Annotated in this window: 124 protein-coding genes and 4 tRNA genes (2 of these 128 only partly in view); 65 read left to right on the plus strand and 63 right to left on the minus strand. The window is 57.7% G+C overall.

Annotation, left to right across the window (positions count from 1 at the left end; genetic code table 11):
- A protein-coding gene (dinB, locus tag HF320_RS04480) for a DNA polymerase IV (RefSeq protein ID WP_169277232.1) crosses the window boundary here: on the minus strand, positions 1-15 show its 5' end (the start). The gene continues 1275 nt to the left of window position 1, outside the view; 15 of the gene's 1290 nt are visible here — the first part of the coding sequence; its start codon is at positions 13-15; its stop codon lies beyond the left edge, outside the window.
- A gap of 186 nt (positions 16-201) precedes the next feature.
- Between dinB and rpsP the strand changes: the two genes are divergently transcribed.
- The 49 genes from rpsP (at position 202) to HF320_RS04725 (ending at position 45288) form a co-directional block, all read left to right on the plus strand.
- Positions 202-555: a 30S ribosomal protein S16 gene (gene rpsP / locus HF320_RS04485; protein WP_022387436.1), complete on the plus strand. Its 354-nt coding sequence runs from the start codon at positions 202-204 to the stop codon at positions 553-555.
- 62 nt (positions 556-617) lie between these two features.
- Entirely contained in the window at positions 618-863 is a 246-nt protein-coding gene (locus tag HF320_RS04490; protein ID WP_052445347.1) for a KH domain-containing protein, read from the plus strand.
- Between the two features lie 3 nt (positions 864-866).
- Positions 867-1400 carry a ribosome maturation factor RimM gene (rimM, locus tag HF320_RS04495; RefSeq protein ID WP_052445312.1) on the plus strand — a complete coding sequence of 178 codons (534 nt, stop codon included), beginning with the start codon at positions 867-869 and terminating at the stop codon, positions 1398-1400.
- Entirely contained in the window at positions 1400-2158 is a 759-nt protein-coding gene (gene trmD, locus HF320_RS04500) for a tRNA (guanosine(37)-N1)-methyltransferase TrmD (RefSeq protein WP_169277233.1), read from the plus strand. The genes rimM and trmD overlap by 1 nt, the downstream gene beginning before the upstream one ends.
- Before the next feature lie 17 nt (positions 2159-2175).
- Positions 2176-2736 (plus strand): signal peptidase I, encoded by a 561-nt coding sequence (lepB, locus tag HF320_RS04505; RefSeq protein ID WP_169277234.1) that lies wholly within the window; start codon positions 2176-2178, stop codon positions 2734-2736.
- Positions 2737-2845: 109 nt separating this feature from the next.
- A complete protein-coding gene (locus HF320_RS04510) occupies positions 2846-3757 on the plus strand; it encodes a glycine--tRNA ligase subunit alpha (protein WP_022387431.1) in 912 nt (303 codons plus the stop codon).
- A 5-nt stretch (positions 3758-3762) separates the two neighbouring features.
- The gene (gene glyS / locus HF320_RS04515) at positions 3763-5856 is read left to right on the plus strand and encodes a glycine--tRNA ligase subunit beta (RefSeq protein ID WP_169277235.1); all 2094 of its coding nucleotides are present in this window, start codon (positions 3763-3765) and stop codon (positions 5854-5856) included.
- Positions 5857-6010: 154 nt separating this feature from the next.
- Complete coding sequence (locus HF320_RS04520; RefSeq protein ID WP_169277236.1) at positions 6011-6880, plus strand: pyruvate, water dikinase regulatory protein; 870 nt, start codon at positions 6011-6013, stop codon at positions 6878-6880.
- Positions 6881-7070: 190 nt separating this feature from the next.
- Positions 7071-9806, plus strand: coding sequence for a pyruvate, phosphate dikinase (gene ppdK / locus HF320_RS04525; RefSeq protein ID WP_169277237.1), 2736 nt, complete (start codon positions 7071-7073; stop codon positions 9804-9806).
- Positions 9807-10018: 212 nt separating this feature from the next.
- On the plus strand, positions 10019-10360 hold the full coding sequence (gene rplS / locus HF320_RS04530; protein WP_169277238.1) for a 50S ribosomal protein L19: 342 nt from the start codon (positions 10019-10021) through the stop codon (positions 10358-10360).
- Between the two features lie 78 nt (positions 10361-10438).
- Positions 10439-11227 (plus strand): ribonuclease HII, encoded by a 789-nt coding sequence (gene rnhB, locus HF320_RS04535; protein WP_169277239.1) that lies wholly within the window; start codon positions 10439-10441, stop codon positions 11225-11227.
- Between the two features lie 173 nt (positions 11228-11400).
- Complete coding sequence (locus HF320_RS04540; protein WP_169277240.1) at positions 11401-11889, plus strand: YraN family protein; 489 nt, start codon at positions 11401-11403, stop codon at positions 11887-11889.
- Entirely contained in the window at positions 11886-13403 is a 1518-nt protein-coding gene (locus HF320_RS04545) for a YifB family Mg chelatase-like AAA ATPase (protein ID WP_169277241.1), read from the plus strand. The genes HF320_RS04540 and HF320_RS04545 overlap by 4 nt, the downstream gene beginning before the upstream one ends.
- A 1-nt stretch (position 13404) precedes the next feature.
- Positions 13405-14331, plus strand: coding sequence for a DNA-processing protein DprA (locus HF320_RS04550; RefSeq protein ID WP_169277440.1), 927 nt, complete (start codon positions 13405-13407; stop codon positions 14329-14331).
- A 28-nt stretch (positions 14332-14359) separates the two neighbouring features.
- Positions 14360-15694, plus strand: coding sequence for a methylenetetrahydrofolate--tRNA-(uracil(54)-C(5))-methyltransferase (FADH(2)-oxidizing) TrmFO (gene trmFO / locus HF320_RS04555; RefSeq protein WP_169277242.1), 1335 nt, complete (start codon positions 14360-14362; stop codon positions 15692-15694).
- Positions 15675-16586 (plus strand): tyrosine recombinase XerC, encoded by a 912-nt coding sequence (locus HF320_RS04560; RefSeq protein WP_211158947.1) that lies wholly within the window; start codon positions 15675-15677, stop codon positions 16584-16586. Before trmFO ends, HF320_RS04560 begins: the two co-directional genes overlap by 20 nt.
- A gap of 214 nt (positions 16587-16800) precedes the next feature.
- Positions 16801-17559, plus strand: coding sequence for a 30S ribosomal protein S2 (gene rpsB, locus HF320_RS04565; protein ID WP_022387418.1), 759 nt, complete (start codon positions 16801-16803; stop codon positions 17557-17559).
- A 42-nt stretch (positions 17560-17601) separates the two neighbouring features.
- The gene (tsf, locus tag HF320_RS04570; RefSeq protein WP_169277243.1) at positions 17602-18477 is read left to right on the plus strand and encodes a translation elongation factor Ts; all 876 of its coding nucleotides are present in this window, start codon (positions 17602-17604) and stop codon (positions 18475-18477) included.
- 117 nt (positions 18478-18594) lie between these two features.
- On the plus strand, positions 18595-19317 hold the full coding sequence (pyrH, locus tag HF320_RS04575) for a UMP kinase (RefSeq protein WP_169277244.1): 723 nt from the start codon (positions 18595-18597) through the stop codon (positions 19315-19317).
- A gap of 2 nt (positions 19318-19319) precedes the next feature.
- Entirely contained in the window at positions 19320-19853 is a 534-nt protein-coding gene (gene frr / locus HF320_RS04580; RefSeq protein WP_169277245.1) for a ribosome recycling factor, read from the plus strand.
- Positions 19854-19855: 2 nt separating this feature from the next.
- On the plus strand, positions 19856-20647 hold the full coding sequence (gene uppS, locus HF320_RS04585; protein ID WP_248276602.1) for an undecaprenyl pyrophosphate synthase: 792 nt from the start codon (positions 19856-19858) through the stop codon (positions 20645-20647).
- A gap of 27 nt (positions 20648-20674) precedes the next feature.
- Positions 20675-21553, plus strand: a complete 879-nt coding sequence (locus tag HF320_RS04590) for a phosphatidate cytidylyltransferase (protein ID WP_169277246.1) — start codon at positions 20675-20677, stop codon at positions 21551-21553.
- 5 nt (positions 21554-21558) lie between these two features.
- The gene (gene dxr / locus HF320_RS04595; RefSeq protein WP_169277443.1) at positions 21559-22740 is read left to right on the plus strand and encodes a 1-deoxy-D-xylulose-5-phosphate reductoisomerase; all 1182 of its coding nucleotides are present in this window, start codon (positions 21559-21561) and stop codon (positions 22738-22740) included.
- 14 nt (positions 22741-22754) lie between these two features.
- Positions 22755-24119: a M50 family metallopeptidase gene (locus HF320_RS04600; RefSeq protein WP_169277247.1), complete on the plus strand. Its 1365-nt coding sequence runs from the start codon at positions 22755-22757 to the stop codon at positions 24117-24119.
- 9 nt (positions 24120-24128) lie between these two features.
- Positions 24129-25193 carry a flavodoxin-dependent (E)-4-hydroxy-3-methylbut-2-enyl-diphosphate synthase gene (ispG, locus tag HF320_RS04605; protein WP_169277248.1) on the plus strand — a complete coding sequence of 355 codons (1065 nt, stop codon included), beginning with the start codon at positions 24129-24131 and terminating at the stop codon, positions 25191-25193.
- Between the two features lie 76 nt (positions 25194-25269).
- Positions 25270-26988: a proline--tRNA ligase gene (locus HF320_RS04610; RefSeq protein ID WP_169277444.1), complete on the plus strand. Its 1719-nt coding sequence runs from the start codon at positions 25270-25272 to the stop codon at positions 26986-26988.
- A 13-nt stretch (positions 26989-27001) separates the two neighbouring features.
- Positions 27002-27691, plus strand: a complete 690-nt coding sequence (locus tag HF320_RS04615; protein WP_169277249.1) for a Bax inhibitor-1 family protein — start codon at positions 27002-27004, stop codon at positions 27689-27691.
- Between the two features lie 80 nt (positions 27692-27771).
- Positions 27772-27847, plus strand: a tRNA-Ala gene (locus tag HF320_RS04620).
- 46 nt (positions 27848-27893) lie between these two features.
- Positions 27894-27969, plus strand: a tRNA-Ile gene (locus tag HF320_RS04625).
- Positions 27970-28136: 167 nt separating this feature from the next.
- Positions 28137-28211: transfer RNA gene (locus tag HF320_RS04630), tRNA-Val, on the plus strand.
- A gap of 185 nt (positions 28212-28396) precedes the next feature.
- Entirely contained in the window at positions 28397-30439 is a 2043-nt protein-coding gene (locus tag HF320_RS04635) for an ABC-F family ATP-binding cassette domain-containing protein (RefSeq protein WP_169277250.1), read from the plus strand.
- Complete coding sequence (locus HF320_RS04640; protein ID WP_022387406.1) at positions 30426-30722, plus strand: hypothetical protein; 297 nt, start codon at positions 30426-30428, stop codon at positions 30720-30722. Before HF320_RS04635 ends, HF320_RS04640 begins: the two co-directional genes overlap by 14 nt.
- Before the next feature lie 11 nt (positions 30723-30733).
- The gene (locus tag HF320_RS04645) at positions 30734-31408 is read left to right on the plus strand and encodes a site-2 protease family protein (protein ID WP_211158949.1); all 675 of its coding nucleotides are present in this window, start codon (positions 30734-30736) and stop codon (positions 31406-31408) included.
- 56 nt (positions 31409-31464) lie between these two features.
- Entirely contained in the window at positions 31465-32280 is an 816-nt protein-coding gene (locus HF320_RS04650; protein ID WP_169277251.1) for a segregation/condensation protein A, read from the plus strand.
- On the plus strand, positions 32273-32980 hold the full coding sequence (gene scpB, locus HF320_RS04655) for an SMC-Scp complex subunit ScpB (RefSeq protein WP_169277252.1): 708 nt from the start codon (positions 32273-32275) through the stop codon (positions 32978-32980). The genes HF320_RS04650 and scpB overlap by 8 nt, the downstream gene beginning before the upstream one ends.
- Entirely contained in the window at positions 32973-33761 is a 789-nt protein-coding gene (locus HF320_RS04660; RefSeq protein ID WP_169277253.1) for a pseudouridine synthase, read from the plus strand. The genes scpB and HF320_RS04660 overlap by 8 nt, the downstream gene beginning before the upstream one ends.
- Before the next feature lie 33 nt (positions 33762-33794).
- On the plus strand, positions 33795-34472 hold the full coding sequence (gene cmk / locus HF320_RS04665) for a (d)CMP kinase (protein WP_169277254.1): 678 nt from the start codon (positions 33795-33797) through the stop codon (positions 34470-34472).
- Between the two features lies 1 nt (position 34473).
- The gene (locus tag HF320_RS04670; RefSeq protein WP_075843864.1) at positions 34474-35202 is read left to right on the plus strand and encodes a lysophospholipid acyltransferase family protein; all 729 of its coding nucleotides are present in this window, start codon (positions 34474-34476) and stop codon (positions 35200-35202) included.
- On the plus strand, positions 35202-36050 hold the full coding sequence (locus tag HF320_RS04675; protein WP_138377526.1) for a 4-hydroxy-3-methylbut-2-enyl diphosphate reductase: 849 nt from the start codon (positions 35202-35204) through the stop codon (positions 36048-36050). Before HF320_RS04670 ends, HF320_RS04675 begins: the two co-directional genes overlap by 1 nt.
- 1 nt (position 36051) lies before the next feature.
- Positions 36052-37452, plus strand: a complete 1401-nt coding sequence (locus tag HF320_RS04680) for a DUF512 domain-containing protein (RefSeq protein WP_169277255.1) — start codon at positions 36052-36054, stop codon at positions 37450-37452.
- Between the two features lie 28 nt (positions 37453-37480).
- On the plus strand, positions 37481-38824 hold the full coding sequence (gene der / locus HF320_RS04685) for a ribosome biogenesis GTPase Der (RefSeq protein WP_169277256.1): 1344 nt from the start codon (positions 37481-37483) through the stop codon (positions 38822-38824).
- Complete coding sequence (plsY, locus tag HF320_RS04690) at positions 38824-39525, plus strand: glycerol-3-phosphate 1-O-acyltransferase PlsY (protein ID WP_169277257.1); 702 nt, start codon at positions 38824-38826, stop codon at positions 39523-39525. The genes der and plsY overlap by 1 nt, the downstream gene beginning before the upstream one ends.
- Entirely contained in the window at positions 39522-40529 is a 1008-nt protein-coding gene (locus HF320_RS04695) for an NAD(P)H-dependent glycerol-3-phosphate dehydrogenase (protein ID WP_169277258.1), read from the plus strand. Before plsY ends, HF320_RS04695 begins: the two co-directional genes overlap by 4 nt.
- A gap of 13 nt (positions 40530-40542) precedes the next feature.
- Entirely contained in the window at positions 40543-41220 is a 678-nt protein-coding gene (rpe, locus tag HF320_RS04700; protein WP_022387394.1) for a ribulose-phosphate 3-epimerase, read from the plus strand.
- Between the two features lie 13 nt (positions 41221-41233).
- Positions 41234-42421, plus strand: coding sequence for a cysteine desulfurase family protein (locus HF320_RS04705; RefSeq protein ID WP_169277259.1), 1188 nt, complete (start codon positions 41234-41236; stop codon positions 42419-42421).
- Positions 42408-43199, plus strand: a complete 792-nt coding sequence (locus HF320_RS04710) for a Nif3-like dinuclear metal center hexameric protein (RefSeq protein WP_169277260.1) — start codon at positions 42408-42410, stop codon at positions 43197-43199. Before HF320_RS04705 ends, HF320_RS04710 begins: the two co-directional genes overlap by 14 nt.
- Positions 43200-43219: 20 nt before the next feature.
- Positions 43220-43930 (plus strand): zinc ribbon domain-containing protein, encoded by a 711-nt coding sequence (locus HF320_RS04715; protein ID WP_169277261.1) that lies wholly within the window; start codon positions 43220-43222, stop codon positions 43928-43930.
- Between the two features lie 3 nt (positions 43931-43933).
- A complete protein-coding gene (gene coaBC, locus HF320_RS04720) occupies positions 43934-45148 on the plus strand; it encodes a bifunctional phosphopantothenoylcysteine decarboxylase/phosphopantothenate--cysteine ligase CoaBC (RefSeq protein WP_169277262.1) in 1215 nt (404 codons plus the stop codon).
- A 63-nt stretch (positions 45149-45211) separates the two neighbouring features.
- Positions 45212-45288, plus strand: a tRNA-Pro gene (locus HF320_RS04725).
- 604 nt (positions 45289-45892) lie between these two features.
- Here the strand turns inward: HF320_RS04725 and HF320_RS04730 are convergent.
- The 6 genes from HF320_RS04730 to HF320_RS04755 are packed head-to-tail and all read right to left on the minus strand — an operon-like array spanning position 45893 to position 50729.
- On the minus strand, positions 45893-47290 hold the full coding sequence (locus tag HF320_RS04730) for a sensor histidine kinase (protein ID WP_169277263.1): 1398 nt from the start codon (positions 47288-47290) through the stop codon (positions 45893-45895).
- Positions 47291-47316: 26 nt separating this feature from the next.
- On the minus strand, positions 47317-47979 hold the full coding sequence (locus HF320_RS04735; RefSeq protein WP_117770652.1) for a response regulator transcription factor: 663 nt from the start codon (positions 47977-47979) through the stop codon (positions 47317-47319).
- A 45-nt stretch (positions 47980-48024) separates the two neighbouring features.
- A complete protein-coding gene (locus tag HF320_RS04740; RefSeq protein WP_169277264.1) occupies positions 48025-48426 on the minus strand; it encodes a hypothetical protein in 402 nt (133 codons plus the stop codon).
- Positions 48419-49234 carry an ABC-2 family transporter permease gene (locus tag HF320_RS04745; RefSeq protein WP_169277265.1) on the minus strand — a complete coding sequence of 272 codons (816 nt, stop codon included), beginning with the start codon at positions 49232-49234 and terminating at the stop codon, positions 48419-48421. The genes HF320_RS04740 and HF320_RS04745 overlap by 8 nt, the downstream gene beginning before the upstream one ends.
- Complete coding sequence (locus tag HF320_RS04750; protein WP_169277266.1) at positions 49234-50004, minus strand: ABC-2 family transporter permease; 771 nt, start codon at positions 50002-50004, stop codon at positions 49234-49236. The genes HF320_RS04745 and HF320_RS04750 overlap by 1 nt, the downstream gene beginning before the upstream one ends.
- The gene (locus HF320_RS04755; protein ID WP_169277267.1) at positions 50001-50729 is read right to left on the minus strand and encodes a lantibiotic protection ABC transporter ATP-binding protein; all 729 of its coding nucleotides are present in this window, start codon (positions 50727-50729) and stop codon (positions 50001-50003) included. The genes HF320_RS04750 and HF320_RS04755 overlap by 4 nt, the downstream gene beginning before the upstream one ends.
- A 195-nt stretch (positions 50730-50924) precedes the next feature.
- Between HF320_RS04755 and HF320_RS09145 the strand changes: the two genes are divergently transcribed.
- Positions 50925-51086, plus strand: coding sequence for a TetR family transcriptional regulator (locus HF320_RS09145; RefSeq protein ID WP_169277268.1), 162 nt, complete (start codon positions 50925-50927; stop codon positions 51084-51086).
- A gap of 502 nt (positions 51087-51588) precedes the next feature.
- Here the strand turns inward: HF320_RS09145 and HF320_RS04765 are convergent.
- Positions 51589-51765, minus strand: a complete 177-nt coding sequence (locus tag HF320_RS04765) for a hypothetical protein (protein WP_169277269.1) — start codon at positions 51763-51765, stop codon at positions 51589-51591.
- Between the two features lie 279 nt (positions 51766-52044).
- On the opposite strand from HF320_RS04765, the gene HF320_RS04770 reads away from it, so the two are divergent.
- The 7 genes from HF320_RS04770 (at position 52045) to HF320_RS04800 (ending at position 56771) form a co-directional block, all read left to right on the plus strand.
- The gene (locus HF320_RS04770) at positions 52045-52398 is read left to right on the plus strand and encodes a recombinase family protein (RefSeq protein WP_211158951.1); all 354 of its coding nucleotides are present in this window, start codon (positions 52045-52047) and stop codon (positions 52396-52398) included.
- Positions 52399-52449: 51 nt separating this feature from the next.
- The gene (locus HF320_RS04775) at positions 52450-53397 is read left to right on the plus strand and encodes a serine hydrolase (protein WP_169277270.1); all 948 of its coding nucleotides are present in this window, start codon (positions 52450-52452) and stop codon (positions 53395-53397) included.
- Positions 53398-53598: 201 nt separating this feature from the next.
- Positions 53599-53916, plus strand: coding sequence for a restriction endonuclease subunit S domain-containing protein (locus tag HF320_RS04780; protein ID WP_169277271.1), 318 nt, complete (start codon positions 53599-53601; stop codon positions 53914-53916).
- A gap of 256 nt (positions 53917-54172) precedes the next feature.
- A complete protein-coding gene (locus tag HF320_RS04785; RefSeq protein ID WP_169277272.1) occupies positions 54173-54913 on the plus strand; it encodes a CDP-alcohol phosphatidyltransferase family protein in 741 nt (246 codons plus the stop codon).
- 57 nt (positions 54914-54970) lie between these two features.
- Positions 54971-55402 (plus strand): FHA domain-containing protein, encoded by a 432-nt coding sequence (locus HF320_RS04790; protein ID WP_169277273.1) that lies wholly within the window; start codon positions 54971-54973, stop codon positions 55400-55402.
- Between the two features lies 1 nt (position 55403).
- The gene (ftsR, locus tag HF320_RS04795; RefSeq protein ID WP_373571813.1) at positions 55404-56234 is read left to right on the plus strand and encodes a transcriptional regulator FtsR; all 831 of its coding nucleotides are present in this window, start codon (positions 55404-55406) and stop codon (positions 56232-56234) included.
- 3 nt (positions 56235-56237) lie between these two features.
- On the plus strand, positions 56238-56771 hold the full coding sequence (locus HF320_RS04800) for an adenine phosphoribosyltransferase (protein WP_169277274.1): 534 nt from the start codon (positions 56238-56240) through the stop codon (positions 56769-56771).
- On the opposite strand, the gene HF320_RS04805 is transcribed toward HF320_RS04800, so the two are convergent.
- A complete protein-coding gene (locus HF320_RS04805; RefSeq protein ID WP_169277275.1) occupies positions 56768-57421 on the minus strand; it encodes a DUF1836 domain-containing protein in 654 nt (217 codons plus the stop codon). The two genes, HF320_RS04800 and HF320_RS04805, sit on opposite strands and share 4 nt — an antisense overlap.
- Positions 57422-57516: 95 nt before the next feature.
- Between HF320_RS04805 and HF320_RS04810 the strand changes: the two genes are divergently transcribed.
- Positions 57517-58389, plus strand: coding sequence for a DegV family protein (locus HF320_RS04810; RefSeq protein WP_169277276.1), 873 nt, complete (start codon positions 57517-57519; stop codon positions 58387-58389).
- Between the two features lie 208 nt (positions 58390-58597).
- Entirely contained in the window at positions 58598-59716 is a 1119-nt protein-coding gene (locus HF320_RS04815; protein WP_169277277.1) for an IS1249 family transposase, read from the plus strand.
- 435 nt (positions 59717-60151) lie between these two features.
- Here the strand turns inward: HF320_RS04815 and HF320_RS04820 are convergent, their stop codons facing one another.
- On the minus strand, positions 60152-61087 hold the full coding sequence (locus HF320_RS04820; protein WP_169277278.1) for an NAD(P)/FAD-dependent oxidoreductase: 936 nt from the start codon (positions 61085-61087) through the stop codon (positions 60152-60154).
- Between the two features lie 143 nt (positions 61088-61230).
- Between HF320_RS04820 and HF320_RS04825 the strand changes: the two genes are divergently transcribed.
- Positions 61231-62490, plus strand: a complete 1260-nt coding sequence (locus tag HF320_RS04825; RefSeq protein ID WP_169277279.1) for an MGDG synthase family glycosyltransferase — start codon at positions 61231-61233, stop codon at positions 62488-62490.
- A gap of 18 nt (positions 62491-62508) precedes the next feature.
- Here HF320_RS04825 and dut read toward each other — a convergent pair whose 3' ends face one another.
- The 3 genes from dut to HF320_RS04840 are packed head-to-tail and all read right to left on the minus strand — an operon-like array spanning position 62509 to position 63885.
- On the minus strand, positions 62509-62952 hold the full coding sequence (gene dut / locus HF320_RS04830; protein WP_169277280.1) for a dUTP diphosphatase: 444 nt from the start codon (positions 62950-62952) through the stop codon (positions 62509-62511).
- Between the two features lie 8 nt (positions 62953-62960).
- On the minus strand, positions 62961-63404 hold the full coding sequence (gene nrdR, locus HF320_RS04835; protein WP_169277281.1) for a transcriptional regulator NrdR: 444 nt from the start codon (positions 63402-63404) through the stop codon (positions 62961-62963).
- Positions 63405-63456: 52 nt separating this feature from the next.
- A complete protein-coding gene (locus tag HF320_RS04840) occupies positions 63457-63885 on the minus strand; it encodes a LysM peptidoglycan-binding domain-containing protein (RefSeq protein WP_169277282.1) in 429 nt (142 codons plus the stop codon).
- A gap of 151 nt (positions 63886-64036) precedes the next feature.
- On the opposite strand from HF320_RS04840, the gene lexA reads away from it, so the two are divergent.
- Both lexA and HF320_RS04850 read left to right on the plus strand, forming a co-directional pair.
- Complete coding sequence (lexA, locus tag HF320_RS04845; protein WP_169277283.1) at positions 64037-64687, plus strand: transcriptional repressor LexA; 651 nt, start codon at positions 64037-64039, stop codon at positions 64685-64687.
- 5 nt (positions 64688-64692) lie between these two features.
- Positions 64693-65409, plus strand: coding sequence for a heparan-alpha-glucosaminide N-acetyltransferase (locus HF320_RS04850; protein ID WP_211158952.1), 717 nt, complete (start codon positions 64693-64695; stop codon positions 65407-65409).
- Here the strand turns inward: HF320_RS04850 and hflX are convergent.
- The 19 genes from hflX to HF320_RS04945 all read right to left on the minus strand — a co-directional run bounded on the left by hflX (position 65392) and on the right by HF320_RS04945 (position 87897).
- Complete coding sequence (gene hflX, locus HF320_RS04855; RefSeq protein WP_169277284.1) at positions 65392-66729, minus strand: GTPase HflX; 1338 nt, start codon at positions 66727-66729, stop codon at positions 65392-65394. The genes HF320_RS04850 and hflX overlap by 18 nt on opposite strands.
- On the minus strand, positions 66726-67667 hold the full coding sequence (gene miaA, locus HF320_RS04860; RefSeq protein WP_248276605.1) for a tRNA (adenosine(37)-N6)-dimethylallyltransferase MiaA: 942 nt from the start codon (positions 67665-67667) through the stop codon (positions 66726-66728). Before miaA ends, hflX begins: the two co-directional genes overlap by 4 nt.
- Positions 67664-69022, minus strand: coding sequence for a tRNA (N6-isopentenyl adenosine(37)-C2)-methylthiotransferase MiaB (gene miaB / locus HF320_RS04865; protein ID WP_169277285.1), 1359 nt, complete (start codon positions 69020-69022; stop codon positions 67664-67666). Before miaB ends, miaA begins: the two co-directional genes overlap by 4 nt.
- Before the next feature lie 3 nt (positions 69023-69025).
- Entirely contained in the window at positions 69026-69346 is a 321-nt protein-coding gene (locus HF320_RS04870; RefSeq protein WP_169277286.1) for a stage V sporulation protein S, read from the minus strand.
- 77 nt (positions 69347-69423) lie between these two features.
- Positions 69424-70509 carry an ATP-binding protein gene (locus tag HF320_RS04875; RefSeq protein ID WP_169277287.1) on the minus strand — a complete coding sequence of 362 codons (1086 nt, stop codon included), beginning with the start codon at positions 70507-70509 and terminating at the stop codon, positions 69424-69426.
- A 1-nt stretch (position 70510) separates the two neighbouring features.
- The gene (rny, locus tag HF320_RS04880) at positions 70511-72061 is read right to left on the minus strand and encodes a ribonuclease Y (protein WP_169277288.1); all 1551 of its coding nucleotides are present in this window, start codon (positions 72059-72061) and stop codon (positions 70511-70513) included.
- 240 nt (positions 72062-72301) lie between these two features.
- Entirely contained in the window at positions 72302-72979 is a 678-nt protein-coding gene (locus HF320_RS04885; RefSeq protein ID WP_349290705.1) for a regulatory protein RecX, read from the minus strand.
- Positions 72980-72994: 15 nt separating this feature from the next.
- Positions 72995-74131, minus strand: a complete 1137-nt coding sequence (gene recA / locus HF320_RS04890; RefSeq protein ID WP_169277289.1) for a recombinase RecA — start codon at positions 74129-74131, stop codon at positions 72995-72997.
- A 313-nt stretch (positions 74132-74444) separates the two neighbouring features.
- Positions 74445-74957 carry a CinA family protein gene (locus HF320_RS04895; RefSeq protein ID WP_169277290.1) on the minus strand — a complete coding sequence of 171 codons (513 nt, stop codon included), beginning with the start codon at positions 74955-74957 and terminating at the stop codon, positions 74445-74447.
- Between the two features lie 17 nt (positions 74958-74974).
- Positions 74975-75589, minus strand: a complete 615-nt coding sequence (gene pgsA / locus HF320_RS04900) for a CDP-diacylglycerol--glycerol-3-phosphate 3-phosphatidyltransferase (RefSeq protein WP_169277449.1) — start codon at positions 75587-75589, stop codon at positions 74975-74977.
- A 7-nt stretch (positions 75590-75596) separates the two neighbouring features.
- Positions 75597-76943: a 30S ribosomal protein S12 methylthiotransferase RimO gene (gene rimO, locus HF320_RS04905; protein WP_169277291.1), complete on the minus strand. Its 1347-nt coding sequence runs from the start codon at positions 76941-76943 to the stop codon at positions 75597-75599.
- A 21-nt stretch (positions 76944-76964) separates the two neighbouring features.
- Positions 76965-77462: a YajQ family cyclic di-GMP-binding protein gene (locus HF320_RS04910; RefSeq protein ID WP_169277292.1), complete on the minus strand. Its 498-nt coding sequence runs from the start codon at positions 77460-77462 to the stop codon at positions 76965-76967.
- A gap of 22 nt (positions 77463-77484) precedes the next feature.
- Entirely contained in the window at positions 77485-78894 is a 1410-nt protein-coding gene (locus HF320_RS04915; protein ID WP_169277293.1) for a helix-turn-helix domain-containing protein, read from the minus strand.
- Positions 78894-81668: an FtsK/SpoIIIE family DNA translocase gene (locus HF320_RS04920; RefSeq protein ID WP_169277294.1), complete on the minus strand. Its 2775-nt coding sequence runs from the start codon at positions 81666-81668 to the stop codon at positions 78894-78896. The genes HF320_RS04915 and HF320_RS04920 overlap by 1 nt, the downstream gene beginning before the upstream one ends.
- Position 81669: 1 nt before the next feature.
- Positions 81670-83346 (minus strand): ribonuclease J, encoded by a 1677-nt coding sequence (locus tag HF320_RS04925; RefSeq protein ID WP_169277295.1) that lies wholly within the window; start codon positions 83344-83346, stop codon positions 81670-81672.
- Positions 83347-83575: 229 nt separating this feature from the next.
- A complete protein-coding gene (locus HF320_RS04930) occupies positions 83576-85822 on the minus strand; it encodes a polyribonucleotide nucleotidyltransferase (protein ID WP_169277296.1) in 2247 nt (748 codons plus the stop codon).
- 335 nt (positions 85823-86157) lie between these two features.
- Positions 86158-87036, minus strand: coding sequence for an N-acetylmuramoyl-L-alanine amidase (locus HF320_RS04935; RefSeq protein WP_169277297.1), 879 nt, complete (start codon positions 87034-87036; stop codon positions 86158-86160).
- Positions 87037-87136: 100 nt separating this feature from the next.
- On the minus strand, positions 87137-87445 hold the full coding sequence (locus HF320_RS04940; protein WP_169277298.1) for a hypothetical protein: 309 nt from the start codon (positions 87443-87445) through the stop codon (positions 87137-87139).
- 113 nt (positions 87446-87558) lie between these two features.
- Positions 87559-87897, minus strand: coding sequence for a hypothetical protein (locus tag HF320_RS04945; protein ID WP_169277299.1), 339 nt, complete (start codon positions 87895-87897; stop codon positions 87559-87561).
- Between the two features lie 165 nt (positions 87898-88062).
- Between HF320_RS04945 and HF320_RS04950 the strand changes: the two genes are divergently transcribed.
- The 3 genes from HF320_RS04950 to HF320_RS04960 all read left to right on the plus strand — a co-directional run bounded on the left by HF320_RS04950 (position 88063) and on the right by HF320_RS04960 (position 89845).
- Positions 88063-88929 (plus strand): tyrosine-type recombinase/integrase, encoded by an 867-nt coding sequence (locus tag HF320_RS04950; protein ID WP_169277300.1) that lies wholly within the window; start codon positions 88063-88065, stop codon positions 88927-88929.
- A 66-nt stretch (positions 88930-88995) separates the two neighbouring features.
- Entirely contained in the window at positions 88996-89256 is a 261-nt protein-coding gene (locus HF320_RS04955; protein WP_169277301.1) for a hypothetical protein, read from the plus strand.
- A 340-nt stretch (positions 89257-89596) separates the two neighbouring features.
- Positions 89597-89845: a hypothetical protein gene (locus tag HF320_RS04960; protein WP_169277302.1), complete on the plus strand. Its 249-nt coding sequence runs from the start codon at positions 89597-89599 to the stop codon at positions 89843-89845.
- A gap of 38 nt (positions 89846-89883) precedes the next feature.
- On the opposite strand, the gene HF320_RS04965 is transcribed toward HF320_RS04960, so the two are convergent.
- From HF320_RS04965 to HF320_RS05115, 31 genes are all read right to left on the minus strand, one after another.
- Complete coding sequence (locus HF320_RS04965) at positions 89884-90717, minus strand: hypothetical protein (RefSeq protein WP_169277303.1); 834 nt, start codon at positions 90715-90717, stop codon at positions 89884-89886.
- 1 nt (position 90718) lies between these two features.
- The gene (locus HF320_RS04970) at positions 90719-90949 is read right to left on the minus strand and encodes a hypothetical protein (RefSeq protein WP_169277304.1); all 231 of its coding nucleotides are present in this window, start codon (positions 90947-90949) and stop codon (positions 90719-90721) included.
- 1 nt (position 90950) lies between these two features.
- Positions 90951-92828, minus strand: a complete 1878-nt coding sequence (locus tag HF320_RS04975) for a hypothetical protein (RefSeq protein WP_169277305.1) — start codon at positions 92826-92828, stop codon at positions 90951-90953.
- A gap of 3 nt (positions 92829-92831) precedes the next feature.
- Complete coding sequence (locus tag HF320_RS04980; protein WP_169277306.1) at positions 92832-93656, minus strand: hypothetical protein; 825 nt, start codon at positions 93654-93656, stop codon at positions 92832-92834.
- A 38-nt stretch (positions 93657-93694) separates the two neighbouring features.
- Positions 93695-96415, minus strand: a complete 2721-nt coding sequence (locus HF320_RS04985) for a tape measure protein (RefSeq protein WP_169277307.1) — start codon at positions 96413-96415, stop codon at positions 93695-93697.
- A 9-nt stretch (positions 96416-96424) separates the two neighbouring features.
- Positions 96425-97024 (minus strand): Gp15 family bacteriophage protein, encoded by a 600-nt coding sequence (locus HF320_RS04990; protein WP_169277308.1) that lies wholly within the window; start codon positions 97022-97024, stop codon positions 96425-96427.
- A complete protein-coding gene (locus HF320_RS04995; RefSeq protein WP_169277309.1) occupies positions 97025-97402 on the minus strand; it encodes a hypothetical protein in 378 nt (125 codons plus the stop codon).
- A gap of 117 nt (positions 97403-97519) precedes the next feature.
- A complete protein-coding gene (locus tag HF320_RS05000; RefSeq protein ID WP_169277310.1) occupies positions 97520-98041 on the minus strand; it encodes a hypothetical protein in 522 nt (173 codons plus the stop codon).
- A gap of 16 nt (positions 98042-98057) precedes the next feature.
- The gene (locus tag HF320_RS05005) at positions 98058-98447 is read right to left on the minus strand and encodes a hypothetical protein (RefSeq protein ID WP_169277311.1); all 390 of its coding nucleotides are present in this window, start codon (positions 98445-98447) and stop codon (positions 98058-98060) included.
- 2 nt (positions 98448-98449) lie between these two features.
- Complete coding sequence (locus tag HF320_RS05010) at positions 98450-98824, minus strand: minor capsid protein (RefSeq protein WP_169277312.1); 375 nt, start codon at positions 98822-98824, stop codon at positions 98450-98452.
- The gene (locus HF320_RS05015; protein WP_169277313.1) at positions 98821-99120 is read right to left on the minus strand and encodes a hypothetical protein; all 300 of its coding nucleotides are present in this window, start codon (positions 99118-99120) and stop codon (positions 98821-98823) included. Before HF320_RS05015 ends, HF320_RS05010 begins: the two co-directional genes overlap by 4 nt.
- Positions 99117-99449, minus strand: a complete 333-nt coding sequence (locus HF320_RS05020) for a head-tail connector protein (RefSeq protein ID WP_169277314.1) — start codon at positions 99447-99449, stop codon at positions 99117-99119. The genes HF320_RS05015 and HF320_RS05020 overlap by 4 nt, the downstream gene beginning before the upstream one ends.
- A gap of 1 nt (position 99450) precedes the next feature.
- Entirely contained in the window at positions 99451-100347 is an 897-nt protein-coding gene (locus tag HF320_RS05025; protein ID WP_169277315.1) for a major capsid protein, read from the minus strand.
- 13 nt (positions 100348-100360) lie between these two features.
- Complete coding sequence (locus tag HF320_RS05030; RefSeq protein ID WP_169277316.1) at positions 100361-100888, minus strand: hypothetical protein; 528 nt, start codon at positions 100886-100888, stop codon at positions 100361-100363.
- Between the two features lie 120 nt (positions 100889-101008).
- Complete coding sequence (locus HF320_RS05035) at positions 101009-101236, minus strand: hypothetical protein (RefSeq protein WP_169277317.1); 228 nt, start codon at positions 101234-101236, stop codon at positions 101009-101011.
- Positions 101196-102833 (minus strand): phage minor capsid protein, encoded by a 1638-nt coding sequence (locus tag HF320_RS05040; RefSeq protein WP_169277318.1) that lies wholly within the window; start codon positions 102831-102833, stop codon positions 101196-101198. Before HF320_RS05040 ends, HF320_RS05035 begins: the two co-directional genes overlap by 41 nt.
- Positions 102834-102836: 3 nt before the next feature.
- The gene (locus tag HF320_RS05045) at positions 102837-104255 is read right to left on the minus strand and encodes a phage portal protein (RefSeq protein ID WP_169277319.1); all 1419 of its coding nucleotides are present in this window, start codon (positions 104253-104255) and stop codon (positions 102837-102839) included.
- A 16-nt stretch (positions 104256-104271) separates the two neighbouring features.
- Positions 104272-105822 (minus strand): PBSX family phage terminase large subunit, encoded by a 1551-nt coding sequence (locus tag HF320_RS05050; RefSeq protein WP_211158953.1) that lies wholly within the window; start codon positions 105820-105822, stop codon positions 104272-104274.
- Between the two features lie 192 nt (positions 105823-106014).
- The gene (locus HF320_RS05055; RefSeq protein ID WP_169277321.1) at positions 106015-106323 is read right to left on the minus strand and encodes a hypothetical protein; all 309 of its coding nucleotides are present in this window, start codon (positions 106321-106323) and stop codon (positions 106015-106017) included.
- Positions 106324-106504: 181 nt separating this feature from the next.
- Complete coding sequence (locus HF320_RS05060) at positions 106505-106801, minus strand: hypothetical protein (RefSeq protein ID WP_169277322.1); 297 nt, start codon at positions 106799-106801, stop codon at positions 106505-106507.
- Positions 106794-106994, minus strand: coding sequence for a hypothetical protein (locus tag HF320_RS05065; protein WP_169277323.1), 201 nt, complete (start codon positions 106992-106994; stop codon positions 106794-106796). Before HF320_RS05065 ends, HF320_RS05060 begins: the two co-directional genes overlap by 8 nt.
- Positions 106987-107253, minus strand: coding sequence for a hypothetical protein (locus HF320_RS05070; protein WP_169277324.1), 267 nt, complete (start codon positions 107251-107253; stop codon positions 106987-106989). The genes HF320_RS05065 and HF320_RS05070 overlap by 8 nt, the downstream gene beginning before the upstream one ends.
- A complete protein-coding gene (locus HF320_RS05075) occupies positions 107250-108233 on the minus strand; it encodes an HNH endonuclease signature motif containing protein (protein ID WP_169277325.1) in 984 nt (327 codons plus the stop codon). Before HF320_RS05075 ends, HF320_RS05070 begins: the two co-directional genes overlap by 4 nt.
- Positions 108230-108442: a hypothetical protein gene (locus HF320_RS05080; RefSeq protein ID WP_169277326.1), complete on the minus strand. Its 213-nt coding sequence runs from the start codon at positions 108440-108442 to the stop codon at positions 108230-108232. The genes HF320_RS05075 and HF320_RS05080 overlap by 4 nt, the downstream gene beginning before the upstream one ends.
- Positions 108443-108459: 17 nt before the next feature.
- On the minus strand, positions 108460-108864 hold the full coding sequence (locus HF320_RS05085) for a YkgJ family cysteine cluster protein (protein WP_169277327.1): 405 nt from the start codon (positions 108862-108864) through the stop codon (positions 108460-108462).
- Entirely contained in the window at positions 108864-109316 is a 453-nt protein-coding gene (locus tag HF320_RS05090; RefSeq protein WP_169277328.1) for a hypothetical protein, read from the minus strand. The genes HF320_RS05085 and HF320_RS05090 overlap by 1 nt, the downstream gene beginning before the upstream one ends.
- Positions 109313-110182 (minus strand): hypothetical protein, encoded by an 870-nt coding sequence (locus tag HF320_RS05095; protein WP_169277329.1) that lies wholly within the window; start codon positions 110180-110182, stop codon positions 109313-109315. The genes HF320_RS05090 and HF320_RS05095 overlap by 4 nt, the downstream gene beginning before the upstream one ends.
- Positions 110183-110291: 109 nt before the next feature.
- Positions 110292-110816 (minus strand): single-stranded DNA-binding protein, encoded by a 525-nt coding sequence (locus HF320_RS05100; RefSeq protein WP_169277330.1) that lies wholly within the window; start codon positions 110814-110816, stop codon positions 110292-110294.
- Positions 110813-111166 carry a hypothetical protein gene (locus HF320_RS05105; RefSeq protein ID WP_169277331.1) on the minus strand — a complete coding sequence of 118 codons (354 nt, stop codon included), beginning with the start codon at positions 111164-111166 and terminating at the stop codon, positions 110813-110815. Before HF320_RS05105 ends, HF320_RS05100 begins: the two co-directional genes overlap by 4 nt.
- A gap of 3 nt (positions 111167-111169) precedes the next feature.
- The gene (locus HF320_RS05110) at positions 111170-111730 is read right to left on the minus strand and encodes an ERF family protein (protein ID WP_169277332.1); all 561 of its coding nucleotides are present in this window, start codon (positions 111728-111730) and stop codon (positions 111170-111172) included.
- A gap of 9 nt (positions 111731-111739) precedes the next feature.
- Positions 111740-112314, minus strand: partial view of a DUF1351 domain-containing protein gene (locus HF320_RS05115; protein ID WP_169277333.1) — the 3' portion only. The gene runs 397 nt beyond the window's last position; 575 of the gene's 972 nt are visible here — the last part of the coding sequence; its start codon lies beyond the right edge, outside the window; it ends in the stop codon at positions 111740-111742.

A 112314-nucleotide genomic window follows, 5' to 3' on the forward strand; every position in this document is an offset into this window, starting at 1 on the left:
ATGTTCGGTATCCATGAAGCAAGTATAACGCGATTACGTGGAAACCCTTGCATTTTGTCGATTCATGGTTATGATATGAAAACGCTGTCGTTCATACCGAAGAAGTTTCTCTCACGACTTCACCTGCTCCGAACGATGGCGTATCATTACAAATCGTTTGTTTGTTGTTGCAGCTCAGCTGCTTGGTTGGAGGAGTTTTCATTGGCAGTCAAAATCCGCCTCGCTCGTCATGGTTCTAAAAAGCGTCCGTACTACCGCGTAGTCGTTGCTGATTCTCGCAGCCCGCGCGATGGTCGTCTGATCGAGGAGGTCGGCCGTTACAACCCGCTGACCACGCCCAAGACCATCAATCTCGATCTCGAGAAGATCGCCGACTGGCAGACCAAGGGTGCTCAGCTCACCGACGCCGTTGCCGCTCTGGTGAAGGCCGCCAACGAGGGCGAGAAGGCCGCTGCTGCCCCCAAGAAGTCCAAGAAGCAGCTCGCTCGCGAGGCTGAGGAGGCCAAGAAGGCCGCCGAGGCTGCTGCTGAGGCCGCTGAGGCTACCGAGGAGTAACGTTGTCCGAGGAGCTCAACGCAATCGAGGATGAGCTTGAGGTTTCGAGCACTGACGAAGAGATGGTTTCCGATCGCATTGCCGATTTGGTTGAATATCTTGTTGTCAGCATCGTTGATGATGCCGATTCCGTGAGCCTCGAGGTTATCGACGGCGAGGATTCATCCACGATTGAAGTTAGCGTTGCCGAGCCTGACGTCGCGAAGGTGATCGGCCGTCACGGTCGCACCATCAAGGCGGTTCGCACGCTTGCGCGCGCACTTGCTGCGCGTCTTGAAACGTCAGTCGAAGTCGAAGTCTTGGGATAAGCCTTGGCTGTTCGTTATCGCAACATAGCTCGTGTGGTGCGTCCGCACGGGTCAAAAGGGGAGGTTCTCGTGGCGCCGCTGCGAGGCCTTCCCTTCCTTTTGAAAAAAGGGCTCACCTGCGCTCTGACGCCGCCTGCGCTTGACCGCGATCGATTCTGCTCCATCAGGTCTCTTTCGTGTGGTGGCTCTGAGGCGCTCGTTTCTTTTAGCGGTGTCGATTCGCTCGATGCTGCCGAGGCAATTGCCGGATGCTATGTTCTTGTAGCAGAAGATGAACTCGATCTTTCGCCCCTTGATCATTCGATAGATGATTTGATTGGGAGAAAGGTCCAGGATTCCCGTTACGGCTATCTGGGTGTTGTTACTGAAGTTATCTGCACGCCGGCAAATGATGTTTGGACTATCGACGAGGGTCCTTTTGGGGAGCTCCTCATTCCTGTCATCGATGAGGTGATTGATTCGATTCCCGATGACGGCCCCATCCATACCTCTATCATGGACGGTATCGTTACCGAGAGCGAACGTGAGGACGCTTGATGATCATCGAAACCCTTTCCGTTTTCCCCGAGATGTTCGATACCGTGATGTCGACATCCATTTTGGGACGTGCTAAGGCATCTGGGCTCTTTCAATTTCATGCATATAACCTTCGCGACTGGACGCACGACCGCCATCGTACGGTCGATGACGAGCCTTACGGCGGCGGACAGGGTATGCTCATGAAAGTTGAGCCCTTGGCCACAGCCATCGAGGATATCGCCTCCACGGGTCCTCGCCCCCATGTCATTTTCTTTACACCGTGTGGCACCCCTTTCAACCAGCAAGTTGCCGAGCGACTCTCGTATGAGGAACGTATCTTGATGGTTTGCGGGCGTTATGAAGGCATGGACGAGCGTGCATATGAGTATGCCGATGAGCGCTTGAGCATTGGTGATTATGTTCTGACGGGCGGCGAGCTTCCTGCAATGGTTGTTGCCGACTCCGTTGTGCGACTTTTACCGGGTGCACTTGGTGACGAAATGTCGAATGTCGATGAATCCTTTGCGACGCAGGCGGGCGGCGGGCTCTTGGAATATGAGCAGTACACGCGACCTGCAACGTTTAACGGCAATAGTGTCCCCGATGTCCTTCTTTCGGGCGATCACGCGAAGGTCGATGCGTGGAGGCGGAAGAATGCTATCGAGCGTACTTGTCGTTGGCGCCCCGATCTTATCGACACCGCCGATCTTTCACCTGAAGAGACCCGTTTTGCCCGTGAGCTTATCGAGCGATATCATGTTATTCCCTCTGAATAGCGAGAATTGGAGCCATCGTGACGCCGCATAACGGTTCTTTCCTCCGAAGTCTTGCGGAATGGCTGATCGTCATTGTCATTGCCTGCGCCGCAACCTTTCTCATCCGTTCTTTTATCATTGAGCCGTACGTGGTTCCTACGGGATCGATGGAGTCCACCATCGAAATCGGCGATCAGGTCCTTGCCGAAAAGGTAACGGTTGAGCTTGGTCGGGGAGTGCGCACGGGTGACATCGTCGTCTTTCATAACCCCGACTCCAGCTCTGAGCACGACGTGCTTGTCAAGCGCGTCGTCGCGCTTGGAGGACAAACTGTCGATATGAAAGATGGGATCCTTTATGTTGACGGCCAGGCGCTCGATGAGCCGTATGTGGCAGGGGAGTCTTGGCCGCTTGCCGCACAGGCCGATGGGATAACGGTGACGTTTCCGTATACGGTGCCCGAGGGCAGCGTATGGGTTATGGGCGACAACCGTGAGAACTCCGCCGACTCTCGCTATTTTGGAGCGGTGAGCCAGGAGAATATCATCGGCGTGGTCGTTTTGCGCTACTGGCCCTTGAATCGTTTCGGCACCCTGTAGAAATAACGCATCATCTTAAAAGTTTGACCCGAGCCGTGCGTATTCGCTCTGCACTTGGGCTACCATAGCAAACCGTATGAACCAATCGTGAATCGAGGGGATTTTGGGTATGGAGAAAAACGCTCTCACGTTCCAAGAAATCATCTTGCGTCTCCAGCAGTATTGGGGAAAACAAGGCTGTGTCATCATGCAGCCGTATGACTCCGAGGTCGGTGCGGGTACGTTCCATACTGCAACCCTGCTGCGTTCCTTGGGCAAAGATTCCTGGAGGGCCTGCTATGCGCAGCCGTGCCGTCGTCCAGCCGACGGTCGTTATGGCGAGAACCCCAACCGTATGCAGCACTATTACCAGTTCCAGGTACTTATTAAGCCTTCGCCTGTAAACAGCCAGGAACTGTATCTTGATTCTTTGGCGGCTATCGGCTTGGATCCAAACGAGCATGATGTGCGCTTCGTTGAAGACGACTGGGAGAGCCCGACGCTTGGTGCCTGGGGCCTTGGCTGGGAGGTCTGGCTCAATGGCATGGAGGTTACCCAGTTCACCTATTTCCAGCAGGTGGGCGGAATCGAGGTCAACCCCGTCCCCGTCGAGATCACCTACGGTCTTGAGCGTATCGCCATGTATGTTCAGGGCGTGAATTCCGTATATGACATTGTGTGGAGCTACTTGCCCGACGGCACGCCCATGACCTACGGAAACGTTTTCCTCGAAAACGAGCGTGAGTTCTCGGCATACAACTTCGAGGTCGCAAATATCGACATGATGCGTCAGAAGTTCGATGATTATGAGGCTGAGTGCCACTCCTGCCTCGATCGCAAGCTGCCGCTTCCCGCTTATGACTGTGTCATGAAGTGCAGCCATGCATTCAATATCCTTGACGCTCGCGGAGCCCTGTCCGCCGTCGAGCGTGCCAATTACATTCTTCGCGTTCGCGCCGTCGCGAAGGCCTGCTGCGAGTCGTATCTCGCCGAAGTGGCCGGTGGCTCCGCCGATAACGCTTCGTCCCAGAAGGAGGCATAGAAACGATGTCTGAAAAGAAAGACTTCTTGCTTGAGATCGGAACCGAGGAGATGCCCTCCGCTCCGCTCATTCACGCTTCGAAGCAGTATCGTGAGCTTTTGGCCAAGGGCCTTGATGATGCCGGTCTCGCTCATGGTGACATCAAGATCATCACCTCTCCGCGCAGGCTCGGTGCGGTCATCGCAGACGTAGCGATCGAGACCGAAGAGGTTCATGAGGTTAAGCGCGGCCCCGCTGCAAACATCGCTTTTGATGAGTCTGGTGCTCCCACCAAGGCGGCGTGCGGCTTTGCACGCAAGTGCGGCGTTGATGCTTCTGAGCTTGTACGTCGTGAGGACACCGATGGACGCGAGTATGTTTTTGCCGAGCGCTTCGTTCCCGCGACTCCTGCCCAGCCTATTTTGACCGCACTAGCCGAGAATGTCATTTCGTCTCTTGAGTGGCCAAACTACCGCTCCCAGCGCTGGGGTTCCGAGACTGCGACATTTGTTCGCCCTATTCGTTGGATCTGTGCGCTTCTTGGTAACCAGGTCATTCCGGTACATTATGCGGATGTCGATAGTTCCAATACGACTCGCGGTCATCGTGTTTTAGGTCCGGGGGAGCACGTTGTCGCTTCTCCTGCCGATTACGAGCGTGTCCTTGAGGAGAATGGCGTTTTGTCTGCCGAGCGTCGTCGCAAGGTTATCCTGGATGGCATTGCTCAGATTGAAGCGGAGCGTGCTGGTGCCCATGTGGACATGCCCAAGAAGGTCTTCGATGAAGTTGTCAATCTTTGCGAGTGGCCTACGGTTCTCGTTGGTGTCTTCGACGAGGAATTCCTCGCTGTCCCGCATGAGATCATCTGCGAATCGATGCTCTCCAATCAGCGTTATTTCCCCATTTACGATGCGAACGGAAAGCTGACGCGCGAATTTGTCGTTGTTTCCAACACTAAGCCGGAAAACAACGAGCGAGTTATCGATGGCAATGAGCGCGTTGTTCGCGCTCGCCTCTATGACGCCAAGTTCTTCTATGACGAGGACCTTAAGGTTTCGCTTGAGACCTTCCGTTCCCGTCTCGCAAGCGTTGCCTTCCAGGAGAAGCTCGGCAACGTCTTGCAGAAGACGGAGCGTATCGAATCGCTCTCTTTGGCAATTTGCCGTGAGGCGCGTATCGGAGCACATGTTGCATCCGATGCTCAGCGCGCTGCTCATTTCGCCAAAGCCGACCTCGTTTCCTCTGCTGTTGTTGAGTTTACTAACCAGCAGGGTGTTATGGGCGGTTATTACGCGAAGGCTGCCGGTGAATCCGATGAGGTCGCCGAGGCTATCCGCGATCACTATCGTCCTCGTTTTGCAGGCGACGATCTTCCCTGCGGTCTTGCCGGCTGTGTTGTGGCCGTTGCCGATAAGCTTGATACCATCGCTGGTATGTTTGCTATTGGCGAGCCTCCGACCGGTTCCAAAGATCCATTCGCACTGCGTCGTTCCGCTATCGGTGTCATCAACATCTTGGCAGATCGCCTGCGTTGCGGCTATGTTGCCTTGGTCGATGCTGCTCTGGATGCCTATCTTGAGCAGGGCCTCTCGTTTAATAAGCCTGAAGTCGCACAGAATATCTGCACCTTTATCAAAGGTCGTATGGAGCAGATTGCCCGCGATGCGAAGATTAAGTCCGATACGGTTGCTGCGGTTTCCCGTGGCACCATTGAGGCTCCTGTCGATTTCTTTGCGCTCGCCCATGCGCTCGACGATGCTCGTGCCAACGATGCCGAGACGTTTGATAATCTTGCTACAGCTTATGCCCGTGCAAGCCATCTGGCAGATTCGTCGCTGGGCCAAGATGTTGACGAGGCGCCTCTTCTGCCTGTCGAGCATGACCTTCTTCGTGCGATCGATGATGCTCAAGATAAGGTTCACGCCGCGATTGATTCCTCTTCCTACGCTGAGGTTATTTCTTCTCTCGCCGAACTGCGTGAGCCTATCGATCGCTTCTTCGACGATGTCCTGGTAATGGATGAAGATGAAACGATCAAGAACAACCGCCTGCGTTTGCTCAATCGTTTCGTTTCCGTTTTCCATGATGTTGCCGACATGGGTGAACTTGCTCGAAAGTAATTTCTTTCGACATATTTTGATATGAAAGCGAATCGCTCAATATTAGAGCGATTCGCTTTCGTTTTATTCCGACCGCTTGAATCCAATCACTCATGACACCTTAAATCAGGGTAGTATGTCTGTTATATCCACTGAGAGGATAAAGGGGGCAATAATGCCGGATAGTTTTGACGAAACAACGCCCATAGTCCATGTTATCTCCGATTCCCTTGGCGATACGGCTTGCGAGGTCGTGCTTGCCGCTGCGGGCCAATTTGATGAGGGCAGTATTCGCATTTCGCGGTTGCCAAAAGTTTCGCATATCTCTCAGGTGACTTCTTATCTCGATATGCAATCAAAGAAATGCGTGAATAGCGCGGTATTCCATACGATTGTCAATACCGATCTACGCCACGCGGTGATGGACGAATGTGTAAACCGCAACATCCCTAACGTCGATTTGATGGGCCCTGCAACCAGTATCATTTCCCAGCTTACCGGAAAAGAGCCCCATGGTATCCCTGGTACGATCCACCGAACCGATCAAAGATATTTCAAGCGCATCGAGGCGATGGAGTATTTTGTTGAGCACGATGACGGTAGGGGAGCCGACGATATTCGTGACGCTGACATCGTCTTGCTGGGCATTTCTCGAACTTCAAAAACCCCGCTCTCTATGTACCTTGCTTTTCAGGGCTATCGTGTTGCCAATATTCCCCTTGCACTTGAGATGGAGCCGCCTCAGTCGATCTTTGAAGTCGACCCCATGAGGCTGTTTGGGCTTCTTTCTACAACCGATGTCATCGCCGACATCCGTGACCGGCGACTGGGGGATGACTATTCGCGAGCTTGGGCCTCTTCTTATTCTGATCCCGAATCCATTACTCGGGAGATGGAAGAAGCTCACAAGCTGATGAAACGCCTGGGCTGCTTTGTTATTCGCACCGACCGAAAGGCAATCGAAGAGTCTGCTGCAGAAATCATCGACCACCTTGAAACAGTTCAAGCAGCTCGTGCAGCCAGGGCAAGAAAAAATTCAAAATAGGTATCTACATCAAGTAACCACATGTAGAGCCGTTTACGGTAACTTTCGTTACGGTCGCGGGTCATATCCCTTAATACGAAAGATTTCGTAGGTTTTTGCCTATCATGCTAGTTGCCCGGACTCCAACTGAGGTCCGGGCTTTTCATACCACGATAGTGCATCAACACAGATGCGATGAAAGGGGATTATCGTGAGCACACAGCAGCGCGTCTACCGTTTTGGTGTTGACGAGCACGGGACCGATGTAACCGAAGGCGCATCGAGCATGAATTACACGCTTGGCGGCAAGGGCGCCAACCTTGCCGAGATGGCGCGCATCGGTCTGCCTGTTCCTCCGGGATTCACCATCACCTGCCAGACCTGCGTCGAGTACTCGGGAGCCAACAACACGTGGCCCGATGGCGCTCTTGACGAGATCGCTCAGGCAGAGGATGATCTCGAGCGTCGCATGGGTAAGAAGCTCGGCGACCCTAACGACCCTCTGCTGGTTTCTGTGCGTTCCGGTGCCCCGTTCTCCATGCCCGGCATGATGGATACCGTTTTGAATCTTGGCCTTAACGACGAATCTGTGCAGGGCCTGATCAAGCAGACGGAAAATCCTCGTTTCGCCTGGGATTCCTATCGTCGCTTCATCCAGATGTTCTCGAACGTCGTTCTTGATGTCGATGCAGATCTTTTTGAGAATGCCATTACGCAGAAGAAGGTTGTCGCTGGCGTTCGCAATGACTCCGATCTTTCTGCCGAGGACCTCGAAGAGCTCGTTGCCGAATTCAAGGAGATCTTCTCCTCTTACGTTTCTGCCGAAATTCATCCTGAGCTCGTCGTTGATGGCGAGGTGTGCTTCCCGAGCGACCCGAGCCTTCAGCTCCGCCTTGCCATTCAGGCCGTTTTTGGCAGCTGGATGAATGAGCGCGCTATCCTGTACCGCAAGCAGCACGCAATCTCAGATGATTTGGGCACTGCCGTCAACGTGCAGGTGATGGTTTTTGGTAACAAGGGCGAGACCTCAGCTACCGGTGTCGCCTTTACCCGCAACCCCGCAGACGGAACCAAAGAGTTCTACGGCGACTTCCTTGTCAACGCCCAGGGCGAAGACGTTGTCGCCGGTATTCGCAACACCGAGCCCATCACCGATCTTAAGAAGACTCCTGGTCTTGAAGAGGCTGGCGCCGAGCTCGAGCAGGTTTTCGTGACCCTTGAAAATCACTATCGTGATATGTGCGATATCGAGTTCACAATCGAGCAGGGCAAGCTTTGGATGCTGCAAACTCGCGTGGGAAAGCGTACCGCTACGGCTGCGTTGCGCATTGCCATCGAGATGGTCGAAGAGGGTCTTATCACGCGTGACGAAGCGGTTTCACGCATCGATCCGTCTCAGCTCGATCAGCTGCTCCATCCGCAGTTTGACACCACGGCCAAGGTTGATATTCTCGCTCGCGGTCTCAATGCAAGCCCCGGCGCCGCTGTGGGCAAGGTCGTCTTCTCTTCCGATGATGCCGTCGCGAGCGCAGAGGCGGGCGAGCCGTGCATCCTCGTTCGCTGGGAAACCAACCCCGATGACCTCAAGGGCATGGTTGCCGCAGAGGGCATCCTCACGAGCCACGGTGGCAAGACCAGCCATGCTGCCGTCATCGCGCGCGGCATGGGCACTCCTTGCGTCTGCGGCGTTGAGTCCTTCCGCATCGATGCCGCCAAGAAGGAAGTGCGCGTTGAGGGTACCGATACCGTTCTTCATGAGGGCGACATGATTTCCATCGACGGTGCTCAGGGAATCGTTGTGCTCGGTGCCGTACCGCTGGTTTCGGCCGAGCTTTCCGGCGACCTCGAGACCATTCTGTCTTGGGCAGACGATATTCGCCGCGATGCCTCCTTCGGCCATCTTGTCGGCGTTCGCGCCAATGCGGATAACCCCGAGGACGCAAAGCTTTCTCGCGAGCTGGGCGCCGAGGCAATCGGCCTGTGCCGCACTGAGCATATGTTCCTGGGAGATCGCAAGCAGATCATTCAGACCTTCATCCTTACTGACGAGCCCGATGTCCGCCAGCATGCACTCGCCGATCTTCTTTCCGTTCAGACCAAGGACTTCCTCGAGATGTTCCGCGAAATGGACGGCAAAAACGTTATCGTTCGTCTGCTCGATCCGCCCCTGCATGAGTTCTTGGATGATCCGCGTGCCCTTGAGGTCGAGATTGCGCGCGCCGAGGCTCAAGGAGCAACAGCGGAGGAGCTTGCACCCAAGCGCGCCCTGCTGCGTCGTATTGACGGCATGATTGAGTCCAACCCGATGCTTGGCCTTCGTGGCGTGCGCCTTTCGATTGTATTCCCCGACCTGCCTTTGATGCAGGTGAGGGCCATCGCTTCTGCTGCCGCCACTTTGAAGGCTCAGGGCCTCGATCCGCGTCCCGAGATCATGGTGCCGCTCGTCTCTATGACCACCGAGCTTGCGCAGCTGCGTTCCGTAATCGAACGTGTTATCGACGACGTCGAGCGCGAGAATACTGTTGAGCTTGACATTCCTATCGGAACGATGATCGAGCTTCCTCGAGCCTGCGTTACGGCAAACGAGATCGCTCAGCACGCAGACTTCTTCAGCTTTGGCACAAACGACTTGACCCAAACCACGTTCGGCTTCTCCCGCGATGACGCCGAGTCGAAGTTCATCCCGATTTATCTGCATCGTCACGTTCTCGAGTCCAATCCGTTCGAGACGATCGATGACGGAGTGGTCTCGCTGGTGAAGATGGCTGTCGATCGCGGCCGCTCCACCAATCCCAAGCTTGATCTTGGTGTTTGCGGTGAGCACGGTGGTGATCCCCGTTCTATCAAGAAGCTCTACAGGGCGGGAGTCGACTATGTCTCTTGCTCTCCGTATCGCGTGCCTATTGCTCGACTTGCTGCAGCGCAGGCAAAGCTATCCGATCGCTAGTTGCATCTAGCATCATTTTGCGATAAAGACGCTTCCCCCTTTCGTGCCCCCTCCGTGAGGAGGGGGCACGTTGATTTAAGGAACCTCCATAAACTAAGGTTTTGTCGCTATTTCTTCTTGCTTCGCGCAGGTACTTGCGTATAATTACTTTCGTTTGTTCAACTACGTGTCGACATTCGTGTGCGGCACCTCTAGAAGAGTAAGGAAATAACATGGACTACATTCGCGCAATTGAGCGCCAGCAGATCCGCGAGGACATTCCTCAGGTTCGCGTCGCCGACAACGTCAAGGTGCACTACCGCATTAAGGAAGGCGATCGCGAGCGCATCCAGGTCTTCCAGGGCGACGTTATTCGCATGAGCGGTGCCGGTGCTCGCGAGACCTTCACCGTCCGCAAGATCTCCTTTGGCATTGGTGTCGAGCGTACGTTCCCGCTGCACAGCCCCAAGATCGCCAAGCTCGAGGTTGTTCGTCACGGCCGTGTTCGTCGCGCTAAGCTCTACTATCTGCGTGACAAGGTGGGCAAGGCTGCTCGCATTCCCGAGAAGCGCTAAGCACAACTGTGATTCGGTTGTTAATCGCCTGTTAAAGGATCGCCTCCGGGCGGTCCTTTTTTAATGATAGGAAGTCCCATGGCCAATATGACAAGCTCCGCTCCAGCAGCTGTCATCTCCGCAGAGCTCGCTTCTGCTCAAATCGAGGAACTCGCAGCGCTTATCGAGCGCTATCGGGACGATCCGCGCCAGCAGGTTAAAAAAGCCTGCGAGCGCTCTTCTCGTCGTCTTGAAAAAGAACAACGCGAGCAAGAACGCGTTCGTCACATGTATGAACAGATGGTCGAGCTGGGCGGAAACGGCGTCGTGGTTGGTGTTGACGAGGTGGGCAGGGGGTCTGTTGCCGGCCCGCTTACCGTGTGCGCCGTTTGCCTTCCCGCTGAGCCCATCATTTGGGGCATCAATGACAGCAAGCAGCTTACACCGGCGCGTCGTGAGTTATTGGCGGTCAAGATTGCAGATGTTGCCACCGCTGTAGGCATCTGCCATATTGCGCCGGAAGTGATTGATGAGATTGGCATGGCCGCGGCCCTCAGACGCGCTGTTGCTGGAGCTGTTGAGGATACCGGCCTTGCGCCCGACTGCGTCCTGATGGATGGCAACCCTCTTGGAGCGGTTCCCCAAGAGCGAAATGTCGTCCATGGCGATGCGCATGTTGCCTGCATCGCCGCCGCTTCCATCGTGGCCAAAGTGACTCGTGACGAGATGATGGTTGAGCTTGACGCCGAGTACCCGGGATATCACTTTGCGCAATCAAAAGGCTATGCATCGGCAGAGCATATCCAAGCCATCAAAGAGCAGGGTCTGTCGCCTGTACATCGCGTATCGTTTTGTGGCAATTTCTTAGAAACGCAGACTCTTTTCTAGATCATGATTGTGCTCAATTTCCTCTCCGCGCCAGCTTTTGCGCTTTTTACCTGGGCTGTTAGATTTGGGGGAGAATCAGGGGACTTTTGATTAAGCCCCCTGTGAGCTCTTGCGGTTTATTGAGGCGCTTCCTCCATCGATACTTCCTTCAACACAGGAAGGAAGTGATCGGTATGTCTACAACGGATCGGCAAGCTGAGCGGATCGGCAATTCAAGGCGCGTCGCGGAGGAAGCTCTTAAGAGCGGCGATGATTCCCCCGAGTTCATTGAAACGCTTACGCCCAAGGAGCTCGGTTATCTAGGTGAGGCGCTTGCGTGTTCATATCTTGAGGAGCGGGGCCTCGAGGTGGTTGAGAGGCAGTACCGCTGTCGCGAGGGCGAAGCGGATATCATCGCCCACGATCTCGATTCGGATGAAATTGTACTTGTCGAGGTTAAAACAAGACGCGCCTCAAGGTCTTCAGCGATTGATATATATCCTGAGGAAGCCGTTGATGAAAGAAAGCGTCTTCGGTACGCTCGCATCGCCTCATGCTATGTAATGGAACATTACCCAGTTACATCGCTGCGTTTTGACATTATTGCCATTACGCTGCTGAGCGGGGGTGCTGCGCGCATCACTCACGTACAGGATGCATTTGAATGGGACGCCCAGCGATGAGCGGGCGCGAAGTCTATGCGATTCACGCTGCCTGTATTCGCGGAGTCGAAGCATTCCCTGTGACGGTGGAGGTTTCGATGGCGGAGGGTATTCCGGGAATCACGATTGTCGGAATGCCCGACTCAACAGTTTTGGAAGCTCGAAGCAGGATTCGCTGCGCATTGCGTTCAACCAGTTTCGAAATCCCTCGTAAGAGCATTACCGTCAACCTCTCTCCAAGCGATATAAAAAAGACAGGGTCCAGTCTCGACCTGCCTATTGCCGTGGCAATATTGGCCCTTTCAAAGCAAATACCGCGTGAAGGCCTCGAAGGCAGCCTCTTCTTTGGGGAGATTGCACTTGACGGCAGCGTCCTTGCCACCCGAGGAGAAGTGCCCTATCAAATTCTTGCTCGAGAGATGGGTCTAGATCTTGTTGGAGGCGAGATGGGTGAGCCCGTTTCGCTTCCAAACGTCAATCGCTATTACGTTCAAAGCATCAGTGCCTTTCGCGGCGGCAAAGATTCCTGGGCGGCTCTTCGTGTTCAACCTCAATTCAGACAGCGGACACCGGCGGTGTCACTAGATTACGCCGATGTCGTTGGACAGGAAATCGCAAAGCGAGGTATGGTCATCGCCGCTGCAGGCGAGCATGGTTTGATGATGATCGGAACGCCCGGCGCAGGAAAAAGCATGCTTGCGCAACGCCTGTGCGGCATTTTGCCGCCGATTGACGATGCGGAACTTTTAGAAGCGCTCAGCATTCATTCCGTTATCGGTGAGCCGTTGGAAGATTTACTTTGCGGGCGACGGCCATTTCGTCGTCCTCACCACAGTCTTTCTGCAGCAGGCCTTTTGGGCGGCAACCGGCCCGTCCGTCCAGGGGAGGCGAGCCTTGCACATGGTGGAGTGCTGTTTCTCGAAGAGATGGGGGAGTGGCCGTCTCATGTGCTTCAAATGCTCAGGCAGCCTATCGAAGAAGGAGTCGTTCGCATTATCCGCGCAGACGGTTCCTATCTTTTCCCGGCGCGTTTTCAATTGCTTGCTGCAAGCAATCCCTGCCCCTGCGGCTATCTCGGTGATCCAGAAGTCGAATGTCGGTGCACTCCGGCAGCGGTCGAGCGCTATCAAGCGAAGTTATCGGGACCACTCGCCGACCGAATCGATATCTCTATCAGCGTAATGCGTCCTTCTGCAGAGCTTATCGTTCAGGGAAGCGAGGGGATGTCGACTGCAGAGATGCAAGCGCAAGTTCTCGAGGCTAGAGAATTTAGATCTGCACGCATACGCCGCGCATTTCACTCTTTTGCGTCAGATGCCTCCACCTCGGCCGAAGCCTCTATCCGAACGCTCGAATTTGATGAGGATGGACAGAGTACCCTGCTGGCCTATTCAAAGAGAAATCTTTTGACGGCACGAGGAATCGTGCGATTAGCTCGAGTGGCAAGAACGGTCGCCGATCTATCGCATTCTGCATCTGTGACGAGTGAGCATGTTCTGGAGGCCGCCATGTTTCAGGGAAGGGCGCGTGCATAAGATGGAAGCCAACTGTTATGAAATCGAGCGCTTGGACCCACGCTTTCCCCCAAGCATTCTCGAACTACCTAGCCCTCCAAATAAGCTCTATGTTCGTGGCGATATTGAGCTGCTCAATAAGCCTGCGCTCTCAATTATAGGAGCTCGCTCTGCGTCGCCATACGGCCTGGCTATTGCCGAAATCGCCGCGACTATCGCAGCTCAATCAGATATATGTGTTGTATCGGGTGGGGCCAAAGGCTGTGATCAAGCCGCTGGGCGCTCTGCCCTTGCTGCCGGTGGTAAGCATGTTGTTGTCTTGGGGTGTGGCGCGGACGTCGTTTACCCGCGTACTTCCAAGTCGCTCTTCGATCTGACGCTGGCGCAGGGAGGGGCGATTGTCTCGCTCGATCCTTGGGGAACACCGCCTAGAAAATATGCCTTTCCGCGCAGAAATCGAATCATCGCTGCCCTCGGTACCGCTCTGTGTATAACAGAAGCGGGTCTGCCCTCCGGCACGTTTAGTACGGCGGAAACCGCAATTGAACTTGGCCGTGAGATATTTGCCGTCCCCGGCTCAATCTTTTCCCCCGAGTCGCGCGGAACCAACTACCTCATTGCAAATGGCGCTTGCTGTATCGCCGATGAGGATTCACTCGAAATGGCGATCTCGCGCGTGTTTGGAAAGCTGAGGATGTTTAGGGAGGGGGCGCGTGATCCCCTTGAACAGCGCTCGCAGCTCGAGCAGCGCATTTTACATGCTGTAATCGCAAATCCGATGTCCATAAACGAGCTGTCCCTTTTTCTCAACCTTAGCTCTATAGATACGCTGCAGGCTATGAGCAGTTTGACCGTCGACGGATTTGTCGAGCGATTGCTCGATGGACGATTTGCGCCGACCAAAGAATTGCTTCAGGCTTCCTCGGCAATCATGCACAATACAACATGATGAATTGATTAACGGGGGAGTGTCTTTTATGGATCAGATCGTAAGCATTATCGGCGGAGGTCTTGCTGGTTGCGAGTGCGCATGTCAACTTGCCGATCGCGGCGTGCGCGTTCGACTGTACGAAATGAGACCGCACAAGATGTCCGCTGCGCACCATACGGGGCATCTCGCAGAGCTCGTCTGCTCTAATTCCTTGAAGTCACTGCGTGAAGACTCCGCCGCGGGGATGCTGAAGCGCGAGCTCACGCAGATGGGCTCCGTGCTTCTCGAATGCGCCAAAAGCGCATCTGTTCCCGCAGGCGGTGCCTTGGCGGTCGACCGCGACGTCTTTGCATCATGCGTGGAAAAGCAGATCGCTCAGCGCGATCGTATTGAGGTGATTCGTAAGGAGGTTTCGTCTATTCCGGACGGCCCGGTTGTCATCGCGGCGGGTCCGCTGTGTTCTGCCGCGCTTGCCGATGCCATTTCAGACCTTACCGGAAGCGCTCGCCTCTCGTTCTTCGATGCTGCCGCGCCGATTGTCGAAGCCGATTCCCTCGACATGGACATCCTCTTCTCTCAGTCGCGATACGAAGATTCCGATACGGGCGACTACCTCAATGCCCCCTTTTCAAAAGATGAATATGTGGCGTTTATAGAAGCTCTCACATCAGCCGAGCGCGTCATTATGAAAGACTTCGAGACGCGTGACCTATTCCAGGCGTGCCAGCCTGCAGAAGAAGTTGCGCGCAAGGGAATTGACGCGATTCGCTTTGGAGCGATGAAACCAGTTGGCCTTACCGATCCGCGCACAGGCCGTAGGCCATGGGCTGCAGTGCAGCTTCGTGCCGAAAACCGCAACTGCACCGCTTATAACCTCGTGGGTTTTCAGACGAATCTGACATTTCCAGAACAAAAACGCGTGTTTCGCATGATTCCGGGGCTGGAACATGCGGAGTTCTCGCGTTTTGGCGTCATGCATCGCAACACTTTCATCGACAGCCCCCATGTTTTGGACAAGACGATGCGTATACCCGGCACAAAAGTGCGCTTTGCGGGTCAAATCGCGGGAACCGAAGGCTACACCGAGGCAATTGCTTCCGGTTTGCTCGCTGCTCTCAACACCTTTGCAGATCTTTCGTCGCGTGACTATCTCGAGCTTCCCAACACATCCGTGCTTGGCTGCCTGATCGATTATGCAACCGATCCCGCTGTTGAAGATTACCAACCGATGCACGTGAACTTTGGCATCATGCCGCCCCTCGAAGATGGGCGCCGCCGTTCCAAACGCGACCGTTATGCAGCTTATTCCCAGCGGGGTAAGGATGCACTTGAACGAGTGATTCGCGATAGGGGAGACCTTTTTGACCGCAACGCTCTATAGCTATATAGATTCCTTTATCCAATATATTTCTCGCGTCCAAGGCCTGTCGCCTCAAACCGTGCGAGCATATCGGTCGCATCTTGAGGCGTATGCTCGGTGGTGCGAAAAAGAACACGTTGAGGGCCTTAGGGTGTCTGTGGCCGAGCTGAGGGGCTATCTGGGTGACCGTCAGCGCTTGGGAGATGCGCCCCGCACCTTGGCGGCGCACCTCTCGGCCATTCGCTCGCTGTATCGCTGGCTCAATATCGAGGAGATCATCGATAAGGACCCCGCAGCGGCCCTTCAGTCGCCCAAACTTCCCTCAACGCTTCCCATCGTTTTGAGCGCCTCTCAGCTTGATTTGTTATTTGATGCGGTAGACGGTTCTACCCCCGGGGGAGTTCGCGACGGCACCATGCTCGAGCTGCTTATAGCAAGCGGAGCCCGCATCTCGGAGCTAGCGCGCCTTTGCCTCAATGATTTCGATTGCTCTCACAAAGTGCTGCGTTTGCTTGGCAAAGGGTCAAAGGAGCGAATCGTTCCTCTCTACAATAAGGCGTTCGACTCCTTCGACATCTACGTACGCCAGGCTCGTCCGGTCCTACTGGAAAAGGCGCACTGTAGTCAAAGCGATTCGACTCGGCTATTCATCTCTGGCCGCGGTCGCCCCATGGACGCGGCGGCCCTGAGAAGAAGATTTGACTTGCTTGTACGAAAAGCGGGACTTCCCGCCGGCATTACACCGCACACCATGCGCCACACTTATGCGACGGAGCTATTAGAGGGGGGAGCGGATCTACGAAGTGTCCAGGAGCTCTTGGGCCATAGCTCGCTTTCCGCAACGCAGATTTACACACATGTGTCGCCCGAACGCCTTCGCACGGCGATACATCAAGCCCATCCGCGAGCGTGATACGTGTCTGATTCGTGTCGAGCCGATCATTTTATCGGAATCGACCCTTGCGTATTCCCCTCTGCCTGTTATTATTTTGCAGGTTGTGCTTGGCACAGCTCTATTCATTTCACACGCACGGCTACTTGCCTGCCGCGGTGCTCGTCCCTAGGTAGCTCAGGGCCGAGTGGCAGATAAGGTCGACCCCGTGCGGAGGCAAACCAGGAGGTAAAACATGGCTACCAAGATTAATGTCCGCACCCTTCTCGAGGCCGGCTGCCACTTTGGTCATCAGACCCGTCGCTGGAACCCCAAGATGAAGCCGTACATCTTCGGCGAGCGCAGCGGCATCTACATTCTCGACCTCAAGCAGACCATCATGGAGGCCGACTCCGCATACACGTTCATCAAGAACACCTGCGCACATGGCGGCAAGGTTCTCTTTGTCGGCACCAAGAAGCAGGCTCAGGATGCTGTCAAGGCTTCTGCTGAGCGCGCTAACATGCCCTACATCAACCAGCGTTGGCTCGGTGGCATGCTTACCAACTTCGTGACCATCCGCTCCCGTATGAACCGCATGGAGGAGCTCGAGGCCATGATCGAGGATGGCCGCATGGCTGTTCTCCCCAAGAAGGAGCAGGCTGTGCTTGGCAAGGAGCTCGCTAAGCTCCAGGCCAACCTCGGTGGTGCTCGTGATATGAAGGCCCTGCCCCAGGCTCTCTTCGTCATTGATACCAAGCGTGAAGAGAACGCCATCAAGGAGGCCCAGCGCCTGAACATCCCCGTCGTCGCTCTTATCGACACCAACTCCGATCCCGATGTCGTCGATTATGGCGTCCCCTGCAACGACGACGCCATCTCCGCTGTCGCCCTCATGTGCGATCTGTTCGCCGATGCCTGCCTCGCCGGCTCTGGCAAGGAGCAGATCACCGAGGCCGAGATGACGGCTCCTGCAGCCGAGCAGACCGCTGAGCCGGCTGCTGACGCTGAGTAAAACAGTTTCGCGATTGTACCTGGTTCAAGAAAGGACCCAATCATGGCACAGATTACCGCCGCTATGGTCAAGCAGCTCCGCGAGATGACCGACTCTCCCATGATGGAGTGCAAGAAGGCCCTCGTCGAGGCTGATGGCGATATGGACGCCGCTGTTGACGTTCTGCGCAAGAACGGTCTTGCTAAGGCTGCTAAGAAGGCCGGACGTGAGACCAACGAGGGTGCCGTCGCCGCTTTCGTTTCCGAGGATTCCAAGACTGGCGCTCTGCTTGAGCTCTCCTGCGAGACCGACTTTGTTGGTTCGAACGCTAAGTTCACTGGCTTTGCTACCAACGTTGCCGAGGTTGTCGCCACGACTGAGCCTGCCGATCTCGACGCTCTGCTCGCTGCTCCCATGAATGGCGCTACCGTTTCCGAGGAACTCACCGAGATGATTCACGTCATGGGTGAGAACATGAAGATCGCTCGTTTTGCCGCACGCAAGGTTGAGACTGGCGCGCTTTCCACCTACATTCACATGGGTGGCAAGATCGGCGTTATGGTCGAGTTTGCTTTCGAGAAGCCCGAGACCGCTTCTGCTGACGCTTTCAAGACCTTTGCGCATGACGTTGCCCTTCAGGTTGCCGCCGCTGCCCCCATCTGCGCCACCCGTGAGCAGGTCCCGGCAGAGACCGTTGCCCACGAGAAGGAGATTTACATCGCTCAGGCTGCCGAGTCCGGTAAGCCCGAGGCCATCCAGGAGAAGATGGCTGTTGGCCGCCTGGAGAAGTTCTACAAGCAGTGCGTCTTGAACGAGCAGGAGTTCATCAAGGATTCCAACCTCACCATCAAGAAGTATGCAGAGCAGGTTTCCAAGGAGCTCGGCGACACCGTCACCGTTGTCGACTTTGATCGCCTGGTCCGTGGCGAGGCAAACTAGTCTCTCTATTGAGCCTTTATAAAGCAGGCTGTGGGTTTTGCCCATAGCCTGCTTTTTTATGGGCCGCAAGCTCATTCCTGATAGAATGAATCCAAATGAACAAGTAAGGAGGACCTCTTGTCTGATTACCTCTATAAGCGCGTCTTGCTCAAACTCTCGGGTGAAGCTCTGATGGGCAACAACGGCTACGGCATCGACCCTTCCGTCACGGAGCGTCTGGCCATACAGGTCAAGCGTCTTCACGATGACGGTGTCGAGGTTGGCGTCGTGGTGGGAGGCGGCAATATCTTTCGTGGCCTCGCCGGAGCCGCCGGAGGTATGGATCGCGCCCAGGCAGACTATATGGGCATGCTCGCTACCGTAATGAACGCCCTTGCGCTACAGGATGCTTTCGAGCGTGTCGAGTGCCCGTGCCGCGTGATGAGCGCCATTCAGATGAATGAGGTCGCAGAGCCCTATATCCGTCGCCGCGCCATGCGTCATCTCGAGAAAGGCGACGTCGTGATTTTCGCCGCCGGTTCTGGCAATCCGTATTTCACCACCGATACCGCAGCTGCCCTGCGTGCCTGCGAGATCGGCGCCGATTGCCTCATTAAGGCAACTAAAGTCGATGGCATCTACGACAAAGATCCCGTTAAGAATGAAGACGCTGTAAAGTTCGACAAGATCACCTATCATGAGGTTCTTGTGCGCGGCCTTCAGGTTATGGATTCGACGGCTGCTGCCCTGTGCCAGGACAATTGCATGCCGATCATGGTCCTCAATATCGAGGGCGAGAATAATATCCAGCGTGCTCTTGCGGGCGAATCCGTGGGCACCATCGTTTTTCAGGAGGATTAATCATGTCTGACACTCGTGAAAAAATGGACAAGGCCATCGAGGCTCTCAAGCATAATTTCACCAAGGTGCGCACTGGTCGCGCTAACGCTACTATTCTGTCTGATATTACGGTCGATTATTATGGCGTTGCCACTCCGATTACGCAGGTTGCTGCCGTAAAGACCCCCGAGGCCCATATGCTCATGATCGAGCCTTGGGACAAGGCCCTGCTCAATGCTATTGTAAAGGCTATCAGCTCTTCCGATCTGGGCATCACCCCTAACAGTGACGGCAGCGTTGTGCGTCTTCCCTTCCCGGCGCCCACCGAGGAGCGTCGTCGTGAACTCGTCAAAGAGTGCCGCGAAATGGCCGAGCAAGCTCGCGTTGCCGTGCGCAATGTCCGCCGCGACGCAAACAATAAACTTGAGCGCGACGAAGAGCTTTCTGAAGACGATGTTCGTCGCGAACAGGCTAAGATTCAAAAGCTCACCGATGAGTATGTCGCTAAGGTCGAAGAAGTCCTGAAGGCCAAAGAGGCCGAGGTCATGGAGATTTAATCTTGAAATACGACCAGGCTAAATTCGAGGCGTACTTCGCCGACGCTCCCGAAGATATCGATATGGGTCTGCTTGATATGGCGCGCATTCCGCGCCATATCTCCTGCATTATGGACGGAAATGGGCGCTGGGCAACTTCGCGCGGCCTTGCGAGAACCGAGGGGCATAAAGCGGGGATCATTTCGCTTTGCGAGATCATTACTGCATCCGTGCGCCTTGGTGTCGATGTTCTTTCGGCATATGCATTCTCGACCGAAAACTGGAATCGTCCCCAGCATGAGGTCAACGTTCTTATGCACTTATTCGCTAAGACGTTTATCGATGAATTGCCTTTGCTCAAACGCGAGAATGTTCGCGTTGTTTTCTTAGGGGATATCTCTGCACTTCCCAAGAAAACGCGAGATGTGTTTGAGTATGGTTTAGAGGAATGCCGCTCTCACACAGGCATGGTTCTTGCGCTTGCTGTCAACTACGGCGGCCGTGCTGAGATTGTCCGTGCAGCCCGCACGGTTGCCTCGGCTGTAGCTACCGGTGCTCTTGCGGTCGAAGATATCGACGAAGCAACTTTTGCATCAGGCCTCTACACAAGCGATTTGCCCGACCCGGAACTCGTTATTCGTACTTCGGGGGAGATGCGCGTTTCAAACTACCTTTTGTGGCAGATAGCCTATTCCGAGTTTTACATCACCGATACCTATTGGCCGGATTTTGACCGATGGGGGCTTATCCGCGCCATCTTGGGGTACCAACATCGCGATCGTCGATTTGGCGGGCTTAGCAGCGAATCCAAATAACAATGCATTTTCTAGGACGTTTTAATCATGGACCAGAGCTCATATAGCACAACTGATAGCGCTGATACAACAAATGAGAGCCCCTCTCAAAACAAAGGGGGTCTCAGCTCGTTTGCTGTCCGCGCTACTTCCGGTTTAATCTATGCCGGTCTCTTTATCGGTTGCCTATATTTTGGCACCATTCCTACTACAATCTTTGTCTCTGCTATGAGCTGGCTTTGCTGCTTTGAGTTTTTCCGAATGATGAGGCTCGACGGCAAAGTCGCCAATGAATTTATCGGCCTCACGGCATCGATTCTATTTCCTGTTGCCTCCATGTTTGGAAGTCTTTGGGTGACGATGCTCTTTGCCGTACTCGTTCTTGCGCTCGGTCTTTGGTACGTTTATTCTCCCCGTACGCGAATTTCGGACGTTGCAGTTACCGCCTTTGGACCCCTCTACACCGGCTTCATGATGTCTGCGATCGTTTTGCTGCGTGAACAGGTTTCTGGACCGAAAGGCGCTCTTCTCACCATTGGCGTATGCGCTTCTCTATGGGTAAGCGATTCGTTTGCCTATATCGTGGGAAGCCGTTTGGGCAAACATAAAATGGCGCCTAAGATTTCTCCCAAGAAAAGCTGGGAAGGATTTTTTGGCGGCATTGTTGGTTCCATGATTATCTGGGGAATTCTTTGGGCGACGAAGCTCTATGCCTTGAACCTGCCGTTTGCAATGCTGTGCGGTGCCGTTGTTTCCATTCTCGGCGTATTTGGAGACCTCATCGAATCGCGCATTAAGCGCGGCGTGGGCGTAAAGGACTCCGGAAATCTTATCCCCGGTCATGGCGGAATGCTCGATCGCTCCGATTCCCTTATTTTCGGGTGCATCACGGCCTACTTACTCCTTGTCGCCGGGGGAGTATTGTAATGGCGATGCCACGCTCTGCTCAAGATGCCGAACGAAAGCGCATTGCCATACTGGGCTGCACGGGGTCTATCGGACGGCAAACGCTTGATGTTTGCCGGCAGCATGCAGATAAACTCGAAGTTGTAGCACTTTCTGCTCATAGCAACACAAAAGAGCTCGTTGCGGCTGCTCGTGAGTTTGGTGTCAAACGCATAGCCGTAACCGACCCCCAAAGCGTTCACGACCCTATACTTGAAAATCTTCCGCGGGATGCGCGGCTCTATACGGGCGCTCGTTCTGCTGTGGATATCTGCCTTTTCGACGATGTTGACGAGGTCCTCGTTGCAATTGTTGGCGTAGCCGGCCTTTCGGCTAGCGCTGCAGTTTTAGCGTGCGGAAAACAGCTGGCTCTTGCAAACAAAGAATCGCTTGTTGTCGGAGGCGATCTGTTGATGCCCATGGCGCGACCGGGCATGCTGCTTCCCGTCGATTCCGAACACGCTGCGATCTTCCAGTGCTATCAAGGAGAAAATCCCAAGGAAGCACACTGCATCTGGCTTACCTGCTCCGGCGGCCCTTTTTTTGGAAAGAGCCGCTCGGAGCTTTCGCGCGTTACGGTAAAGCAGGCTCTCGCTCATCCGGCATGGAACATGGGCGCTAAGATTTCCATCGATTCCGCAACGCTCATGAATAAGGGCCTTGAGCGAATCGAAGCCCTCCACCTGTTCCATGTCGACATGGACTTCGTCAACGTCGTGATTCACCGCGAAGCAAAAATCCACTCGATGGTCGAATACGTTGACGGTTCGGTTATTGCACACCTTGGTGCGTCCGACATGCGTATTCCCATTCAATATGCGCTCTCATATCCCGCTCGTTGGGAAAGCCCATCGCCGCGCCTCGACTTTAGGCAGCTTTCATCTCTTTCCTTTGGGGAGCCCGACACCGATACATTCAGGTGCCTTAAGCTTGCTGATATTGCGGGCCGTGAAGGTGGAACGCTTCCCTGCGTACTCAATGCCGCAAACGAGGTTGCCGTCGATGCCTTTCTTCACGATCGATGCTCGTTCACCGATATCGATGCCATCGTAGAATATGCGATGGATCAACATGACAACAGCCCTGTGTACTCGCTCGATCAGCTTTCGGATACCGATGCTTGGGCGCGCATCCAAGCACGTTGTGCGCTCGACCGTATTTCACGTTGATAATCGGAGCCTTTATGTCAAATCTCCCGTCATTTATTGCCCCAATTTTTTGGGGCCTGTTACTCCTATCGGTTCTCGTATTTATCCATGAGGGAGGACATTTTCTTGCTGCGCGTGCGTGCGGCGTTAGGGTGAGCGAATTCTTTCTTGGGCTCCCTTGTCGCTTTCGTTTGGCGCACCGCTCGCGTCGCTGCGGAACACTTTTTGGCATCACGCCTCTTCTTTTAGGAGGGTATGCTGCCATCTGCGGCATGGAGCATGACGACTCGCCTTATGCTCCAAGTGTTTTAAGTGAAATCAACCGTTGCGGAAAAGCCTCAATTCAAGAAATTGCCGAGGCCCTCGATATTGATTCTGATGAGGCCCTCAATGCCTGCATCATGCTTATGAGCTGGGGGTCCATTGCTCCAGTTTACGCAGAAGGCGATGGTCGTTCTCGTGCCTATTATCCAGAAACCTATGCCACGGTGTCTCGTGACCGCATGGGCAACACTGTTTTGGACGGAAGGGCATTTGACAAAGATCACGCAACGACCGAGGGAGAACCCTGGTCGGGAGACATCGACGGCCAAGAGCTCTTTAAACAAGAGAAAAGCCGCACCTATGATGGCGTCTCGTTTCCTCGCAGAGCCTTCATTCTTTTAGCGGGTATCCTTGTAAATATCATTGCTGGAATGCTGCTGCTTATGAGCGTTTACTCGCTTATCGGATTCACGGTACCTCAGGATGTCAATCGCATCGGAGAGGTCATCGAAAGCTCTCCTGCGGCAGAGGCGGGGATTGTTGCTGGCGATCGCATCGTGCAAATCGATTCTGTCAACGTGGATACCTGGACAGACCTCGTCACCTGTTTACAGGAACATGAGCAAAACGATTCAAAATCTCCCGTTTCCATCGTTTACGAACATAAGGGGGAGCGGCGTGTGGCCGATGTGACGCTCGACGACGGAAAGCTCGGAATCTATGCTGCTACCGAGCATATCAAGTTCAATATCATCGACTCGGCCCGCCTCTCGCTCGCCTATGTCGCTCAAACCGCAGCCGGTGTCGCTCAGCTTCTGATTCCGACAAAAACAATGCAGGTGCTCGATCAGTCGACGTCGATTGTCGGCATCTCAATCATGTCTGCTCAAGCCGCAGCGGCAGGTCTTGCTACGTTCTTGACGTTTTCCGGCTTGATTTCCCTCTCCCTGGGCTTGATGAACCTACTTCCTATTCCGCCGCTCGATGGTGGAAAACTCGTTATAGAGATTGTTCAGCGCATCAGGCGCAAGGAAGTTTCGGTTCGTGTCCAGACGATTGTCTCCTATGGGGGCATAGCTGTGTTCGCCCTGCTGTTCATCTACATGCTGCGAGCCGATATCCTTCGATTCTTCTAAGGAGCACATATGGCCGATTCTATTCCACGTAACTTGACGCGCCCCGTGCACGTAGGCAACGTCACCATCGGCGGGGGAGCACCCGTCGTTGTTCAGTCCATGACCTGTACCCCTACGGTTGACTTAGGTGCCACCCTGGAACAAGTCACTAAACTCGCCGAGGCGGGGTGCGATATAGTGCGCGTTTCGGTTCCAACCAAAGAGGCGCTGGGGGGCTTTCGCGATATATGTAGAGAGAGTCCCATCCCAATCGTGGCCGACATTCATTTTGATTATCGCCTTGCCCTCGGAGCGCTCGATGCGGGCGCTGCAAAACTGCGAATCAATCCCGGCAATATCGGTTCTTGGGAGAAAGTCGATGCAATTATCGATAAAGCGGGATCGATGGGCGCGGCGATTCGTATCGGCGTAAATGCCGGATCTATCGAAAAAGATCTTTTGGAACGCACCGACCTTACACAAAGCGAAAAACTGGTCTCTTCGGCGATGCGATTCGTCGAGCATTTCGAATCGCGTGGATTCGAAAACATCGTTCTCTCCGCTAAGGCCCACAGCGTGAACACGACGATAGATACCTATCGCAAGCTTTCGCACGAACTGCCTCAGATCCCCCTTCATCTAGGAGTAACGGAGGCGGGCGGTATACGTCAGGGAACTATTAAAAGTTCCATTGCGCTGGGTTCTCTACTTGCCGAAGGCATAGGCGACACCATGCGCGTTTCCCTTACAGCAGATCCCATTGAGGAGGTACCCGTCGCATGGGGTATCCTTTCGGCCCTTGGCTTGCGCCGCCGTGGTCCCGAGATGATTTCGTGTCCTACCTGCGCACGCTGCCAGGTCAAGCTCATCGACATCGCAAACGAAGTCGAACGTCGTCTGTCCTCCTGTGCAAAACCCGTTTCGGTGGCGGTCATGGGATGCGCTGTCAACGGGCCGGGCGAAGCCAGCGATGCCGACGTGGGCGTGGCGTGCGGCAAAGGATGCGCCCTTTTGTTCAAGCAGGGCGAGATTATCCGCAAAATTCCCGAAGATGCCATCGTCGATGAACTATTGAATGAAATCTCTAAGCTGTAATACCCTGTGCGGTATGATTAGTTGTTAACCTAACCTTTTAGTTTGAGGAGTTCCCGTGGCCACCACTAAGCGCGCGATGAAAATGTCCAGGCTTTACGCACCTACGCTCAAGGAAGACCCTGCGGAGGCCGAGCTTGCAAGCCATCGTCTGCTTCTTCGCGCCGGCATGATTCGCAAGGAAGCAGCCGGTCTTTACACCTATCTTCCCCTTGCTTGGCGAGCTATTCGTAAAATCGAGAATATCGTTCGTGACGAGATGGACAGCCATGACGCTCAGGAGCTCATGATGCCTATCATGGTCGACGCTGAGCTCTGGCGTGAAAGTGGTCGAATTGACGCTTACGGAAAGGAGCTCGTGCGCTTTGACGACCGTCATGGCCGTGAGTTCGTCCTTGGACCCACGCACGAGGAGACGATCACTGCGCTTGTCCGTAACGAGCTGCGCAGCTATAAGCAGCTTCCCGTCAACCTCTATCACATTCAAGATAAATTCCGCGATGAGTTCCGCCCCCGCTATGGCCTTATGCGTGGACGCGAATTCATCATGAAGGATGCCTATTCCTTCTCCGCAACGCAAGAAAGCCTGCAGGAGGAATACGACAAGATGAAGGAGGCGTACGCCAATATCTGCGTACGTTGCGGCGTCCACGCCCTTCCCGTCGTTGCCGACTCGGGAGAAATTGGGGGTGATACCTCCGTCGAGTTCATGGCACTCGCCGATGCGGGCGAGGCAAGCCTCGTCTACTGCGATGACTGTGGATTTGCTGCCGATGATGAAGCGGCAACCACTAAGGTCTCTGTCACAGAGGGCCCTGGCAACGGAACGCTCGAGAAGGTCGAGACCCCGGGCCTCGGAACTATCGAAGCTGTTGCCGAGTTCTTTGGCTTCCCTAAAAACGGCACGCGTAAATCTCTTGCTCTTATTGACTCTGAGGGCAAGCCCGTCGTCGCAATCGTCCCCGGTGACCATGAGCTCAATGAATGCAAAGCCGAGCATGTCTTTGGCAAGGGCTATCGCATGATGACCGATGAGGAACTCGAGAAATTTGGTCTTTTCAAGGGCTTTATCGGTCCGGTACATCTCCCCGCGGGCATCAAGCTCGTCTGCGATTCCAGTCTTAAAGAATCCAAGAGCTGGGCTTGTGGCGCCAATGAGATTGATTACCACTTTACGGGTGCATGTCCCGACCGTGACTTCAAGGTGGACGAGTGGGCAGATCTTGTTACCGTTCTCGCTGGCGACCCGTGTCCGCATTGCGGAAAGCCCCTCGCTGCCGCTCGCGGTATCGAGGTTTCTCAGGTGTTCCAACTTGGAACCAAGTATTCCGAGGCTATGGGTGCCACCTTTATGGACGAGGACGGAAAGGAAAAGCCGCTCATCATGGGTTGCTACGGCGTAGGCGTTTCCCGCACGCTTGCGGCCATTGTCGAGCAGCACAATGATGAGAACGGCATTATCTGGCCTGTCTCTGTTGCCCCCTATGAGGTTTCCGTTATCCCTCTTGATCCCAAGAAAGAGGATTGCGCCAAAGCAACCGACAGGCTCGTTCAAGAGCTGCTCGACGCCGGTCTGGACGTCGTTGTCGATGATCGCAATGAGCGTCCCGGGTTCAAATTTGCCGACAACGACCTCATGGGCTTCCCGTATCAGATCGTTATCGGAAAGCGTGGCCTTAAGAACGGCACCTTCGAGCTAAAAGATCGTGCAACGGGGGAGCGCGAGGATATTTCTATCGATGAAGCCGCCACAATTGTGGCAACGCGCGTTCGCGAGGCAAAGCAGGCGCTCTCTTAGTCTGGAGCTAGACATGAACGAGTTTGACGGTATTTCGCCTATTCAAAACAGCGCCATGGAGGGCAAGCCCATCTCCATACGCTTATACAACTTCATCATTGCTGCCTTGATCTTCATTGGTTTTTGCGTCATGGGAGCGGGCTGCTATATCACTCGCGACATTCATTTTCTCATGTATTTGAGTTCGCATGCCTTTTCGGTCATGGGCATCACCTTCCTTGGCACGATTGGTGGCTTGATTTTGATGAGCGCAGCACAGAGTCGGCAAAGTGTTCCTATGTCGCTCGGTGGCTTTATTCTCTTCATTACTACGTTTGGATTTATTTCCTCGATTGGTGTCATGGCAGCCGATTTGCCCGCGATTAACACCGCTTTCACGGCAACAGCGGCCATTACCGTCATTTTCGGAGCACTCGGCGTTCTCTTCCCGCGCTTTTTCGCAAAGATCTCGGGAGTTCTTTGTGGGGCTCTTCTGGCTGTAGTCCTGGTCGAGATCGTTTTGATGTTTATGGGGATCGACCAGACCGCAACCGATTACGTCATCGTGGTACTTTTTGCCTGCTTTATCGGGTGGGACACGTATTGCGCCACGCAAGTACCGCCCACAGTCCCAAATGCCGTACTTATGGCAAGCAACCTATTTGTCGACATCATGAATGTCTTCCTGCGTATCCTGAGCATCATCAATCGATCGAACAATTAGATGCTAGATAATTCGAAAATGGTTAAAAGTTTTTCTTGCATCATTGTCTCGGTTCTCGTATAGTTATTTCCGCACCGATTGGGGGCGTAGCTCAGCTGGGAGAGCGCTTGACTGGCAGTCAAGAGGTCAGGGGTTCGATTCCCCTCGTCTCCACCACTTGCACTTTACAGCCTTTGGGAAACCAAAGGCTGTTTTACTATACGGGCTCTTGGCGCAACGGTTAGCGCAGGGGACTCATAATCCCTGGGTTCTGGGTTCGAATCCCGGAGGGCCCACCAGGAAAACAGCAGGCCGGGCCGTGTGCCCGGCCTTTTGCATATTGAGGGGTCGAGACGCCATGCGTCGCCGCATCTCACTAAAATAGGCTGACTAGATCCAAACTTTTTAAAAAAGTGTTGGACAAAGCGAGCTGTCATGGTATTATCAATTTCGCTGAAAAGCACACGGGCGATTGGCTCAGGGGTAGAGCATATCCTTCACACGGATGGGGTCACAAGTTCGAATCTTGTATCGCCCACCATCGAAACCTAAGGTCAGGACGCAAGTCCTGGCCTTTTTTCTTTTGCGCCAAATATGCACATGATTAGACCCAATAGACCCATGTGCTATGATTCTGACGGCTCAAGCACGATACATTTCGTTTTCTATATTCAAAATCGAACGTGCTCTCAAACTAATTTCTACGACGTCATTCAGCGAGGCTTCATGATTCTGCTTGCCGATAAAATCGAAAAAAGCTTTGGTGCGCGCGTGCTACTCAACGGCGCTTCGTTTCAGATCAATGCAGGGGAACGCTATGCGCTCGTAGGGCCCAATGGTGCCGGTAAAACAACGCTGCTCAAGATAATCATGGGTATTGATTCTTGTGACGGGGGCACAATCCAGTTCGCTAAGGACACCCAAGTAGGCTATCTGGAGCAGGAAACGAATCTAGCCTCCGATACCTCCATCATCCAAGAGGTCGTTGCTTCCGCTCAAGAGATTCGCAAGATGGGGGAGCGCGCCCAGGAATTGCAGGGCATGATTGCCGACCTTTCCGAGAAAGGGGAGGATGTCTCCTCACTTCTAGACGAATATGGTCGCGTTCAGGATCGTTTTGAGCATCTTGGCGGCTACGAGCTTGAAAGCAATGCGAAAAAGATTCTTTCGGGACTCGGTTTTCACCCTGAAGATTTTACAAGGGCATGCTCCGAGTTTTCCGGAGGCTGGCAAATGCGCATCGCACTCGCTAAGCTTTTTCTCCGCCACCCCGATCTTCTTTTGCTCGACGAGCCTACAAACCACCTTGACCTCGAAAGCGTTCAATGGCTTCGCGGCTTTATCTCCAGCTATGAAGGCGCGGTCCTCATCGTAAGCCATGACCGCGCCTTCATGGATGCCTGCGTCGACCACGTTGCTGCCCTCGAGAACCGTCGTATTACCACGTATACCGGCAATTACAGCTCTTACCTCAAGCAGCGCGAGGACAATCTTGAGCAGATGCGCGCAAAACGAGCAGCCCAAGAACGCGACATCGCCCATATGCAGGTATTTGTCGATAAGTTTCGCTACAAGCCCAGCAAAGCCGCTCAGGCGCAGGAGCGAATCAGAAAGATTGAACAGATCAAAAGCGAGCTCGTCATTTTGCCCGAAGGCCATAAGCACATCGACTTCAAATTCCCCGATCCGCCGCGTTCGGGAGACATGGTTGTCTCGCTCGAAAACGCCTCGAAGTCCTATGAGGACAAAACTATCTATGAGAACCTCGACGTTAAGCTATATCGTGGCGATCATGTGGCGCTCGTGGGCCCCAATGGTGCAGGCAAGTCTACATTAATGAAGATGCTTGCAGGGATTGAGCCTCTTTCGAGCGGAACGCGCGATCTGGGCACAAACGTTGGCATTGCCTATTACGCTCAGCATGCCCTCGAGGGATTGAACGAAAACAATTCCGTCCTCCAAGAAATTGATACTGTCACTCCAAAATGGACTGTTCCGCAGCAACGCAGCTTGCTCGGCGCCTTCCTCTTTAGCGGTAACGATGCAATCGAAAAGAAAGTCCGTGTGCTTTCCGGAGGCGAGAAAGCACGCCTCGCACTTGCAAAGATGCTTGTTGCCCCCGAGGCGCTCCTATGCCTTGACGAACCGACAAACCATCTTGATATCGACTCCGTCGATATGCTCGAAAATGCACTTAAGCGTTTTCCGGGTACCATCGTACTCATTAGTCATGACGAGCACCTTGTGCGTGCCGTCGCGACTCGCATCATTGACATCCGCGATGGAAAAATGACCGTCTACGATGGTGATTATGATTACTACCTGTATAAACGCGATGAATTGGCTCAACGGGCTGATTCCGCTTCAAACAACACTCCCACGCCTGCCGCCCACGCAGACTCCGTCGCAGGACGAACGCTTCGCCGTTCCCATGCGCCGCAAGCAAGCGCCACGCCTGCACGTGAGGGTGGAAAAAAGACTAAGGAGCAGCGTCGAGCCGAAGCCGAAGCAAGAGCAGAGCTCAATCGGCGCCTCAAGAAGACCAAAACCCGGCTTGCAACCGTCGAAAAGCAGCTGGAGTCTCATCGCGCTCGCTATGATGAGTTGATGGAACTGATGGCTTCCGAAGAACTTTATGCCGATCAAGAGAAATTCAATCAGGCTCTCATGGAATATAACGGACTGAAAAAAGAGATTCCGGCACTCGAGGATGAGTGGCTGGAGCTTTCCACCACCATCGAAGAGGAGACCTCGCGTGGACGCGCATAGAGCCGGAGCGATTGCCTGCACTATCTTGAGCTGGATAGCACGTCTTTGTGCCATAGCCCTGTGCATCCTGGCGATAATGCTATGTTTTCCCAGCCTGGTCGCTCGTCTTCATCTAACCGGATTCATCCTGGATATCTCCAATGCGCTGCCTTCCCTCATCGCGGGGTATGGATTGATACCCTCTCCATTTGGCGGGGTGTTCCGTTTCGATTTTGCCCTGAGTGCGGCCTTGCTCTTCCTCATCGACTACGCTTTACAGCGTGCAATCTTTAAACTTCGCTAGAACGGATTGGAATGAATATCCAAACCCTGCTCATCGATGCCGTTGCTCTCATTGTCGGTATCGTGATACACGAAAGCGCGCATGCCCTTGCCGCGTATGTGCTCGGCGATAAAACGGCTCGTTCGCGAGGTAGAGTCTCATTAAATCCCCTTGCGCACATCGATCCCTTTGGTACCGTCCTCCTGCCGCTGCTTATGCTTGCGGCCGGAGGACCTGTTTTCGCATTTGCAAAGCCTGTTCCAGTTTATTTGAATAACCTCAAGCATCCCAAGCGCGACGAACTGCTCGTAGCGCTTGCCGGACCACTTTCAAATGTACTGCTAGCCCTTGCCGGAGCACTTATCGGGTACGTTTTACTGCCCCTGCTCGCCGGACAGGCTGCCATGAGCCTTCTGTACTACCTATTCTCTTTCTTTATGACCTTTATCGTTGTCAACCTATCGTTGGCCTTCTTTAACTTGATCCCCCTGCCCCCGCTGGACGGGTCCTCGATTCTTGTTCCCTTTTTAAAGAGAAAAGCCCTACAGGAGTACTACCGCATCCAACAATATGCGATGCCGATCTTGCTGGTTATCCTCTATCTTCTTCCCACTGTGCTGCACATTGACATCATTGGCATGTACTTTGACATTACTGTTTATCCTTTGGCGCAAGGACTCACTTCATTTATGGTGGGCGCGATATAGTAGACTAGAAGTTCTTTAAGCACGTTGTTAGGTTGCCAACAGGATAAGGAGGCTTTGTGTCATATCGCGTTTCAACGCAGGTCTACTCAGGGCCTTTCGACCTCCTTCTTCAGCTGGTAAGCCGGCAAAAAGTCGATATCGGTTCCATTTCGATCACCGAAGTCACCAACCAGTACCTAGCAGAGGTCGACCGTCTCGAAGCGCTCGACCTCGATGTCGCGAGTGATTTTTTGCTCGTGGCGGCAACGCTTCTCGACATCAAAGCCGCTTCTCTTGTTCCAGACGATTCGGATTCAGCCCCGGTGCTCGATGAGGAAGAGATGGGGGGGTACGCGAATCTCGACGGCGATGCCCTACGCGAGGTCCTCATTGCACGCCTCATTGCCTATAAGCAGTTTAAAAGCGCAGCAGCGGCGCTTGGGGCACGTATGGAAGCGGAAAGCCGCATGCATCCTCGAGTTGCGGGTCCTGATCCAGAATTCCTCAACCTGATGCCCGATTACCTCTCCGGCATCACGCTGCGTGGACTAGCGGTTATCTGCGCTGACCTTGATGGGCGCAGGGAGACTTTTCTTCTTGAAGCAGAGCACGTGGCACCTCACCGCATTCCACTCGAGCTCACCGTCGCCTCTGTTGATCGCGTAACCATATCGAAAGAGCACACTACCTTCCAAGAACTTCTCGATGGTGACGCGACACCTGAACAGCTTGTGGCCACCTTTCTTGCTGTCCTCGAACTTGCAAAACGGGGTTCAGTCACCCTGAAGCAGGATGAACTATTTGGGACGATCGAAATCGATCGTGTTGAAGGCGCTCCCGCATACCATCCGGGAGATGCGCTGACGATTGAAGAGGGGGAGAACGATGAATGAACTAGAAGCACTTGATTCGTCTTCATTAAAAGGCGCTCTCGAGGCTATGCTGCTTGTATCGAGCGATCCCGTGAGCGCACCGGCACTCGCTTCAATCCTTTCCATCACGCCAGGGGAATGCGCGTCTCTTCTTGCCGAGCTTCAAGTTGAATACCAGGAAAAAAACCGTGGCATCCAGCTGCGCGAGGTTGCCGGCGGATGGCGCCTCTTCACCCATCCTGCATTCCACGAGCAAGTCGAAGCTCTTGTCCTTTCCTGGGATACGCAGCGCCTTTCACAAGCCGCACTGGAAACGCTTGCCGTCATTGCCTACCACCAGCCTGTGACACGCGAGATGGTCAAGGGAATTCGCGGCGTCAACTCCGATGGCGTTATATCATCCCTTGTCGATAAAGGCCTTGTTCGAGAGCTTGGGCGTGACCCCCAACATGGTCAAGCGATTATCTATGGAACCACCAGCGCGTTTCTTGAGAAATTTGGCCTGCGCAGTACAAAAGACCTTCCAGATCTTGAGCAGTTTGCACCCGATGAGCAGTCGCGCCAGTTTATTCGCGAGCGTCTCTCCGGCAGATCTATTCAATCGACGCTCGAGGAGACCGACGACGATCTTGAAGAGGAGCGCGAACTCATCGATCTGGAAGAAGACAATGCCGATGACTTAATGATTGAGAACACGACGGATGAGGGCGACGATGCGTAGCCTTACAGAAGATGAACGTCTCGTCCCCATGCGCCTACAGCGTTTTCTGGCGCGTGCGGGCGTAGCAAGCCGTCGCGGCTCCGAAGGCTTGATGACTGCTGGCAGGGTTACCGTCAACGGAGAAGTGAAAACAGAAATGGGCACTAAAATCGACCCTCTTGTCGATCGAGTGGAGGTCGACGGTCGCCCTGTGTCGCTTATTGCTGGTGCTACGTACCTCGTGCTCAATAAGCCTTCGGGCTATGTTACGACCATGAGCGATCCCCAGGGTCGCCCATGCATTGCAGACCTCGTTCCCACCGACCGCTATCCCGGCCTGTATCCCGTAGGAAGGCTCGATAAGGACACAACCGGATTTCTCCTCTTCACGACCGATGGAGATTTGGGCCAAGCCCTTTTGCATCCTTCTCATCATGTCGACAAAACCTATATAGCGTTAGTCGACGGTATCCTTCGCGATACAGAGCTTGAACCGCTCAGACACGGAATCACGCTAGACGATGGACCTTGTCAGCCCGCTATCTGCCGGATTCTTTCGCAGCGAGAGGCGATAGAGGTGGCACCCGCGGGCATCCCAGCTCATACGACCGCCGTTGAGGTAATTATCCACGAAGGGCGAAAGAACCAAGTCAAGCGTATGCTTTCTGCAATTCATCACCCGGTGATCAAACTCCATCGCTCGACCTTTGGTCCGCTCAGTCTCAATCGTGTCGACCGCGGCTCTTGGAGGCCGCTCGACCACGACGAAATCGACCTTCTTCTACATGCTGCAAAACACTAACCAACCTGATAGAAAGGCCTCTTGGAAACTATCATGATTATCGCAATCGACGGACCCGCCGGATCGGGCAAATCGACCATCGCCAACCTCATCGCCGATCGATTGAAGTTCGATAAGCTCGATACGGGAGCAATGTATCGTACCGTTGCGTTCGTCTGCGCTTCTTCTGGAATCGACCTCGATGACGAAAAGGCGGTGACCGCCCGTGCAAACGATCTGACCATCACATTCGATACCATCGATGGCGTGCAGCATGTCTTCGCCGATGGTAAAGACGTTTCTCGCGAAATCCGCACTCCAGAGACCGATCGTATCGTTTCCAAGGTTTCAGCCTATCCGGACGTGCGAAAGGCGCTTCTTCGATGCCAGCGCCATTTTGCCGCAACCCGCAATGTTGTCGCAGAGGGTCGCGATATCGGCACCGTCGTATTCCCGCAAGCGGAGGTCAAGGTCTTTTTGACTGCCGACCCGCGCGAGCGCGCTCGCCGTCGCGTACTCCAGCGTCTTGGGGACACCCAGCTCGATCAAACAGAAATCGACGCACTTGTCGAGAAAACCCTCGCCGATATCGAGCGTCGCGATGACCTCGACTCTCATCGTGCGGTTGCACCTTTGCGTGCCGCCGACGATGCCTACCACATCGACTCTTCATCCCAGAGCATCGAAGCCGTGTGCGATAAGATTTGCGCACTCGTTAAGCAGGTGAGCTAATATGCATCACTTTACGTCAACCTACGAGGACTATTACGGCCATGGAATGCGCGAGTACCCCGTGGGACTCAGGGCAATGTACAGCATAGTTCTTGCGATCTTGTTTGCCTTTTCCAAGATTATGTGGCGTTGGGACTTTGAGGACGCCGATAAGCTCTTCGATTCCAATAGCGAACGCGGTACCGTGATCATTTGCAATCACACCTCCATGGCGGAGGTTATTGCCATCGTTGCCCATATTTGGGCAAAAGGCCATCGCGTACGCCCCATTTTTAAATCCGAGTTCAACAAGACCAAAATCGTTAAATGGGCCTTTTCGCGTGTGGGGGGCATTCCCGTTGCGCGCGGCACCGCCGACCTCAAGTCTCTTCGCTATGCCCAGCACGCCTTGCAACGCGGTGAAGACATCTTGATTTTCCCCGAGGGAACACGCATTCGAACCGATGATCAACCGGTGGTTGTACACGGTGGCTTTGCCATCATTGCAAGCATGGGCAAGGCAACAATCTCCCCGATGGCTGTATGCGGATTCAGGGATTTGACTCCCAAAGGCTCAAAGATTACGAAGCCGCTCAAGTGCTGGATGAAGGCGGGAGAAAAGCTAAGCTTTGATGATGCTCCCAACGATCTCAAACGCAAAGAAAAAAGCACTTGGATCGAAAACGAGGCCGTGAATCGTATGTACGCGCTTCGAGATGAGCTTCAAGCCGAGCATCCCGGGAGGAAATAATGACCTCGCCCTCGATTCGAGTTGCACAGCATGCAGGCGTTTGCTTTGGAGTGAAGCGCGCGCTCGAAGAAGCCTCTAAGGTTCTCGCCGAGCAAGATGGCTCAATTCACACTCTCGGTGAACTGATTCACAATCCACGCGTTGTCCAAGATCTTGAGCAGCAAGGTGCACATGTTGCCCACTCGGTTGACGAAGTTAAAGATGGAACCTTGATTATCCGCGCGCACGGAGTTGCGCCTCAAGTCAAGCAAGCCGCCGAAGACGCAGGACTGCACGTTGTCGATGCCACGTGCCCCTTTGTTAAGCGCGTGCAAGACCATGCGCGATCGCTTTATAAGGGTGGTTACCAAGTTGTCATCGTGGGCGAGGCAGGTCATCCCGAAGTCGAAGGAATTCTTGGCTGCACCGATGGCAAGGCTTGCATTGTCAGTTCCGCCCAAGAGGTTGAATTCCTTGATATCTCCTCGCGTGTGGGGGTTGTCGTACAGACTACGCAGACCAGTAAAAATCTTCGCGAGGTAGTTGACGCCTTGCTCCTTCGCGCTCGCGAGGTTCGCGTTTTCGATACCATATGCAGCGCGACGAACGAACGCCAGGAGGCAGCGCGCGCTCTTGCAGCCACATGCGATCTCATGCTTGTCATAGGTGGGCGTAATTCGGGCAACACGCGACGTTTGTTCCAGATATGTCACGACGTGTGCCCCTGCACCTACCACATAGAAGACGCTCGGGAAATCGACCCAAAATGGGTCGCTTGCGCTAGCAATATCGGCATCACCGCGGGCGCTTCAACTCCACAAGGACAAATTGACGATGTTCTATCAACCTTAAAGCAGATTACTTCCTAACATGGATCAAACCATTACAGATTATGCACATACGGTTGCAAACTACGGACGCTCACGCGATCCGCAGCCCGGACAGGGCGCACTGGTAACTACTGTGCGCGAGGATTCCCCGGCCTACGACGTGGGGATTGAGCCGGGAATGCGCGTCATATCCGTCAATGGCAAGCCGCTTACCGATATGATCGTCTGGCTTTGGGAGTCGGACGAAGAGACTGTGGCCCTCGAAGTCTTCGATCCAAGCGATGGGTCCCTCACCCCCGTTGAGCTCGAACGATTCCCGGGCGAGGACTGGGGCTTGCAGTTTGATGGGCCGATCTTTGACGAAATGCGCACATGCGTAAATGCCTGCGTCTTTTGTTTCATGACAATGCTTCCCAAAGGAGGGCGCGATACACTCTACATTCGCGACGACGATTACCGTCTGAGCTTCCTCCAAGGCAATTTTGTCACGCTCACCAATATGAGCGATGAAGACGTGCAAAACGTTATCGAGCATGACATGAGTCCCATGAACGTCTCCATTCATGCAATAGACCCCGACGTGCGCCGCAAACTCATGGGCAAAAACGCCGGACGCGGCATCGAGGTCCTCGAATCGCTCATGGATGCAGGCATCGAGATTCACGCTCAGATCGTTTTATGTCCCGGGCTCAACGATGGGGAAGAGCTCGCGCGCACGCTTCGCTATTGCGAGGAACATGAGCAGATAACAAGTTTGGGAATCGTTCCCCTTGGGTTCACCAAGCATCAAAATCGCTTTACCACCTCGTATTCCGACGATCCCGTATCTGCGCGCGATGTTATTGAGATGGTAAGGCCGTATCAGGATAGAGCCTTTGAACGTTTTGGGCGCCACACCTTTCAAATGTCGGACGAGTTTTATCTTGATGCAAGGATAGACCCACCTGCAGCTGACTTCTACGACGGCTATCCGCAATACTACGACGGTATTGGCATGATACGTAGCTATCTAGACGATACCGACCAGATACTCGCGTGCGATTCCGAGCGTCTTCATGCCATTCGCCGTGCCCTGGATGACGCAGGCGCCACCGTGATGGTTGCTTCTGGAACGGCTGCACGCAACGTAGTTTCCCGGTTTGTCGAAAAAAGCCCCCTAGGCGGTAAGGTTTTGGGCATCGAGAATCACTATTTTGGGGGCAATGTAGATGTCACCGGTCTCATTTGCGCTCAAGACCTACTTGAGCAGACCCCAGACGATCTCTCAAACGTTCTGTTCTTTATGCCTAGCGTCATGTTCAACGCTGATGCCATGACGCTTGACGAGTATCATCAAGACCAGTTAACCTGCGAGCTCGAATCGCGGGGAGCACAGGTTTTCGTTGTCTCCACGATGCCGAAAGACCTGCTGCAAGCACTTAACAAAGCACTCGACCTCTAATCCAGGTCCCGTCTGCAAGGAGATACATATGAAGCCCATCGTTGCGGTCGTCGGTCGTCCGAATGTCGGTAAATCTACCCTCGTCAATCGCATCGCCCAAACCTCTGACGCCATCGTCCACGAAAGCCGTGGCGTTACGCGAGACCGCTCCTATTACGACGCCGATTGGTGCGGTCATGAGTTCACGCTCGTAGACACGGGCGGCATCGAGCCCATGAAAAGCGAGGATATCTTCTCTGCCTCGATTCGCGATCAAGCTCTTGCCGCCGCAGAAGAAGCTGATGTCATCCTCTTCGTTGTCGATGGTTCCGTTGGCGTCACCGAAGAAGACGAGAGCGTTGCGCGCATGATCAAGCGCGCAAAGAAGCCCACCTTCTTGCTCGTCAACAAGCTCGACAATCCCGATCGCGAACAGGAGCGACTCTGGGAGTTCTATTCGTTGGGCGTAGGTGACCCCATCGCGGTTTCCGCTCTGCACGGCCATGGAACAGGCGACCTTCTCGATGATGTCGTCGCACTGCTTCCCGAATCGTATGAGGACGAAAAGATCGATGACGGCATTCTCTCGGTCGCCATCATCGGTAGGCCCAATGCCGGCAAGTCCTCCTTGTTCAACAAGATTCTTGGCTCCGATCGTTCCATTGTGTCCAACGTCGCCGGCACCACGCGCGATGCCATCGATACCGTCATCGAGCGCGGCGACAAGAAGTATCGCCTTGTAGACACTGCTGGCATTCGTAAAAAGAGCACCGTGTACGAGAATATCGAATATTACTCGATGGTTCGCGGACTTCGCGCAATCGACCGCGCCGATGTCGCCCTGCTCGTTATCGACTCTTCCACCGGTATGACCGAGCAGGATCAAAAGGTCGCCAATCTCGCCATCGAGCGCGGCTGCGCCATCGTTGTTCTGCTCAACAAATGGGACCTTTTGCCCGACGACCATGCGCGCGAACAGATGATGGAGACGGTCGAACGTCGCATGGGTATGGCAAAATGGGCAAATTACCTGCGAATCTCCGCTCTCACCGGCCGCTCGGTCGAAAAGATCTGGGCTCTAGTCGATTCTGCCGCACAAAATCGTTCGGCACGCATCTCGACTTCTAAGCTCAATCAGCTCTTGACCGATATGCGTGAGTTCGGCCACACCATTGTCGACGGCAGGCGTCGCCTGCGCATGCACTACGTAACTCAAACAGGAACCAATCCGCCCGCTTTTACGTTCTTTGTCAACCACACCGATCTGATCAACGATAGCTATCGCCGCTATATCGAGAACCGTATGCGCGCGACCTTTGATTTCAAGGGCACTCCCATTCGTTTGCGATTCCGCAAAAAGGATCAAAAAGAAATGGGGAAGGAAGATAAGTAATGCAAAGCTTTTCTTTGGAGTCTTGCTTGCCAATCACCCTTGCTTGCGTTGTCGTGTCCTTTCTTGTCTGCGGCATCCCCTTTGGTTTGATCATCGGCAAGCTATCCGGCAACGGTGACATCCGAAATGCCGGGTCGGGCAACATCGGCACAACGAACGCACTTCGCGTTGCAGGACCTAAAGTAGCCGCCGCAACGCTGCTTTTCGATGTGCTCAAAGGCGTGCTAGGAGTCTGCGTCTCTCGTATCGTCATTGCACATGTAGCCTTTGAGGGCAACGTCGCCATGCTCGCTCCCGGCGCTCCTGCCGATTGGGTGCTAGCTCTTGTTGCCCTCACCTGCCTGTGTGGACACGTTTTTTCTCCTTACCTTCATTTTCACGGGGGCAAGGGTATTGCAGTGGGTGTCGGCGTCCTCTTTGGATGGTATTGGCCCCTCGCGCTTATTCACCTTGGCATCTTTATCGTTCTCGTAGCGATTACAAAATTTGTTTCAGTTGGTTCCATAGCAACTGCGGCGTTAGTTCCCGTTACGGTGAGCATCGCATTTCCTTATTCCTCTATTCCCTGTAAGCTATTGATGGCTGTCATGGGCGTCATCGTTGTATGGGCTCATCGAGGCAATATCAAAAAACTACTGGCTGGAAAAGAATCAAAGCTTTCCTTTACAAAGCGCGTTTCGAAAATGGATGATGCATCATGAAAATCACCCTGATCGGCTCCGGCTCCTGGGGAACCGCGATTGCTGGTCGAGCAGCGTCTAATGGCAACGACGTCATCATGTGGTCACATAGCGAAGAATGCGCTCGGGGCATCAACGAGCAAGGGGTCAATCCTCGTTACCTCACTCAGTACGAACTCCCCAAAAACGTTAGCGCTACAACCGATATCGTGAAAGCACTCGAGTGTGCCGACGGCATTATTTTTGCTGTGCCCTCCACGCACCTTCGCGAAATCGCGAATCAAGCGGCTCCTTATATCTGCGAAACCACACCGATCCTTTGTCTCACCAAGGGAATCGAGTCGACAACCGGCCTGCTCATGAACGAGGTCATCGGCGACGAATGCGGGCACCCAGAGCGCATTGCGGCACTCTCTGGCCCCAACCACGCAGAAGAGGTATGCCAAGGACAGCTTTCTGCTGCCGTTATCGCCGCCGAAGACAACGACGTCGCCAGTTTTTTTAAAGGGATTCTTTTAGCACCAGAATTCCGAATCTACCTTTCCGGAGACGTCATTGGCGTTGAGATGTGCGGAGCAATCAAGAACATCATCGCCATCGTATGCGGCATTGCCTCGGGTGCTGGATTCGGCGACAACACTCTCGCGCTTATCATGACCCGCGGACTGGCCGAGATCAGCCGTCTTGTTCATGCTCGCGGCGGCGAGGCCCTCACCTGTATGGGTCTTGCCGGAATGGGCGACCTTGTAGCAACTTGTACATCGCCGCATTCACGCAACCGTTCCTTTGGCCATGCTTTCTCCCAAGGCACCAGCCTGGAGCAGTATCAAAGCCAAACACATATGGTCGTCGAGGGCGCTCACGCAGCAAAAAGCGCAACCGAACTCGCCCACATCCTCGGTGTCGACGCTCCGCTTACGTTTGCCCTCAATGATGCCCTTTGGCATGGACAAAGCATGCAGGAGGTCCTGACCAATCTCGTCGATCGCGTTCCCACAGAAGAGTTCTACGGAATCATCGAATAGAAAAGGTGCAACAATGCGCAACGTTAAAATCTCGCCTTCGATTCTCTCCGCCGACCTTGGCAATCTTGCGGGGGATCTGGAGAAAATCTCAAACGCCGATTTCATTCATATCGATGTCATGGATGGCCACTTTACGCCCAACCTTACCTTTGGACCCGAGGTCGTACGTGTTGCCAAGCGCGTAAGCAACGTGCCACTCGATGTGCACATGATGGTTTCGAATCCCGAAGAATCCATTGACTGGTATGCCGACGCCGGCGCCGACCTTATTACGGTTCACTACGAGGCTGCGACGCACTTGCATCGAATTGTATCGCGCCTCCATGACAAGGGTGTTCAAGCCGGCGTTGTCTTGAATCCCGCAACACCTGTTTGCCTTCTCGAGAGCATCATCGATGATCTTGATATGGTTCTGCTTATGAGCGTGAATCCTGGATTCGGCGGTCAGAAGTATATTGAGGCAACGTATGCCAAGCTTCGCGAGCTCACCGCCTTGTGCAAACGCCACGGTGTCGACCCAATGATTGAGGTCGATGGCGGTGTTGGCATGGGCAATATCGAACAGATTGTTGCCGCAGGCGCCAATGTTCTTGTCGCTGGCTCCGCCGTCTTTGGATCGCAAGATCCCGCTCAGGCTGTTTTCGACCTTCGCGAGGCCGGCACTCGAGGCATCGCGAAACAAAACGCCTAGAGGTAGACCGACCATGCCCTTCGCCCATACCGAAATGGTGAATCTAGATTACGCTGCATCGACCCCTCTTCGCCTCTCCGCCATCGATGCACAGCGCGAATATGACAATAGCTCACTTGCCGGAGTCAACCCCAATTCACTTCACTCTCTAGGTCGAGCGGCGGCACAAAAGCTCGAGGGATGCCGCCGCTCGCTCGCTCAAACGCTTGGACGTTCTGTTCGCCCAAGCGAAGTCATCTTTACTGGCGGAGGCACCGAAGCCAACGCAATGGCCCTTCTTGGCATAGCCGAGGGAGCCAGACAGTCAAATAAACATCGCACGCGCGTTCTCATCTCGGCAATCGAACACGATTCGATGCTCGATAACATTCCTCTGCTTCATGCCGCAGGCTTTACCACCGATTTGATTTTGCCCAACAGCCATGGAGTTATCGAGGCAAAAACCCTCGCCAGTATGATGGATGATTCGGTTGCCCTCGTTTCGGTAATGCTCGCCAACAACGAAACGGGAGCAGTCCAGCCTATCGCCGACCTTGCAGCCTGTGCCCATGAACATGGGGCCTATTTTCATACTGATGCTATTCAGGGTTTTCTTCACGTACCCTTTGATATCGATAGTCTCGGTATCGATGCCCTTTCCCTCGCTGGTCATAAAATCGGTGGCCCCGTGGGAGTGGGTGCGCTGTATTTAAAGACGCATACGCCCTTTCGACCTCGCATTTTTGGAGGAGGCCAGGAAGCAGGTAGGCGTCCGGGGACGCAAGACTTGCGTCAAATCATTGCGTTGACAGCAGCCGCATCGGAGTTATATCCAAATGTGGCACATGACTTCACTTGCCTTACCGAACTTTCCAACGCTCTTTATGACCGCCTGGTGAAGCATCCGCTTATCCATGCAACAATAGGCGAGTATCGTAAAGTCGACCATCTCCCCGGCATTGTCTCCATCACCGTCGATAATTTCGACTCAGAAGACCTCATTTTGCAACTTGATGCCCGTGGTTTTGAAGTGTCTGCTGGCTCAGCCTGCACAAGTGGCAATCAAGATGCCAGCCATGTTTTGCTCGCAATGGGTATTCCGCGCAATCGCGCGCTGGGCTCCCTGCGCATTTCTTTTGACGACCGAATCGACCCCGCCTCGCTCGATCGGTTCTGCTCGTGTCTTTTCGAAATTATCGGAGAACCTCATGCTGGTTGCTAACCTTCTAGACGCTCTTTTCGAAGCGTTTCCGCTCGATACCGCCGAGCCTTGGGACCACGTCGGACTGTCCGTCGGAGACCCCTCGTCTTCAATCGTGGGCGTGACGTGTGCCCTCGATGCCACTCTCGACAATGTTCGCGCCGCTCACGAATCGGGCTCGAATGTCCTGCTTACGCATCATCCTGTCTATATCAAAGCTCCTGATGCATTTAAGCCTGCCGAAAGCCTTACCCCCAGCTCCTCCTCCGTTGTGTACGAAGCCGCTCGCCTCGGTGTCTCGATAATTTCGATGCACACCAATCTCGATCGCTCGGCAGCAGCCCGAACGCTCCTGCCCGAACTCATGGGCTTTACCGCGTCTTCTTCGCTTGAATTTGTGCAACAGCCCGATCTTCTTGGCCTGGGAGCAGTCGCGGACATTGCAGAAACCAACCTCGTCGAACTCGCCTCCTGCGCTTCTCGCATTTTCGACACACAGCCGCGGGTGTGGGGCGAACCGTTCCATCGCATCTCAAGAGTGGCTTTTCTCGGTGGATCACTTGGCGATTTAGGAGAATTGGCACTCAGGGCAAACGTGGATGCAATTATCTGTGGGGAGGCAGGCTATCATATCTGTCAGGACCTCTCAATACGTGGCCTTGACGTACTATTGCTTGGCCATGACCGCTCAGAAGAGCCATTCGTGGAAATCTTGGCAAAAGCCGCACAACAAGCAGGGGTCACGCCCGCTTCCATAGCTACAATTACTCATTCAGCACAATGGTGGACGGCAAAGTAATAATCATTAAGGAGAACCTCATGAGCGTTGGCTCGACACTTTTGGAATTACAGGAAATCGATCTTACGCTCATGCGCGACAAAGAGCAGCTTCAGAATCTGCCCGAAATCGCAGAGCTAGCGCGACGTCGCAAACTCTATATCAAGCTTAAGGGCGACGTAACAAAATACTTTGCCCAGCGCAAAGATGTTGAAATCGATTTGCAGGAGCTCGACAGTCGCGAGCAGGCACTTCACAACGGCATTGAGAAAGCTCGCCGCGAAGTCGACATGGACGACTACCGCCAAGTCCAGCAACTTGAGATTACGCTTTCCGACTTTGCCAAAAAGCTTGATCGAGTTGAGTTTGAGCGCACCGAAGCCCACCAGAAGCTCAGCATTATCCAAGCTGACGAGGCTACCCTTAAGCAGAATCTTAAGAAAATCGAAGATGCCATTGTCGCGCTAACCAAGCAGGCACGTACGCATGCTGTCGATATTCAAAGCGCCATCGACAAGAACGAGCGCAAGCGCGCTCAACTCTTTGAAAGTCTTGACCCGGCGCTCGGAAAAGCCTATAAAGACGCCTCAAAACGCTTTGGCCATTTAGCTGTCGAGAAACTCGAGGGCAACGTCCCGAGCATCTGCCGCATGACCCTTCAGTCTTCGAGCATGAGCGACCTGAGGCATGCCAACGAGGTCACCGAGTGCCCTTATTGCCACCGTCTGATGGTCATCCTTCCCGAGGAGTAGGCTATGGGAGTCTGCGGATCCAGCGAAGAAAAGACCGTCCTTCTCTGCGTCACCGGCTGCATTGCAGCATATAAGTCCTGCGAGATCTTGCGCCTTCTGCAAAAAGCGGGATACCGCGTAAAAGTGCTTATGACAGAGCACGCAACTCAATTTGTGGGTCCCACAACGTTTCGTGCTCTGACTCATGAGAAAGTGGCTATAGGACTCTTCGATGACCCAGAAGACCCCATTCACCACATATCGCTTGCTCAGGAAGCCGATGTCGTCCTTGTCGCACCGGCAACGGCAAATAGTATCGCCAAAATGGCGCATGGCATCGCAGACGATCTCATGTCTACAACTTTGCTCGCGACAAAAGCGCCGATTCTCATCGCTCCAGCAATGAATTCGGGAATGTGGAGCGCCGCGGCCACGCAAGAAAATGTAGCGGTGCTTAAAAATAGGGGAGTGCACTTTATTCAGCCGGATTCCGGCTATCTTGCATGCGGCGACGTTGGTTCTGGGCGCTTGCCAACGCCTGAAGCCATCGCCGACGCTACCTGTTCGCTGCTTCAAGGCTCTACCGACCTCGTTGGTGAGCATGTCCTCATAACGGCAGGCCCAACTCACGAGCCCATCGATCCGGTTCGATATATTGCAAATCGATCGAGTGGAAAAATGGGTCTCGAACTCGCTCGTGCCGCCCGCGATCGCGGTGCAAACGTGACGCTTATCGCCGGGCCCATCGAGCTTCCCATTCCAGCGGGGATCGAAACCATCCATGTTCAAACGGCTTCGCAGATGCACAACGCAGCTGTGAAGGCTTTTGGGTGCTCCACCATCGCCATTCTTGCAGCCGCCGTTGCCGATTACACCCCTTCCGCGCCGTCCGACCATAAGCTCAAGAAAGCAGTCGATCCAATCGACTCGATTCCGCTTATCCAGACCCAAGATATCCTTGCAGAATTATCCTCCAATAAAGAGGATCGCATTGTCATTGGATTTGCGGCAGAAACAAACGATGTCGTGGATTACGCCGAGGCCAAGCTCAAGCGCAAGGGGTGCGACGCCATTGTTGCCAATGACGTTTCGCGTTCAGATGCTGGCTTTGGCTCTTCAAACAACCGCGCGTGGTGGGTTACTTCGAGCTCAGTTGACGATCTTGGCTTGCTTGAAAAGAGAGCCCTTGCAGATGAAATCCTTTCTCGCAGCCTTTTGTTCAAAACTAATTTAAAATAATACTTGCATCTTTAATTCGCTTTGAGTAAAGTATTCTTCGTTGCGCAAGACGCAACGACATATCGGGACGTGGCGCAGCTTGGTAGCGCACTTGACTGGGGGTCAAGGGGTCGCTGGTTCGAATCCAGTCGTCCCGACCAGAAGTTTGCAGGTCAGGCACTTGGTGTCTGACCTTTTTGTTTTAAGCAATTGCTTAATTTTCAGTAAGCAACAGGGTGCCAAAAATCTACCTATGCGATATTCGCTTTTTACGGTTACTTGCGCGTTTTGCACGCGCTTGAGCCAATTTATTAACGCGATATGATTCTACATACGCGCGGCTGGTACACGCCGAGAACGAGCGGTATTTATCGCGGCGATTTACGCAGATATAGCAACTGTAACGAACAAGCGTGTCGCTGTATTTATTCCAGTAGTTCATTTGATCGGTGGACAAGTGGGCGATTGCAACGAAACGCCAACCAGGATGGGCTCTATACGAGGACGCCGCAGGGGTAATGGCGGGGAGTGCGGCGGGCGCTCTGAGAGCCGCTGTATGACCCCATGTCTCCTTAACTCGATAATTTATGTTTCAAGCTACGAATCGGTCGAGCAATTGCCAAAAGAAAGGCCCATGCAGGATTGCACGGGCCTTACATCAGATCAAATTTGAGCTAGAAGCACCAAACGGGGCAGACGCAACACCATCTCGTCGCGGCCTCGGCAAGCGACATATCGCAGTCGAGGTAGACATCGAGGAAGTCGTCAGATCCCGCACAGCGGGACCGCGATGGTGGCCACCGCGCCGCCCGAGGGACTGTTGGCGAGCGAGACGGAGCCCCCGTGGGCGCTCGCGGCCTCGGAGGCGGCGTGGAGGCCGAGCCCGTAGTGGCGGCCTCCGTCGCGCGAGGAGCGGGAGGAGTCGTCTGTGAAGAGGCGCTCACAGCCGCGTTCGAGGGCGGCGGGAGAGAAGCCCGGTCCGTCGTCGGCCACCTCGATGACGAGGTGTCCGCCCGCGACGTCGCAGGAGACCGCCACGCGCGAGCGCGCGCGCTCGGCGGCGTTGGCCACAAGGTTCGCGGCGGCTCGCGCCAGGGCGGTTCGGTCGAGCGGGGCCTCGGGCGCTCCCGCGACAGCGGGGCCCGTGGCCGCGTCGAGCGTCACGCCTCGCGCCCGGGCGATCTGAGCGGCCTCGGCGAGGACCTGTTCGCAGAGCTCGGCCGGCCGCATGGGGGCCCTCTCCGCCCCGCCGGACCCGCGCGAGGCCTCGATGAGCAGGCGCACGTAGCCGTCGAGCCTTTCGACACTGCCGGCTATGTCGCGCGCGGCGGCCGCGAGGTCGGCGTCTTTCTCGTCTTCCAGCTCCTCCGCCACGAAGTCGGCGTTGGCGCGCAGCACGGTGAGCGGCGTCTTGAGGTCGTGGGCGAGCGACGCCACCTGCTCGCGCTGCCCCCGCTCCGCGGCCCAGCAGGCCTCGAGCGACTCGGCGAGGGAGGTCCGCATGGCGTCCATCGCGGCGAGGACGTCGTTCACCTCGCGCACGTTGGTGCTGCCGACCGCGAAGTCGAGCTCCCCCGCGCCGACGCGCCCCGCCGCCTCCGCGAGCGGCGCCATCTTGCGCGAGATCACGCGGCTCGCGCGGCGCGCCACGAGCGCGAGCGCGAGCGCGCTTCCCGCAGCGGCGCCGACGAGCATGAGGTTCTGCGGGTTGGGAAGCAGGCCGGCGAGATCACGCGAGACCCACTGCGGCAGGTACTCGCTGACGAGTGCGCAGGCCCCGCCGCCCTTAAGCGGGAACGCGGCGTAGGTGAGGCCCGAACCCCCGCCCTCGATCTCCACTGTGCCCGGATCCGCGGCGAGTGCCGTACGGGCCATTTCCGTCGCGTCCTCGAGCCGCGTGCCCTCGAGGTCTGTCATCAGCACGTATCCGTCCTTGTTCAGGATGAGGTAGCGGTACGCCGTCGGCACGTCCTGCTGCCCGCAGACGCCGTCGCGTGCCAGGCCCTCCGCGACCTCGCGCGCATTGGCCGGCCCCCAGCTTGCCTCGTAGACGAAGCCCGCGTTGATCGCCACGGAGAGCGCCATGAACGAGGCGAGCCACGCCGTGGCGACCGCCGCGAACGCGTAGGCGAAGTAGCGCGCGATGACGAAGGAGAGCGGCATGCCCCCGCGACCTCGCGCCCCGGTCCTCAGAGCTGCCACTTGTACCCCATCCCCCAGACGGTCGCGATCGGATCTGCGCCGGCCTCGGAGAGTTTCCTCCGAGCGCGGCTGACCTGCATGGATATGGCCGCGTCGTCGGCGTCGCTCTCCCAGCCGAGCACCGCCTCGCGTATCTGCGCGCGGCTCATGACCTGCCCGGGGTGGCGGGCGAGGTACTCGCAGATGGCGTACTCGGTGGGCGTGAGCGGCACGGCCTCGCCGCCCACGGCGAGGCCGCGCGCCCCGAGGTCGATCCGCACCTCCCCGAAGGAGAGGGCGTGCGAGCGCGGCCGGCGCTCACGGCGTAGATGGGCCGCGACCTTGGCGCGCAGTTCCGCGGCCCCGAAGGGCTTGCGGACGTAGTCGTCGGCGCCCAGGCCGTAGGCGGCCACAGCATCCTCCTCGGCCACGCGCGCGGTCAGGAAGACGATGGGGCCGTCGAAGTCCGGGCGGATCTGCCGCACGAGCTCGAAGCCGTCGAGCCCCGGCATCATGACGTCGCAGAGCACGAGGTCGAAGCGCGAGAGGTCCATCCCCGGGACCGCCGTCGGGTCCGCCGCCCTGACGACCTCATGGCCGTCGCGGCCGAGGACGCGCGCGAGCGCGTCGAGGATCGCCCGTTCATCATCCACTGCCAGTATCCTCGCCATGTTCGACCTCCTGAAACTCCCGTCAGCATTGTACTTGCGCCGCGCTCAGCGGTCCAGAGCCCCGCGCGCAGCCGCGGGTGCCTCGGCCGCGTCGCACGCGCGGTAGCGCACGCCCGAGCCGCCGCGCGCCTCGATCTCGAGCCAGCCCTCGCCGTCCGATTCCCGCCCGAAGAAGATGAGCTGGAGCTCTCGGACATTGTCCCTGTCGTCCGCCGCGTCCACCAGGTAGACGTAGTTCGCCCCCGCCCCGGTGGCGACGGCGTAGGAGCTCGCGCGGCTGCCGGGCTCGGGAGCGGGCGCCCACATGGCGATCTCAGGGTTGGACGGCACGCGGTCGGCGATCGAGCGCAGCGTCGACCCCCAGCCGGCGTCGAGCAGGACATTCCCGCCCAGGACGAGCGCTGCGGAGAGGAGGGCGAGCGCGGCGGCGAGCGGCTTCCTATGCATCTGCCCTCCCGTCCTCGAAGCGGCGAAACCAGGCGAGAAGGACGGCGGCGGCTGCCAGGGTGAGCACGAGGCTGGCGAGCGCAGTCGTGAGGAGGGGGCCCGCCGCGCGTGCGGCGTCGATGAAGGCCTCCACCCCGAGCGACCCCAGGCGCGCGGGCCAGGCGAGCGGCACCCAGCTCAGGGGCGTCGCCAGGGCACCGGTGAGCTCGCCGGTCATGAGGCCGTGCGCAAGTCCGCCCACCGAGAAGAACGCGAGGAGCGTCCCCGCCGTGCCGGCGCCGATGACGGCGTTGCGGCCGAGGCGCAGGGCCACGCCGAGCCCCAGCGCGTAGAGGGGCAGGCTGCCCAGCACGATGCCCGCCCAGGCGGCCGCAAGCGGAGCGGGCCCGAGCGGCAGGCGCCCGGCGACGGCGAGCACGGCCCCGAACACGCCGAGCGCCACGGCCAGCGCGCCCGCGCCGAGCGCCGCAAGGGCGAGCAGCTTCGCCGCGACGGTGCGCCCGCGCGAGGGAACCGCCGTGAGGTTGGCGAGGCGCCCGGCAGCGCGCTCGTCGTCCACGGCGAGCCCGCAGACGATGGCAGACATGAGCGGCATGAGGGCGCCGAGGAACTGGGCGTAGGCGTCCGCGCCCAGCGCCGGGTCCCATCGGGCTACGGAGAAGTACTCGCCGCAGGCAAGACCGGCTGCCAGGCCGCAGACGAGGTGCACCGCCGTGAGCGGAGAGCGCGCCAGGCGCAGGGCCTCGGAGAGCAGGGCCCGCGAGAGAGTCATGCGCGGCGTCGGGTCGGAGAGTCGTGTCACGGCCATCACCTCTCCTCGGAGCGCGCGAACCAGGCCGCGCCCGCCGCCGTGAGCGCGGCGAACGCGAGCGCGCTGACCGCAAGGCCCGCCAGCGTGAGCATGCCGTCTGCCGCGAGCGCCCCGCCGAGCGCCATGTCCGCCGCGAGTGGCTCGCCGCTCGGCAGCACGGGGATGAAGCTCGTGGGGATGACCATGCTCGCCGACGGCGGAAAGAGCTGCGGCAGCGGCACCAGCGACCAGGCGAAACCACCCACGAGCTGCGCGGCAAGCGGGCAGAAGATGCCCACGAGCATGCCGAGCCGCTCCGTGAGAAAGAGCCCTGCGGGGATCATCCACGCCGCGGTCACCGTGTTGACGAGTGCGCTCAGGAGCATCGTGAGCGTGCCCGCGGCCGTGAGGCCCTGCGAGGAGAAGGCCGATCCCGCGAGGTAGATGCCGAAGACCACGAGGTTCGAGAGCGTGCAGAGCGCGAGGCACCAGAGCGCCTTGGCCCACCAGGCGCGCCCGAGCGGGAAGCCCAGGCCCAGAAGCCCCCGCATCCGCGTGCGAGCGTCCGCCCGCGCGACGCACGCCACCACGAGCGAGAGAGACACGGGCAGGAAGAGCGCGTACCAGTAGTTCCACGCGCTGAAGATCTGCACGCCCCGGTAGGGCATCGCGCCGAGCAGCGGCATCGGCAGCGCCATGAGCACGGCCAGGCGAACCGGTGCCGCGTGGCGCGACTTCAGGGCCTCGGCGCGCAGGCCCGCGAGCAGGCCGCCTTTCTCGCCCGTCATGCCGCCACCTCCCCGCGCGCTCGTCGCCCTTCCCGGCAGAAGCTCATGAAGAGTTCCTCGAGGTCCTGCCCGGGCCGAAGCGCATCCTCGTAGGCGAGGCGCCCCCCGCAGATGATGCCGATGGTGTCCGCCATCTGCTGCACCTCGGAGAGGATGTGGCTCGAGACGACCACCGTCGTACCCGCCGCCGCGAAGCCGCGGATCTGGTCGCGCAGCTCCTCGATACCGATGGGGTCGAGGCCGTTGGTGGGCTCGTCGAGCACGAGCAGGCGTGGCCGAGCGATCAGCGCCAGCGCGAGCCCCAGGCGCTGCCGCATGCCCATCGAGAAGCGCCCGGCGCGCTTCTTCCCGGTGTCCGCGAGGTCCACGGCGGCGAGCACCTCATCTATGCGGCTCTCGGGAAGGCCCAGCAGCGTGGTGCGCACGCGCAGGTTCTCGCGCGCGGTGAGGTTGGGGTAGAGCGGCGCCTCCTCGATGAGGCTGCCGATCGTGTAGAGGTCCTCGCGGCGCCAGGCGTGCCCGGCAAAGAGGATCTCCCCGGCCGTCGGCCGCAGCATCCCGCAGATCATCTTGAGCGTTGTCGACTTGCCGGCGCCGTTGGGACCGAGCAGCCCGTATACCTCGCCCTCGCGGATATGAAGGCTCACGTCGGCCACGGCGTCCTGCGCCTGCTCGCCGCGGCCGAAGCGCTTGGTGAGCCCGCGCGTCTCGAGCATGTAACCCATGGGTTCGTCCTTTCTCTTCCGGGCGCGCGGGCCGAGTCACCGTGCCCGCGCGCCTTACCTTTCGGGTTCACCATCCATGGTGGGGCGCGTTTCTAACGAAGCCGTAACGGCCGTTGGGCTCTTTTGGCGCCAGCCCTTCTCGACCCGCACGCCACTCATGGTATTTTTATCGTGATAATAAGGACGGAGGTGCCCGTGGCACGCAATAAGTACCCGGAGACGACGGTCGAGAAGATCCTCGACGTAGCCGAGCGGCCCTTTGTGGAGCGCGGCAACGAGCACACCACGATGGCAGACATCGTCGAGAGCCTCGGCGGCCTCACAAAGGGCGCCGTCCATCATCATTTCAAGAGATAGGACGAGATTTTCGAGGCGGTCTTCGAGCGTGCCACCCGTGGAGTCGTGGCTCGCGCCCGACGAGATTCTCGCGACAGATTTCATGGACAGTTTCTCCCTTTGAGTCATACGGGAAAAATATATACGGTCTGAGGGCATTTTAAATACCCAAGCGCCCACAGCACCGAGCGTCGACTGCATCCGGCCTTTCGCATTCGCCGCCCGGCTCGTCGGTCCTGCCCGGCCGACAGGTTTCCCATCTACGGCAAAACGATTGCACTTATATATGTGCATTCCCAGATTGGGAATGTGTTTCAGCCTACGCCGCCGCAGAGCTACACCCGCAGCGCACTACATCGCTACACCGCTACACGCCTACATAGCTACACGCCGCCGCCCTGCCGAACAGAAAGAGCGCCCTTCAAAGGCGCTCTCAAGCCAAGCGCATTGTTATTATTCAAAATCCCAAGCAGCCGATTCGAAGAGACGGCAAGCTCAGACCACCCGTTTGAGCCCAGATAGCCTATTCGAGAGTACCCGGATCGCAATCGGTCTTGCCTGCGGCACCGCTCGCTCCCCGGTAGCCGATGGACTCAGAAAGACAGCCGCCTGCCACCGATGTTGCCGCTGCGGCAACACTCCAGAGATATCCATGCCTTCCCGCACACTTCAAAAAGCAATCGACTCGTTTGGCGGCCACGAGGCGACCCCAACGCCGCGCCCGCTTGAAGGCAGGAAGCATGCGCAAAATCGGAACCCTGATCGCCGAGCTTTGCCCCGAGGGCTTTAATTTAGTAGGACGATAAATAATGCGTTCCTAAATTGAAAATAGGTTATCAAAGTCGGTTTCAGAACTTCAAAAATTTTTTTGATTTTTTTGAAAAACAGTTCCGCTTTGTACCCCTATTTTCTCCTATTAGCAGAGGGAGTAATTCCTGTAATGCTAAATCGGATTACATAAAGAAAGGAGGATAAGAGAATGTCAAGGACTTCAAAGATTACAGCACTCTATGAGCGTTTATCAAGAGATGATGACCTTAATGGTGAGTCAAACTCAATCACCAACCAAAAGCAATACTTGGAAGATTACGCCCGAAGAAATGGCTTTACGAATATCCGCCATTTTACTGACGATGGTTTTTCGGGTGTGAATTTCAATCGTCCGAGTTTTCAAGAACTGATTAAGGAAGTAGAAGCAGGAAATGTCGCAACGATTATTGTTAAGGATATGAGCCGATTAGGGCGAAACTATCTGCAAGTCGGCTTTTATACGGAAGTTCTGTTTCCGCAGAAAGATGTCCGTTTTCTTGCGATAAACAACAGTAATGTTTAACGGAAGGTTATATTTTATTAGAAATAACGAAATGAATTTGTAGGTGAGAGTATGAAGAAGAATAGAAAATACAAAAAGATAAAGATAATAATGGTTTTTACAACAGTCTTGCTTATAGCGTTTGTAGCAGTAGTTGGATTATATAAAACAGGGATTTATCGTTTTGATTTTTTTAAGGATGTGTATAAAAAAATCGATTTTCAACTGAGTACAAATGAGCTTAACATTCCTCAGGACGCTCTTTCGTTTTCTGTTTATGATATTGAACAGGGTGAATATTTATTTTACGAGGGAGATAGCCAATTGCCCACAGTAGCAAGTTTGGCAAAACTATTTGTCATTGACTATGCTTTGACAAAAGTTAACTTGGAAGATGTTATTGAAGTAAATCAAGAGGTATTGGATCTTGTGCCGGCTGGGTCATCTTTAGCAAATCTAAAAGTTGGGAAGTACACAGTAAAAGAAATAATGGAAGCTATGCTTGTTCCTTCGGGAAACGATGCTGCCTATTCGTTGGCATATTATATTGCTAAAAATGAATTAGGAGAGGGCTATACAGCAACGGAATATATAAATTATTTTACGACAGAGCTAAGTGAGTATTTAATTGAAGAAGGCTATTCTAAAACAAATTTGTATAATGATCCGAGCGGGGCATCTATGTCAGCCGATACACATTTGGATGATATTAATCGTGTAGCCTTGAAGCTTTATAATTATGATTTTGTTAAAGAATGTGTAGGGAAAAGCACTTTCTCAATTCAAACTCCACAAGGTGAATTTACTTGGAAAAATACCAATAAGTTTTTAGATAAAAAGTCACCGTACTATAATGAAAATGTAAAAGGAATAAAAACAGGAACTATGGCATCTTCCTATAATATTGTTGTTCTTTATAAAAAAGATGGCAAGGAATATTTGATTACCTGCTTGGCATCATTATCAGATGAAGGAAGATATAAAGCAGTGCAGTCCGCTATAAATACAATTATTAAATGATGTCGAAATATCTTTTAATTAAAGCGTTAAAGTGTCGTGGACAAGATAAAGATTAGTTTGGTGAAACAACAATAGTTGAAGTACGAAAAACATCGTAGAAATACGGTGTTTTTTGTTACCCCAAACCCTACAATTTTATACATAACCACAGGTTAGTACAAATACCTTGTGTGATTTTTTGAAAGGCATAAAAAGGCAAAGATGATTTCATTCTCGCCGCTCAACCATAAGCGACACTGGATCAGCGAATACTCGCATTTCGAAATCCCCGTCCCGCCCATCGAGGTGCAGCGCGAGATCGTCCGCATCCCGGACGAGTTCACCTCTTTGACCGACGAGCTGATCGCCGAGCTGGCGAGAGAGGTTACCGCCCGCCGCCAGCAGTACGCCCACTACCGCGACCGCCTGCTGTCGCGGGAGAGCCTGGAGGCGATAGACGGTAAACCGGTCGAAATGAAAAGGCTGGGAGAGGTTTGTCTAATTGAAACCGGAAGATTAAATGCCAAGGCGGCGACTTAGCACAGGTCAGGGTCATTCTTACCCCGCTGGGGGTCAAGGGGTCGCTGGTTCGAATCCAGTCGTCCCGACCAGCATGAATTGCAGGTCAGAGGTTTTTACTCTGACCTGTTTTTTATCCTTAAACGTGGTTGCCTCAGGGAGTTACACTCGGCAACCAGGTCGTATCTTTCCACCCATGCGTATTTCCGATACCATGGTTAATCGGCCTTTTCGCGGGTATCATGCAAACGTGAAAGTATGCACTCAAAGGAGCCTTGTGGGTCTGAAAAAGAAAATCAAAAAGGAGCTCATCGGTACATCCGATTATCCTTCTAATAAGATTTTTACTATCTCCAATTTCATCACTGCAATTCGCCTCATACTCACTCTCGTTTTTCTTTACTTGTTTATCAATAACGAGAACCGCTATGTCGCGCTTGTGATCTACGCCATCGCCGCCTCAACCGATTGGCTTGATGGCCAGATTGCACGTATGACAAAGACGGTTAGCTGGCTTGGCAAGATGATGGATCCTATCGTCGACAGGGCCTTGCTTTTCACCGGCGTTTTGGGACTTGTGGCTCGTGGCGAGTTACCACTCTGGGTTTGTGTTGTCATTATCGGTCGTGATGTATACCTTGCCTGCGGCAATTTCATCGTCCGACGCTATCATCGCCGTCCCATCGATGTCGTATATACCGGAAAAATCGCCACTGCGCTGCTCATGACGGGCTTCAGCCTCATGCTCCTTGGCCTTCCTGTACTAGATGGCTTCGGTCTGCTTCCCGCCGCGCTTACGCAGTTCCCGGGCCTTAACGGATCTTCCGTACCCATGGGCATCTATTTTGTCTACGCCGGCGTTTGCTTCTCGCTTATCACTGCCGCTATCTACACGATTAAAGGCGGCATCGCCATTAGACAAGCCGAGCTTCATCCCGAAGATGAGGATGATGATTTCCTTAATCCAGAAATTGATGATAGCGATGAGGACGTTACTTCTGGAGCGTATACCGAATAAGTAGGGTAGAATAAACTCGTTATCTTCGTCTTATTAGCTTGATATATGGGGGTTCTCATGGCCGCTGTAGACTCCACACATAATTCCGTTCCTTCCGGGGATGCAACCTGCGTTTTTCGCATGCCCATGAACGATATGACTGCTCCCGACCTTATGAAGGCGCAGGTTATCTCTAAGCCCGTTTTGACGATTATCAAAGGGCCGCAGACGGGCAATACGTTTGAGCTTGAAGGCGCACTCACGACCGTTGGTCGCGATCCCGCAAACAGCATTTTCTTGAATGACATGACCGTTTCACGCTCTCACGCAAAAATCAAGCATGATGCCTCTGGGGTCTCTATCGAGGACCTTGGTTCGCTCAATGGCACCTGGGTCGATGGAGCCATCGTAAGCAATGCACCGCTTCATGACGGCTCTTCTATTCAAATTGGCACATTTACCCTTATCTATCACGAAAGCCAGCCGGAGCGCATCGAGACCGGTGAGTAGCTTGGCTGAGCGAAGCTACCTCAGCATCGGTCAGGTTGTGAACTATCTGCGCGGTGCATATCCCGATCTTTCAAATTCAAAGATTCGCTTTCTGGAAGACGAAGGGCTTATTACGCCTCACAGGACACCTAAGGGCTATCGACAGTACTCTAAGGAGGATGTCGATCGCCTTGAGGTTATTTTGCACTTGCAAAAAACCAGGTATATGCCGCTAACCGTTATCAAGCAAAAACTCGATAGCGCAAACGATCTTTCCACCCTGGCCTTTGAGGTGGGGCTGCTCTCTGACCTTCCCATGAAGACGGAGCCCAAGGAAACCAAGCAGAAGCTTCATCCCATCGAAGACATTCCCGATATCCTCGGAGTCGAGATTTCGTTTATACGCGCGCTCGCCGAAAACGATTTGATTCGCATTATCAAGAGTCCTCAAAATCGAGATCTTGTTGATGGGCGAGATTTTGAAATTATTCGCTATTGCGCCGAGCTCAATCGATTTCATATCGAACCGCGCAATCTTCGTCAGTATGTTTCTGCCGCAAATCGAGAATCCACCATGTTTGAGCAGGTCCTTATCGGAATGCTTGGGATGGATGATTCCGATGAAGGCCGCGAAGCAAAGCTTGAACGAGCCTTTAACAAGCTCCACGATTTGACCGATGGCGTTCGCACCGCACTTCTCAAAAACCGTGTGTTCGAGTCCCTCAATGCCGTTGTCGAAGATGCTGACGTCAACGTGATAGATGATGAGCTTACTCGCGCCGCTGCTGCAGCCACAGAAAAGAATGACAAACCCACGAGCACTACTGTAAGCAAAAGCACAAAACGGGGGTAACCAATGGATGTAAAAGAACTCGAGTCCTATATTGTCGATATACCCGACTATCCCGAACCGGGAGTTATCTTTAAAGACATCACGCCGCTTTTTGCCGACCCCAAGCCGTTCAGGGCGATGGTTGATGCGTTCGTCTCTCACTACAAAGACGAGGGGATTACAAAGGTAGTCGGTCCGGAGGCGCGCGGTTTTATGATTGGCACCCCCGTTGCTCTAGAGTTGGGCGCCGGCTTTATTCCCGCTCGTAAGCCCGGCAAACTTCCTCGCGCCACCGTTTCGGCTTCTTATGAACTTGAATATAGTACGGACACGCTCGAGATTCACGCCGATGCCATTCAGCCGGAAGATCGCGTCTTGATTATCGACGATCTTATCGCAACTGGCGGTACAGCAGCAGCTACGGGCAAGCTAATCCAGGATATGGGCGCCACGCTTGTGGGCTACGCGAGCATTCTTGAATTATGCTTCCTCAATCCGCGCAAAAAGCTTGCCGAGTCGGGCGACCACGATCTTTTCTCGCTGATTAAGGTTAATTAACGAGCACCCACTCCACTGTTTTCAAAGCCTGCAAATTGGAGATAGGCCATAAGCAACGCTTTTGATGCAAAAGCCTGAGCTGCAGCACGCACAAGAAGCTCTTCGCGACTGATTTCACCTGTCTCGCGAAGAGCGCGTTCCAACGATTGAACATCGGTGGCCGAAAACGTCATATCAACGATGTGATTGATTTCGGCCACCATGTGGTCATACGCCTCTTGCGGCGAGCTGACGACCGATTGGATTTTAAGGAGCTGCTCAATTGCCGATATGCTCAAAAATTGTTTAAGTATACAGATGAGAAGCAATCGAGAAATCTGCTCGCGACCATACTGCTTTTTAACGGGCGGGCTAACGAGATGCATCTTAACGTAGTTGTTGATCATCGAAGGGGTCAGCCACTCGGAACTCGAGCATCGATCGAGCGGCTTTAGTATCAAAGTGATATACGAGATAACCTGATCGCGATAGAGCGGTACGTTTGGAAGCTCATCATATGTAGGAAGCTTGGACGATCTGATTTCATCCATCTCCGCCGAATCCATAAAGCAATCAAACGGCGGCCGTTGTATAAGCTGGCCAGCATCAATAGCAGGGGAGTTGTCAGACATCGGGATAAGTGATGTCAGCTGCGCCTTTGTTTTGTCCATTGACCCACCTCGCTATGGCTATACGCATAATCGCTCCATCTAGTATTGTATACTAGATGGGAATCCTAACGGTATGCATTGCAAAGGAGAAGTAGATGAGCTGGGCCATCGTTGCTGATTCAAGCTGCAATCTTCGCTCAATCGAAGCTTCCGATCACTCAACAGAATACTCAACAGTTCCCCTTGTTATTCATGTAGGGGGAGTGGATTATGTTGACGACGAAAACCTGGATGTTCATGAGCTCAATCGAATCATAGCCGAGGAGCCAGAAGCTTCTTCAAGCTCTTGCCCGAGCGCAGGTGTTTGGGCAGAGCAATTCCGCAAGTTTGACAACGTAATTGCAATTACGATTTCTGCCAACCTTTCGGGGAGCTATGAAGCTGCCTCCATGGCACGAAATATAGTCCTTGACGAGTATGCACGCGAGCATGAGGGCGTCATCTCGGGCAAGAACATTCATTTGGTAGATTCGCGTGCGGCAGGTGGAAAACTCGAAGTGCTTGTAACCGAATTAAGTAGGTACCTAAACGATAATGACCCCACGTTTGAACAAGCCGTTGCCTTTATTGACAATATTGAAGAGAAATCACAGGTGCTTTTTTCGCTGTCGAGTTATGAGAACCTCACTAAAAACGGGCGCATGCCTCGATTAGCAGGAACCCTTGCAAGCAGGCTGAACATCCGCGTGCTTGGCACCGCAAGCCATGAGGGGACCATCAAGATCGTTGGCCCCGCACGCGGCGAAAAGAAAATGGCTAAGAAAATCATCGCTTCCATGGAAGGCGATGGATTCTCCGGCGGTCTTGTCTTTATCGATCATGTTGAAAATGAGCCGGCTGCACTCCAGCTCAAACAAACCATACTCGAGCGATGGCCCGAATCCGAAATTCATATTCTTCCATGCGGAGCGCTATGCTCGTATTACGCAGAAAATCAAGGTTTGATTATTGGATACACCTGGGCATAAGGAAGCCAGACTCAACCTTTTGGGCTTATAGGACAAAATGTGTGTCTGCTTTAGGGGCGTCGGCGCAGGTCGACGCCCCTTTTTCAGCCGTTTAAATTCCGTGCCCGCTTTTAACCGCTCGGACAGAATGTGTGTCCGGTTGCCTATCGTTCCCGCTGGTAGATAACCTTTTCCGGAACCGTTAAACACCCTTTCGGAAGAGGTGCCCATGAAGGCCGTTTATTGCCCCTACTGCGGCGGTCGGACCAAGCGCAACGGCAGGACCCCATCGGGGTCCCAGCGGTGGAGGTGCACGGCCTGCGGCGCGTCGACGACGCTGAGGCACGACGACACGGCGGCGAGGCTCGAGGAGTTCCTCGGGTGGCTCCTCTCCAAGGACTCCCAGGCGGCGATGCCGGGCGGCGGGAGGTCCTTCAGGCGCAGGACGGCCGAGTTCTGGGAGGTCTGGCCGATGCCCGTCCCCGACGGCGAGCTCCACCGCGTGCTCTACGTCGACGGGATCTGGGTCGCGCGCGAGCTCGTGGTGCTCATTTGCTGCAGCGGCGAGAGGGTGGTCTCCTGGTACATGGCGAGGTCGGAGAACTCGAGGGCGCGGTCGGCCCTCATGGCGCCGATCCCGGCGCCCGAGGTGGTCGTCACCGACGGCGGGAGCGGGTTCGCGAAGGCCGTGCGCGAGACCTGGCCGCGCACCAGGGTCCAGAGGTGCACCTTCCACGCCTTCTCGCAGGTCAAGCGCTACACGACGACGCGGCCAAAGCTCCAGGCGGGACGCGAGCTCCATCTCATTGCGCGCGACCTCATGGGCATCGAGGCGCTGCACCAGGCCGAGCTCTGGGTCGAGCGCTACCTCGACTGGTGCGGGTTCTGGGCCGACTTCCTGGAGGACAGGACCGTGGCGGACGGCAGGAGGGTCTACACCCACGAGAGGCTGAGGCGGGCGCGCTCGTCGCTGTCGTCGCTGGTGTCGGCGGGGACGCTGTTCACCTACCTCGACCCCGCCCTTGCCAAGGCCGGCCCGCTGCCGTCGACCAACAACATGATCGAGGGAGGGGTGAACTCGCAGCTGAGGGCCGTCCTGCGCAACCACCGGGGGCTGACGTCCATCAAGCGCGTTAAGGCGGTGTTCTGGTGGTGCCATGCGCATTCGGGGGACGCGAGGACGGCGCGCGAGAAGCTCGCCACGATGCCGACCGACGCGGACATCGACTTCCTGTTCAGCGTCTACTCCGCCTCGCCGTCGCGCGAGGACGGAGGGCCGGAATGGGGCGACAGGGCCGTGTGGGAGGACCTCCACCGCAGGGACCCGTACCCGTTCTGGCTGGATTAATGGATGGAAACGGATGTTCTATCGGGACACACATTTTGTCCTATAAGCCACCTTTTGATCAGTGCGGCAGTAATTTGATTTGCTGCCGCACTCTTTTTAACTCTTACTTCAACTTTACATAAGATATATTATCTACGATTTGCCTAGAAGCACATGCATGCATGGATTATTGGAATGCAGTAGATAAAAATTGATCCGTCCAACCGATAGGCGTCGTGATTACAGACGAAGCAGCGTAAACTGAACGCCGATTTGATCAGCGGAGCCAGCAATGCAGATTAACTGGATTTGCTTCGTAAGCAATATAAGGACACTTCCACGTACAGGGATGAAGAAAACTAGAACGATCAATCCGTTGCAATCGGTATTACAAAAAACGTCCCCCTGAACAGCAAACAATCCTAGTAAATAAGAATAATTTTGATACTTAGGTACCTAAATTAAAGCTAGATAATTATAAGCAGAAGTTGCGGCAATAGCGCCATCGGAAACAGCTGTAACAACCTGCCTAAGGGGCTTTACGCGCATATCGCCGGCGCAGAAGAGCCCTGGGGTCTTTGTAGACATATCTTCTTTGGTAATAACCCCACCGTCATCCGCTCTATCAACGTACTCATTAACGAGACCGGCAACAGGATCAAATCCCGTAAAGACGAACACACCAAATGACCCAGGATTATGACGTTCTTCGGTTAGCTGCTGTGTTAAGACATTCTTCAAGACAATGGTGGTTGGAAGCGCATCGCCCGCAAGCGAATCAACCAAAGTGTTAAAACGAACATCGATATTTGCCGTTGCTTGAATCTTATTCACAATACCCTTGGGGGCACGGAATTGATCGCGGCGCACAAGCATGATGACACGTGAGGCGATGCGAGACAGGAATAGAGCTTCATCACAAGCTGCCTTACCACCACCGATTACATAAACAAGTTTTCCTCGATAAAACATACCGTCACATGTCGCGCAATAGGACACTCCCCTTCCCGTAAAGGTATCCTCACCCGTAAATCCCGCCTTACGAGCTTTAGCACCCAGGGCGCAGACAATAGCACGTGCGCTAACCTCGTCGGATCCGATGTTTAGCAAAAATGAACCGTCAGGTTTGCGATGCAGCGCATCGACAAAATGCTGCACCTGGTCGACGCCGGCATCCAAAGCATGCTGATACAGAGCAGATCCAAGTTCAAAACCGCTGATATCGGGAAGACCGGGATAATTATCGACGATATCAGTCTGAGCAATCTGGCCGCCAGGTAAACCCGGTTCGAAAATAACGGTTTTCAACCCAGCACGAGCGCCATACAGGGCCGCGGAAGATCCAGCAGGGCCTCCGCCAATGACCGCCAAATCACACTCTGTCGAAACCATGGCTCATCCTTTCATGCGCGCTAACAACATGCGTGTTTCACATTACACGGTAATACTACCCATCAATTCATGTTTATCTCTCGAGCTTGCGCATCAATTCAATTCTCATCGTAGAATAGAGTCCACGTCGACAAGGAGTCCTTATGAGCGTTGAGCAGAACCCTGCCTCAACAATTGCATCAAATTCTCAACCCGTCATCACCGTCATGCACGCATCGGTTGGCTCTGGACACAAGGCGGCAGCGAATGCCGTTGCCCAAGCCATCGATAAGTTGCGCGGCACCCATGGTATTCCAGAGAACGTCAGAGTCGACGTTCTGGATGTTCTCGATTATGGTCGCATTAAATTTGACGGCAATAAAACGGCAGCCTCTTTTACCGGGGCCACAAGACCAATTTACGACATCACCTGGCGCTACACGCTTACAGGACGTCTTCTATGGGGCGGCGGTACGGGTTGGTCTCGCGTGATGTTCCCCTCGTTTAACGATTATGTTCGCGAAAATAAACCGCTTGCAATTATTGCGACCCATATCACAGCCGCAAACGTCGCCTGCGGTGCACGATTGATTACCGGTGTCGAGTACCCCCTGGTCTGTATCCCCACCGATTATGAAATCGAGGGCTGGTGGCCTCATAAAGAAACCGACTTGTTCTGCGTTGCAACCGAATTCATGGCAGAAACTCTCAGACCGCGCCATGTTGAAGAGTCCAAAATCAAGATCACAGGCATCCCCGTACGCGACGGTTTCGATGCTCCTTGCGACATCGAGCAGATAAAAGAATCCTTTGGACTCCCCCTCGACAAAAAAATTGTATTGGTTATGGCTGGTGCCTCACTTCCGCAGCCCTATGTTCGATTTAGGGCCGCTATCGAGCAAACTATTCCCTATCTACGTCGATTCGATCGTATGCACTTTGTTTTTCTCCCTGGCAAAGATGAAGAATATTCAATGCACCTGAAGTCGGTTTTTAATGGCATGGGGCTCGGCAACGTGTCGGTTCTCGATTACGTCGAAGACATGGCTTCCCTCATGAAAGCATCGGATGTTGCCGTTCTAAAATCTGGCGGACTCGCGGTTACTGAATGCCTTTGCGCAAAGCTACCTATGCTCTTGCTTGGTAAATCATATGGCCAGGAAAAAGCAAACACCACCATGCTCACATCGTTTGGCGCAAGCCTGCATGCCACAACCTTTCGAGAGCTTATCACCACGCTCAATCATCTTCATGAGAATCCAGCCGCGCTTAAAGCGCTGCTTGTTAATGCAAATGCACTTCGAAAGCCGCACGCTGCCGAAGACATCGTTATCGAAACCATGAAACGAGTTGGCGTGCCCGTAAAACGAACACGCCATTTTGCTGAATTCTATATTGGTGATAAACCGGCGCACATCCGATAGCACGAGGAGCGATCGCGTCTAGGCAACTCCGCTGGAGCCAAAGCCACCCGCACCACGATCGGTCTCGTCTAATTCATCAACCTCGTGCAAGCAAACGGTTGGAACTTCTTGGATTACAAGCTGGGCGATTCGCTCGCCCTTTTCAAGGTGAATAGGTTCTTTTGCATCAAGGTTGATAAGAATGACCTTGAGTTCACCGCGGTAGTGAGCATCAATGAGACCGGGAGTATTGACGATAGACAGCCCACGCTTAAGAGCAAGGCCGCTTCGAGGTTGAACAAAACCCGCATACCCATCGGGCAAAGCGATAGCAAGACCCGTAGAGACAAGACGACGCTCAAGTGGAGCTAAATCAACACTCTCATTGCAGCGCAAATCGAGACCAGCATCACCGGAATAAGCATATTCCGGAAGGCTCACAGCGGGATCTAAGCGCTTAATAGAAACATCAACACGAGACATACGGGCAATCACCTCAAATTTTGAAGTTCTTTAAAGAACTCATCGACATCTTTAAAGTCACGATACACGGAAGCGAAGCGTATGTAGGCCACTTTATCGAGTTTCTCAAGACGCTTAAGGACCATATCGCCAATTTCATGAGAACTAACAGCGGTAAGCGTTCTGCTGCGCAGCTCGCGCTCTATATCGTCGATTAGACCGTTAAGAGCGGCAAGATCGATATCACGCTTTGACGTAGCCCTCATAAGACCCACTAGAAGTTTATTTCTATCGAAAGGCTGAGTGGAACCATCGCTTTTAATAACTTCGATGGGATCTTCACAACGCTCAAATGTAGTAAATCGAAAACCACAGCCGCAGCATTCGCGACGGCGCTTAATAGCATTGGTCGCTTCTTGGGTACGCGAGTCTACAACACGTGTATCGGCATTACCGCACTTTGGACAACGCATGGGAACCTCCGAATCTAGTAAAAATCAGAATACCCCATGCAATAAGAAATCCCTATTGAAAGGAGGCGGGAACCAGAAGGTCCATACCAATAGAAAGCTCAGAAGAATTAAGGCCATTCCAAGAGCGGATCAGCGCAACGGTATCAGAGGTACTCAAGTGCGAAACAGGATGCTCCTCAGCGATATCCCAAAGCGTATCGCCCGATTGAACAGAGATGACGGCACGCGAAACATTCGCAGAAGCGGTATCAAAAGCACGCTGGGAAGCAGCCGAGGTAAAGAAAGTAAAAGAAAGCGCGATCACAGCGATGACAACAACGAAAAACAAACCAGCTTTTGAACGCGCATTTGCTACTGGAGCCTTCTGGGCAGAGACGCTCACATGATTGAAAGAACGAGAATTACCATCAATAACTTGGAATGAAGGATGCGTGTTATACGACTTAAGCGCCAAGTTACCGTATGTCATGGAATTATTCATCTCTACACCTCTCTTGTTCGTCCAAGAAGAGTTATATATCCTTGCGCGGACAAAGGTACTAGCGCAAGAACGAATGTTCGTATATTATTATCTACGAACAGTTGTTCCAGTCAATAGAAATTCGAACATTTGTTTGGGTTGAGGAGTAAGTATGGCACGAAAAATCACCAAGCGCCAACAGCAAATCTACGATTTCATCCGCTCCTACCAGACGGAGAAGGGCTATCCACCCAGTGTTCGTGAAATGGCGGCAGCCGTTGGTCTCTCCTCCCCTTCAACCGTGCATGCGCATCTCTCCGCTCTCGAGGCCCATGGCCTCATCAAGCGAGATAAAACCAAACCCCGCGCTCTGGAGGTATTTGAGCAGGAGGGCAACCCCGATAATAACCTCGACATCTCCCAGGAATCTCCTGTAGCCGAGATGCGAGGCGTTGTCTCTCTCCCGCTTGTTGGCCGCGTGGCAGCAGGCATGCCGATCTTGGCGGAACAAAATATCGAAGATACCTTTACCGTCCCAACTGAAATCGCCTCAGACTCAAGCTCCTTTATTCTTGAAGTACACGGCAACTCGATGATCAACGTCGGCATCTACAACGGTGATTACATTATTGTTCGCGAACAACCCAGCGCAATGAATGGCGATATTGTCGTTGCCATGATTGATGGCTCTGCAACAGTCAAAACATTCTATAAAGAACGCGGCAGAGTTCGTCTTCAGCCGGAAAACGATGCAATGGAGCCCATCTTCGCTGACAACCCGACCATTCTTGGCAAGGTTGTTGCCCTCATGCGTCGTCTGTAACGCCAATGAAAAAAACGCTCAGCCCACAAGGCAGAATTCATATCATTGACGACATGCGAGGATTTACCATCATCTCTATGGTGTCTTTTCATATCTGCTATGACTTGGCCTATCTCTACGCCTTGCCCATGGACTGGTTCACCTTAGGCTCTTTTCAAGATATCTGGCGATGCTCCATCAGTTGGACTTTTCTATTTCTTGCTGGATGGTCCACATCTTTTTCGAGAAATAACCTAAAGCGAGGCCTTCTATATTCCGCCATGGCTCTTCTTGTATGGATAGCTACGAGTGTTGCCAGCGTCGATACGCCCGTTAACTATGGAATTTTATTCTGCATGGGTGCCTCGACGCTTCTCTTTGCGTGCTTGGAAAAAATCAAAACGCCCCATCCGCTGCTCATAACGATAGTAGCTCTTGCGGCTTTTTTCCTAACATATCAAATTCCACGAGTAACCTATCCGATAGAACATCTCGCCTGGCTTGGTTTTCCCTCCCCCACTTTTATGTCGGGGGACTATTATCCATTGATACCGTATTTCTTTATGTATATGGTAGGAGCAGGATGCGCTCGTCTATTTAATGAAAGGGCAAAAGAATACCCTTCATGGGCAACAAGGAGATGGAGTCGGCTCCTAGAATGGATTGGCACCAAAAGCCTGCTGATCTACCTCATCCATCAACCCCTTGCACTATTGGCACTAGAGCTAATCTTCGGTAACTAACGGGAGACTCTCGCACTCTGCCTTACCTGCGGGCCCCTGTTCATACTGACGCAAAAGGCCAGCTAGCTTAGAAGGCACCTTTGCTGTGATAAGCATGCCTTCAGGAATAAACTCTTCATTCAAGATCACTCCCTGCTCATGGATTTGAGCGCGCAGCGACGCATTAGCATAGGGCAGCATCACGGTGAGCAACTGATCGGAAGCAGAGGCTCGAAGAGCTAGGGTATCAATAAGGGAATCTATACCATAGCCAGTATAGACAGAACAAAATACCTGATCTGGATAGCGCGATTCGAGAGCGTGGACATAGGACGCTTCAAAACGGTCACATTTATTATTCACCGTAACGGAAAGCTGTTCACCGGCGCCGATTTCATCGAGCACTCGATTAACCGCTTCGAGATGCAAATCAGCATCCTCATCGGAATAGTCAACAATCTTTAGAATTAAATCTGCTTCAAGAACCTCAGCAAGCGTCGATTTAAACGCCTCGACGAGGCCGTGGGGCAGTTTTTGGATAAATCCAACCGTATCGGTAATGGTAACAACGCGACCGCCGGGAAGGCTATAGGAGCGAGTAGTTGGATCGAGCGTTGCAAATAACTTGTCTTCCGAAAGAACACCCGCATCAGTCAATGCATTAAGCAACGTCGACTTTCCAGCATTCGTATAGCCGGCAAGTGCAACCCTAAACGCAGTAGATTCTTTCCTGTTCTTGGTCTGAACAGAACGGCGCTTTTCTAAGCCATTAAGCTCGCGTCTCAAAGAAGCAATCTTGTTACGAATCAAGCGTCTGTCAACCTCAAGCTGACTTTCACCCTGGCCAAAGCGACTTCCAATGCCACCACGAGTCTGCTCTTTGGCGAGATGTGACCACATGCCCCTTAGTCGGGGTAAAAGATACTGAAGCTGCGCAAGTTGAACTTGGATACGCCCCTCACGCGTTTTAGCATGTAGGCCGAAAATATCCAAAATCAAAGCCGTACGGTCGATGATCTTAGTAGGCTCACCAATCGTTTTCTCCAGATGACTTTGCTGAGCAGGCGTCAAATCATCATCGAAGATAACCGCATTAACATCAAGAGCAGCGACAAGCCGACGAACCTCTTCGACCTTACCAGATCCAATAAAAGATTTTGGAATTGGTTTATCGAGCCGCTGGACAACGCGACCAACTGTGAGAGCGCCGGCAGTATGAGCAAGCCGCTCAAGCTCATCGAGCGAGCGGTCTACCGGCCAGGCGCCATTTCGAAAATCAACCCCGACAAGCAAAACACGTTCAGGTTCGAGCTCTGTAGACAAAAAAGAAAATCGACTCACGCGGCACCCTCAATAAGCCTCTGCACCTCATCGGCAGTATCTGACGCGGAAAGGCCATCGACCTCAATCCAATGGTAGCGCGCGTCGCGCCTAAACCATGAAAGTTGCCGCTTCGCATATCTACGCGAACCGCGCTTGATCAACTCAATTGCCTCACCAAGCGACAATTCGCCATCGAGATACTGAAGAATCTCCTTATAGCCGATGGCCTGAGAAGCAGTGGAATCGCACTGCAGCCCCATCTCCAAGAGATGCTTAACCTCATCAACAAGACCGAGCTCAATCATCACATCGACACGCGTGTCAATCCGACGATAAAGCTCCTCGCGATTCATGGAAAGACAGAAGCGCATAGAGGGATAGCATTCCTTAGGCGTCGAAAATCCGGCTTTCTGATCGGCATAGCACAAGCCGTCATCAGCCATTTCAAGGGCGCGAATGACGCGACGAACATTATGTGGATGAATGACCTCGGCGCTTTTGGGATCGCGCTGCGCAAGAAGCCGATGCATATAGTCGGCGCCCATTGAACTGGCAAGTTCTTGATAGGCAAGGCGACGCTCGTCTTCAAACTCCCCTGATGGAAAACGCATATCATCGAGGGCGGCATTAATATACAGTCCTGTACCACCGCACATCAGCGCTACCTCTCCCCTTTGATGTTTCTCATCAATGAGCGCACGAGCATCGTGTTGATACAGCGCTGCGGAATAGGCAGTGGTAGGAGAAACAATGTCGACAAGTCTAAGCGGAACGGGTCGTTCGTCAACCGGCGTCTTTGCAGTACCGATATCCATCCCCGTATAAACCTGCATAGCATCCGCCGAAAGGACCTCAGTACCCCAGCGCTGCGCGAGACAGTCGGCAGTAGCACTTTTTCCCACAGCGGTAGGACCGGCGATTACAATAACGTGAGCCGGCAAAGAATCGAAACTCATCGCGGATCGCCGGTCACCGTGCCAGAAAGATACCAAGTGCGTGCGGCATCGACATCAACATCAACGATTTTGCCCACAAGCTGGTCAATTGAATAACCCGCGGGAATAGGCGCGTGAACCGTTTGGTTTTTTGCACTCTTTCCCATCAAGATAGATGCGTTCTTCTTCGAGGTGCCCTCAATGAGTGCGGGTACCACACGATGAAGATCGTGCTGGTTGAACTCGTTCGCGGTGGTTTCGACAACATGAACGAGACGATTGAATCGATCCAGAATAACCTCGCGTGGCGTCGGATCATCAATTTCGGCTGCCGGCGTTCCAGGGCGCTTGGAATAGATGAACGTATATGCCTGAGCGTAACGAACGGTCTCGGCCAGGGAGAGGGTCTGCTCAAAATCTTCCTCGGTCTCGCCCGGGAAGCCTACAATGATATCAGTCGAAAGAGCAATGTCGGGAATACGGTCTCGCACGCGCTCGATCAAGTCAAGATAAGACTCGCGTGTATAGCGTCTGTTCATGAGCTTGAGAATTCGAGACGAACCAGACTGCACAGCAAGGTGGAGCTGAGGCATAACGGCAGGAACCTCTGCCATGGCATCGATAGTCTCAGGCAACAGATCCTTGGGATGAGAAGAAGTGAAGAAGATGCGCTCAATGCCCGTATCGCCAACACGGCGGAGCAGCTCAGCAAAACGAGGCGAACCGAACAGGTCGCGACCATAAGAGTTTACGTTTTGTCCCAAAAGGGTCACTTCACGCACACCCATACGAGATAGAGCGGTTACTTCGTCCACAATCTCATCGAATGGACGGCTCTTTTCACGACCACGCACGTAGGGCACGATGCAATACGAGCAAAAATTATTACAGCCCGTCATGATGGGAACCCAGGCATGATAAGAAGTGGCACGATGCCAGGGCATCGTAGTCGCCGGGTTCTCTTCATGCTCTTCACAGCGAACATGATGGTTGCCATCGTCAAAGGCCTGGGCTATCAAATCGCCAACATGAGCGATACTATGCGTGCCAAAGACAACGTCAACGTTATCCAGATTGGTTAAAAGACCTTCCCCGTCACGCTGGGCAATGCAGCCTCCAACAGCAATTACGCGCTTTCCGGACGGAGGAGCAGGGAGGCTCTTGCAAGACAGGCATTGCCCGTAAAGTCTCGTATCAGCAGCCTCGCGAACACAGCAGGTCATGAAGACAACGATGTCGGCTTCCGCGGGGGTGGCAACCTCCAAACAGCCGCAAGAGTCCAACAGACCGCTCACACGCTCAGAGTCGTGCATATTCATCTGGCAACCAAACGTCTTGATCAGATACGTTTTGCCGTTAAGTTGTGAAAGAGACATGACCTACCCTACTCGTTGCACATCATCGACATAGCCATCCATGTCAGAAGCGTGCACGGAGACATGATGTACGTAAACAGAAAGACGAATCGCCGTACGGGACTCGCCATTGATAAGAATATCGGAGAATACAGGCGCACATGAAATATCAAAACCGGTGGGAATAAGGAATCCACGCGCGATTGCGATAGCTTTAATCGCCTGATTAACCGCTCCGGCACCAACGCACTGCATATTGACGGGAACTCCGTCTTTTACCATTCCGGCAATGGCGCCAGCAACTGATGCGGGGGAAGACTTACTTGAGACCTTCAAGAATTCCATTGCTACGTTTCTCCTGCTAAGGTGGCATGTTTTGAGTATGAAATGACTTTAACGCATGAGCCGAAAGGCCACAAGGGCTATTCGCCCTTTTCAATGGGGAATGAAACCGTGATCCTATCTTTCATAACGCGAATCTTGGGATCGCCCACCATATTGAGATAGTAACGTTGGGCCAAATCTTCAAAGCATCGCTCAACATCACGCGAGAATCGAGAAAGATCATCAGGGGCGATTTTAAGTCCACGTCGGTCTTTTACTAGATCGACTTCGTTTGAACGCGGCACGTTACCGTCGCGTTCGCGTAACAAACGCGACAAGGCGCTTCGAAGCGGTGCAATCGCACCAGAAAGAATGCGGTGAGCCGTTCGCTCGGAAATATCGATGCCGATCGTTTCTGCAATACGCATAAACTCTGCAGCATCCGCAGCAAACCCCAAACGCGACGTGACGGGGAGTGTCGACTCGTTATCTAAAAAGAGAAGCCGGGAAGCATCGAGCTCACCACGAGCATGAGAATAAAGCGTGGCAGCGATTTCCGTAGGGCTGCCAATAAAGACATCGCACCCATGCATTTCTTCGAGCGAAAAATCGCAGACGGTCCGCAAGATATTATGAGGTCCACGAGCACAATGATATGCACCCGTTTCGTCTTTTGAAGCGATAGGCCACGAAGATTGATCAGCGCGTTCATTAAGAACGTCCGTGTTGACTAGAACCTTAAAAGAAGAGCCGAGGTCCTTGCCTGAAGCAACGACCTCGACATCGTCAACATTCTGCCGAATGGAAAACAGGGCCATACCGCGCCCATGAACACCCCAGCGGTCCATCTTCATCGATTCGAGCTTTGAGGTGACGCGAGCGTCGAAAATACGCTCACGCATATCTTCGGGCACACCGCAGCCGTTGTCGAGAAACAGAAGAGAGCGCATCCCCTCTTCCTTAAACGTTGCTACATAGATCCTCGTAGCACCCGCATCACGCGCATTGCGAAGCATCTCGATAACGATGTCTTCAACATGCTGAATATCATGCTTGGCTTGTCGGCGTTCGGCCTCAGAAACACGAAGACGAACGAACCCCTCACCTAGGTTTTCCTCGACGCGAAGGTTACCCTCACCAGACATCGAGGCAATAAATGAAATGAGTTCGTTCGTATCGCTCATGTTATTTCGCAATATCTACAGCGCGGCTCTCGCGAATCACCACGACGCGCACCTGACCGGGATATTCCATTTCCTCCTCGATCTGATGGGCGATATCATGAGCGAGAACCGTGGACTGAGCGTCGGAAATCTTGTCGGGCTGAACCATGACGTGAACCTCACGGCCGGCCTGCATGGCATACGTACGCTCGACGCCTTCGTGAGCGTTAGCGATCTCCTCGAGCTTCTCAAGACGCTTAATGTAGTTTTCGGCAGACTCGCGACGAGCACCGGGGCGAGATGCAGAAACAGCGTCGGCAGCCTGCACCAGCACAGCGAGAACTGAGTTAGGCTCAACGTCGGCATGGTGAGCCTCAATGGCGTGGACAATGGCGGGCTTTTCGCCATAACGGCGGGCAAGATCGGCACCGATCACAGCGTGGGGACCCTCGACATCATGATCGATTGCCTTGCCAAGGTCGTGCAGAAGGCCTGCGCGCTTGGCAGCATAGGGGTCAACGCCAAGCTCCGACGCCATGATTGAGCACATGTCGGAAACCTCGAGCGAATGCTGAAGAACGTTTTGACCAAACGAAGTACGATAGCGCAGGGCACCGAGCGTCTTAATGAGCTCAGGGTGCAGATCGTGGATACCGACATCAAAAGCAGCCTGCTCACCAGCCTCGCGCACGCGCTGCTGAACCAGATCTGCGGCCTTGTTGTACATCTCCTCGATACGCGCAGGATGGATACGACCATCTGCAATCAAATTCTCAAGAGCGACACGAGCGGTCTCGCGTCGAACCGGATCAAAGCTCGAAAGAACAACGGTCTCAGGAGTGTCATCGATGACAAGATTGACACCAGAAACCTGCTCAAACGTACGGATGTTGCGGCCTTCGCGACCGATAATCCTGCCTTTAAGATCATCGGAAGGAATGTGCACCGAAGTAACGGTGACCTCCGCCGTATGGTCGGCAGCGCAACGCTGGATAGCAAGAGAGATAATCTCCTGAGCGGTCTTGTGACATTCTGCGCGGACCTGCTGCTCGGACTCACGGATAATGGTTGCCGCCTCATGGGTAACCTCACCGCGAACCTTGTCGAGAAGCTCACGATGCGCATCGTCGCGCGTCAGCTCGGAGATACGCTCAAGCTCGGTTGTTTGCTTGGCAACCAGATCATCTAGCTCACGAGAGCGCTTTTCAATTTGACCAGCCTGGCTTGAGAGTTGATGCTCGCGCTTATCAAGAGCATCATTACGACGATCGAGAGATTCCTCACGCTGCATCACGCGGTTCTCAAGCGTACGAAGCTCGCGCTTGCGCTGCTTTTCTTCGTTTTCCGCTGTCTGCTTATGCTGAATAATCTCCTCTTTAGCCTCGAGAAGAGCTTCTTTCTTCAGCGTCTCTGCCGTGCGCTTCGCATCGCTGATGACGGTTTTTGCCTCTTCGTGAGCAGACTGAATCTTTGAGTCCGCCTCTCGAAGGCTTCCGTTTTTAGCGCTGCGCATGGCGACCGTGGCAATTACCGCACCGATAACAAGGCAAGCGATGCCAACGATAACCTCCATGCCCATTTCAACTCCTTCAATTAACTTTTCTACATAAGGAAAGGCACTGCCCCGAAGAGCAGCGCCGACATTTGCTAGGGAGAATCCACCCAGTAGGAACTATGAAAATTGCCATATACAATCTCATCAAAGATGAGTGAGCATCACATAACAAATGACCATATAATCCTACGTTTTCACGTGGATTATGTCAACGTGGCCCAACGTAAAACTAGCAAAGGATGCATCGATCGGCATCGCCTAGGAAGCACTCCCCCCTTCCAGTCTTGCAGACGTCGCAGCTCGCGCAACCTGATACGAAAACCCACGTGAAACAAGGAACCGAGTGAGCTTTTCTTGCGGGCGGACATCGGGAACACGCTTTTTTTCGAGAGCTTCTAGAGCGCGTTGGAAATCTTCGTCCTCGTCAAAAAAAGCCTCGGGATATCCTTCGATATCGTTGACATCTATCTGGCGACGTCGGAGTTCAAGCTCAATCTTGCGCCTCCCCCACCCGCGGGCAATTCGCTGCTGAATGAATGTGGTCGTGAAACGCATGTCATCCAGATATCGTTTATCACGTGCAACACGAAGAGCACGATCGATCTCGATAGCACGATAACCGTAGGCCTTCAGCTTGCTGTCGAGCTCACCTGATGAATAGTCCCTTCGAGAAAGCATGTCGGTGAGCTGAGCAAAGCAGACGCGATATTCAAGTTCATGAATCGCGTCAAAGGCATCCTCCTCGGGAAGGGGAAGCGAAAACGCATCTTTAATCAAGAGCTTGCCAACGCGCTCGGGCACGACGATTTCACGACAGGCACCGTTATCCAATGAAAGGGAAACCGAAGCCATGGGCTTTTTTGAGCTAAAAGCCGCGAGACGTTTTTTCTCCTCCCGATCGGGCAAAACGGTATCAATTTCGATAACTTCTGACACCTTGGGATCCCTGGGCTATTCCACATCGGGAGCAGAAGAACCCGTATTTGTATCGCCAACAATGCCCTCGTCCAATTCCGAAGGGTCAACAGCCTCACCAGTGGGCTCATCATCGAATTCGAGACCACAGGCAACGCGAACTTTATGCTCAATCTCCTCAGACAGAGCAGGATTCTTGCGCAAAAAATCCTTTGCCGCCTCACGGCCCTGACCCAAACGATCAGCTTCATAGGCATACCAGGCGCCGGACTTTCTCACGATGCCGTACTCAACGCCCATATCGAGAATCGAGCCCTCTTTGGAGATGCCCGTACCGTACATGATGTCAAACTCTGCAGACTTAAAAGGAGCCGCAACCTTATTCTTTACAATCTTGGTGCGCACACGGTTACCGATAATCTCGTTACCATCTTTGATGCTATCGATGCGTCGAATATCGATACGAACGGAAGAGAAGAACTTCAGAGCTCGGCCGCCCGTCGTTGTTTCGGGGTTACCGAACATGACACCGATCTTCTCACGAAGCTGATTGATGAAAATGCAGGTCGTATTAGATTTAGCAAGCGAGCCGGCGAGCTTGCGAAGTGCCTGACTCATTAAGCGAGCCTGAAGGCCCACAGAAGAATCGCCGATCTCGCCTTCGATTTCCGCGCGGGGAACAAGAGCTGCTACGGAGTCGATAACGACGACGTCGATAGCGCCGGAGCGAACGAGCATATCGCAGATTTCGAGAGCCTGCTCACCGGTATCGGGCTGAGAAATCAAGACTTCGTCGATATCGACTCCAATACGGGCGGCATAGGTGGGGTCCAAAGCGTGCTCGGCATCGATGAATGCAACGACGCCGCCGGCAGCTTGAGCCTCTGCAAGAATCTCAAGAGAAAGGGTGGTCTTACCAGAAGACTCGGGACCGTAAATCTCTACGATACGACCGCGAGGAACACCGCCGATGCCCAAGGCCGCATCCAATGCAAGTGAACCCGTAGGAATGGCCTCCACCTCGAGCTGGGGACCCCCATCGCCATAGCGCATAATAGAACCAGTCCCGAACTTCTTTTCGATCTCGGCCTTTGTAACCTCGACCATCTTATCGCGCTCGACTCCATAGGTACGCTCATGCACGGTGCGTACGGGACCAGAATTCTTTGCCATGGGGACTCCTTACTGCATTTTTTGCCGTTAATGACTATACCCGAACAGCTGTTCGTGGTCAAGCCACTCTACAACGCATACTAGGAGCTGGCATTCCCCATCTTTTCCGCAATCTCCAACAAATATGCCGCGAAAAATCCCTAATCTCAAACAGAATTCTTACTGACGCCCCAAAAGCTTCTCATAACAGCCAAAACACCAGCTAAATTGGCTAATTTAAAGATACGAAAGGGGAAATGGCAATGCGGCGCCACATACGTGACGCCGCATTATTCTCATATACTATGCAAAATCTGACAAAAGAAACAAATAGCTATCGTTCAAGCGCATCAACCAGCATGCGCAGAGCCTCTAAGCAGGCCCGAAAACGAACCTCTTGACGATTGCCGGAAAAGACGAAGCGCTTGGAAGATACGGCTTGGGGGGAGCAAAGACCAATATAAACGGTGCCCACCGGATTCATATCCGTGCCGCCGCCGGGACCGGCATAGCCTGTGAGACTTACGGCATAATCAGAGCTAAAAAGCGAACGGGCCCCCGAAGCCATCTGCTGGGCAACCTCAAAAGAAACCTCGGTGACCTCTTGAATCGTCTTTTCGGAAACCGAAAGCAAGTGCTCTTTAATCTGATTGGTATACGTTACCGCACCGCCCAAAAGTACAGCAGAGGCACCAGGGACGGAAGCGATGCTTGAAGAAACCATACCGGCTGTCAGGGACTCGGCACAGCAGAGCGTGACGCCGCGCTCTGCTGCTAAACGAACAAGCCGAAGCGCAACGTCATCGATATCAAGCTGAAGTTGTTCCAGAGCAATTGAGGCGCACATGGCGCATCAGGTCCCCTCTAAACACGAAAAACGACTTTGCGGCAATTCCAAAAATACTGCAGGCCGGAAACCACAGTCAAAAAAACCGCGATAACCATGAGCGCCTGAGAAAGGATCAAAAGCATGGATGCAAAGTAGACGCCATAGGCAAACAGTACGAAGGAAAGGAGGTATCCGCACAACGACACCATAGTAGTGGCAGTCTTCCACTTGCCAAGCTTATCTGCGGCGACAACCACTCCATTGGCGCTCGCGACCATTCGAAGCGCACTCACGAGAAACTCGCGCAGCAAAATAATAAAAACGAACCAGATATTCACTGTGTTTTGCTGCAGCAAAATGAGCAATGCGGAGAAAACCAGCAGCTTATCTGCGATGGGGTCAAGAAACTTGCCAAAATCGGTAATCTCGTTGCGAGAGCGGGCAAGATAGCCATCCACCTTGTCGGTAAGACTCAAAAGCATGTAGAGCACGAACGCCGCAAGGGATAGAGTCGGATCGAAATCCAAGGCTCCGCGATGGGAAAGCAGCGCGAGAGCCATAAAAAGCGGAATAAAGAGAATTCGAACGCACGTGATGACATTTGCCGGCGTCCAAATGCTGTTCAGTTGCTTGTTAGATGCATCGGCCATGATATTTCTACTCAACTACCTCTCCAACGAGCTCATAACAGAAGCTATCGACAAAACGGACGTTCAAAACATCGCCAACGGTGGCATCGGTGATATCCAGATGGACGGCGCCATCGCAATCGGGAGCCTGGAACCATGCGTGTCCGATAAGCTCGGGGCCATCCTCGCCCTCTTCGACACCATCGACGATAACCAGCGAAGTCTCGCCCACATGAGATGCGGTAGCGGCAAAACCAAGAGATTCGGCAAGGTCGATTGCGCGCTGGGTACGCTCCACCTTCGTGGCCTCGTCAATTTGATCGGGCATCTCGCACGCGCGCGTTCCCTCCTCGGGAGAATACGGGAAAACGCTCGTGTAATCAAAGCCAACGCGATCCATAAAATCAAGCATCGCATCGACCTCGTCCTCGGTCTCACCGGGGAATGCCGTGAGATACGTGGTTCTAATGACCATATCGGGAATCTCACGACGCAGGCGCGCAAAGAGCGCCTCGAGCTCTTCTTCAGAACCAGAACGATTCATGGCAGAAAGAACACGCTCGCAACAGTGCTGAACAGGAATATCAATATAGGGCAGCACTTCGGGCGTATCGCGAATCGTCGCGATTAGCTCATCGGTCATACCTTCGGGCTGAAGATAGAGGACACGAATCCAAACGGGCTCCGGACGAACCGCCTCTGCAAGCTCAATTAAAAGCTCGGCAAGGGTATGAGGTCCTTCGACCGTCTGATCGAAATCCTCACCCCAAATGCCTGTATCCTGGCCGATGAGGACAAGCTCGCGAACGCCACCGGCGACAAGCGACTTGGCCTCCTCGAAAATCGATGCAGCCGAGCGCGAATGGTAACGTCCTCGAATATAGGGAATGGCGCAAAAGCTGCAGAAACGGTCGCAGCCATCGGAAATCTTAAGGTAAGCAACGGTTCCTTCCACCGTACGCTTAATGGAAGGAAGCATAGCCGTACCCGAGCGAACCGTTCCGGTCACCTCATCGATAACCGCAACGATGCCATCCTCCTCATCGGTGCGAACAAATGCCGCTACCTCGGGAAGCTCGTTAGGAAGATCGCTTCCGTAACGTGATGGGACGCAGCCGCACATTACGATAGGCGCATTGCGGATGCCATCAGACACTTCCTCCGCTAGCTGCAGCGTCGTCTCGATGCTCTCGGAAGTCGCAGAAGCAAGAAATGAGCACGTGTTGATAATGACAACGTCGGCGGATTGCGCATCCGTCGCTTCACCGTATCCGGCAGCACTCAGCAGCGAGCGCATGCGGTCGGTATCGACTTCGTTTTTGGCGCAACCCAACGTCACGTAAAGAACGGATGTATCAAAAGACTCAGTAGACAAGAAAACCCCTCTTAGCGGTCATTAGCGATAATTGGTGAACTGCAAAGGCTGACCATAGTCCTGATCACGAAGGAAAGCAATAACTTCTTGCAGGGCGTCTTTCGAGGCAGAGGTCACACGCAACTTATCGGCATCGATAACGACTTTGACCTTAAGTTTGCGATCCTTAATGTCCTTGTTGATCTTCTTGGCCGTAGGCTGATCGATGCCTTCGACGATATGGCCGAGCACGCGCACCGAACCGCCCGAAGCCGCCAGGGGGGCATCCCACGAAATGCTCTTCAAGTCGATGCCACGCTTAATGAGTTTCGAGTTAAGCACGTCGGTAATCTGACGGGCAACAAAATCGGCGGGAGCGACGATCGTAAAGAGCTTATCGCCCTTCGACAAATCGATAGTGGCGCCGGAATCCTTAAGGTCATAGCGCTGCGTGATCTCGCGGGCACATTGCTGATAAGCGTTATCCACTTCCTGCATATTTACTTCGGAAACAACATCGAAGCTCGAATCTTTAGCCATTGTTCAACCTTTCAATCAGATGCTAGTTAGAGGTATCAGAATCGGAGGAGGAGTCGTCGGAATCTGAAGAGGTGGTCTCATCGGTTACGGCGGAAGGCGAGGTGGTTTGAGGAACCGTGATAGTCACACGGCCAACACCGGAAGTCTTGCTGTCCCAACGGACCTTATCGCCATTTTCGGTAACCTGAACATCGCTCGGGTTATCGACGGTAATTTCAATCGACTTAGTAGGAGTGTATTCCGCCTCGTAGGGACCAACAGGAGTATCGGCATATTGAGAAACGCCGTCGACCTTAACCTCAATCCAAGAGGTCTTCCCCTTTGCAAGAGAAATCTTGACGACCTTTTGCTCTACGACGCTCGATGCACTGCCGGTCTTATCATCATCGGTCGCATCTGAGGATGCATCGTCACCAGAAGAATCGGTGTCGGAACCCTTCGAATCGGAGTCTGCTGCATCGACCTTCTTCTTGGTGGAAGAGGCAGAAGACGCAGAGCCTGCATCGACCGAAGCCGCCGGAAGCGAAGACACCGGCTGATCCGACCGCGATGTACATCCGCGAATCAAAGAAACCAGCAGCACGATAATAAGCAGGGCCGCAACACCAAGAACCGCCATCAACATGCGGGGATTGGACATCAGCGCCTCAAGCGGAGACGAAGGACGCCTCTCGTACCCTCGGCGCTGCCCGCGTCCGTAACCAGAACGCGAGGAAGAAGCAGTAGAGGAGTAGCCGCGACGACCATTTGAGGCCGCTCCCCTCCCCTGGCCCCGTTGATTGAGCGAGCGAGGGTCACGGTTGTGCCCCGTCGGACGCCGCGAGTCGGAGCGCTGTCCACGAGAGCGAGAGGAATGAGAGGTGCGATATCCAGAACGGGAGTTGACGGGTATGCGAGCCGTTACCGAAGGATCAGATGAATACTCATCGCGATCGCCATAACCAGCTGCATTCGAAGGCGGAAGAGCGCGTCTGCGGCGGCTGTTTCCGCCCACGCGAAGAGATTGATGCCCCGTTGTGGTATCGGAAACATACCCTGCTTGCGGCGGACGCTGTCCAAAACGCGAAGACGAAGAAGAAGGCGCGGGGGAACCATCGACAACCATAAAACGCGTGGATACGGGGTTGCTTCTTGTGGAAACAAGCGCAGGGGGCTCATGATATGAGCCTGCACGACCCTCGTCGGAATTCTCAAAAATATAGAGCTCGTCAAAATAAGCGTTCACAACGTCACGGGGATTGAGACCCAAATAACGTGCATAACTCGAAATCATACCCTGGGCATATCCGCGTGGCGGCATGGAGGTAAAGTCCCCGTTCTCAAAAAACTCAATGATTTGAGGACGGATCTTGATTGTATTGGCAACCTGTTGAATGGAGAGACCCAACGAACGGCGACGCTCGCGAAGCATCCCTCCAAATCGACTCGACATTAGAAGCCCTCCAAATCAGTGTCCATGCTCATGCGAGCTTCGACCGATTCAAGTTCGGCAAGGCCTTCCTCGTCAAGAAGGACCTCGCGCGGTTTAGACCCATCGGGGGGACCGACAACGCCTTTTTCTTCAAGCATATCCATAATACGACCCGCGCGCGCATACCCGACCTTAAGCCTGCGCTGCAATCCCGAGGTGGAGCCAAGCTGAGACTCGACGACGATATGCGCCGCCTCCCAGATAAGCGGATCGTCGTCAGAGGGCTCATGGGAAGCTCCGCCCACCACGGTCGCCGGCGTCACAGCAGAGAGAATCTCCTCATGATAGTCGGCCTCGCCCTGACTTTTAACGAATTCAACAACCTGATTGATCTCGTCATCGGATACAAAGCATCCCTGGATACGTTTGGGCTTGCCCCAATCGACCTTGGAAAAAAGCATGTCGCCATAACCGGTAAGTTTCTCGGCGCCCGTCTGATCGATAATGACGCGTGAGTCGATACCGGTTGCCACGTTAAAGGCAATTCGGTTCGTGATATTAGCCTTGATCAGACCGGTAACGACATTAGACGAGGGACGCTGCGTAGCAACGATAAGGTGGATACCGGCAGCGCGTCCAAGCTGAGCAATGCGAACAATGGAAGCCTCGACGTCTTTTCCAGCAACCATCATGAGGTCAGAGAGCTCGTCGATGATGATAACGAGATACGGCATCTTGGCAGGTGGATTGTCGTAGTGCTCGAACTCGCCCGCAGCCTGCTTCTCATTAAAGGTAGAGATCTTGCGAACTCCGATGCGCTCAAAGACCTTAAGGCGGCGTTCCATCTCAGAAACTGCCCACTGAAGGGCACTCGCAGCCTGCTTGGGCTCGGTCACAACAGGGACATACAGATGCGGCAAACCGTTATATCCCGCGAGCTCAACGCGCTTAGGATCGACCATGATCAAGCGAACATCCTCGGGAAACGTCCGCATAAGAAGACTCATGACGATAGAGTTGATCATGACCGACTTACCCGAGCCAGTGGTGCCTGCGATAAGCAGATGCGGCATCTTGGCCAAATCCGCCACGATAGGGGCACCCTCAGCATCGCGGCCGATAGCGAGCTCAAGCGGTCCGCCCGTAACATAAGGCAAGACATCGCCCAAATTGACATTTTGACGCGTGCGATTGGGGATCTCGATTCCGACAAGCGAGGTACCCGGAATAGGAGCGAAAATACGCACAGCAGTAGATGCAAGAGAAAGCGCGATATCGTCTTCCAGATTGGAAATTCGGCTCACGCGCTCACCCTCACCGGGCTGCACCTTAAATGTCGTGACCGTTGGTCCGGAAATCCAGCCAACTACGCGCGAATGAAGACCAAACTCGCCCAACGTCGACTGAAGCGCCGCCGCAGTCTGCTCAAGCTCCTTCGCCGAGGAAGCAGAGGTGGCAGATGCCGGGTTATGGCGAAGTATAGACACCGAAGGAAGCTGACGCTCGCCATCAGTTCCAGCAGAAACGTTAGTTTCCTGGCTTGCAGCAGCACAAAGCGATGGCTTAGAAACGGCTTTTGCGGCCGACATGTCCGATGGGGCCCCTTCGACAGGGTCAGATGGCGCAGAAGGAGTATGGGAGCCAGAAGCGCCCGCAGCCATTAAGAAATCGGGTATGGGCTTGCTGCCTTCGGGGGTCACAACAGTGGCAACGGAAGCTGCAGACGGCTCAGCAGCCGTGACGCTGTACTCAGAGGGCTCATCAGACTTAGGGGAATCGGCAAGCTTGGCGGCAGCGTCCGAAATAACATCGACCGCCGTCATAGGGGCAATAGGCGACACAGGAGCAGGAGGCATGGCCTCGACCTCGTCGGCGGCATCGACAAAACGCTCTTTCACGGGAATGAGCGTTGTTTGGGCGCGCTCGGCAGCGAGCTGTTCAGACAGGTCGACAAAAGGATCTTCATCCGCATCATCAGGCTCGCCCGAAAGCAACGTCGTCTTAGCACGATCGCCTAGGAAGGTTGTTTCCGCCGCTCCAGCTGCATCAAAAAGCTTCGATGCAGGAGCAGGCTCGCTTGCAGCAGCTGCGCCCCCGCGATTGGCGGCAGCCTGGGAAGCACGCTGTGCTGCAGCAACATCACCCCAGGGGGTCTCGTTAGCGTCAACATGTTTGCGCTGGACAAACTCCTGCGCACGCTCGGAAGCGCCGCGCACGAGCGAGCTAATCGAAAAGCCCAGGATAACAAAGCCCAACATCAAAACACCGACAAGCACAACATAGCCGATGGTCTTTCCCACCGACATCTGCAGCGCACTTGCCACAAACGCACCGACATAGCCACCCGAGGATGCCAAGACGTCCGGCTCAAACATGCCTGCCGTGGAAAGTGAGGTATGCGGCACAGCCAGGGAAAGCATGGAGATGACAGAGACGAAGATCAAGACAAGACCGACGCACGTCCTCACGGGAACAACCGTACGATCGCGCAAAAAGACAAGAGCAGATGCAGCCAAAAGGGCAAGCGGCAGCACATATGCGCCCAGGCCAAAGCCCAGGTGATAGAACGCTGCAACAGCCTGCGTAACAGGAGCCGTTGCAGGAGTCACCACAGCGATAAACGAAGCGATGGCGACAATTGCCAAGATAACGCCCGCGATATCGCGATTTGCGCCATCGCCTGCAAGGGGCTCGGCCTCGACATAGGCCTCTTCGCGCTGCTCATTTGCGCGAAGCGAGGCCTTCTTCGAAGCATTGCCCTTCGCCGTATTTGTCTTGCTGCCGGAACGAGCCAACCTAGACCTCCATGACAACCGGAATGATCATCGGACGGGTCTTGGTGCGGTTCCAAATAAAGTTGGAAATGGAGTCTCGAACAGCCTTACGAAGCGCATCGGTACCGCTGCTCGTAAAGTTGAACGAACCCTTCTCGACCATCTTCAAAATGGCATCGGTGGCATCGGCGGTAAATTCGTCATCAATCGTGAACGAAACGCCACGAGCGGAAAGCTCGACGCCCTCGATCCTCTTATGTTTTTGAGACATGGTCGCAACGATGGTGACCATACCGTCATTAGCAAGCTTTTGGCGGTCGCGAAGGACAATCGGATCGGTATCGCCAATACGAAGACCGTCAACGTATACAACGCCAGACTCGACAGAACGGCCGCGCTTTACCTTGCCGTCACGCATCTCGAGCGTATCGCCATTATCCATGATGAAAATGCGCTCATCGGGGATACCCATTTTCCTAGCGAGACCGGCATGGGCGCGAAGGTGAACTGCCTCACCGTGGACAGGCATGAAATAGCTAGGATGCGTCATGGCAAGCATGAGCTTGAGCTCCTCCTGGCTACCGTGTCCGGAGACGTGAACAAGACGACGAGACTTGTCGTAAACATCGCAGCCAAGCTTGGCCAAGCTGTTGATGACCTGCTGAACGGCCTTCTCGTTGCCGGGAACGGGAGTAGCCGAGATGATGACGGTATCGCCCTCATGAATAGAAAGCGTCTTATGCTCGCCGTTCGCCATGCGCGAAAGAGCGGAAAGCGGCTCCCCCTGAGAACCAGTGCACATAACGAGGACCTGACGATCGGGTACGCCAGAGAGCTCATAGGCGTCGATGAGGTCTTTCTCCTCAATATCGAGATAGCCAAGCTCACGAGCAACACGCGTGTTCGTAAGCATTGAGCGCCCCGTCACCACGATCTTTCGGCGACAGGCGCGAGCGGCGTTGCAGATCTGCTGCAAACGATGGATATGGCTGGAGAAAGAAGCCACGAATACGCGGCCCTTGGCGTTTTTAATAACCTCGTAGAGAGAGGGTCCGACTTCGGCCTCGGACTTCGTGAATCCAGGAACGGTGGCGTTGGTCGAGTCCGAAAGAAGCAGGTCGATACCGCTTTTGGCAAAACGGGTGATAGCGCCGTAATTGGGCCTGACACCGTCGATGGGCGTCTGATCGAGCTTAAAGTCTCCCGTATGAAGCACTGTACCCTGCGGAGTTTTGATAAAAACGCCAAGAGCACCCGGAATCGAGTGGGTCATAGAGAAGAAATCGATTGTCATGCACCCAAGCGTGATATGAGAGCCGTCGTTCACCTCGCGGAACTTAGGAGCGCGAATGCGGAACTCGGAAAGCTTGCCCTCCACAAAGCCCAAAGTAAGCTTGCTGGAGAAAATAGGAACCTTATTGTTAAGATCTTGCAGCAAATAGGGCAAGGAGCCGGTGTGGTCCTCATGGCCATGGGTGATGATGATGCCACGAAGCTTATCCTCGTTTTCGAGGACGTAGGTATAGTCGGGAAGAACAAGGTCGATACCGGGCTGAGAATCATCGGGGAACATCAAACCCGCATCGACAAGAACCATGTCGGAACCGCACTCGAAAACGGTCATGTTCTTGCCGATACCGTCAAGGCCGCCCAAGGGAATGATCTTGAGCGGAGCTGCATTCTTTTTTGTTGTCGTCATGTGTTTTGCGAAATCCTTTCTTCGAAAACGAAATAAAAACTCGACAGCAATGCCGTCGTACCTTGCAGATAAAAACGAAATGAGAAATAAAGAGACGAAGTCGACATTCCAGTATACCAACTGGCAGCCGCTTTCATGCCTCATACACCACATTGCTATATGAACTGTTCAACAAAAAAAAGGCATCCGCACGTGGCGGATGCCTTGAATAAATCAGAGAGAAAGTTAACTACTCAGCCTCATGATGACGGCGCGGGGTGCGGCCCTGGCCATGGTCGCCGGGAGCGCGATGGCTGCGTCCGCCTTCACGGTCACGACGCTGGCGCGCAGGGCGATCAGCGCGCTCGCGACGCTCGGCATGCGAAGGCGCAGAACCCTCGGGAGCCTCGGGCTTATCGATGCGATCGAGAGAAATCTTGCCGCGCTCATCAACCTCGAGCACACGAACCTTAACCTCGTCGCCCACGTTGAGAACATCCTCAACCTTATCGACGCGGCCCTGAGCGACACGAGAGATGTGAAGCAGGCCGTCTTTGCCCGGAAGCAGGGAAACAAAGGCGCCAAACGGCTGGATGGAGACAACGCGACCGGTGTACTCCTCACCGGGCTCGGGAACCTTGATGATGAGCTTGATACGCTCGACAGCGGCATCGACGGAGTCGCCCGTACCGCCGACATAAACGGTACCGTCCTCCTGGATGTCCACGGAGGCGCCGGTCTCATCCTGAATGCCGCGAATGACCTTGCCGCCGCTACCGATGACGTCGCGGATCTTATCGACAGGAACCTGCAGGGAAACGATACGAGGAGCGGTGGGGCGAGTCTCATGGCGAGGCTCGGGGATAACCTGGAGCATCTTATCGAGAATGAACGCACGACCCTCCTTGGCCTGCTCGAGAGCACGACGCAGGATGTCGAAGGTCAGGCCAGTGGCCTTGTTGTCCATCTGTAGAGCCGTGATGCCGCGCTCGGTACCGGTCACCTTAAAGTCCATGTCGCCGAGGAAGTCCTCGATGCCCTGGATATCGGAGAGGACAACGGTCTTGCCCTCCTCCTGGATCAGACCCATAGCGATGCCGGAAACGGGGCGCTTCAAGGGCACGCCGCCGTCCATAAGGGCAAGGCAGCTGCCGCAGGTGGAAGCCATGGAAGAAGAACCGTTGGATTCCATGACCTCGGAGACCACGCGAATAGCGTACGGGAACTCGTTCTCGTCGGGCAAAACGGGAAGCAAAGCGCGCTCGGCAAGGTTGCCGTGACCGATCTCACGACGCTTGGGGCTACCGATGCGACCGGTCTCGCCCGTGCAGAAGGGCGGGAAGTTGTAGTGATGCATGTAGCGCTTGCCCTCGACGGGCTCGATGGTATCGAGACGCTGACCCTCGTTGAGCATGCCAAGGGAAAGCACCGAAAGGACCTGGGTCTGGCCGCGCTGGAACAGGCCGGAACCATGGACGAGGGGCAGGTAGTTGTCCTTGACCATGATGGGGCGAATCTCGTCGGCGGCACGACCGTCGACACGCTCACCGGTCTCGACGACCATCGTGCGCATAGCCTGCTTCTCAAGCTTCTTGAGGTTGACGGGGATCTCGCGCTCCCACTCGACCTGCTCTTCCTCGGTGAACTCGGCAACGATGGCCTGTTTCACCGCGTCGACCTTGGCCATACGGGAGAGCTTGTCGGCATCGCACAGAGCAGCGGCCATCTCGTCGTAGTGAGCAAAGATGCGGTCGTGCACCTCGGCAACGGGCTCGTCGAGCGGATACTCCTTCTTGACGATGGCGCCGTTGACGCGCTCATACTCCTCGATAAACTGAAGCTGAGCATCGCAGAAAGCACCGAGGGCTTCCTGGCCAAACTGCATGGCGGCCAGCATGTCCTCCTCGGTGACCTCCTCGGCTCCGGCCTCGACCATGGAGATGAAGTCGCGGGTGCCGCCGAGCTCAAGATCAAGATCGGAATTCTCGCGCTCCTCATAGGTGGGATTGACCAAGAACTCGCCGGTCTCGCGATTGCGGCCAATGCGCACGCAGGCAAGCGGACCCTCGAAGGGCACGCCGCCAAGCGAAAGGGCCAAAGAGGCGCCCATCACGCAGATAACGTCGCAGGGGTTGGACTGATCGGCCACAAGAGAGGTCGCGACAACCTGGACCTCGTTGCGGAAACCATCGGGGAAGCTCGGGCGCAGAGGGCGGTCGATCATGCGGGCGGTAAGCGTAGCCTTCTCGCTAGGACGACCCTCGCGCTTGAGGTAGCCGCCCGGAATGCGGCCGGCAGCGTACATCTTTTCGTTGAAATCGACGGTGAGCGGGAAGAAATCGTAGTTCTTGCGCTCCTTGGACACCACCGCCGTAAGCAACACGGTAGTGTCGCCCTGCTTGATGAGGGCAGCACCAGTCGCCTGCTTGGCGAGCTCGCCCGCTTCGAAGGTGTACGTCTTGCCATACAGCTCAAACGTCTTAGATACCAATGCCATTATTTCTCCTTCATCTCCGTAAGCCACGTTGCCCACGGGACAATCATGTCGAACCCCTATGGTTCAACAGCGTAAGAGCCGACTTGTGCCGGCTCCTCACACAAAAAGGAGCGCACCGGAAGGTACGCTCCTCACATGCACAACCCTACTGGATGTTGAGAAAACGTCCGCGCCTATAGTAGCGTAAGGCCCTCCACCTGCACAGATGATTTCCCCAAGATTCCAAAAGCACCTGTTTTCCACAACATAAGGACACGCTAAGGACATTCCCCGGCACAGAAAAAGCCCTCCCGGCCGGAGCCGGGAGGGTGAGAGGGGAAGGCGTTTTATCGGGTCTAGACCGTATGGTTGCTCGCGAGGTGCAGGGCGTGGATATGGCTGTCGGTATCCTTCCCGAGGATACCGTCTACCTCGATGCCGAAGCCCTCCTGGATGCGCTTCACCATGACGTCGTGCGCGGTCTTGGACATGATGCCCCAGATGCCGTCCGGCGTGGTTCCGACGACCCTCTGGGTGTACTCCACGCCGTAGGGGAACTGCGTGCCGTGGTACATGCTGGCCATCTGGATCGCGCCCACTCGCGCGCCTGTGTCGGGTCCCCAGATGTTGTCCGCCGTCGCGCCGACGATTCGCTGGAGCCATCGGCAGTCGGCGTACTTGGAGGCCGTGCCGGACGGTGCGCTCGGCTTGGCTGCAGGGGCGCTGCCGCCCTTGGCCATAGCGTCGTACCACTCCTGCGCTCGGCGCATGTACGCGTCCTTCTGGGAGGACTGCAGCGAGGCCGGGCAGGCGGTCGAGCTGAAATGGCTGTGGGGGAAGACGTTCTTTCCCCACTGGGGACGGCCGAGGCCGTAGGCGAGGCAGAGCGCCGCCACGAGGTGCGCGCCGGACTCGAGGCACTTATCGGAGATGCGCCACGGGCTGGAGCTGATGTCGGCGTGCTCGATGTTGATCGAGCGGCAGTTCGCGTCGAAGTCGCCGAGTGCCCATGCGGTATCGCAGTCGTGCACGAGCTGGCCGATGATGCCGTCGCTCTGCACCTGGTAGTGCGCGGACGCCTGTCTGGACTGCCAGACGTTCCAGCAGCCCTGCACGGATAAATTGCCAGCGTTGTGGTGAATGCCGATGTACTGGATCTTGCGTCCGCGACGGCCGGGCGTGTAGTGCTTGGAGAGCCACTTGTTGACGTCGGCGTGTAGTCCCTTGAAGTCCATGCTAGTCCTCCTCTCCCTTGCATCCGTCAAGGTGCCCGAGCGTCTCCTCGCTCAGGCTCTCGCCGGTGTCGTCCACCGGCAGCGGTTTCTCTTCGCTCATCTATTCCTCCTTCGGTAGCTGGCCGAGCGCCAGGAGCGCATCGAGCCATTTATCGGTGATGCCTACGGACTTGAAGGCCGCGTAGGCCACTTGCACGCCGCCGATTGCGGCGAAGACCGCCGTCACGCACGCCGCCGGGTCGTCCGGCAGGCCGCCGGCGAGAGCCGTCAGCGCGCCGCATGCCGCCGAGACGGCGATGGCCAGCCAGCGCGCGGCCGTCCCGCTCATCGCCTCGGTCTTGATCGCCTGCACGATATACGGAACGACCACCACGGTGGCGATGGTCAACGCCGCTTGAATTGCTGTCATATGCACTCCCTACTCGCTGTACTTTTCCGGCGAACCATCCATGATCAGGCGCTCTTCGCTCATGAGCTTCGCCGGGTCGTAACTCTCTGGATTGATATAGGTCACTGCTCCTCCTAGTCGATGACGGGCTGGTTCATCGCGTCCCTGTACAGGCGCGTCCCCGTGCCGTTGCCGCCGAGCCCGTGGTAGGCGGCGTAGACGCTCTCCAGTTGCCGCCTGTCGGCGACCCGCAGGCCGTGCTCGTCCATAGCCTGTTCATGGATGTTCTTGAGCTCGCGCCAGAGGAGCGCGCGCATTCCGGCGCGGACCGCCTCCTCCATGGACTTCTCTTGCTCGGTGCGCTCGACGACCCATCGGCCCTTCGCCTTGACCGATGCCACGGCGGAGGCGACGAGCGCGGCGACGATGCCCGATGCCGCCGTGTTGACGATGGTGTCAGCAAGTGCCACCACTAGGACCCTCCCCTCTCGCGGTCTCTTCCACGTAGCGCTCCAATCTGGTCGCGGTTTTCCTTCATGACGAGTCTCGCCGTGCGGTAACGGCGTATAAATCCCAGAGCGCCGCATGCCGGATTCCCGAGGGCGCGTCTGGGATTTCTCGCAGGAAAGAGGATTGGAATGCTGTTTTCAGAAGCCGCCGCCGAATACATGGCCGATAAGAGGAAGCGTCTGCGGGCCACCACGCTCGAGGGCTACGAGAGTGCCGTCAGGTGTCACCTAATGCCGATATGGGGCAAGCGCGAAATCGAGACGATCTCGTTCGAGGAGATGCAGGAATGGGTGGATTCATTCGCTCTGCCCGGTGCTGCTGAAAAGGCATATAAGACGTTCCGTCAGATATACCGCTGGGTTCTGCGCCGCCATCAGCTGCGAATCTGGGACGTGACGCAGGGCGTGGAGCTGCCGAAGAAGCCCACCGTGCGCCGGCCGACGCTCACGGCCGACCAGGAGCGCGAGACGCTGCAGGGCATCGTGGGCCAGCCCTTCGAGGCCGCCGTCCTGCTCGGTGCCGCCCTCGGCCTGCGCAGGTGTGAGGCCTGCGCCGTGCGCATCGAGGACATCGACTGGCGTTCGGGCTGGGTGCACGTGCGACGCGGGCTACATGTCGTGGGCGGCGAGGTGATCGAGACGGAATGCAAGACAAAGCTCAGCGACCGCAAGCTGAAGCTGCCGCGATTCGCCCTAGAGCGCCTGCGTGCCATCCGTGGGGCGCGCAGGTCTGGTCGCCTGTGCCTGCTTAACCCAAACGCCGTGGCTAGGCGGTTTCGCTCCTTTTGCCGCCGTCATGGCCTGCCGCACGTACCGATGACGTGCCTGCGCCACAGCTGGGCGACGATCTCGCTGGAGCACGGTGCAGCCATCGAGGACATAGCCGTTGCTCTTGGGCACTCAACGGTCAATACGGCCATGAGCCACTACCTGCAGAGCTTTAGGACCGTAGTGGCAAGGGCGAGTGCATCATACGCCTCGGCCATGACGGGCTAGGATTCCGTATCCCGGCACAAGTCGACGCGCAACGGCAGCGTCTCGGCGCGCATCGACGGCGGCGTCGTGACGGTCTGGTGCGACCTCGACAAGGTGGCCTCCGCCGTGGGCGCGTGGTCGAAGGGCATCATCGGCAAGCTCCCCGAGGAGTTCAGGCCCGTCGCCAGCGAGGTCGGAGGGTGCGCATACGTCGAGTCGACGAAGGGCACCGGCATCGTGCCGGTCGGCGTGAACCCCAACGGCGACGTCTTCGTCGCGACGCGCGGCCTCACGCTCGCGGCCAACTGGATGTGCTCCTTCTCGGTGGCCTACGCCGCGCGGCAGTAGCTGACAGCATTCCGTATCCCGTGTCGTGCGCAACGTAACCTTTTCTGCCAACAAGCAGATCGGCTCGCTCTATTACGACGAATTCGATACGGAAATCGAGACCAGAAATTTCGTGCTCGCCTTTCCACTGTCAGGCGTGCGATTCATTCGCCCGTCGATACCCTCATCAGAGGGAAAACAGCGTTGGATGATAGTGCAGACCTATAAGGGCGACGTCGAGACTGTCCAGGTGATGTTTTGCTGTTTCTAGCATTCCGTATCCCAGTTCAAAACCGGCTACGTGCTGAGGACCGTCGGCACCGGCTCCATAGAGTTCTGCCGCGTCGGCGGGATCGTCGTCATGAACATGTACAACATCACGGCCACGGTCTCCGGCTCGTGGGGCACGACGCTCGTCGGCACGGTTCCCGAGGGCTTCCGCCCGAAGGCCCAGCTGCGCCAGCGGTGCCTGGTGGCCAACGTCGACAACGACATGTCGAGCGGCCTATGGGTCACGACGGGCGGAACGATGTACGTCGCCAACTTCGGCGGCACGGGCCTGCACGGCTCCTACTCCTTCTCCTGCACGGCCTGCTGGCCGGCGGCCTAGAAGGCGTAGGAGATGCGGCACTCAGCCGTGCAGTCGGTCTATATGAACCACGACGTTTCCCCGTGGTTCCAGACATTCCGGTTCGTTGTCGCCGCCACCTGCAGGCCGACCTCGCCAGTCGATGCCGAGACATAGCAGTACGCGCACACGTTCTCGACCGTTCCGTTGGGGGACACGCAGACCCCCGGTACATAGACGTTGCCGTCCGCTGGCCGCATCTGCTCGGGAAGGTTGCCCGCGGCCCAGTATGCCGACGTGCCCTGCGTCGCGCCCCATTGCAGCACGCATCGCGCGCCGTCGCGGCGGTAGCGCACGAACGACCTCCCGGCGCCGGGCTCGCCGTACAAATAGGTCCATTCGCTCCGGGATACGGAATCCCCGATCTCGCTCAGGGTCTTGCCGACCTTCGCGATGCGCTCCGGGGTCCCGGGCGCGAGGCCCCTGATCGGGATGCGCCATAGAGGCATCAGCGCCTCGGACGAGCCGTCCGAGATGGCACCCGCGTCCACCGCCGGGTCGGCGGCGGTCCCGGTCACGGGCGCGCCCTTGATCACCACGGGCTCGAAGCTCTCGACGCCCGTGGAGCCGTCCTTCGAGTACCGCAGCGCCACGATGTCGTTGCGGTTGTATCCCGAGGTGCCCGACTCGACCGTCAGCTCGGCTCCCGTCTCGTTGGTCACGTAGCGGCCGTCCATGACGAGGTCGCCCGAGCCGATGACCACCTTGTTGGCCGTCTGCATCGTGGCCTGGAGCCTGTCCTGGGTCGGCAGCACGTAGCGGCCGTCGCCCGCGGTGCCCTGCACAAGGCGGCCGAGCTGCGAGGCGGTGATGTGGTTCTTGCCCTGGAAGGCGAAGACTCCGTCGAACGCCACGCTACTCACCCCTCTTGGCCATGAAATCGCCGAAGGCCGAGTCCTGCGAGGATGCCATGGACCTGTAGCCGTCGTAGCAGTCGGGGCACAGCAGGCGAGAGACCTCCGTGCCGTCCGCCGTGTATCTCTTCACGCTGCGCCAGCTCTGGGCCTCCGGGGCGTTCTCGGTCGCGTACAGGGTCTTGGAGCACCTGTCGCACACAAGTTGGGAGTATCCGCTCGTCTTGGCCATGCTATGCCGTCCTTTCCCATCTGAAGGGGCCGAGGCTCGGCACCCTCCTCCACGTACCGCCGTAGCTTCCCGCCGGGCTAACGGCGGACGTGCTCTCGAAGACGCTTCCCACGGGGTGGGCTGCGAGAAATCCCGCGGCGGCGCCCTGCCCCTCGCAGGTGATCGTCACGTCCGAAGAGCCGTCGAAGTAGGCGGACCCCGCCACGGCTCCCTCCAGGGTCACCTTCCGCGCCCGCTGAAGGCGGGAAGCGCTACGTGCGTTGCCGGTCGCGTCACCGGTCCCGCCGCGCTCGACCGGGAGCACGCCGGTCTCGACGTCCGACGCGTCGTGCACGTGGGAGGCCGCCGCGTAGTCCCCCGCCGGCTGGTATGCCGTCGGCGCCGCGTCGAGCGCCCTCTTGTCGGCGGCGCTCATGAGGCCGGCAGCCGATTCCGTGGCGGTCGCGGCCGGGATGGTAAGGGATCTCCCCTGCGCCGCCGTCACGTGCCCGCGGGAGTCCACCGAGATGCGCGGGCCAAGCGTCACCTTCCCGCCGAAAGAGGGCTCTGAGTCGGCAGCGGGGCCGTAGCTCCCCGCCGCGACGCCCGAGGCGTCGTGGGCGACGACCACCGCCATCGACTCGTCGGTCTGCGCCGTGAGCGGCCCCGAGGCCCTGACGGAGGAGACGCGCGACGCGACGTCCGAGGCGATCTTCTCGTCCGCCGCCCGCCTGGCCTCCGCTTCCCTAGACAGGTCGGTCGCGACCCCGGTGACCTCCGACGAGGCCTTCGCCGCCGTTGCGGACACGGTGTCCAGCTTCGCCTGGGTCACGTCCGCGTAGATCGTCCGGCCGACGATGCTGATGCCGTCGCCCGCGGCGTACGACGCCCCGCCGCCGGACGATTCGGCGGACGATGCCGACGATCCGGAGGCGGCGGTCCCGCCCGCGCGGTACGTCGCCGTCACCCCGTCGGCCGTCACCGTCACGTCGACCGTCCCGACCGTGACCGAGACCTCGGTCCCCGTGTCCTCGTCGACCCCCGGCACCACGTCGCCCACGGCATATGATCCGTCGAAGCCGAGCGTCGCCTCGAGGACGTCGGCGGTCTGGTACTCCGCGAGCTTCTTGGGGCCGTCCTGGGACAGCTGCTCCGCAGACGCGTTGGTGTAGTCGTACACCGTCGCTCGCTCGTCGATGCCGAAAAGGCTCTGCTTGCTCGAGACGCGGCCCTCCGCGTCGGCGTACCAGTGCTGGACGACGCGGTTGCGCAGCTCGCCGGAACCGAGGCAGATCAGGTGGTTGTACGGCCTGCCCACCCTCTTCACGTCGACGTCGGCGGTATCCGATGTCGGGCCGTCGGACCAGTCGGCGACCTTTACGGCGGAGAGAACCGCGCGCCCGGCGCGGGAGTCGTAGGAGATGCCGAGCCTGGCACCCGAGGCGGCCAGCATCGCGCGGATGCCGGAGTATGCGTCGGTGTAGCGGTCGAACCGGTGCCGCACGGATATGCCGGACTGGACGGCAGAGACGGTCATGACGTCCCCGAGGCCCATCCTCGAGACGAGAGACAGCAGCACCGAGTTTGCCTCGCCCGATACGGACAGGTAGTCCGCCCCGGCGTCTGGGCACAGGATGCGGTCCCTCAGCACGCCGTGCCATGAGCGCCCCGTGTAGCGCATGAGGCCGTCCGTGGCGCTCGCCTCCCGGGCGTCGACCACGCCTCCCCACTCGGTCCCCTCGACGTAGACGAGTGCGCCGTCATCGAGGCGCACGGGAGAGGATATGTCGACCGATAGCTCGAAGTCGTTGCCCGAGTCGCCCCACTCAACGTTCAGGGAGGCGCCGAGCAGCACGCCGACGTCGGTGCGCCTCGAGTCTGTATAGCAGATGTCGGCCATGGGCTATCCCTCCTCGTACGGCGCGGCGCTGCGCACCTCGTAGGCGATCAGGTCCATGCGCGAGTCGTTGCCCCAGGCGAGGTCCGACTCGCCGCAGGGGAGCGGCTCGAAGATATAGGAGCCGCTGCCGCTCGCGCCGCGCTCGCGCTTGCTGTAGGCGCTCGACGCGGTGCCGTCGCGCAGGATCAGCATGACTGTCCTCGCGCGCGAATCGACCTCGAGGCGGGCGCCATCGGGCACGTCGGCGTTCACGCGGTACAGGTTGCCGCCGACCCTCATGTAGGGAGAGGTAGCGGGGCCGTAGACGCGCCACAGGAACTCCGCGGGGAAGCCACCGGGCACGGAAAGCCTCGTCGATGCCCTCTCGCGGCGCAGGTCGAAGGGGAACTCCAGCGGGAAGTCCACGCCCATGGCCGCACTCGCCGTCTCCGGCACGAACGTCCTCGCGTGCCCCCTCGTCCAGGAGGGGTCCTCGACGAGCAGCCTGAGCGAGAACTCGGCGTAGCGGTCGTCCTGCCAGTACCTCGTCGGCTCGCCCGATACGATCCAGCACCGCAGCGACCACTCCCCCATCGAGAGCGTGCCCGGCGTCCCAGAGGCGACGTCCGGCTCGCCGAGCGCGACGAGCCGGTTCCTGAGCCTCAGGCCTTCAGAAGCGTCGGCGGCGGCGATGCCGACCGGGAACTTCACCTTGAGGGGCTTGGAGGGCCGGCGCGAGAAAGACGTCACGCGGCCCGAGCCCTTGCCGGTCGAGTAGCTCCACTCCCAATCGCGCAGCTCGTGCTCGAGATAGTGCAGGCCGTTGTCCGAGGCGCCGCCGAAGGTCATGCTCTCGCCCCTGCAGTTTGTGTATGTGATGTCGGTCCTCACGCTCCGACCAGCCCCCTCACGATCTTCCCGGCCTCTCTCCTGTCGACGCTGAGCGAGACCGGTTCGCCGAGCGCCCTCTCTATCCTCTCGGCCGCCGCGTCGATGCGCCTGCCGACCTCCTCCATGAGCCTGCCCTCCGACTCGGACGAGGATGCCGACCGCGCCGACTCGGCGTACGCCGCGGAGACGCCGGGCTGGACCGGGAGCGGCACGGAGCCGAGCGTCGCCGCGGGCAGCGAGACCTTGGGCATGTATGCGAAGGCGTCGTCCACAGAGCGCCTCCAGGCGTCCGCCTCGTCGTCGATTCCCAGGGCTGCGCCGAGGGGCACCATCCTGCCGACCTCGTTGCGGAAGACCCTGGACGGCGAGTGGATGCCAAGCAGGTTCTTCGCCGCCTCCAGCGCGCTCGACGCGGCGCCCCTCGCGGCGTCGACCAGCCCGCCGACCGCCGACTGGATGCCGGAGATGAACCCATGGATCATCTGCTTTCCGACGTCGACGAGGGAGAAGCTGGAGAAGGCCTCCTTTGCCTGCCCGAGCAGGTCTCCGATGGCCCCGAGCAGGGAGCCGAGAGTCTGCGGCACAGCGTGAACGATGCCGAGGAAGAGGCTCACCGCGGCAGCCGTGATCTGGCCGATGAGCGTCGGAATGTAGGAGACGACGGACCCGATGAGCGACGCCAGGGAGGAGATCGCCGAGGGTAGCACCTGCGGCAGGGCGCGCGCGATGCCCAGGAAGAGGCTCACCGCGGCAGCGAGGACCTGGCCGATGAAGGCGGGCAGGGACGAGGTCAGCCCTCCGATCACGACGGGCAGGGCGGCGACCAGAGCGGGCAGCACCTGCGGCAGCGCCTGGGCTATGGCCAGGAAGAGGTTCCCGGCCGCCCCGAGAAGCGTCGGGGCGTTCGCCGCGAAGCTCTCGGCGAGCCCGCCGATGAGCTCCGGGGCCGACTGCGCGAGGGCCCCCGCCGTCTCGGAGAGGGCGTCGAGCAGGCCCGCGAAGAGCTGCATGGCCCCCTCGAGGAGCAGCGGGGCGCACGTGGCGAGCGTCCCGCTCAGCACGGTCGCCGCCGCCGACGCGGCCTCCACGAGGCCCGGCATGGCGGCCTCGAGGCCCTGCACCGCGGAGGAGAGCAGCCGCCCGAACGCCGAGGCGATGGCGGGCGCCTGCCCGGAGAGGGCCGCCGCGGCCTGCGGGGCGGCCTGGGCCAGAGAGCCGAACGCGGACTCGACGAGCGGGGCAAGGTTGCCGAGGGACCCGGCGAACCCGGAGAGGGCGGCGGACATGTCCACACCCATGGCCTGGCCGGCGACAGCAGCGCCGCCGAGCGCGACGGCGAGCGCGCCCACGACGACCGTCGCGACGCCGAAGCCCCTCGCCACGCTCAGGGCAACCGGGACGGACCTCTCGAAGATGCCGAGGACGGCCTGCGACGCGCCTCCGACCGTCGACATGGCGCGCGGGACCGTGCCGAAGGATTCCCTGATGCCCGAGGCGGCGGACCCGGCCACCGCCTGCGCCGCGTGCAGCGGGTCCTCCAGCCCGAGCTTTACCGCCGCCCCGGCCTCAGCGGCCCCGAACTTCAGTCCCTCGAAGGCCTTCTTCGCGCCGGCGGCGACGCTCTCGGCGGTGACGCCGCTCTCCGCGAACGCCGTCTTGGCCGCATCCAGGCCCTTCGACGCGGCACCCGCTGCGGCAGATGCCGCCCCGAGCGCATCGCCCGCCGAGCCGACGGCGCGGCCCGCCACCAGCAGGGCGGGGCCGAGGCCCGCGAGCAGCCCGACGGCGTCCACGATCGCCTGGACCTGCGAGGCGTCGAGCGACGAGATGGCGGAGGAGAGGCCCGCCACGGTCCCGGAGGCGGCGGAGAGCGCCCCCTCCAGCGCGGGCATGAGGTTCCCGACGAGGTCGCCGACGGGGTCCGCGAGGTCGGCCACGGCCGAAGCCAGCTCCTTGTAGGCGTCGGTCTTGTAGATCTCCTTGATGGTCGCCTCGGCCGCGTCGCCGAGGTTGGAAAGGGCACCCGAGAGGGTCTTCGACTGCTCGGCCATGAGGCCGCCGAAATCGCCCTCCATGCCCGCCTTGAGCGCAGCGATGCCCGTCGCGGCATCAACGCTGCCCTTCGTGACCATCTCCTGCGCGCCCGCGACGTCGGTGCCGAGGGCCTCTGCGAGGTACTTCCAGGCCGGGATGCCCTGCTCGGTGAGCTGCAGCATCTCCTCGGACATGACCTTGCTCTTCGCCTGCATCTGGCCTATCGCGCGCGTGCACGCGTCGATGCCCTCCTGGCCCGATCCGAGGGCGGCGGTGGCGTCGCCGATGGCCCTGAGCGTCGGGATGACGTCGTCGGCGGCGAAGCCGTAGGCGAGCAGCTTCTGCGTGGCGTCGGTGAGGCCGCTCATCTCGAACGGCGTCTTCTTGGCGAACTCGGTGAGGTCGGCGATCATCTGCTTGGCGCGCTCCGGGCCGAGCATGGTCGAGAAGGCGATGTCCGCCTGCTCGGCCGCACTCGCCGTAGTGAGCGCCCACTGCATCGCCTTGGCCCCGGCCGCACCGAGCGGCAGCGTGACGGCGGCGGTCAGCCCCGCGCCCCACGCCGTGAGCGAGGACGAAACGGAACTCAGCGCCGACTGGGTCTTCGCGCCGAGGCTCTCCACCTTCGCGTTGAAATCCGACGCGTCGCCGAGTATCTCGATTACGATGCTGCCCTCTGACAAGGCTCCCCCTTAGAACGCCCTCTTCGCTTCTTCGATAAGCTCAAGTTCTGTCGGGGGTAACGCCCAGAACGACGCCTGCGCCGACTTCAGCTCCCTCTCCTCCTTGGACCTCCTGCCGCGCAGCGGGGAGCGCGCGGAGACCGCCTGCGATACGAGCGCGTCGGCGGTCCTCGTGAGCGCGAGGAACAGCGCCATGAAGCGGTACCAGTGCATCTGGCACGCTGGGTCCATGATGTCGATGCCGTAGAATCGCCGGAAATCGGCGGCCACGATGGCCGCGTCGGCCCTCCAGTCGAACACGGGCCTCGGCTCGCGCCCGCTCCCGCCGCCTCCCCTTTGCCCCCTGCCGTACTGGGCCAGGGACCAGGCCGCGTCGTGCCACGAGACCGCCTCGGCCAGCGCCTCGCCAGCCGAGCGGGCGACCTTCGCCGGAAGCTCGCCTCCTCGCGCGAAGAGGCACATGAGGAGCCTTGGGCGCGCGGACGCGTCCCCGCGGTCGATCGTCTCGGCCAGGATGTTCGCGCGGAAGCCCGCGTTCACGGGGACGGGGGCGCCGCCGACCTCCACGGTCGAGGGCGCCCCCGTGAGGATCACGTCGAGCGCGTCCATCTACTCGTCGAGGGTCGCGACGCTCGCGGCGACCTCCCGGACGGCCTCCATGCTCTCCGGGGACGAGATGACCTCGGCGAGGATGCCGACGAGGTCGATGAGGCGGATGAGGTTGAGCGCGTTGTCCCCGCCCATGAGCTTCTCCGCGCCCTCCGCGCCGACGACGCTCGCGACGAGTCGCTTGCCGTCAGAGGCGAGCTTGCGGAGCCCGGCGACGTCGTCGGGACCCGTCGCAATCGCCTGCAGCTGCTCCTGCCACTCGGCGGCCAGCAGCACGAAAGTCGGGTTCCCGAGCTGGACGGAGTACTCCCCGCCGTCGATGCGGATCCTCTTCTTGGGGTTCTTTCGCAGCTCGTATGTCTTGATCTCGTCGGCCATGTTTCCTCCCAGTCGTCAGGGCCAATGTCTTGGCCATGGATTCTCCGGCCCCGGTAACGGCAAGAAAAAAGCCCCGTCCGTCCGGGCGGGGCTTCCCTGGGAGGGCCTGTTCTCGGGCTAGGCCGTCGCCGTGGCGGGCGTGAACGTGCCCTTGGTCGCGTCGAAGGTGCCGAGGTCGTAGTCGGTGGTGACGGTGAGCGTCGGGCTCATGACGATCGGGGCGATGTCGTCGCCGGAGAAGGGGTTCATGTTGAGCGTGGCCTGCGCGTGCTTGGCCACGAGCGCGGTCTGCGCGACCGCCGCGCCCTTCTCGAAGTCGTAGCCGATGGTGCGGACGTACTCGACGGACACGTCGGTCTCGTCCTCGTACTTGGCCAGCTTCTGCTGGATGCCGCCGGGCGCCATCGCGTCGATCTCGAACTCGACCGTGTCGGTGCGGCCGAGTACGTACTTCGGTTGCACCTTGCGGTCGAGGTAGGTCGGCTCGTAGGTGTTCGTGTCGCGGCTGGAGTCGGCCTTCGTGTCCTCGGTCACCTGCGTGTAGGCGGTGTCGCCCGGGAACTTGATCCAGTGCTGGATCTCGTAGATGGAAACTGGCTTGCGGGCGGTCTCCACCGTCTGCTCGTCGGGGTTGGGCATGGTCGCTGTCCTTTCTCTAGGCCATGTAGGTGAGTGAAGCGGTTAGCTGGTATACCACGCAGCCGTCGTCCTGCACGCCGTACTGCGACGGCAGGCTCGTGACCTCGTGGGTGCGGACGGGGACGCCCTCTGGCGCCTCGCCCGCGTCGATGGCGGACTGCAGGCCGCGCAGGAGGGCCAGCGCGTCCACGCGCCTGCCCTCGTCGCCCCTCGGCAGGCAGCGCAGGTACACCTCGTACCCGAAGCGCCTGATTCCGCCTCCCGAGAGGTAGCGCCGGACCCACGGCTCGCCGGGCGAGGCCTTGACCATGCAGCAGCCCGCCTTCCCGGGAAACTCCCCGTACTCGCACGGGACGCCGAGGCGCTGCGCCACGAACGCCGTCGTGCTCTTTGCGATGTCCTGCATGGTCAGATCCTCTCCTTGAGTGCCTTGTCGTACATCTGCTGCCACGCGTCGCCGCGGTCGGCGCGGGCGCGCTCGTACCAGTGGTCGCACGCCCTCGGGGCGTGCAGCGCGTTCTGGTCGGTAGCGTGGTTGTGGGCGTTGTAGTACTGCTCGCGCGCGTAGCGCGACGTGTCCGAGTCGCCGCCCCATTCCACGTAGGCGCTGCCGTCCGTGAGCCTGGTGCGGCCGGACCCCTGCAGGGCGCCCGAGTCGTAGGGGACGTACTCCCGGCAGTCGGACAGGACGTTCTCGGCGGTGATGCCGAGGGCGGCGTTGTTTGCCGCCCTCACCTTCGGCACGGCCGCCGAGACGTCCACGCTGCGGAGCCTGAGCCTCATCGCGCCGTGACCTCCGTGTGGTGGTGCGCGGAGCGCATGCTGTACGGGTCGACGCGCTCGATGGTGAGCGCCTCGTCGGGAGGCTCCGCCCCGGTGCCGACACCGACCACGAGGCAATCGCCGGGGGCCAGCTCCGGCGCCGAGAAGAAGAACGCCTTGGTCGCCCCTCCGGGGACCGGCCCGACGGCCGAGTTGGAAAGAGCCTGCGAGACCTCGACCCGGACGTTGGACCAGACGGACCGCACCCACCCGTCCGCCGCGCGGTGCCAGGTGGTCACGGTCTCCCAGCCCATCACGCCAGCCCCCTGTAGAGCAGCCCCGTCCCGGCCAGCCATGGCGATACGGCATCGAGGTCGGTCGAGGAATACCGGGACTCGTCGTAGGTGACGCTGGTGGATCCCACGGTCTCGCTCCTGACGCCGGGCTCGTCGGCGCCGCCGACACGGTCGACGACGGCGCACAGGGCGCCCTTCCACGCACGCTCGTGGGCCTCAGGGACCTCGGCCCCGGTAAGCTCGACGAGGCGGGCGCGGGCGCGCGGCAGGGCCGCGCCGAAGGCTTCCTCCTCGAGGCTCCCGCGGTAGAGGTCGCCCGAGTACTCCTCGAACGTCAGCTCGGGGGCCATGCTAGGCGGCCTTGGCGTGCAGGACGCCCGCGGCCTTCGTCGCCTTCAGCGCGATGCCGCAGACGAGCTCGCAGTCGCCGGACTTGACGGCACCGGGGGTGGACCAGTCGGGGATGGTCACGGAGACTGCGGAGCCGCCGGAGAGCGTCACGCCGTGAAGGGCGTCGAGGCCGAAGCAGCAGGCGTAGACGTCGCCGTTCGCGACGGCCCCGTCTCGCATCTCGTGGATGGCGATGCCGTTGTAGGACGGCACCTGGCGGCCGGCGGTCTCCATGGTCTGAGTGCCGAGGCCCACGGCGCGCAGGCAGGCGTTGAGCTTGACGCGCTGGGCGGAACCCATGACGAGGGCATCGGGGGTGCGCATGAGGCCGGACAGCATGGTGTCCAGCTCCTCGAGGTAGGCGAGGGCGGCGGTCTGGGTCACGACGGAGAGGTCGGTCGCGGAGGTGGACTCTGTGGAGGATCCCTTCAGCGCCTTGGCGAGGCCGTCGAAGCCGTCGGTATCGGAGGCGGTGTCGCCGGAGATGAAGGCCTGGTTGAACTTGCGGATGATCGCGTTCTTGGACTCCTCGAGGTAGAGCTCGTAGAGGTCGCTCGCGGCGTCCTTGGCCACGCGGTCCATGTTCCAGGAGTTGGAGAGGATGGCCACGCGGGTGGTCTTCTTCTCGGTCTTGGGCACGCTCGCGGCGGGCTCTGCCCCGAGGGCGCGGAAGGCGGCCACGGCCGGGGTCTTCACGCGCTTGTAGGAGTAGACGAGGTCGGAGGTGCCCGAGGCGGTCATGCAGTCGTCGAACGGCATGGCGCCGAGCAGGAACGAGTCGGTCACGACCTCGTTCGTGAAGCCCTGTACGAGCTTGTCGGTGGAGTTCGCTGCGAGCTCCGTGAGAGTGATGGCCATGTGATTTGCCTTTCTATCGGTCGGTCTGTGCGAGCGCGTCGCGGATTGACTTGCAGGGCCCGTCCGAGGTGCCGGACGCGCGGCCACCGGTACCCTTGCTGCCTCCCTGCGGCGCGAACAGGTAGGGCTTCGCCTCCTTCAGCTTGGCCACGTCCCCGTCGAAGTCGCCGAGCACCGCCCGGGCGAGGTCGCAGTCCACGCATCCGGCGGCGGCGAGCTTCGCGTCTGCCTTGGCGGCGTCCGCCTCGGCCTTGGAGTCGGATGCCTGCTTCTCGAGCGCGGCCAGGCGCGCCTCGAGATCGCTTCCGCCCTTCTCCTTCTCGGCGAGCTTGGCCTTCAGATCCGCGATGGTCTTGTCGCGGTTTGCCACGTCGCGCTCCAGCTTGTGGATGTTCGGGGTGCGGTCGTTGCCCTCTACGCCGCCGGGATCTTGGGGCTTGCCGCCCTCCTCCTGCTTCGTGTCCTGGGGCTGCGCCTCGACCGCGGGGTCTTGGGGCTTGCCGCCCTCGCTCGCGGCGCTCTGCGCGTTCTCTTCTGCCATTGAGGCTCCCTCCCTGTGCGTTCGGGGGCGATTCCCCCGCTCGGGAAGCATGTTCGCGGCGTGGTAACGGCATGAAAAAGCCCCGCTCGTGGCGGGGCTGGCGGTGCCGATGTCTGGCGGTTACTCCTCGACCTCGACGAGCAGGTCGTGAAACTTCTCTCGGTACTCTCGCACGACCTTCCGGATTGGCTCATTATACTTGTTGCTCAAGCAGTTTTTAGGCAAAGGGGGATACTTTACGTTCAGAAGCGCCGCGTGGAACTCGTCGTCGAGACGCTCGTATTCCCCGAGCCTTGACTCGGGAAGCTCATAAGTCTTCCCGTCTATAACGTATCGCCTTGAGATCATTGAGGCTCCTCATTACCAGGTGCTGGAAGTCGTCCATATCGACTTCGCTCAGGGGTATTCTCCCCATGGCATCATCATACCCTACCTTGGCGATTTTCGGACCAGCCTTCATCTCGTACCGATACCCACCGCTGCACGCCATGAGCAGCGTTATCTTGGGGTTCTCTCTAAGCGTGACGTAGTCGTCCTTGCCGAAGGAGCAGGGCTCGCCATAAAGCAGGACGTGGTTGTGCATCACGATCGCGCCGTCTAGGTCTGCCCCCTCGAGCGTCACGGAGTCCCTCGTTCCAACCGCATGGAACACGCGCCCGTCCCTCTGGATGACGACCGCGTGCTCGACCTCGAGGCCCACGATCGCCTGCAGCGTCTCGGTCACGAACTCCTCCGTCCTCACCCTGTCGTGTCTGTCGACGAACACGCCTTCGCAAAGTCGCATCTCGCCGGGAGCGACGCTGCCGAAGCCTCTTCCGAGCACCTTCTTCACGGATGCAGTCGCCCTGAGCGCCCTCGGCTGGACCGCGCCGGGCACGGCGTATGCCCGCTCTCGCCCGTAATCGCGGCGCAGCCCGTTCGCCTTGCAGTGGTCCAGCAGCCTGCCCTGAAGCTCCCCTAGGCGCACGCGGGCCGGAGTCTCGTCGACCCCGCTCGCCTCGCCTAACGCTATCTCGCGCTTGGTCGCGCGGACCTTGGCCTCGAGCCTGCGCTGCGCCTGCGTCGCGGCGTAGTACTCGTCGGAGCTGAGGCCCGTCAGCTTCTCCTGGGGACCGTAGTCGGTGTCGGGGAGCTTCGAGATGCCCTCGACGTAGGGCGTCATGGTGTGGCGGCAGTTCACGCCGCACAGGCCGCCTGCCGTGCCGTAGCCCGTCGCCTCGACCAGCGAGGGGTACGCCTTCGATGTGCCGGAGCGGCTGAACACGCGACCCTGCCAGACGGCGTGGGACGGGCGGGCGCCGTAGTGCGCCGACGTGAACACGAGGTCCGCGCCCCACTCGTCCATGCGGCGCCACAGCAGGTCGTTGCGCGCCTGGTTCGCCTGCGTCACGATATGGCGGCGCAGCGCGGCGTCGATGGGCATGCGCGTCCCGGTCCTGTAGTCGATCGTGGTGATTCCCTCGGAGGCGAGCTTGGCCACGGCCTCTTCCATGACGCGGCGGCGCGACTCTCCCGCCTCGACGCGCGTGACCGCGTCTGCGACGGCGGAGTACCACTCGCGCTCGACGCTCGACGCCAAGGACACGTTCTCGCGCCTCATGATCTCCGCCATGCCGCGCGCCGCCTCGGCGGCGACGTTCGCCGCGTAGGACGTCTCGTAGCTGCGGCCCCCGAGATAGCGCGCAAGCGATGAGACGAGCAGCTCGTCCTCGTCGGACACGGCGCTCTCCCATGCCTCGCGGCACTCGTCGGTCACCCTGTCCCGCCATTCGGCCCAGAGTCCCATGGCGCCGAGCGGCGAGAGCCTGTCGAGCAGCCTGAAGCGGTCAGGGTTCGCCACGGCGTCGGCGAGCATGCGGGCGGCGCGCTCGGTCAGCTCGGCCACGAACCGCTCCTGCGCCCCTCCGACGAGGTCGGCGGCGAGGCGGTCGTGGAAGTCCCCCATGGGCTACTCCCCGAAGTCGTCGGGGGCGGCGCCGAGGGTCTCCCCGGTGAAGGCCCGCGCCTCCTCGTCGCTCATCCCGTAGTACTTGGCCACGTAGACCCAGCGCGGGCACAGGCCGCGCGCGACGTCGTCCTTCATCGTCTCGCGCTCGGCGTCGGCGTCCTCCACTACCGAGTCGTCCCACGTCACGTCGATCTCGACGCCCTCGGGCGCCGCGCCCAGCCTCACGCCTGCCTCGGCGGAGTACGCGCCCGCGAAGAGGCGTCGCAGCGCCTCACCGACCTTGCCCTCGTGCTTGCGCAGGTTGCGATAGAGCACCGAGTTGTCGGAGACCACCTCGCGGGCGGTCTTGAGTCCGCCCTGGCGGGTGAAGCTGAAGTAGTTGGGGCCGAAGCCGCACTTGATCGAGAGCATCGACAGAGCATCGTTCATGGCCGTCTCGGACTCGTCTGCGCGGATGCCGGGGTCGTACATCGTGAGCGGGCTGGACTGGCCGACCTTGCCGGGCACCGCCTTGAACAGCTTCTGGTCGATGGTCGAGCCGAGGTCGCGCCTGCCCGTCTTGGGGTCGACCCTGATGCCCGACTCCTCGCAGATGATGCGCGGCAGGCCGAGGCGGCAGCGCCAGTACATCATGTCGAAGGTCGCGTCGACCAGCTTGATCGTGTCGACGGCGTCGTCGAAGACGGAGACCCCGAGCGGGCACAGCTCCTCGTAGGTGTTGGATATGGCGGGTCGGACGATCGCGAAGGTCGGCAGCGCCGAGCGCGTGTCAAGGTCGCCGATGACCTCGTCGCTCACGACCTCGGCGCCCTCGCGGGCCGGGTCGAAAAGCCATGTGCGGATATGGTAGGTGCCGCCCGTCTCCGCGACCGGCTCGTGCACCTGCACGCGGTCGTAGGTCACGCCGCCGACGAGGCAGCGGGAGACAAGCGCCACCGACACAGCCTCGGTGCCGTCGGTGAGCAGCGGGCACACCTTGCCCGCGTCGTAGAAGTCGATGGTCGCCTCGGCGTCGGCCCCGCGCCCGTCCTCGCCCACGCCCTCGATGCCGACCGCCCAGCAGCCGGAGCCGAGGGCGAAGGCCAGCGCGAGGTTGTCGGCCTGCTCGGAGACGAATGCGTCAGCCCGCTCGGCGAGCCAGTCGTTGACCTCCGTCTGAGGCGAGGAGATGGCGGTCTTCTCGTCCATGACAAGGCTCGCCCACTCGTCGCACACGGCGCGCGCCGGGCGGATGGAGAGGCGGCCGCCGGGGTCGGCGCCACGCCCGGTGTCGTGCCTGTCGGCGGCGTAGAAGCCGTTGGTCGTCTGGTACCAGCTCCACCACGCGCGGATGTGCGCATCCATGCTGTTGCGGGGCGCGTAGCCCTTCCTCTTCAGGAACCTCGTGGCCCAGCCGGGCACACCGGTGACCTTCTTCACTCGAAACCTCCCAGCGTCATACCATCGTCGGATCGTCTATGAGTCTCGCGACGGCGTAACGCAGGGCGTCTATGGCGTGGTTGTCGGCGTCGGGCAGCATGCCCGTGGGCTTGCCGTCCCTCGTGAGCGCGTACTGGTAGCAGGGCAGCTCGCGGGCCGCGACCTCGCAGGACGGGTCGATGACGATGGCGGCGCGGTCCTGAAGCCAGCGCACCGAGTTGCGCACGTTGTGCGCGCCCTGCTTCGGCACGGACGAGGCCTCGATGCCCTCGGCGCGGAAGTCGGCGACGCTCTTCGGCTCTGCGGAGTCGCACAGCACCTCGGCGTAGGGCTCCGCGTCCTCGACCACCTCGGGGCCGTCCTGCCCCGGCTCCCCGAGTCCGCCGCCCGCGAGGCGTGGCCTAGACATGCGGTCGGCAACCATGCGCGCGCTCTCGGCGTTCGACAGGCCCGCGCCGCTGATCTCGTCGAGCACGTAGAGCGTGCGCGTCGAGCGCACGTACCCGGCCTTGACCCAGACGAACGGGTCGGTCGAGAAGCCCCAGTCGACGCCGTAGAGGTGGTACTCGATAGAGCGGCGCTCCTCGTCGGTGACGGAGCGCACCTCCGCGCGCCTGAAGACCTCCGCGCCGTAGCCGGTTGGCACGCCGCCCCACTCGTGCTCCCAGCTCTCGGGATCGAGCTCGCGCAGCGCCTCGGCGTCGCGGTAGACCTGTTCCGGGACCCACTCGCGCGGCATGTCGAGGTAGGTCGTCGAGATGACCGCCGCGGGGTCCGCCGCCTCGACCTCGGCCACGTGGCCGTTCACCCATGCGTCGCGCGAGCGCGGCGGGTTGTAGTCGAAGAAGCGGAAGTAGACGGCGCCCTCGGGGGCGTCGCGGGTCACCGACTGCAGGACGGTGCGCACCTCGCGCATGCCCCCGAACTGGTCGACCTCCGATATCCACTGGTAGGCGTAGTAGGTGCCGCCCGGAGCCTTGATCGCCTTGGTCTTGTCGGTGCGGTCGCCGCCCTTGAACGTCACGACCTGCCCCGTCGATGGGCGCGCGAGCCTGCACGGCCGCTTCGTGGCGGCCCACTCGGCCTCGCAGCCGAGCCTGCGGAACGCCCACAGCATCTGCTCGAAGACGCCGCCCTCGATGTCGTTGCCGATCTTTGGCATGACGAACGCCGAGCGCTCGGGATGGCGCATGAGGCCGTAGGCGATCTCCAGCGAGATGACAGAGGACTTGCCCGAGAAGCGGCCGCCGTGCAGCCAGCGCTCAAGCCCCTCGTCCCTCTCGACGGCGCGGTGGAGCGCGACGTAGGGCGGTGCGAGCAGCATGCCGAAGTCTCGGCAGAACGGGGCGTCCTCGCGCCTCTCGGCGAGCCTGCCGCGTTCATCGAGCTCTGCCACGAAGCGGGCCGACTGGGCGTTGCCGCCCTGGGCGGACGCTATCTGGCCTGCCACGACGGCGGCGGCCACGGTCGCGTCCTCGTCGGCGAGGTCGGGGGCCACGGCGGCGATGACCTCGCGGCTCTCCCCCTTGGCGCCAGATGCCAGGATGGCTGTCGCGACGGCGGCCATGTCGCGCTTCCGGCGCCGCGCCTCCCCGGAGGCTATGCCTCCCCTGCGCCCGAGCTCCCTCGCTTCCTCCGCGGTTCGGACCGGCTTCAGGTTCGCGCATGCGGCGGCGGGGGCCGCGCCCCTCTCGGCCCGGCCCCTCGTCTTGCGCGCTCTGTTCGTCCTCTTTCCCATGCCTGGATGGTCAGCCCGGCGTCACTTGTGGCGGCTTTTCCATCTCGCCTGGCGCTGCGCGTTGTCGACCCTGGCCATGCGCTCGCCGTTGCGCGCGATGTAGGCCCGCTCGTCGAGCGTGCACTGGCGGCACAGGCCCCACCGCTTGCCGTCGCGGCTCTCGGACCACACCGGGTGCGCGCCGCACCTCTGGCACAGCGGGACCTTCCACTTGGGCGCGAAGCGGCCGTAGCGCTGCCTCGCGTGCCTCACCGAGGACGTGGAGACGCCGAGCATCGCGGCGATCTCCCCCGCCGTCCTCTCGGGGGCCGCCTGCATCCGGCGCACCATGTCCTCGGTCCAGAGGACGTATCCCCTCCGAGGCGCGCCCCAGCCCTTGTCTCCGAAAAGATGTGTAGATTCTGTAGATGGGCCAAAAGGCCCATCTCCGCCGTGGCCGATTCCGCGCAAGCGCACCCCCGAACGCACCGAGGGGCGGGCTCTCATGGGTCCGCCCCGACTGTTGACCTCCCTATCGGACGCAGAGCGCGGAGTACCTCCGGCACGCGTCGTCCTGCATGTCCCTGTAGTTGTCGACGATCCAGCCGAGCGCCCACTCGGCGGACTCGCGCGGCGCGAGCGGCTCCCGCGCCTGCTGCTCCTCGAAGGCCTCCTCGAATTCCAGCCCGCATATCCCGTAGTCGCAGCAGCCCTCCAGCAGGTGGCGGCAGTCCCCGCACGTCGGCACCCTGCCGAACTCCCGGTCGATGTCCTCGTCCCTGCAGCCTGGCGGGAGGTTCCGCCCGCTCGCCGGCTCGTAGCTAGTCATCGTCGAACCTCCTTCCGCATACGGGGCAGAAGACGACGTCCGCCCCCAGCAGGTCGCTGAACGCCGAGTACTCGTAGACCACCCCGTTGAACCCGCACTCGGAGCACCTCACGGAACCGGGGCGCCGCCGGAGCTCGCCCGTGAACGGGTCGACCTTCTTCGTCACGAGGTTTCGCGCGGTGCCTTCACTCATCGTCGAGCACCCCCATGATCCCCTCGGCGATGACCCTCGCGGTCTCCCTGGCCACCTCGGTGGCGTTCTCGGTGAGGCCAACGCGGTAGGCCCTGCGCACCATGTCCTCGCATGCGCACTGCATGGCCGTGTCGTCGCACCCACGGGCCACACGGCGCTCCCTCAGGTAGTCGTGTGCGCGCTCCTGGGGCTTCCTCTCGTCGAAACGGAACACCGCCGCGCAGTCGGCGACGACGTCGTCTATGCTCTCCTCCATCATCTCTCCTTCCTAAGCGACTTCTGGAGCCTCCAGCTCCACTTCGGCGCTGCCGCGATGCACTCTGGGCAGCGCCACTGGTTGCTCTGCGTCGCGCCGAACCTCTTCCCGCAGACCTTGCACACGCGGGTCTCCTTGACGCTTCTGGTCCCGCGCGCCTTGCGGCCCCTCGCCACGCATTCCGGGCAGGTGACGGCGCAGCGCCTCCCCCTCGCGAACCTGCTTTCGGCGGGCGGGACGAAGGTCTTGCCGCACACCTGGCACGTGCGCGGCACGCTCGCCTCGGCGGTCGCGATGGCCGCGTTCAGCTCGCACCACGCGAGGGCCGCCTCCAGGCTCTCCCGGTCGTGCCACTCCGGCGCGTCCCGGGAGTTGAGCCGGGCGATCATGCGGTGCGGCACGGCGACGAGGTTGTCCGGCGAGAGGTTCGCGGGGTCCCCGTCGGCCCGCAGCACGTCGTACCCCTCCGGTACGGGCCCGTGGACGGCCTCCCAGGCGAGCACGTGCTTCGCCCGCCAGTTGTCCTTCGTGCCCGGGACCTCCGGCCTCTCGGCCACCTTGACGAGGACGTAGCCCTTGCCCGTGTCCCGCTCGGTGCCGACGGGGGCGAGGGCGCCGCCGTAGGACCTCTTGGTCTGCCTGCCGCGCGCGGAGCGCCAGGCGCATATCTGCTGCCTGGCGAGCGGGAAGCCGAAGCGCTCGGCGAAGGCGGCGGAGAGCGACATGAGGGACTGCCCCTCGTCGTGCTCCCCCATCCACGCGTCCATCTCCGGCTCGCTCGACCACCTCACGGTCCTGGCGGCCCGGTCGGGCAGGTCGCGCGGGACCTTGCGCAGGCCGAGGCCGCTGGCCTTCTGGGCCATCGCCTCCTCGCTCACCTGCCTTCCGAACCTCCACGCGAAATGGCGGCACAGGACGCGGGTGCGCTCGTACGGGTAGCGCTCGCGCAGCCACGCCTCCTGCTCCTCCGTCCAGCGCCTCATTCGCCCAGCAGCCCCTTCGGCAGCTTCACGGCCTCGCCCGCGGCCACCCCCGCCTTGGCCACGTCGAGCACGAGGCGGCCGTTCTCGATGACCTTGCCCGCCACCTGCTGCACCGCCTTGCTGCGGGCGATCTCGGCCCGCATCGCCTCGGCGTCCGTCCTGTCGACCGACTCCAGGCGGTCCAGCTGCCTGAAAAGGATCTCGTTCACGCCGGCTATCCCTCGGTTCATCCCCGGTCTCCTTCCGTCTTCTCCCATATCGATTCCGCGAATTCCCTCATGTCCACGGGGACGGCGCGGTCCGCCCCCGTGAAGCCGTCCAGCTCGCCCCTCGCGTGGAGGTCGCAGCGGTACGCGCGGCACACCTCCGGCCTCGCCTCGTAGACCGAGCACTCGCGCCCGTCCGTGAGGTAGGGGCACGTGAGGTCGAGCCGCGCCCAGGGGGCGTGCGCCGCGACGCCGTGCCGCCTCACGTAGGCCCTGAGCCTCGCCCGGTCGAGCAGGGACATCGGCAGGAACCGCGAGCAGCACTCGCCGCACCCCCTGCAGTCCCCGGTGTAGAGGTCGGTCACCTGCTGCTCGACCATGAGCCGCGCATGCAGCGCTGCGGCCTCAGCCAGCTCGCCGCCCATCACATCGCCTCCCTGAACATCTCGTTGCCGTCGCGGTCCGTGACCAGCCAGCGGCCGTACTCGTACAGGCCCGGGTGGTGCGGGCCGTATTCCCGGAGAAGCTCCCCGGACCACCACGCCTCCTCGTAGACGGAGGAGCGCCAGGACCACTCGGCGCGAAGGCCGCCGTCGTGGAAGCCTCCGTGGCATCCGGTGGTGCCGCTGCCGCACAGGGCGAACAGCGGGCTGCGCAGCTCCCAGGTCCCGTTCGGCGTGACGAGCCGGAAGGACCTCCCCCACGAGCGCCGCGCGACGTGGTGGCAGCTCCCGGCCCTCCTGCCGCAGACGGCGCACCTCTGCTGCAGGGCCTCGTAGGAGGCGCCCCGCGTGTACCTCGCCCCCAGGTGCGGCTTGCCGTACAGCTCGGCGCGCTCCTTGGACCAGCCCCTGAGGGCACCCGCGTCGACCGTCATCGGGGCCTCCTCTCGCACGCGGCGCGTGCGGCTAGCAGCCTCTGCGCGTCCTGGTACAGCCCGAACTGGTCCCTGCTCGCGGTAGTGCCCCGCGGGGCCTCGACCTTGGCCGGGTCGATGCCCGGGTGCTCGGACGCCCACCGGCGCTCCTGCTCGGCCAGCGCCTCCTCGGGCGTCCTGGTCGGCCTGAACGTCGCGGCCTCGACCTCCGAGGCGGTGGGCTTGCCGCGGCTCCGGGCCTCGGCGTCGAGCTCGCGCTGGCGGCGGTGCCACTGCCGGGCCTGCGGCCGCCAGTCCGAGATCGGCATGCCGTTGGACTTGCGCCAGCCCTGCGACGCGTAGAAGTCGAAGAACGCTTGCGGGTCGCCGTTCAGGCAGTTGGCCCCGAAGTACGCGGAGACCTCCTCGGCGGTCGGCGGCTCGAAGCCCCCGGGCGCGGCGCACGCGTCCGCACTGCCCTGCACTGGAATGGCCTGGCTTGGTATGGACTGGTATGGATTGGTATATAAGGAGGGGTTTTCAGGTTCCGAAACCCCCGTTTCGGCAGTTTCCAAAACCCCGAAACCCCCGTTTCCGTTTTCCGAAACCCCCGTTTCAGAGGTTTCCGTATCCTCCGAAACCCCCGTTTCGACCTTGGAGTCCTTGCGCGGCCTGCCGCCCTTGTTCTTGTTGCGCGCGGCGAGGCTGTTGTCGATGTCCTCGCGCAGGCTCTCGAAGACGGCGCTGAGCGCCCAGTCCGTGAACTCCGGCTCGACGCCGTTGGTGCCGTGCTGGACGATCGCCCAGCACAGCTCGCCGCGCGGCCCCTCCGGCACGCGCTCGAGGGCTGCCGTGAGCTTCGGGAACCATGTGAACTTGCTTGCCATCAGAACCACCCCCAGAGAGGCGACGAGAAGAACAGGAACCCCGCGGAGAAGGAGGCGGCGAACAGGGCCGCCTCCCAGTGGTCGCGGATGATGTCGAGTACGCGCCCCATCAGAACGGGATGTCTTCGTCGTAGAGCTCCGGCTGGACCGGCTGCGGCGCGTAGGCCTGGGGCGCCTGCGGTGCCGGGGCCTGGGGCCGCTGCGGGGGCATCGCGGGCGGGTTCTGGTACGCCTGCGGCGCGTAGGCCTGGGGCGCCTGCGGGCGCTCCGCGACGTAGGGCGGGTTGCCCTGTTCCGCGCGCTGGCGGCTGCTCATGAACTCGATCTCGTCCACGATGACCTCGAGCTTGGAGCGCTTGCCGCCGTCGCGGTCCTCCCAAGCGCTGTAGCGCAGCTTGCCCTCGACGCAGACCTTCGACCCCTTGGAGAGGTAGCGGCCCACCGCCTCGGCGCGCGCGCCGAACATGGTGCAGCCCACGAAGTTCGCGTGGTCCTCCCACTCCCCGGTCTGCTGGTTCTTGCGGCGGTCGTTGACCGCCACGGTGAACGACAGGACCTGGGTCCCCGCCGCCGTCGCGCGGACATCGGGGTCACGTGTCAAGTTGCCCGAGATGACCGTCCTGTTGATGCTCATAGGTAGCTCCCTTCTCCCGTGCCGCCGCTCGTCCATTCCCTGCGGATGTCGTCGTCCACGGTCCTTATCCTCAGTTTCAGCGCCATGATGGCCTCGGCCGACGCCTTGTACAGCGCCTCGGCGCAGTCGCGTAGCATCTTCGCCTCCGCGATGTCCTCGCGCCCCCGGCACACGTCGCCGATGATGGTCACCGGCGTCTTCTTCTCCCTCTCCTCGAGGATCGCCGTGCGCAGCGCGCGCCTGTACTCGGACTCGTTCTGGGCGTACTGCTGCCCGGTCCTCCTCATGGCCTCCAGCTCGCACATGAGCTGCCTGAAGAGCTCCTCGCGCTGCGCGTAAAGGTCCTGCATCGGCTACACGACCGTCCAGGTCGGCGCGGCGCAGCACCCCGGCGCCTTCTTGAAGGCCTCGTACTGCTCGCGGCTGCTGAAGACGTAGGCGGTCCCGCACGCCTTGCACTTGGCGGTGAACTCGCCGAACTCGGGCGGCTCCTTCTCCGGCTTGTCCGACAGGGCGTCGGGATCGCTCGTGCCGTCGATGGCGAAAAGCCCGCACAGCGCGTACTTGCGCGCATAGCTCGAGGCGGAGCCGGTCACCTGGGCCGGGTTCATGCCCGTCTGGGTGTCGGGCTCGTGGGCGTAGCCGTCCACGTCGATGGATCCCTCGCCGCCGTCCGTGAAGAACAGGTGCGCCGTGGCCCTGACGTAGTGGCGGTCGCCCACCTGCACGACCGAGTCGTTCAGGGTGTAGGCGACGCCTGCCTCCTTGCACGGCTCCTTGAGCGCGGCCACGATGTCCTCCATGCTCCGGTAGTTGAACTTGCCGTGTGCGTTGTAGCGCGACTTCGGCACCACTACGGACCTCTGGACCTTGGCGACCGCCTCGGCGATGGTGATGTGCTTCTCGTCTGCCATTTATGGCTCCTAACGGATCGTGCGCTCGTAGGCCTGCTGAAGCGTGCCGCGCTTGAACACGCCGGTCACGCCGATGCTCCCGGCGAAGCTGCCGATGGACCGCATCTGCTCGGTCGTCGCCGAGTCGATGACCATCACGCACGGCGTCGCGGGGCCGCTCGGCGCGACGGGCGCGGGGACAGGCGCCGGCGCCGCGACGGGGGCGGGCTGCTGGGCGGGCATCGGAGCGGGCGCTGGCATCGGCTCAGGTTCCGCGGTCGGCTCAGACTCAGGCTCGGGCTCGGGTTCAGGTTCGGGCGCCATGGCGGCCTTCAGCTCGGCGATGCGGGCGTTCTCCTCGGCGGCCTTCCGTGCCGCCGCGAGCGCGGCGCCCAGGTCCAGCGTGGCGAAGAGCTCGCGCTCCGCCTCGGCGTAGAACGGCTCGCCCTCGAACTGCGATTTGAGCATCTCCCAGTCACCGGCCAGCTTCGACACCTTGGCCTCGAGCGCCTCGTATGCCTTGACCTCGCCGAACGTCTTGTTGAGCCACTGCGGCTCGTGAAGGCGCCCGTAGGGGACGACGGGCGCCAGCAGCCCCGCGAACT

Source organism: Collinsella acetigenes, from assembly GCF_012844445.1.
Classification (GTDB): domain Bacteria; phylum Actinomycetota; class Coriobacteriia; order Coriobacteriales; family Coriobacteriaceae; genus Collinsella; species Collinsella acetigenes.

Bases quoted from the DNA above. Each gene is read 5' to 3' on its own strand.
- HF320_RS04815 (WP_169277277.1), top strand. From the start codon at position 58,598: ATGAAGGCCGTTTATTGCCCCTACTGCGGCGGTCGGACCAAGCGCAAC.
- HF320_RS05010 (WP_169277312.1), bottom strand. From the start codon at position 98,824: ATGAGGCTCAGGCTCCGCAGCGTGGACGTCTCGGCGGCCGTGCCGAAG.
- HF320_RS04820 (WP_169277278.1), bottom strand. From the start codon at position 61,087: ATGGTTTCGACAGAGTGTGATTTGGCGGTCATTGGCGGAGGCCCTGCT.
- HF320_RS04635 (WP_169277250.1), top strand. From the start codon at position 28,397: ATGATTCTGCTTGCCGATAAAATCGAAAAAAGCTTTGGTGCGCGCGTG.
- HF320_RS04715 (WP_169277261.1), top strand. From the start codon at position 43,220: ATGAGCGTTGGCTCGACACTTTTGGAATTACAGGAAATCGATCTTACG.
- HF320_RS05110 (WP_169277332.1), bottom strand. From the start codon at position 111,730: ATGGCAGACGAGAAGCACATCACCATCGCCGAGGCGGTCGCCAAGGTC.
- HF320_RS04895 (WP_169277290.1), bottom strand. From the start codon at position 74,957: ATGTGCGCCTCAATTGCTCTGGAACAACTTCAGCTTGATATCGATGAC.
- HF320_RS04750 (WP_169277266.1), bottom strand. From the start codon at position 50,004: ATGACGGGCGAGAAAGGCGGCCTGCTCGCGGGCCTGCGCGCCGAGGCC.
- HF320_RS04995 (WP_169277309.1), bottom strand. From the start codon at position 97,402: ATGGCCGACGAGATCAAGACATACGAGCTGCGAAAGAACCCCAAGAAG.
- HF320_RS04540 (WP_169277240.1), top strand. From the start codon at position 11,401: ATGTCTACAACGGATCGGCAAGCTGAGCGGATCGGCAATTCAAGGCGC.
- HF320_RS04510 (WP_022387431.1), top strand. From the start codon at position 2,846: ATGGAGAAAAACGCTCTCACGTTCCAAGAAATCATCTTGCGTCTCCAG.
- scpB (WP_169277252.1), top strand. From the start codon at position 32,273: ATGAATGAACTAGAAGCACTTGATTCGTCTTCATTAAAAGGCGCTCTC.
- HF320_RS05005 (WP_169277311.1), bottom strand. From the start codon at position 98,447: ATGCAGGACATCGCAAAGAGCACGACGGCGTTCGTGGCGCAGCGCCTC.
- recA (WP_169277289.1), bottom strand. From the start codon at position 74,131: ATGGCAAAGAATTCTGGTCCCGTACGCACCGTGCATGAGCGTACCTAT.
- HF320_RS04805 (WP_169277275.1), bottom strand. From the start codon at position 57,421: ATGGACAAAACAAAGGCGCAGCTGACATCACTTATCCCGATGTCTGAC.
- HF320_RS05105 (WP_169277331.1), bottom strand. From the start codon at position 111,166: ATGCAGGACCTTTACGCGCAGCGCGAGGAGCTCTTCAGGCAGCTCATG.
- HF320_RS04695 (WP_169277258.1), top strand. From the start codon at position 39,522: ATGAAAATCACCCTGATCGGCTCCGGCTCCTGGGGAACCGCGATTGCT.
- plsY (WP_169277257.1), top strand. From the start codon at position 38,824: ATGCAAAGCTTTTCTTTGGAGTCTTGCTTGCCAATCACCCTTGCTTGC.
- miaA (WP_248276605.1), bottom strand. From the start codon at position 67,667: ATGAGTTTCGATTCTTTGCCGGCTCACGTTATTGTAATCGCCGGTCCT.
- HF320_RS04755 (WP_169277267.1), bottom strand. From the start codon at position 50,729: ATGGGTTACATGCTCGAGACGCGCGGGCTCACCAAGCGCTTCGGCCGC.
- trmD (WP_169277233.1), top strand. From the start codon at position 1,400: ATGATCATCGAAACCCTTTCCGTTTTCCCCGAGATGTTCGATACCGTG.
- HF320_RS04740 (WP_169277264.1), bottom strand. From the start codon at position 48,426: ATGCATAGGAAGCCGCTCGCCGCCGCGCTCGCCCTCCTCTCCGCAGCG.
- HF320_RS05030 (WP_169277316.1), bottom strand. From the start codon at position 100,888: ATGGCAGAAGAGAACGCGCAGAGCGCCGCGAGCGAGGGCGGCAAGCCC.
- glyS (WP_169277235.1), top strand. From the start codon at position 3,763: ATGTCTGAAAAGAAAGACTTCTTGCTTGAGATCGGAACCGAGGAGATG.
- HF320_RS04745 (WP_169277265.1), bottom strand. From the start codon at position 49,234: ATGGCCGTGACACGACTCTCCGACCCGACGCCGCGCATGACTCTCTCG.
- HF320_RS04810 (WP_169277276.1), top strand. From the start codon at position 57,517: ATGAGCTGGGCCATCGTTGCTGATTCAAGCTGCAATCTTCGCTCAATC.
- nrdR (WP_169277281.1), bottom strand. From the start codon at position 63,404: ATGCGTTGTCCAAAGTGCGGTAATGCCGATACACGTGTTGTAGACTCG.
- HF320_RS04975 (WP_169277305.1), bottom strand. From the start codon at position 92,828: ATGGCCGACATCTGCTATACAGACTCGAGGCGCACCGACGTCGGCGTG.
- HF320_RS04660 (WP_169277253.1), top strand. From the start codon at position 32,973: ATGCGTAGCCTTACAGAAGATGAACGTCTCGTCCCCATGCGCCTACAG.
- der (WP_169277256.1), top strand. From the start codon at position 37,481: ATGAAGCCCATCGTTGCGGTCGTCGGTCGTCCGAATGTCGGTAAATCT.
- tsf (WP_169277243.1), top strand. From the start codon at position 17,602: ATGGCACAGATTACCGCCGCTATGGTCAAGCAGCTCCGCGAGATGACC.
- HF320_RS04735 (WP_117770652.1), bottom strand. From the start codon at position 47,979: ATGGCGAGGATACTGGCAGTGGATGATGAACGGGCGATCCTCGACGCG.
- HF320_RS04800 (WP_169277274.1), top strand. From the start codon at position 56,238: ATGGATGTAAAAGAACTCGAGTCCTATATTGTCGATATACCCGACTAT.
- HF320_RS05060 (WP_169277322.1), bottom strand. From the start codon at position 106,801: ATGACTAGCTACGAGCCGGCGAGCGGGCGGAACCTCCCGCCAGGCTGC.
- HF320_RS04775 (WP_169277270.1), top strand. From the start codon at position 52,450: ATGAAGAAGAATAGAAAATACAAAAAGATAAAGATAATAATGGTTTTT.
- HF320_RS04710 (WP_169277260.1), top strand. From the start codon at position 42,408: ATGCTGGTTGCTAACCTTCTAGACGCTCTTTTCGAAGCGTTTCCGCTC.
- HF320_RS05055 (WP_169277321.1), bottom strand. From the start codon at position 106,323: ATGGTGCGCCGGATGCAGGCGGCCCCCGAGAGGACGGCGGGGGAGATC.
- HF320_RS04940 (WP_169277298.1), bottom strand. From the start codon at position 87,445: ATGACAGCAATTCAAGCGGCGTTGACCATCGCCACCGTGGTGGTCGTT.
- HF320_RS04915 (WP_169277293.1), bottom strand. From the start codon at position 78,894: ATGTCGAGTCGATTTGGAGGGATGCTTCGCGAGCGTCGCCGTTCGTTG.
- HF320_RS05035 (WP_169277317.1), bottom strand. From the start codon at position 101,236: ATGATCTCAAGGCGATACGTTATAGACGGGAAGACTTATGAGCTTCCC.
- HF320_RS04545 (WP_169277241.1), top strand. From the start codon at position 11,886: ATGAGCGGGCGCGAAGTCTATGCGATTCACGCTGCCTGTATTCGCGGA.
- HF320_RS04670 (WP_075843864.1), top strand. From the start codon at position 34,474: ATGCATCACTTTACGTCAACCTACGAGGACTATTACGGCCATGGAATG.
- HF320_RS04520 (WP_169277236.1), top strand. From the start codon at position 6,011: ATGCCGGATAGTTTTGACGAAACAACGCCCATAGTCCATGTTATCTCC.
- pgsA (WP_169277449.1), bottom strand. From the start codon at position 75,589: ATGGCCGATGCATCTAACAAGCAACTGAACAGCATTTGGACGCCGGCA.
- HF320_RS04910 (WP_169277292.1), bottom strand. From the start codon at position 77,462: ATGGCTAAAGATTCGAGCTTCGATGTTGTTTCCGAAGTAAATATGCAG.
- coaBC (WP_169277262.1), top strand. From the start codon at position 43,934: ATGGGAGTCTGCGGATCCAGCGAAGAAAAGACCGTCCTTCTCTGCGTC.
- HF320_RS05075 (WP_169277325.1), bottom strand. From the start codon at position 108,233: ATGAGGCGCTGGACGGAGGAGCAGGAGGCGTGGCTGCGCGAGCGCTAC.
- dxr (WP_169277443.1), top strand. From the start codon at position 21,559: ATGCCACGCTCTGCTCAAGATGCCGAACGAAAGCGCATTGCCATACTG.
- HF320_RS04990 (WP_169277308.1), bottom strand. From the start codon at position 97,024: ATGGACGCGCTCGACGTGATCCTCACGGGGGCGCCCTCGACCGTGGAG.
- HF320_RS04875 (WP_169277287.1), bottom strand. From the start codon at position 70,509: ATGAGCGATACGAACGAACTCATTTCATTTATTGCCTCGATGTCTGGT.
- frr (WP_169277245.1), top strand. From the start codon at position 19,320: ATGTCTGACACTCGTGAAAAAATGGACAAGGCCATCGAGGCTCTCAAG.
- HF320_RS05000 (WP_169277310.1), bottom strand. From the start codon at position 98,041: ATGCCCAACCCCGACGAGCAGACGGTGGAGACCGCCCGCAAGCCAGTT.
- HF320_RS04615 (WP_169277249.1), top strand. From the start codon at position 27,002: ATGAACGAGTTTGACGGTATTTCGCCTATTCAAAACAGCGCCATGGAG.
- HF320_RS04590 (WP_169277246.1), top strand. From the start codon at position 20,675: ATGGACCAGAGCTCATATAGCACAACTGATAGCGCTGATACAACAAAT.
- HF320_RS04610 (WP_169277444.1), top strand. From the start codon at position 25,270: ATGAAAATGTCCAGGCTTTACGCACCTACGCTCAAGGAAGACCCTGCG.
- rnhB (WP_169277239.1), top strand. From the start codon at position 10,439: ATGGCCAATATGACAAGCTCCGCTCCAGCAGCTGTCATCTCCGCAGAG.
- cmk (WP_169277254.1), top strand. From the start codon at position 33,795: ATGATTATCGCAATCGACGGACCCGCCGGATCGGGCAAATCGACCATC.
- HF320_RS04870 (WP_169277286.1), bottom strand. From the start codon at position 69,346: ATGGAATTCTTGAAGGTCTCAAGTAAGTCTTCCCCCGCATCAGTTGCT.
- HF320_RS05050 (WP_211158953.1), bottom strand. From the start codon at position 105,822: ATGGCCGCCGTCGCGACAGCCATCCTGGCATCTGGCGCCAAGGGGGAG.
- HF320_RS04950 (WP_169277300.1), top strand. From the start codon at position 88,063: ATGCTGTTTTCAGAAGCCGCCGCCGAATACATGGCCGATAAGAGGAAG.
- HF320_RS04850 (WP_211158952.1), top strand. From the start codon at position 64,693: ATGAAAAAAACGCTCAGCCCACAAGGCAGAATTCATATCATTGACGAC.
- HF320_RS04730 (WP_169277263.1), bottom strand. From the start codon at position 47,290: ATGCCGCTCTCCTTCGTCATCGCGCGCTACTTCGCCTACGCGTTCGCG.
- HF320_RS05085 (WP_169277327.1), bottom strand. From the start codon at position 108,864: ATGGGCGGCGAGCTGGCTGAGGCCGCAGCGCTGCATGCGCGGCTCATG.
- HF320_RS05065 (WP_169277323.1), bottom strand. From the start codon at position 106,994: ATGAGTGAAGGCACCGCGCGAAACCTCGTGACGAAGAAGGTCGACCCG.
- HF320_RS04840 (WP_169277282.1), bottom strand. From the start codon at position 63,885: ATGAATAATTCCATGACATACGGTAACTTGGCGCTTAAGTCGTATAAC.
- HF320_RS04925 (WP_169277295.1), bottom strand. From the start codon at position 83,346: ATGACGACAACAAAAAAGAATGCAGCTCCGCTCAAGATCATTCCCTTG.
- HF320_RS04680 (WP_169277255.1), top strand. From the start codon at position 36,052: ATGGATCAAACCATTACAGATTATGCACATACGGTTGCAAACTACGGA.
- HF320_RS04600 (WP_169277247.1), top strand. From the start codon at position 22,755: ATGTCAAATCTCCCGTCATTTATTGCCCCAATTTTTTGGGGCCTGTTA.
- HF320_RS04790 (WP_169277273.1), top strand. From the start codon at position 54,971: ATGGCCGCTGTAGACTCCACACATAATTCCGTTCCTTCCGGGGATGCA.
- HF320_RS05070 (WP_169277324.1), bottom strand. From the start codon at position 107,253: ATGATGGAGGAGAGCATAGACGACGTCGTCGCCGACTGCGCGGCGGTG.
- ispG (WP_169277248.1), top strand. From the start codon at position 24,129: ATGGCCGATTCTATTCCACGTAACTTGACGCGCCCCGTGCACGTAGGC.
- rpsB (WP_022387418.1), top strand. From the start codon at position 16,801: ATGGCTACCAAGATTAATGTCCGCACCCTTCTCGAGGCCGGCTGCCAC.
- rpe (WP_022387394.1), top strand. From the start codon at position 40,543: ATGCGCAACGTTAAAATCTCGCCTTCGATTCTCTCCGCCGACCTTGGC.
- HF320_RS05090 (WP_169277328.1), bottom strand. From the start codon at position 109,316: ATGACGGTCGACGCGGGTGCCCTCAGGGGCTGGTCCAAGGAGCGCGCC.
- rplS (WP_169277238.1), top strand. From the start codon at position 10,019: ATGGACTACATTCGCGCAATTGAGCGCCAGCAGATCCGCGAGGACATT.
- trmFO (WP_169277242.1), top strand. From the start codon at position 14,360: ATGGATCAGATCGTAAGCATTATCGGCGGAGGTCTTGCTGGTTGCGAG.
- HF320_RS05025 (WP_169277315.1), bottom strand. From the start codon at position 100,347: ATGGCCATCACTCTCACGGAGCTCGCAGCGAACTCCACCGACAAGCTC.
- HF320_RS04935 (WP_169277297.1), bottom strand. From the start codon at position 87,036: ATGGACTTCAAGGGACTACACGCCGACGTCAACAAGTGGCTCTCCAAG.
- dut (WP_169277280.1), bottom strand. From the start codon at position 62,952: ATGTCTCGTGTTGATGTTTCTATTAAGCGCTTAGATCCCGCTGTGAGC.
- HF320_RS05020 (WP_169277314.1), bottom strand. From the start codon at position 99,449: ATGGCCCCCGAGCTGACGTTCGAGGAGTACTCGGGCGACCTCTACCGC.
- HF320_RS05040 (WP_169277318.1), bottom strand. From the start codon at position 102,833: ATGGGGGACTTCCACGACCGCCTCGCCGCCGACCTCGTCGGAGGGGCG.
- HF320_RS04970 (WP_169277304.1), bottom strand. From the start codon at position 90,949: ATGGCCAAGACGAGCGGATACTCCCAACTTGTGTGCGACAGGTGCTCC.
- HF320_RS05100 (WP_169277330.1), bottom strand. From the start codon at position 110,816: ATGAGCATCAACAGGACGGTCATCTCGGGCAACTTGACACGTGACCCC.
- HF320_RS04825 (WP_169277279.1), top strand. From the start codon at position 61,231: ATGAGCGTTGAGCAGAACCCTGCCTCAACAATTGCATCAAATTCTCAA.
- HF320_RS05095 (WP_169277329.1), bottom strand. From the start codon at position 110,182: ATGGCAAGCAAGTTCACATGGTTCCCGAAGCTCACGGCAGCCCTCGAG.
- HF320_RS04770 (WP_211158951.1), top strand. From the start codon at position 52,045: ATGTCAAGGACTTCAAAGATTACAGCACTCTATGAGCGTTTATCAAGA.
- HF320_RS04780 (WP_169277271.1), top strand. From the start codon at position 53,599: ATGATTTCATTCTCGCCGCTCAACCATAAGCGACACTGGATCAGCGAA.
- HF320_RS04550 (WP_169277440.1), top strand. From the start codon at position 13,405: ATGGAAGCCAACTGTTATGAAATCGAGCGCTTGGACCCACGCTTTCCC.
- miaB (WP_169277285.1), bottom strand. From the start codon at position 69,022: ATGTCTCTTTCACAACTTAACGGCAAAACGTATCTGATCAAGACGTTT.
- HF320_RS04980 (WP_169277306.1), bottom strand. From the start codon at position 93,656: ATGACCTTCGGCGGCGCCTCGGACAACGGCCTGCACTATCTCGAGCAC.
- HF320_RS04675 (WP_138377526.1), top strand. From the start codon at position 35,202: ATGACCTCGCCCTCGATTCGAGTTGCACAGCATGCAGGCGTTTGCTTT.
- rny (WP_169277288.1), bottom strand. From the start codon at position 72,061: ATGGAGGTTATCGTTGGCATCGCTTGCCTTGTTATCGGTGCGGTAATT.
- HF320_RS04930 (WP_169277296.1), bottom strand. From the start codon at position 85,822: ATGGCATTGGTATCTAAGACGTTTGAGCTGTATGGCAAGACGTACACC.
- HF320_RS04705 (WP_169277259.1), top strand. From the start codon at position 41,234: ATGCCCTTCGCCCATACCGAAATGGTGAATCTAGATTACGCTGCATCG.
- HF320_RS04490 (WP_052445347.1), top strand. From the start codon at position 618: ATGGTTTCCGATCGCATTGCCGATTTGGTTGAATATCTTGTTGTCAGC.
- lexA (WP_169277283.1), top strand. From the start codon at position 64,037: ATGGCACGAAAAATCACCAAGCGCCAACAGCAAATCTACGATTTCATC.
- HF320_RS04960 (WP_169277302.1), top strand. From the start codon at position 89,597: ATGAACATGTACAACATCACGGCCACGGTCTCCGGCTCGTGGGGCACG.
- HF320_RS04645 (WP_211158949.1), top strand. From the start codon at position 30,734: ATGAATATCCAAACCCTGCTCATCGATGCCGTTGCTCTCATTGTCGGT.